Origin of the sequence: Protaetiibacter sp. SSC-01 (assembly GCF_014483895.1) — a bacterium.
GTDB lineage: Bacteria > Actinomycetota > Actinomycetes > Actinomycetales > Microbacteriaceae > Homoserinibacter.
Map to the genome: position 1 here is coordinate 2,778,375 of NZ_CP059987.1, position 115,343 is coordinate 2,893,717.

Consider the following 115,343-nt stretch of genomic DNA (forward strand, 5'->3'; position numbering starts at 1 on the left):
GCATCCGCCGAAAGGCAGACGTCCATGACGCGCACCTCGACCGTCGGGTAGCGGCGCGAGAGCCGCGCGTCGAAGTAGAACATGCCCGCGTCCATGAGCACGCCCGAACCGAGCAGGCCCTGCTCGAGCTCCCGGTACGCGGCCGCGGAGCCGAGCACGTCGAGCGGCCCCGACGTGGGCCAGCGCATCCAGCTCGCGTAGCGGAAGCTCTCGTGCCCCGTGTCGCCTCCCGACTCGAACGGCGAGTTGGCGCTCAGCGCGAGCAGCACGGGCAGCCAGCCCCGGATGCGGTCGAGCACGGCCACGCCCTCGTCGCTCGACTCGATCGCCACGTGGACATGGAAGCCGCACGTGAGATTCGTACGCGCCGTGCGCCCGTAGCGCGCGACCATCTCGTCGTACCTCGCGCTCGCGGTGGGATGCGGGTCGACGGGCTCGGGCGACATCGCGAGCGCGACGGCGCGGGCGCCGCACGACCGGGCCGCGGCATCCGCTCGGGCTCGACCCGCGAGGATCTCCAGCCGCAACCGGTCGAGGGTCTCGCACGGACGCGTCGCCGTCTCGATCATCTCCTGCTGAAGCTCGGCGTCGAGGCTCGGCCCGGGCGCGGGGGCGCCGAGCCGATCGGATGCGAGGGCGGCCGGGGCGACCGCGACGGGGCGGCCGGTGAGCTCGTCGACGAGCAGCAGCTCCTCCTCGACGCCGAATGTGCGCATGACTCCATGGAGCCACACGGCGGAGGGGGCGGCGAGGCGGTTGACAGCGACCCTCCGGCGGCGTACTCGTCCCTGCCACTCGGACGGGCGTAATGCAAGGGGGAGGCGCGAAGCGGGGTGAAGGCGTTGGGTGGGCCTCGTGGATGAGTCAGCTGCCCCGTCCCCGACGCAGAGTGAGGGGGCGACCATGTGCGGCATCGCCGGAGAGGTGGCCTTCTCGCGCCCGCCCGATCGCGAGGCCGTGCGCGTCATGACCACGTGCCTGCGCGACCGCGGGCCGGACGGACAGGGGCAGTGGGCCGACGACCGGGTGGCGCTCGGCCATCGACGCCTCAGCATCATCGACCTCAGCGACGACGCGGCCCAGCCGATGGTCGACGACACTCGGGGGCTCGCCCTCGTCTTCAACGGCTGCATCTACAACCACCGCGAGCTCCGGGCCGAGCTGTCGGACTATCCGTTCCGCACGGCGAGCGACACCGAGGTGATCTCGCGGCGTACGACCGCTGGGGCGAGGACCTCGTCGACCACCTCGTCGGCATGTTCGCCTTCGTGCTCGCCGATCGCCGCTCGGGCCGCGTGCTCCTCGTGCGCGACCGCCTCGGCATCAAGCCGCTCTACCTCTCGGAGGTGGACGGGGCGCTCCGCTTCGCCTCGACGCTCCCCGCGCTCGTGCGCGCGGGTGGCGTCGACACCGGCATCGACGGCGTCGCCCTCCACCAACCTCAGCTGGCACTCGATCGTCCCCGCCCCGCGGACGCTCCTGCGGGGGGGTGCAGAAGCTCGAGCCCGCCACCATGCTCGTCGTGGAACGCGACGGCAGCCGACGCACCCGGCGGTACTGGTCGCCCCGCTACGAACGCGACGAGGCGCACGCGCGGTGGTCGGCATCCGATTGGACGGATGCCGCGCACGCGTCGCTGCGCACCGCAGTCGGTCGTCGGCTCATCGCGGACGTGCCGGTCGGCGTCCTGCTCTCGGGCGGGCTCGACTCGAGCCTCATCGTGGCACTGCTCGCGGAGCACGTGACTGTCGTGCAGTCAGGCCAGGGCGCCGACGAGGTGTTCGCGGGCTACCGCTATCACGCGCCGGCCGCTGCGATGGCGCGCGACGAGATCGCCTCGCGGTTCCCCGCGGCGTTCGCGGATCACGACGACGTGACCGTCGGGCGGATGACCGGCGTGCGTCATCGGGTCTCGCACGATGTGAGCGGACGCCGCCTCGTCGCGGCGCTCATGGCGGACGGCGCGGAGACGGCCCTCGACGCCGTCCTGCGCCTCGACACCCATCTCCTCATGCCCGACGACCCGGTGAAGCGCGTCGACAACATGACGATGGCGTGGGGCGTCGAGGCCCGCGTGCCGTTCCTGGATCACGAGCTCGTCGAGTTGGCGGCCGCGTGCCCGCCCGAGCTCAAGTGGGACGGGGAGGGCAAGGCGGTGCTCAAGAGGGTCGCGCGCTCACTGCTTCCGGCCGAGGTCATCGACCGACCCAAGGGCTACTTCCCGGTTCCGGCCGTGCATCGCCTCGAGGGCGGGCTGCTCGCGTTCGCGCGCGATTCGGTGGCGGAGGCGTGGGCGGGGGCCGTGGCTCCCGCGAGGACGGTGGATGCGCCCGCCACGGTCGCGACGGCGAGCAGGGCTGAGGGCTTGACGATGTTCACGTCGACTCCGGATCGGGTGGGAGTCGCCGGGACGAGTGGGGGAGCTCGGCGGCGAGTTACAGGTGTAACCCGAGTATGGCAGAACGGCGGACCGCCGCCCGACATGCGAGAACGCCGTCATCGAGTTGCGATGACGGCGCCTGACCTGGTGTTTCTTGCGGAGACGGAGGGATTTGAACCCTCGGTCCCCCGGAGGGGACTCCACCTTAGCAGGGTGGTGCACTCGACCGGACTATGCGACGTCTCCCGGTATTGCCTGCCCATCATACCCATACGAGCATGGGCGCCGACTCCGCTCAGCCGCGGCCGACGGAGCAGGTCTGGTCGGCGGCGGTCTGACCGCGGATGCCGGAGATCACGACCTTCTCGGGCAGCACGGGAGCCTCCGTCGGCGTGGCCGACGGGTCGGGCGTCGCCGAGGGGTCCGGCTGCGCGGGGTCGGGCTCGACGGGCGGAGGCGCGTTGGGGTCGAGCTCGGCACCGCGCCCGTCACCGGCCTGGTCGACGCCGATCGCCTGGTCGGCCCGGATGGCGTCCATGAGCTGGCGACCGAGGCCCGCGATCGGCTGCACCTTGCCCTCGTACACGCCCGTGCCTCCCGTGGAACCGGGGTACTGCACGAAGGTGACCCGGTCCATGGGGATGCGGCTGAGGGCCTTCGCCATCGCGACCATCGTCGCGGGCTGCGAGAGCTCCGTCGAGAGCGTCATGTTCTGGCGCGCGACGTTCGCGAGGCTCAGGAGCTTGCCGACGTTGGTGAGCGTGTCCTCCGACTTGAGCTTGCGGAGCAGCGCCGAGAGGAACACCTGCTGCGAGCTGATGCGCGTGAGGTCCGAGCCGTCTCCCACGCCGTAGCGCGTGCGGAGGAACGCGAGCGCGTCCCAACCGGAGAGGGTGTGGCTGCCGGCGTCGAGGTCGATGCCCGACTTCTTGTCGTGGATGCCCTTGGAGAGGCAGATGGTCACGCCGCCGACCGCGGTCGACAGGTTCGCGACGCCGTCGAAGCCGATCATGCCCGCGAACTGGATGTCGAGCCCCGTGAAGTTCTGCACGACCTCGACCGCGCACGGCAGCCCGCCGTAGAGCAGCGCGTTGTTGATCGGGAAGGTGCCGACCCCCCACTTCTTGCCCGTGTCCGGGTTGATGCACCCGGGGAACGGCACGACCATGTCGCGCGGGATGCTGACGGCGACGGCGCTCGTCTGATCGGCCGAGACGTGCACGACGATGTTGACGTCGTTGCGCGACCCCTCGCGGTCCGAGTACGCGTCGGTGCCGACGACGAGGATGTTGAAGCCGCCCTCGTACGCCCCGATCTCGGGGATGGCCGCGGCGATCTCGCCGTTGATGTCGACCGAGTTCTCGGCCACCTCGCTCGTGAACTGGTAGAGCGCGAGGCCCGCGACCGACCCGGTCGCGACGAGCACGACGGCGAGCGACGCCCCCACGAAGCCGAGCACGGTCTTCCAGGCGCGCGAGCGGCGCAGTCGGCCGTGGCGCGCGATGGCCTTCGGCTGAGGCGAACGCGCGCGGCGCGAGCGGTCGCGCTTGAGCTCCTCGGCTGACATCGGGCGCGCTTCTCCTCGAGAACGGGTGACGAACGCTGTCCAGCGGAGGGCGTGGGATTCGAACCCACGAGACATCACTGCCCACCGGTTTTCAAGACCGGCTCCATCGGCCGCTCGGACAGCCCTCCTCGGTTGACCGTGTCGAGTGTAGGGGAGACACCGCGTTCGAGCCTGGAAATACCCCGAGCGAGCCTCAGACCCGCCGCGAGATTCAGCCCCGTCCCGGGATTCAGCCGTTGCCGCGTGTGCAGGTCTGGTCGGCGGCGGTCTGCCCCTTGACGCCCGAGATGACGACCTTGTCGGGCAGCGGCGCGTCGCTCGGCGAGGCGCTCGGATCGGGCTCCCCCGGCGTCGGCGCGTTGGGGTCGACCTCGGTGCCGCTGCCGTCGCCGGGCTCCTCGACGCCGATCGCCTGGTCGGCGCGGATGGCGTCCATGAGCTGGGTGCCGCGCGTCTTGTCGGGCTGCACGCGTCCCTCGTAGATGCCCGTGCCGCCCAGGCTCCCCGGGTACTGCACGAAGGTGATGCGGTCCATGGGGATGCGGCTCAGCGCCTTCGCCATCGCGACCATCGTCGCGGGCTGCGAGAGCTCGGTCGACAGGGTCATGTTGTCGCGCGCGACGTTCGCGAGACCCAGGAGCTTGCCCACGTTGGTGAGCGTCTCCTCCGACTTGAGCTTGCGCATGAGCGACGACAGGAAGGCCTGCTGGGATGCGATGCGGCTGAGATCCGAACCGTCGCCGACGCCCTTGCGCGTGCGGAGGAAGGCGAGCGCGTCCCAGCCCGAGAGGTAGTGCGTGCCCGCCTCGAGCTGGATGCCGGAGGCCTTGTCGTGGATGGCCCGCGTGAGGCACACCTGCACCCCGCCGACCGCGGTGGCGAGGTTCGCGACGCCGTCGAAGCCGATCATCCCCGCGTACTGGATGTCGAGGCCCGTGAAGTTCTCGACGACGTTGACGACGCACGGCAGGCCGCCGTAGTAGAGCGCGTTGTTGATCGGCAGCCCCGTGCCGACGCCCCACGTCTTGCCGGTCTTCGGGTTGACGCACCCGGGGAAGGGCACGACCATGTCGCGCGGGAAGCTCACGGCCACGGCGCTCGTCTGATCGGCCGACACGTGCACGAGCATGTTGACGTCGTTGAGCACGCTGTCGCGGTCGTGGTACTCGTCGGAGCCGACCACGAGGATGTTGAAGCCGCCCTCGTAGGCCCCGATCTCGGGGATGGGCGCCGCCTCGCCGTCGTTGATGTCGACGGCCTTGTCGCCCACCCCGCTCGCGAACTGGTAGACCGCGATGCCCGCGACGGCCGTCGTCGCGACGAGCACGACCGAGAGCGAGACGCCGATCGCGGCGAGCACGGTGGCCCACGCACGCGAGCGCGGAAGGCGCCCGTGGCGGGCGATGCCCGTGGGCGAGGCGACGCGCGCGCGCCTCGTACGGTCGCGCTTCAGCTCCTCGTCCGACATCGCACCGAGTGTAGGGGAGCCCGACCCGCTAGACCTGGAAGTACCGTGCGAGTGCCGTCGCGACGCCCTGGTCGCGGTCGGTGCCCGTGACGTCCGTCGAGACGGCGCGCACCTCATCCGGCGCCTGCCCCATCGCGATCGCGACGCCGCCGCCGGATGCCGCCCACTCGAACATGTCGATGTCGTTGCGCCCGTCGCCGATCACCATGACGTGCTCGCGCGAGATGCCGAGGCGCTCGCGCACGTACTCCATGCCGGTGCCCTTGTTGACGCCGTCGGGCGCGATGTCGAGCCACGCCGTCCAGCCGACGTTGTAGCTGACCTTGTGGAGGCCCATGCGCTCGACGACCGCGAGGAAGTCCTCGACGGCGTGCCCGGGCGAGAGCACGACGACGCGCGTGGCCCGGGCCTCGAGGAGGTCCTCGAACTCCACCTGCAGTCGGCCCGCGGCGAGCGCGCCCTCGGGGAACGGGCCCGTGAAGCGGAAGAGCCCCTCCTCGTCCTCGACGGCGTAGCTCGCACCCTCGAGGTGCTCGTGGATCGTCGTGAGCACCTCGCGCGGGTCGAACGTCTCGACGCGGTCGCGCATCCAGCCGACGGGCGCCTCCTTGTCGCGCCGCATGACGATCGCGCCGTTCGCGCACACGGCGTACGACGGTGCGATCCCGAGGCGGTCGATCACGGGCAGCGTCATCGACACCGAGCGCCCCGTCGACGGCATGATCTCGTGGCCGAGATCGCGCACCCGGCGGATCTCGGATGCGACCCGCGGGTCGAGCTGGCCGTCCTCGGTCAGCACGGTGCCGTCGATGTCGAGGCCGATGAGCCAGCGATCCTCCGGCGCGAGCCTCACTTCACGGGCTCCAGCACGTCGAGGCCCAGGTAGGGCCGCAGCGGCTCCGGCACGATCACCGATCCGTCGGCCTGCTGGTGCGTCTCGAGCAGCGCGACGATCCAGCGGGTCGTCGCGAGCGTGCCGTTGAGCGTCGCGACGGGCGAGGTCTTGCCGTCGGCGCCGCGGTGGCGGATGTCGAGGCGGCGCGCCTGGAAGGTCGTGCAGTTGCTCGTCGAGGTGAGCTCGCGGTACGCGCCCTGCGTGGGCACCCACGCCTCGACGTCGAACTTGCGCGCGGCGCTCGTGCCGAGGTCGCCCGCCGCCGTGTCGATGACGCGGTAGGAGAGTCCGAGGCTCTTGAGCATGCCCTCCTGCATCGCGAGCAGGCGCTCGTGCTCGGCCTCGGCATCCGCGGGGTCGATGTAGCTGAACATCTCGAGCTTCTGGAACTGGTGCACGCGGATGATGCCGCGGGTGTCCTTGCCGTGACTGCCCGCCTCGCGGCGGTAGCACGTCGACCAGCCGGCGTAGCGCTTGGGGCCGCCCGAGAGGTCGAGGATCTCGTCCTTGTGGTAGCCCGCGAGCGCGACCTCGCTCGTGCCCGTGAGGTAGAGCTCGTCGTCGGGCAGGTAGTAGATCTCGTCGGCGTGGGCGCCCAGGAAGCCCGTGCCCGCCATGATGTCGGGGCGCACGAGCGTGGGCGTGATGAGCGGCACGAAGCCCGACTCGATCGCGCGCTGCAGGCCGAGCTGCATGAGCGCGAGTTCGAGGCGCGCACCGACACCCTTGAGGAAGTAGAACCGGGCGCCCGACACCTTCGCGCCGCGCTCCATGTCGATCGCGTCGAGCAGCTCGCCGAGCGCGAGGTGGTCGCGCGGCTCGAAGTCGAACTCGGGCCGGTCGCCGACCTCGCGCAGCGTCACGAAGTCGTCCTCGCCGCCCGCGGGCACCCCGTCGATCACGAGGTTCGGGATGCCGCCCGCGACCTCGGCGAAGCGGGCCTCGGCATCCGACGCCACGGCCTGCGCGTTCTTGACGCGCGCCGCGAGGTCCTGCGCCTGCGCGACGAGCGCGGCCTTCTCCTCCTTGGGAGCCTGGGCCACCTGCTTGCCGAAGGCGTTCTGCTCGGCACGCAGCGCCTCGAAGGCGGCGATCGCCTGACGGCGGGCGGCGTCGGCGGCGATCGCCTCGTCGACGAGGGTCACGGATGCGCCGCGGCGCTCCTGCGAGGCACGAACGGCATCCGGGTTCTCACGCAGCAGCACGGGGTCGATCACGCCTCAAGTCTAGGAGCCTGTCGGCGGGGGCCCTCATGGCCTACCGTGAGAGCATGACGCCCCCGGACGCCGAGACGCCTCGCCGGGCAGCCGTCATCTACAACCCGATCAAGGTCGACGTCGATCACCTGCGGGATGTCGTGGCTGCCGCCGAGAGCGCCGCCGGCTGGGCGAAGAGCCTCTGGATCGAGACGAGCGAAGAGGACCCAGGCATCGGCCAGGCGCGCCGTGCGCTCGCCGAGGGCGCCGCCGTCGTCATGGCGGCGGGCGGCGACGGCACGGTGCGCGCGGTCGCGCAGGGGCTGCAGAACTCGGGCGTGCCGCTCGCACTGCTGCCCTCCGGTACGGGCAACCTGCTCGCGCGCAACCTCGGCCTCGACGTCAACGCGGCGCACGTGGAGGCGCTCGTCGAGATCGCGTTCTCGGGCGTCGACGAGGCGATCGATGTCGGCGTCGTCGAGGTGGACCGTCCCGACGGCTCGACCGAGACGCACTCGTTCGTCGTCATGGCGGGCCTCGGGCTCGACGCGAAGATGATCGCCAACACCAATCCCGAGCTCAAGAAGAAGGTCGGCTGGCTCGCCTACGTCGACGCGATCGGGCGCTCGCTCGTCGACAAGCACGTGCTGCGGCTGCGCTACCGCCTCGACGGCGGCGAGTGGCGCTTCACGCGCGTGCACACGATCCTCATCGGCAACTGCGGCGCGCTGCCCGGCAACATCCTGCTGCTGCCCGACGCCGAGATCGACGACGGCCTGCTCGACATCGTGACGCTGCGCCCCGAGGGCTTCTCCGGCTGGGCGCGCGTGTGGGTCGGCATCGTGTGGGAGAACGGGGTGCTGCGGCGCAGCACGATCGGCCGCAAGATCCTCGACCTGCGGTCGAAGCCCGTGCGCGCGCTGCGCTACCTGCGCGGGCGCCGCATCGACGGGCGGCTCGACCGCCCCGAGGAGTTCGAGCTCGACGGCGACGAGGCGGGCGTCATCACGGCGTTCCGTGCCCACGTCGACCCGGCGTCGCTGCTCGTGAAGCTGCCGCGAGGGTGATCAGGGGGCTGGCTTCGACACGCGGCCTGCGGCCGCTACTCAACCAGCGAGGGCTGCCGCTGGTTGAGTAGCCCCGGAGGGGCGTGTCGAAACCAGCCCGCTGATGACGTCAGTCGACCGGAGCCCCCGAGAGGATGTCGCGCAGCCAGTCGCGCGCGTCGATGAACACCTGGTCCGCGTAGCGGTCGTCGTGCTCGACGCGCACCTTGTCGGCGCGCGGGTACGAGCCGAGGAACTGCACGTTGGGACTGAACCTCTTGAGGCCGAGCAGCGCATCCGCGACCCGCTCGTCGAGCACGTGCCCGTCGAGGTCGACGATGAAGCGGTAGCGGCCGAGCGCGTCGCCGATGGGGCGCGATTCGAGGAGGCTCAGGTTGACGCCGCGCGTCGAGAACTGCTCGAGCATCTCGACGAGGCCGCCGGGCTCGTCGGACGGCAGCTCGACGATGACGCTCGTCTTGTCGGCGCCCGTGCGTGGCGGGATGGCGAGCGACTTCGACACGAGCACGAAGCGCGTGACGGCCTCGGGGTTGTCGGCGATGTCCTCCGCGAGCACCTCGAGCGGCAGGTGCTGCGTGATGCCGGGCGGCGCGATCGCGGCATCCGCGGCGTCGCTCTCGAGCAGCGCGCGCGGTGCGGCGACGTTGGAGGTCGAGGGGATGTGGCCGTGACTCGGCAGGGTCGCGTCGAGCCACAGGTGGCACTGCGCGTAGGCGACGGGGTGCGCGTTGATGACCTTGACGTCCTCGAGCCGCGTGCCGGGCCGGCCGACGAGCTGGAAGTTCACGGGCACGAGGTACTCGCCGATGATGCGGAGCCCCGGGATGTTGGCGAGCGCGTCCTGGGTGGCCGAGACGCCGCCCTCGACGGAGTTCTCGATCGCGATCATCGCGGCGACGCTGCGGCCGCTCACGACGTCGTCGAGGGCCTCGCCGACGTTGTTGACGGGGCGCCAGTCGGCACCCGCGGCCTCCGGCACCTGGGTGAGCGCCACCCACGTGAAGGTGCCCGCGGGGCCGAGGTAGCTGTACCGCGCGGGGGTCGTCGGCTCGCTCATGCCTGCGAGCCTATCGGCGCGCTCAGGTGCTCGTGACGTGCATCCGCGCCGACGCGCGACCGTGCACGAGGGTGTAGCCGACCGCCCCGAGCACGGCGACCCCGGACAGCACGGCGTAGAGCGCCGGATAGCCGATCCATCCGGCGATCGCGCCGTCGATCACGGGTCCGACCCCGATCCCGATGTCGGCCGCCAGGAAGAAGGTCGAGGTCGCGAGGGCGACCCGTTGCGGCCCGGCGAGCCCGACGGCGAGCGACTGCGCGGTCGGCATCATCGCCCCGAAGCCGAAGGCGATGAGGACGGCGGAGACGTAGGGGATCCATCCGTCGACCCCGAAGGCGAGAACGCCGGTGCCCGCGGCCAGGCAGGCGAACAGCGGGTAGACGACGGCGTTGTCGCCGAAGCGGTCCTGGATGCGCCCGACGAAGAGGCGGGCGGCGAACACGACGACCGCATAGAGCGCGAAGTAGCTCCCGCCGACCGCGGCACCCGTCGCGCTCACCGAGTAGGGGTTCACGAAGCTCAGCACACCCGAGAACGCGATGCCGGTCGGGATCATGAGCGACGCCACCGGGAACGAGCGTCGGTCGACGAAGGTCCACAACCCCCAGCTGCGCAGGGCCGCGCGGTCGGCGTCGTCGAGATCCCGCTCGGGGAGTCGCAGCAGCAGGGCGCCGACGAGTCCGACGACAGCCCACGCGGCGGTCGCGAGGAACAGGGCCTGATAGCCGAAGCCCGCGATGAGGAGCGTACCGAGGAGCGGACCCGCGGCGGCGCCGAGGGTCGTCGAGATGCCGTAGTAGCCGACACCCTCGGCCCGACGCGAGGCGGGGATGAGCGAGAAGGCACCCGCGCTCACGGCGTTGCTCGCGGCTCCGAAGGCGATGCCCATGAACCCCTGGAGGATCACCACCGCCCACAGCTGCTCGGCCACGATCTGCGCGAGCGCCAGCACGACGCACGCCGCGAGGCACACGAGGAGCGTTCGTCGTCGGCCGATGACGTCGAGGAACTTGCCGCCGATGAGACGCGCGACGATCGAGCCGACGACGAACGCACCCGCGACGACCCCGGCGATCAGCTCATCCGTCCGGAACACCTCGATCGCGTAGAGCGCCATCGTGGTGACGAGCAGATAGAAGATCGCCGCGACGCAGAAGTTGACCGCGACGGCGAGCACGAACCGCCTGCTCAGCACCGGATCCCGGCGCGGACCGTCGGCCTCCCGCCCCGAAGACTCAGCCACGGTGGAGAGGCGCGGAGCCCGTCGTGTCGCGCCCGCGGCTGCCGGGCTTGGTGTCGATCGGGTCGCCGTACCAGGTCATGCCCTCGGGCATGTCCTCCTTCGTCCACTCGACCGCCTCCCAGTCGTTGTCGAAGATCTGGTAGCCGCCCGAGTACAGCTCGACGCGGTGGTCCGAGCCGGGGTCGTGCACGTAGAGGTACATGGCCTGGCCGATGCCGTGCTTGCCGGGGCCCACGCCGTAGGAGACGTCGTGGTCGCGCAGGATGTCGGCAGCCGTGAGTACGTCGGAGAAGTTCTCGAGGTTGAAGGCCACGTGGTGCATCTGGGCGGTCTTCTCCTGCATGTTCGCGACGATCGCGATGTCGTGCATCTGAGACGTCACCGACATCCACGACGCCAGGAGGGTCGAGGTGTCGGGGATGTTCGCGAACTCGCGACGGCGGAAGCCGAGCGCGTTCGAGAGCCAGCCCTCGGCCTTGTTGATGTTGCCGGGGCTCGTCTGCACGTTGAAGTGGTCGAGGCGGCGCACGCCGAGCCCGCGGCGCTTGCTCGAATTGGTAGGGAGCTTCGAGCGCAGCTCCTCGTGCGGCGTCGGGGTCTTCTCCATGTCGTGGTAGAGCTCGATCGGGTGGCCGCCCCACGGCATGAGGAAGCGCACCGCGGTGCCGCGGCCGATCTCGGTTCCCGCGGGCACCTCGAGCACCTCGATCTCCTGCTCGAGCAGCTCCTGGTAGAACAGCTCGACGTCTTGCGGGCGCTGCACGCGGAAGCTCAGCGAGTTGACCACGGCGTCGGCCTGCTCACGCAGAACGAGCGAGTGGTGGTGGAGCTCCTGGTAGCCGCGCAGGTACGCGACACCCGGCTGCTCCGCCACGACCTCCATCCCGAGGATGTCGCGGAAGAACCGCAGGGACGCCTGCAGGTCCTTGGTGCCGAGGTCGATCGCGCCCGTCTTCGCGATGCGCGGCCCCTGGTCGTAACGGTCAGCGTGGATGGACATCATCGTCTCCTTTGTCTTCTGTCTTCGTTCAGTCGTCGCCGTCGGCCGCGACGAGGTCGAGGGCCACGTCGGCGAGCATGTCCTCCTGGCCGCCGATGAGCTTGCGGCGGCCCACCTCGACGAGGAGCGTGCGGGCGTCGACTCCGTACTCTCCGGCGATGCGCTCGGCGTGCCGCAGGAAGCTCGAGTAGACCCCCGCGTATCCGACCGTGAGCGTCTCGCGGTCGACCTGCACGGGGCGGTCCTGGAGGGGACGCACGATGTCGTCGGCCGCATCCTGGAGCGCGAAGACGTCGGCGGGCACCTCGTATCCTTCGAGCTGGGCGACGGCGACGAACGCCTCGATGGGCGTGTTGCCGGCGCCGGCACCGAGCCCGGCGAGCGAGGCGTCGACACGATAGGCGCCCTCCTCGACGGCCGCGATCGAGTTCGCGACCGAGAGCGAGAGGTTCTGGTGGGCGTGGACGCCGATCTCGGTGCTCGGATCGAGCACGTCGCGGTAGGCGCGCACGCGCTCGCGGATGCCGCCCATCGTGAGGCGCCCGGCCGAGTCGGTCACGTAGACGCACCGGGCCCCGTAGGACTCCATGAGCTTCGCCTGCTGGGCCAGCTCGGCGGGGCCGATCAGGTGCGACATCATGAGGAAGCCCGAGACGTCCATGCCCCACTCGCGCGCCGTGGCGATGTGCTGCGCCGCGACATCCGCCTCCGTGCAGTGGGTCGCGACGCGCACCGATCGCACGCCGTGGTCGAACGCGGCGCGCAGGTCGGCGAGCACACCGACGCCCGGCAGCAGCAGGGTCGTGAGAACGGCGTTCTCGACCACCTCGGCGGCGGCGTCGATCCACTCGAGGTCGGTCTGCGATCCGGGGCCGTAGGTGAGGCTCGAGCCACCGAGGCCGTCCCCGTGGGTCACCTCGATCGCGTCGACGCCGGCGCGGTCGAGCGCCCCGACGACGGCGCGCACGGTGTCGAGCGACGCCTGGTGGCGCAGCGCGTGCATTCCGTCGCGCAGCGTCACGTCCTGCACGTAGATGCGGTTCCCGGTCATGTCAGCGTGCTCCCTGGGCCAGTTCCTCGCCCACGCGCAGCGCGGCGGAGGTCATGATGTCGAGGTTTCCCGCGTAGGCGGGCAGGTAGTGGGCGGCTCCCTCGACCTCGAGGAAGACCGTCGTCTTCGTGTAGGCGTCGAGACGCTCGGCCTCGGGCACGACCGGATCGACCTCCGGTCCGACGTCGGCGAACTGCAGGGAGTGCTTGAGTCGGTAGCCCGGCACGTACTCGGCGACGTCGGCGATCATGCGCTCGACCGATGCCGCCACCTCGGCGCGCTGTGCCTCGTCGAGGCGCGGCGTGAGGGTCAGCACCGTGTCGCGCATGATCATGGGCGGATCGGCGGGGTTCAGGATGATGATCGCCTTGCCGCGCGCCGCGCCGCCGACCGTCTCGATGGCGTGCGCGGTCGTCTCGGTGAACTCGTCGATGTTGGCGCGCGTGCCCGGGCCCGCGGAGCGCGAGGCGACGGATGCGACGATCTCGCCGTAGACGACGGGCACCACCCGGCTGACGGCCGCGACCGCGGGGATCGTGGCCTGGCCGCCGCACGTCACCATGTTGACGTCGTCGGCGTCGAGGTGCGCGCCCAGGTTGACGGGCGGCACGACGAACGGACCGATCGCGGCGGGCGTGAGGTCGACGAGGCGCTTGCCGTAGGGCTTGAGCTTCTCGGCGTTCGCGACGTGCGCTTTCGCGGATGTCGCGTCGAACACGATGTCGACGTCGTCGAAGTGCTCCCAGGCGATGAGCCCGTCGACACCCTCCGCCGTGGTGGCGAAGCCCAGCCGGGCCGCGCGCGCGAGGCCGTCCGACTCGGGGTCGATGCCGACCATGATGCCCAGCTCGAGCACCGACGACAGCCGATGCACCTTGAACATCAGGTCCGTGCCGATGTTGCCGGATCCGATGATGGCGACCTTGCTCATGATTCCCCTCCTGCGATCGCGGCGACGCGACCGAGTCCATCGACCTCTGCGACGACCGACATGCCCGGCCGCAGCGCGACCATGGGGCCGAGCGCGCCCGAGAGCACGACCTCCCCCGCCCGCAGTGGCCGCCCCTGCGCCGCGGCGGTGCGCGCGACCCAGACGAGCGCCTCGACGGGGTCGCCGAGGCAGTCGGCGCCTCGGCCCGTGGAGGCGACCTCGCCGTCGATCGACATGCGCATGACCACCTCCCGCAGATCGATGCGGCGCGGGTCGACCGCCGCCTCGCCGAGCACGTACATGCCGCTCGAGGCGTTGTCGGCCACGGTGTCGAAGAGGCCGATGCGCCAGTCCTGGATGCGGGAGTCGACGATCTCGAGGGCGGGCGTCGCGTACTCCACGGCGCGCAGCACCGACTCGCGGTCGAGCTCGTCGACGTCGGTGTCGAGCACGAAGGCGATCTCCGCCTCGACCTTGGGCTGGATGAGGCGTCGCATGTCGATCTGCCCGCGATCGTGGATCTCCATGTCGGCGAGCAGGATGCCGAAGTCGGGCTGATCGACGCCGAGCTGGCGTCGCACGGCGTCCGAGGTGAGGCCGACCTTGTGCCCGACGAGCGGGTTGTCGGCGCTCTCGCGCTCGGCCATGTGGAGGGCCTGGACCTCGTACGCCTCCTCGAGGCTGCGGAGCGTCGACGCGATGGGCGCGATAGGCACGCGCGTCTCGAGCGCCTCGGTGAGCGCGCGCGCGGCGGCGCGGATGCGATCGTCGGCCATGGCTCAGCCCACCTTCTCGGCGGGCGCGCTCGCGATGACGCGGAGGTGGCCCGCGGCGACGGCGGCCTCCAGCATCCGTCCGACGTCCTGCACGGGGCCCGCCGCGGCGATGAAGCGGTCCGGGCGCAGGATGAGCGCCGCCGTGGGGCGGACGTCGAACCACTTCTTGATGCGTCCGTCGACGTCGCCGAGCACCTGCGCGCCCGGAGCGTCGTCGACGAGCTGCGTCGTGGGACGCAGCCAGACGACCGCGGCGTCGAGGCGCTCGAGCATCGCCCGCTGCTCCTCGTCGAGGTGCGCGATCGGGTTGCTCCCCCACGCGAGCACAGCCCAGCGGTAGCCGATGACGTCGTCGAGACGGTGCTCGGCGCCGTCGACCGTGCGCACGCGCGGCTGGATGAACTGCGTGCCGACGGGCGACGGGGTGTCGCGGAAGTGGCGGTAGGAGGTGAGCAGCCCGCGTCCGTCGATGGTCGCGCACGCCTCCCCCGGGGTCGCGGAGATGGGATCGACGACGACCCCGCGCGTGTAGCGCGGCATGGGCTTGTACTTCATCTGCACGAAGTACTGCTTGACCGAGGGGACGACCGTGAGCAGCCGCGCGGCGCCGTCGCGCAGAAGTGCGACGAGTCGATTCGTGGGCCTGACGAAGCGGCCGAAGGCCACGGAGATGCCGATCATGGCCTTGGCGTGGGGCTGGCGCTCGACCGTGTAGGTGTCGAGCAGGGCGTCGTCCGCTTCGCCGAGCACGACCGCCGAGAGCTTCCACGCGAGATTCGTCGAGTCGCGCATCCCGCTGTTCCAGCCCTGTCCCTGCCATACGGGCATGAGGTGCGCGGCATCGCCCGCGATGAAGCAGCGCCCAGCGCGGAAGCTGCTCGCGATACGCGAGTGGTGCGTGTAGACGCGGCGGCGGATGATCGACGCCTTCGCCGGGTCGGGCATGTGGGCGGAGAGCAGACCGGCGATGAACGCGTCGTCGTCCGCGAGCTCGTCGGGTTCCTTGTCGAACAGCATGAACTCGAAACGGCGGAGGCCGTGCGGGAGGGCGAGCGACACGTACGGGCGCTTGGGGTCGCCGCCCACCCAGACGTTGGGCAGGCCGAGCGGGTCGTTCTCCATGTCGATGACGATCCATCGGGTCGATGGCGACTGACCGTCGAAGGCGACGCCCATGTGCTTACGCGTGAAGCTCCGGCCGCCGTCGGCTCCGACGAGGTAGCGGCTGCGGAAGGTCACGACCTCGTCTCCGACGCGCGCGTGGAGGTCGACGTGGTCGCCGTGGTCGTCGATCTGCTCGGCCTCGTGTCCGAAGTGGACGGTCACGTGCGGGAAGCGGCCGAGACCCTCGAGGAGCACGCGATCGACCGCGGGCTGCACGAAGGCGTTCCGGCGCGACCAGCCGAATTCGTCGATGGCGGGCGCGATCGCCGCCATGACCCGGCCGCGACCGTTGACGAGATGCATGATGTGGCTCGGCGTCGTGTGGGGCAGCACCTCCTGGATGAGCCCCATGGTCTGGATCGAGCGCAGGGACTCGTCGTCGATCCCGACGCCGCGCGGGTAGTTGATGAGCTCGGGGAGCGCCTCGACCAGGTTGACGCTCACGCCTCGCAGCCCCAGGAGGTTGGCGATGGAGAGGCCGGCGGGGCCCGCCCCCACGACCGTGACGTCGGCCTCGCGTACGGAACCGCGAGTTGACGAGGAAGTCATCATTGACCCTTTCGACGTTCAATTAGTGAACACCATAGTTCACATGTTGCATAGTGGACGCTAGCGCGGAGCGCCCCGGGCGTCAACCGCCGCGTGAGAGAAGTTGTGCGTGCGCGAGCGCACGCCGACGAGCGGGCGCTGCAGCACCCGTGCGAAGCGCGACGGCCGGGTCAGCCGATCACGGCGAGGTGACTCAGGCCGACGACTCGACCTGCTCCGAGAGCTTCGCGCACGCGGCAAGGGCCGGCTCGATGGCCGCGTCGAGCACCTCGGGTCGATTGCTCACCATGTTGACGCAGCAGTCAATGCCGGCGATGCGCAACGGGATCGCCAGGCCGTGGAGGTTCGGCTCGATCTCCCCGAACGTGCGCGCGTAGCCTATCTCCCGCGCCTCGGTGACCCGCTCCGAGTCCGACTCGCGCGGCGGCTCGAGCACGCGCAGCGCGAGTCCTGCCGCACCGCGGTCGATCACGTGCCTGTCGCCGACCTGGAAGCCCATGCGGAAGCCCTGCCGTGCCGACTCGACGACCGAGAGCGCCACGGCGTCGTCGCCCTCTCGCACGAAGAGCGCGACCGTGGCCCCGACCTCGTCGGCGAGCGCGGCGAGCTGCGGCTTGACGGCGACGCTGAGGGCCGAGAGGCCGCCCTCCGCGAGGTTCACGAGCCCCACCGCACCGCGGAACCGGCCGTCGGGTCCGCGTGCGATGAGGCGCGCATCCGACAGTGCCGCGAGGATCCGGTTGGCGATCGAGCGGTGTACGCCGAGGTGCTCTGCGAGCTCCGCGATGCTCATTCCCGTCGGCGAGAGCGCGACCGCGCGCAGCGCGCGCAGGCCGCGGACGAGCGTCTGCGCGCCGAGCGTCGAACCCGACGTCTGCTCCTGCTGCACGGTCACGACTCGATGATAGGTCCGCGCGGGTCCGGGAACTGAGGACTCACCACGATCACCCCTCACCCTCGAGGAACCCGAGCACGAGCCCGTTGAACCGCTCCCATTGCTCCCACTGCGGCCAGTGACCCGCGTCCTCGATGAGCTCGAACCGGCCCTGCGGGATCTGCTCGGCCATGTGCAGGCCGGCGCCCGCCGGTCCGGACGGATCGTCGCTCGTCCACACCACAAGCGTAGGGGCGGAGATCCCCTGCAGCTCCTCGTCCGTGATGAGGTTGCGCGCACGGATCTCCGGGTCCTGAAGGCACAGGATGTGGCGCATCGAGTCGGCGAAGCCCGGCTGGGCGTAGATGCCCTGGCGGATGTCCACGAGCTCCTCGGTGACCGACTCCGGATGCGCCATGAGCCACTCGAGTCGCGACCGGACGCGTTCGCGGCTCGGATCGTCGACGGCGGCCTGGCTGAGCTCGCGGATGCGCGCCATGACCTCCGGCCTGGCCATCGTGCCGCCCGGGGTGTTGAGCACGAGGCGGCCCACCCGTTCGGGATGCGCGGCCGCGAACTTGACGGCGACCCATCCGCCGAGGGACTCGCCGTTGAGGTGGGCGCGGTCGACGCCGAAGGCGTCCATGAGGGCCGCGAGGTGCTCGACGTACTCGGGCAGCTCGAGGTCATGATCGGTGGGCGTCGTGTAGCCGTGTCCCGGGTAGTCGTAGGCGACGACCCGGTACCGGCGGGCGAAGTCGGCGATATTGCGCGAGTACGCCTCGAGGTGCCCGCCCGTGCCGGGGAGCAGGAAGACAGTCTCGGCGCCCTCCCCCGCGACGAGGCAGCGGGTGCGCCACCCGGCCGCGTCGACGTACTCGACGCGATGGGCGACGGCGCCCAGCTCGCCCCATGCTGTCGCCCGCGGGCGGGTCTGAACGTTGAGGTCTCCGATGACGGCGCTCACGATCGCGCCTCCTCTCCCAGGTAGATGTCGCGGAAGATCGACCAGTCGGCGACGTCGGCGACGCGTTCGTCGAGCGCGACGCGCCCGTGGTCGAGCACCGCGACGCGGTCGGCGATCGCGAGTGAGTTGTCGACGAGCTGCTCCACGAGCACGACGCACAGGCCCTCGTCGCGCAATCGCGAGATTTCGCCGAACACCTCCTGCACGATGGCGGGGGCGAGCCCCGCCGAGGGCTCGTCGAGCAGCAGCACACGCGGATCGAGCATGAGCGCCTGGGCGATCGCGAGCATCTGCTGCTGGCCGCCGGAGAGCAGGCCCGCCGCGAGGTCGCGCTTCTCGCCGAGGATCGGGAATCGCTCGTACGCCGCCTCGAGGCCCTGCGCGACGTAGCCGCGGCGTCGACGATGCACGTACCCGCCGATGCGCAGGTTCTCCTCGACGGTGCGGGCCCGGAAGACGCGCTTGCCCTCCTGCACGAGGGCGATGCCCGCCCGGGCTCGCGCGTACGCCTGCCCCGTGATCGCCCGACCGTCGTACTCGACGGTGCCCGTCGAGCCGATGAGCCCGACGACGGCCGACAGCAGCGTCGTCTTGCCGGCACCGTTGCGCCCGAGCACCGCGGTGATCTGGCCTGCGGGGCACTCGAGGCTCAGGTCGCGGATGACCTGGATCTGGCCGTACCCCGTCGACAGGCCGCGGATCGAGAGACCGCTCATCGCTCCTCCTCCCCGGCGCCGAGCGCCGTGCCCAGATAGACCTCGGTGACACGCGGATCGGAGCGCACGTGATCCGGGTCGCCCTCGGAGACGATGCGCCCGGTGTCGAGCACGTAGACGTGGTCGGAGACCGACATGACCATCTCGAAGTTGTGCTCGACGAGCACGATCGTGGCGCCGGATTCCCGCAGCGTGCGGATGAGGGCGGCGAGCTCGGCGACCTCGCCCTCGTCGAGCCCGGATGCCGGCTCGTCGAGGAGAACGAGCTTGGCGTCGGCGGCGAGCGCGCGCGCGACCTCGACGAGGCGGCGCGTGCCGAGCGGCAGGGAGCTCGCCTCGACGTCGGCGAGGTGCGCGATGTCGAGGAGCGCGAGCAGCTCGAGAGCCTGGGCGCGGTGCCGACGGCGCGTCCGCGCGAAGCCGGGGAGCCGCAGGATCGACGAGATGAGGGGGACACCGTGCGCGCTCTGCATCGCGATGGCGATCGTCTCGACGACCGTGAGGTCTTGCGGGATGATCGGCGTCTGGAAGGTGCGGGCGACCCCGCGGCGCGCGACCTGGTGCGGCTGGAGCGTCGTCAGGTCGTCTCCGTCGAGGCGGATCGCTCCCTCGTCGGGCCGGTAGAAGCCAGAGACGACGTTGAGGAGCGTCGTCTTGCCCGAGCCGTTCGGCCCGATGAGGCCCGTCACGGTGCCGGCGGCGAAGGTGACGCTCACATCCGCGAGTGCGGTGTTGCCTCCGAACCTCTTCACGAGGCCCGTCACCTCGAGCTTCTCCCCGCGCAGCCGCGAGATGAGCTCGTCGGAGGCGACGGCCGCCTGCGCGTCCGGGAGAACCTCGTCGCGGACGAGGTGGCGACGCACGAGCTTCCGCGCGAGACCCGCGATGCCGCCCGAGAAGAAGAGCGCACCGCCCAGCAGGATGAGGCCGAAGATGATGAGCGAGTACTGCTGGAGCCCGGTGGCCCTGAGCGGCCCGATCACCATGATCGCCGCGCCCACGACCGCGCCGTAGATGCTCGCGCTGCCGCCGATGATGGTGGCCGCGAGGATCACGATGGCCATCGTCAGGCCGAACGAGGTCGGGGAGATGTAGCCGTCCTGGTAGGCGAAGAGGGCACCCGCGACGCCGGCGGGCGCCGCGCCGATGAGGTAGGCGGTGAGCTTGAGCCTCGTGACCGAGAACCCGAGGGAGCGCGCGAGCACGGGGCTCGTGTGCATGACGCGCAGCGCCTGGCCGTGCGGCGACACGATGAAGTTGCGGATCACCGCGAAGAACACGATCGTCACGATCACGACGAGCGTGTAGTAGCCGCTCGTGCTGAGCTTCGCGCCGAACAGCACGGGGAGCGGGATTCCGGTGAGGCCGGAGGGGCCGCCCGTGTGCTCCGTGAGGAGCGTGACCACATCCGGCACGAGCAGCACGAGGAAGAACGTCACCATCGCCATCGACCACGACCCGAGTCGCAGACCGGGGATGCCGGTCAGGAAGCCAACGACGGCGGCCGCGACGAGCGCCACGAGCACGGTGATCGAGAGGTCGAAGCCCTGGATGGCGAGATAGCCCGCGAGGTATGCGCCCACGGCATAGAACGCGGCCTGCCCGAGGGCGAGTTCGCCGCTGTAGCCGAAGGTGACGTTGAGACCCACGACGAGCAGCGCGAGGAGGCAGATCGACACGATGATCCGCAGCACCGCGGGAGCCGCGCCCATGTAGGGCAGGGCGAGAACGATCGCGGCGAGCGCGAGCGGGATGATCCAGAGGGGCGCCGTGAGGTAGCGCCGGAGGCTCATGCGCATCAGACGACCCTCTCCTGTGCCTTGCCGCGGGAGAACAGCCCGTGCGGCAGGACGACGAGCACGATGAGCAGCAGCACGAAGACCGTGATGTTCTGCCAATCGCTTCCGAGGTAGCGCGCCGCGAACATCTCGAGGATGCCGACGACGCCGGCCGCGACGAGGGCGCCGAGCATGCTGCCGAACCCTCCGAGGGCGAGCACGAGGAAGGCCTTGACGGCGAGTCCCTCGCCGAGGTGGTACGTCGCGTAGGTCTTCGTGGCCACGAGCGGCGCGACCGCGCCGACGAGGGCGCCGGCGAGCGCGAACGCGCCCGTCGCGAGGCCCCGGACGTTGACGCCGCGCAGCATCGCAGCATCCCGATCCTCCGAGGTGGCGAGCGCCGTGAGACCGATCGAGGTCTTGGTGCTCAGCAGCCACATCCCGACGCCCACGACGATCGCCGTCGCGACGAGCGCGAGCTCTCCGACGGTCACGCGACCTCCGAGCACGTCGAGCACGCCGAACTCCTTGAGGTACGGCATCGAGCGGGGCTCCGAGCCCCAGAGCACGAGAGCGATCCCCGAGAGGATCACACCGATGCCGAGCGTCGTGACGAGCTCGTTGTGGGATCCCTTGCGGGCGAGCGGGCGCACCGCGATGAACTCCTCGATCGCGCCGATGAGAGCGCCGGCGACCGCGCACACGACGATCGCAACGCCGAGCGGCAGCTCGAACCGGGACGCGGCCTCGACGGCGATGAAGGTGCCGACCATGAGGATGTAGGCCTGCGCGAAGTTGAAGACGCGTGTGCCGATGAAGACGATGTTGTACGCGATCGCGACGAACGCGTACACGGCGCCGATCGAGAGACCGGCCCAGAGGGTTGTGACCATGTGAGGGCTTCCGGGTTGCGACGGATCGGATGGGCCGCCGCCGGCCGCGTCGTGCGGCCGGCGGCGGTCACGATCACTCGATGGACTGGATGGTTCCCTCGACCACGGGACCGGGGCGCACGACGATGTAGGCGTCGGTGCCGAGGTTCCGGAAGTGGTTCTCACCCGTGTAGCTCTTGTACTCGGGGAAGGTGAGGTAGGGCGACTCGCCGTCGAGGGCCTCGAGGTTCTCGAGCGCCTCGGCGACCGCCGCGGCATCCTTGGAGCCCGCCTGCTCGACGCCCTGCTTCACGACGTGCACCGCGTCCCACTGGTGCGTGTAGAGCTGCATGAGCTGGTCGAACGAGCTGCCGCGCTTCTCGAGCTCGGCGGTCAGGTAGTCGAACGCGGCCGTGCCCGTCACCGTGCGCTCGGCCGTGTTGATGGCGAAGACGCGGAGGTACAGGTTGTTCCAGTCGGCCTCGCTCGAGATGAGCGCGAGGTTGTTGCCGTTGCCGAGGCCGCCGTCGCCGTAGGTCGGGATGTCCCATCCCAGCTTCGTGCGGCTCTCGAGCGCGTATCCCGAGGCGCTCCCGTAGCCCTGGATGATGAGGGCATCCGGGTCGCCCGACTGAAGGCGCTGCAGTTGCGCGGTCATGTCGAGGTCGGCCGGCGCGTAGGCCTCCTGCACGAGCTCGAAGCCCTTGCCGGGCAGCTCCTCGGCGAACGCCTCGGCGATGCTCTGACCGAGCGCGTCGTTGGCGCCGAGGTAGGCGATCTTCTTGTACCCCTCGTCTGCGAAGAGCTCCGCGGCCGCCTGCGGGTCGAGCGCGACGACGGGGTTGGTGCCGAAGGCATAGGGGTACGTGGCGGGGTCGTTGATCGCGTTAGCGTAGGTGTTACCGATCGAGAGGATCTCGTTGCGTGTCAGGAGCGGCAGCATGGCGAGGGTGACGGCGCTCGAGACGCCGTGGACGACGAGGTCGGGAGCCTCCTTGTCGATCTGCTCCTGCAGCAGCGTGACGGCCTTGGTCGGGTCGAGTTGATCGTCGGCGACGATGAGCTCGATCTGCTCGCCGGCGATGCCGCCGTTCGCGTTGATCGAGTCGACCGCGATCTCGAGGCCCTCCTGCTGCGCCTTGGACGACCCCGCGAGCGCGCCCGTCAGCGAGAGGCTCGCGTAGATGGTGTAGGTGCCGCCGGACCCTTCGCCACCGGTTCCGCCGGTGCCGCCGTCGTCAGCCGCGCAGCCCGTCAGCACGAGGGCTGCCGCTGTGGTGAGGGCCACCGCGGGCCCCAGAATCTTCGAAACCACGTTGTTCCTTCCGATCGGATTCGCGCTTCGTCGCGCCGGTTCCCCCTTGGTGCGGGGTGCCGATCCCTCACGTCCGCGTGAGGGGGCTCGGCCTTGACAGCATGACCCACCCTCACCACACTCGTCAATATGTGAACGCGGATGTTCGCAAAATGACCACATTCGCAAGATGACCGCAGGACGCAAAGGAGCTCCGATGTCAGAACCCGGCCTTCCCGATTTCGACGAGACGTTCGACGTGCTCGTCGTGGGCACTGGAGCAGGGGGTCTGAGCGCCGCCGCCATCGCGGCGGAGGGCGGCGCATCCGTCGTCGTGCTCGAGAAGGCTGCGCGGATCGGCGGCACGACCCGGAAGTCGGCGGCCGCTCTCTGGATCCCGGGCAACCGGTTCATGCGCGAGGCCGGGATCGACGACCGTGCCGAGGACGTCATCCGCTTCCTCGCGCGCATCGGACGCCCCGCGCTGTACGACCCTGAGGCGCCGCGGTTCGGGCTCCCGGAGTGGGAGTACGACATGCTCCACGCGTTCTGCGAGAATGCCGCGACCGCGCAGGATGAGCTCGAGCGCGTCGGCGCCATGTGGCTCGCGCCGTCGCCGTTCGGCATCTCCGACTACCAGGGCCATCGGCCCGAGAACGTCCACCCGGTCGGCCGCACGCTGTACGAGGCCAAGACCCTCGGCGCGGCCGACGGCGGGCAGGTGCTCGTCGACCGCCTCGCTGCGGGCGCCGAGAAGCACGGGGCCGTCATTCGCCTCGAGCACGAGGTCGCGGATGTCGTGCTCGACGAGGACGGCGCGGTGATCGGCCTCGAGGTGCGCACGCCCGCAGGCGACGTGCGCCTCGGCGCGCGCGCGGGCGTGATCTTCGCGAGCGGCGGGTTCACCCACAACCCCGAATACCGCGTGCAGTTCCTCAACGGCCCGTTCATGGGCGGCTGCGCGGCCCCCACCAACACCGGCGACTTCCTCCGCATCGGCATGCAGCTCGGCGTGGAGCTCGGTGACCTCTCGGAAGCCTGGACCGTCGCGATCAACACCGAGCGCATGGAGCGCGAGCCCGACACGTTCATGTCGAGCTTCTACGTGCTCGGCGACGGGATGATCGAGGTCAACCGCGCCGGCCGTCGCGTCGTCAACGAGAAGGCGCCGTACAACGAGCACGGTCGGGTCATGTCGAACTGGGACCCCGTCGAGCTGCGCTACCCGAACATGCCGCTCATCGCGATCTGGGACCAGCAGGTCGCCGACCGCTGGGGCATCGACCGCTTCGGGAACCCCGTGCCGGCCCCCGGAGCCGACCCCTACTGGGTCGTCTCGGGCGACAGCCTCGAGGAGCTCGCCGAGGCCATCGACGCCAAGCTCTCCGAGCTCGGCCCCCGCACGGGCAACGCTCGACTCGACGCCGATTTCGTCGAGAACCTGCGGGCGACGATCGAGCGCTACGGCGAGCTCGCCGACGCCGGGTCCGACACCGACTTCGGCCGCGGCGACACGCCGTTCGAACGCTACGTCTCGAGCCGCTTCGGCGACGGCGACGGCCCCAACCCGCTCATGCGGCGCCTCGACACGAGCGGCCGTCTCTACGCATCCGTCCTCGCGCTCGGCACCCTCGACACCAAGGGCGGGCCGCGCACGACGCCGCACCGCGAGGTGCTGCGCCCCGACGGCTCGACCATCCCCGGCCTCTACGCGGTCGGCAACTGCGCCGCGTCGGCGACGGGTCAGGGCTACCCCGGGGCGGGCGCGACCCTCGGGCCGATCGTGACCGAGGGGTACCTGGCGGCGAAGCGCGTCCTCTCGCGCATCTGACCCTCCCCGGGTCGGGGGTACCGGTGCAGGATGGTCCCATGACCTCGCGAGCCGGTACCCCCGCCCAGCCGTCCGACCTCATCGACGTGCACGAGCTCGTCGATGCGTACTACCAGCGCACCCCCGACATGTCGGATGCGGCGCAGCGGGTCGTGTTCGGCACGAGCGGGCACCGCGGATCGAGCCTCGACGGCGCCTTCACCGAGACGCACATCGCCGCGATCACGCAGGCGATCGTCGAGTACCGCGCCTCGCAGGGCATCACGGGCCCCCTCTTCGTCGGGGCGGACACGCACGGCCTCTCCGCCCCCGCCCAGACGACGGCGCTCGGCGTGCTCGAGGCGAACGGGGTGCACGCCCTCGCCGACGAGTTCGACGACTTCGTGCCGACGCCCGCGCTCAGCCGCGCCATCATCCGGTACAACGCCGAGCACGAGGGCGGCCCGCAGGCCGACGGCATCGTCATCACGCCGAGCCACAACCCGCCGCGCGACGGCGGCTTCAAGTACAACCCGCCGCACGGCGGCCCGGCCGACTCGGATGCGACGGGCTGGATCGCGAACCGCGCCAACGAGATCATCGAGGGCGGCAACCGCGAGGTGCGCTTCGCGGAGCCGTCGGCGGTCGACACCTACGACTTCCGCGGGGCGTACGTCGACGACCTCGCGAACGTGCTCGACATGGAGGCCATCGCATCCTCGGGCCTCAAGCTCGGCGCCGACCCGCTCGGCGGCGCGAGCGTCGGCTACTGGGCGCTCATCGCGGAGCGCTACGGGCTCGACCTCGAGGTCGTGAACCCGGCCGTCGACCCGACGTGGTCGTTCATGACGCTCGACTGGGACGAGAAGATCCGCATGGACCCGTCGTCGCCCTCGGCGATGGCGTCGGTCGTGGCGCGCGCGGCCGACTTCGCGATCCTCACGGGCAACGACGCCGATGCCGACCGGCACGGCATCGTGACGCCCGACGGCGGGCTCATGAACCCCAACCACTACCTCGCGGTCGCGATCCAGTACCTCTACACCCACCGCCCCGGCTGGCGCCCGGATGCCGCCATCGGCAAGACGCTCGTCTCGAGCTCGATGATCGACCGCGTCGCGGCGTCGCTCGGCCGGCGGCTGTGGGAGGTGCCGGTCGGGTTCAAGTGGTTCGTGCCGGGGCTCGTCGACGGCTCGGTCGGCTTCGGCGGCGAGGAGTCGGCGGGCGCGAGCTTCCTGACCCTCGACGGGAAGGCGTGGACGACCGACAAGGACGGCATCATCCTCGCGCTCCTCGCGGCCGAGATCCGCGCCGTCACGGGCAAGAGCCCGAGCGAGCTCTACCGCGAGCTCACGGAGCAGTTCGGCGACCCGGCGTACGCGCGCGTCGACGCCGCCGCGACGCCCGAGCAGAAGGCGCGCCTCGGCAAGCTCTCGGGCGACGACATCACGGCGACGGAGCTCGCGGGCGACCCCATCACGGCGAGGCTCTCGCACGCTCCGGGCAACGGCGCGGCGATCGGCGGCGTGAAGGTGGAGAGCGAGCACGCGTGGTTCGCGGCGCGCCCCTCGGGCACCGAGAACGTCTACAAGATCTACGCCGAGTCGTTCCGCGGGCCCGAGCATCTGGCCCTCGTGCAGGCGGAGGCGAAGCGCATCGTGGATGCCGCCCTCGCCTGAGCTCGGCGGCGGCGGCGGCGAGGAGCCTTGACCTCGGCCACCGAGGTGTGGGTGAATAGCGGCTAATAGCGAACAACGATGTTCGCTATGTGAGCGAATCGCGGAGGAGCCCATGGCCGGACCCGAGTGGGATGTCGTCGTCGTCGGAAGCGGGGCCGCCGGTCTCTGCGCAGCGCTCGAAGCGCACGATGCAGGAGCCCGCGTGCTCGTGCTCGAGTCACAGGAGGAGCCCGGCGGGTCGTCGCGCATCTCGGGCGGCATGATGCTGGCCGCGGGCACCCCGCTGCAGCGCCGCCACGGCATCGACGACACGGCCGACGCGTTCTACCACGACTACCTCATGCACACGCAGTGGAAGGTGCTGCCGGGAGCCGCCCGCCGCATCGCCGACGAGTCGGCATCCTCGATCGCGTGGCTCGAGAGCATGGGCGTCGAGTTCTACGACTTCCTCTCCGACGCGGGCTACGACGGCGTGCCGCGCACGCACTCGGCCGTCGGCCGCGGCGCCGGTGTCATCGAGCCGCTTCTCGAGCGCGTCGCCGAGCGGGGCATCGAGATCCGCTGCGGACGCCGGGTCACATCCCTCGCCTCCGACGGCGAGCGCGTCGTCGGCGTCGAGACCCCGGAGGAGACGGTGCGCGCACGGCAGGTCGTGCTCGCCACCGGCGGGTTCGGCGCCAACCCCGACCTCGTGCGCGAGCTCATCCCGGCGACCCGCAAGGCGGGCGACTGGCTCTGGTACATCGGAGCCGAGGGGGCGCAGGGCGACGCCCTCGAGCTCGTCGAGCGGATCGGGGTGCCGATCATCGGACACGGTCGGGGCGTCGTGATGACGACCCCGGGCTTCACGACGGCGGCCTTCGAGGGCTACCTGCCCGGCTGGATGGTGCTCGTCAACTCGCGAGGGCTGCGGTTCTGCGACGAGTCGCTTCCCTACGGCCTCATGGACGGGCTCGTGCGCGAGCAGGGCGACGAGGCGTGGGTCGTCTTCGACGACGCCGCGAAGACCGCGGCCGTGCCAGGCGGGCCCGCCGCCTACCGCCTGCAGATCCCGTCGCTTCCCGGCCGGCCGAGCCCCAACTGGGACAGCGACATCATCGACGCGCAGGTGGCCGCCGGACGGGTCGCGCGGGCCGACACCCTCGAGGAGCTCGCGCGCGCGGTCGGCCTCCCCGCCGACACCCTCGCCGGGTCCGTGGCCCGCTACAACGCCCTCGTGAGCTCGGGCGACGACGCGGACTTCGGCAAGCGGACGGAGTTCCTGCGGCCGATCCAGACGGGACCGTTCTACGCGGCCCACATGCGGCTCGCCACCGTGTGCCTCACCTCCGTCGGTCCGGCCGTCGACCGGGATGCGCGAGTGCTCGGCGCGAGCGGCCCGGTGGAGGGCCTGCTCGCGGCCGGCGAGTGCACGGGCGGCACGCTCGGCGACCGCTATGTCGGCACCGGCAACTCCTGGATCAACTGCGTCGTCTACGGTCGCGTCGCGGGCCGGACGGCGGCCGCGGCGACCGTCGGCTGACCTCTCCGGGCGGGCGTGCAGGACAACCCCGCACGCCCGTTTTCGGGGGTCGACAGGCCTGTCGCCCGATGCCCCGTGGGAGCGCTCCCTTCGGCCGCCGCGCTCGCTGACATCCGCTCCTGACCAGGGATTTCGCGTCGTTGCCGATTCGTTGCCATTTTCCGTGTTGACACGCGTTCCGAGGCCTGCGTATCGTTGCGTCCGATTTCGTGAGAGCGCTCCCACAGCGCTTCGTGAGAGCGCTCCCACCGAGATCGTCCCCATCCACGCACACAAAGGAGTGACCGTGAAGCTCTCACGACGCACCGCCACTGTCGCTGCGATCGCCGGTACCGCCTCCCTCGCCCTGGTTCTCTCCGGGTGCTCGACGGACGGCGGCAACGGCGGCAACGGCGACGAGAAGATCACGCTGACCATCACGACGTTCGGCACCATGGGCATCGACGTCAACTACGAGAAGTACATGGAGGAGAACCCGAACATCGTCATCGAGGCGACCAACCTCGAGAACGGTGGCGCGGCGCGCGACGACGCTTACGCAAAGATCGCGGCCGGCACGGGCCTCAGCGACGTCGTCGCGATCGAGGAGGGCTGGCTCTCCACGATCGCCGAGGTGTCGACCGCGTTCGTCGACCTCCGCGACTACGGCATCGAGGACAACAAGAGCGACTGGCTCGACTGGAAGTACGCCCAGGGCACGGATGCCGACGGCCGCGTGTTCGGCGCCGGCCTCGACATCGGCCCGCAGGGCCTCTGCTTCCGCGGCGACCTCTTCGAGGCGGCTGGCCTGCCGGGCGACCGCGAGGGCTTCGCCGAGGCCATCGGCGGCGAGGACGCCACGTGGGAGTCGTTCTTCGAGTTCGGCCAGCAGTACACGGCCGCGAGCGGCAAGCCGTTCTACCACAACCCCTCATTCTTCTGGAACTCGTTCGTGAACCAGCAGGAGGAGGGCTACTACAAGAAGGACGGCGAGACCCTCAACATCAAGGACAACGCCGCCCTCAAGGGCCAGATGGACCTCATCGTCGCGAACGCCAACATCGGCGCCGGCCTCCCCGGCTGGGGGGTCGCCGACCAGGCCAAGAACGACGAGTTCGCGGTCTACGTCTGCCCGTCGTGGATGCTCGGTGTCGTGAGCGGCTACTACGACGCCGGCACGACCGGCACCGGCTGGGACTTCGCCGACGTCCTCCCGGGCGGTGCGGCCAACTGGGGTGGCGCCTTCCTCGGCGTCTCCGAGTCGTCCGAGCACAAGGAGGAGGCCGCCAAGCTCGCGCTGTGGCTCGCCGCCCCCGAGCAGCAGGCCGCTGCGTTCGAGGCCGCCGGTCCGTTCCCGAGCACGCTCGCGGGCCAGGACCTCGTGAAGGACTCGGTCTCCGAGTTCTTCAACGACGCCCCCGTCGGTGAGATCTTCTCGAACCGCGCCCAGGGCGTCATCGCCCAGGTCAAGGGCCCGGAGGACTCGAACATCCAGGACAACGTGTTCGGTCCGGTCTTCGACAAGGTCGGCCAGGGCGAGATCACCACGGGTGACGCCGCTTGGGCCGCCGCCATGGAGCTCCTCGACCAGCTCGTCAAGCAGTAACACCTCGAGCGGTCCCCGGCGCCTCCGCCGGGGACCGCTCACCCCCTTCGTCACCGCACCACCCGGATCAGATAGGCACCACGATGAGCGCAGTCACGGCAGGTCGGCGGACCGGCACCCAGTTGACGTTCCGCCAGAAGCTCTCGAACTTCGACTACAAGTTCTCGCCGTACCTGTACGTCGCACCGTTCTTCATCCTGTTCGCGCTCCTCGGCGCCTTCCCGATCATCTACACCGTCAACGTCTCGCTGTACGACTGGGACCTGCTCAAGGGCCAGGGCGACTTCATCGGCTTCGAGAACTACCTGACGACCCTGCAGGACCCGTTCTTCTGGAACGCCTTCGGCAACACCATCAGCATCTTCCTGCTCTCCGCGGTGCCGCAGCTCGTCATGGCGACGATCATCGCCGCCGTGCTCGACCAGGCCATCCGCGCCAGCACCTTCTGGCGGATGAGCGTGCTGCTGCCCTACATCGCCGCCCCCGTCGCGGTGGCGGTCATCTTCACCCAGGTCTTCAACCAGTTCGGCGGACCCATCACGGGCCTCACCGAGCTCATGGGGCTCGAGCCGATCCGCTGGGGCTACGACCCCTTCCCCGCGCACATCGCGATCGCGACGATGGTCAACTGGCGCTGGACGGGCTACAACGCGCTCATCCTGCTCGCCGCGATGCAGGCCATCCCGCGTGACATGTACGAGTCGGCCGCGCTCGACGGCGCCGGCCGCATCCGCCGCTTCTGGTCGATCACGATCCCGATGATCCGCCCCACGATGATCTTCGTCATCATCACCGCCACGATCGGCGGCCTGCAGATCTTCACCGAGCCCAAGCTCTTCGACGGCCAGTCGAACGGCGGCGCGAACCGCCAGTTCCAGACGATCGTGCTCTACCTCTACGAGATGGCGTTCCCGCGCCGCGACTTCGGCCGCGCCGCCGCGACCGCCTGGATCCTCTTCCTCATCATCGTCCTCATCGGTCTGATCAACTACGCCATCTCGCGCACGATCGCCTCCCAGGACATCTCGCGCGTGCGCACCCCCAAGCGCGCCGCGCTCACCGCGAACGGAGTCCGCCGATGACCTCGACCATCACCCGCCCCCCGGTCGCGCCGACCCGTCCCCTCGGCCGCGAGGAGCGCCGCCGCAAGGCGCGCTTCTACGACCGACCCGGCTGGCTGAGCTACGCGCTGCTCGTCGTCTTCTTCATCGCGGCCGTCTTCCCGCTGTGGTGGTCGTTCGTCATGGCGAGCCGCCAGGCGTCCGACATCAACGCCGTGCCGCCCGTCGTGATCCCCGGGCCGAACTTCATCGAGAACGTGCTGAAGGCGTTCGCGACGGTCGACTTCGCGAAGGCGCTGCTCAACAGCCTCATCATCTCGGGCGCGATCGCGGTCGCCGTCGTCTTCTTCTCGACGCTCGCCGGCTTCGCGTTCGCCAAGCTCAAGTTCCGCGGCCGCAACCCGCTCATGGTGACCGTCATCGCGACGATGGCGATCCCGACCCAGCTCGGCATCATCCCGCTCTTCATGCTCGTGTCGGAGCTCAAGCTCGCGAACTCGCTGTGGGCCGTCATCATCCCCGGCCTCGTGTCGGCGTTCGGCGTGTTCTTCATGCGCCAGTACCTCGTCGACACGATCCCCGACGAGCTCATCGAGGCCGCCCGCATGGACGGCGCCTCGATGTGGGGCACCTTCTGGCACGTGGCCATCCCGGCGGCGCGACCCGCGATGGCGGTGCTCGGCCTCTTCATGTTCATGGCCGCCTGGACCGACTTCCTGTGGCCGCTGCTCGTGCTCGGGCCGAAGAACCCCTCGGTGCAGACGGCGCTCGCCGCCCTCAACGCCTCGGGCGGCCACACACCCGACTACTCGATGGTGCTCGCGGGTGCGATCATCTCGATCGTCCCGCTGCTCATCCTGTTCCTCTTCGCGGGCAAGCAGCTCATCGCGGGCATCATGTCCGGGGCGGTGAAGGGCTGATGGCGCTGGAGCTCCCCGACGGGTTCGAGTGGCCCGTCGGGTTCATCTGGGGCGCCGCCACCGCCGCCGCGCAGGTCGAGGGCGCCGCCCACGAGGACGGCAAGCTCGACTCGATCTGGGACCACTTCGCCCGCACGCCCGGCAACATCGCGGGCGGCGACGACCTCGAGGTGTCGGTCGACCACTACCACCGGATGCCGCAGGACGTGCAGCTCATGAAGAGCCTCGGCCTCGACAGCTACCGCTTCTCGGTGAGCTGGGCGCGCGTCAAGCCGGCCGATGGACCCGTCAACCCGAAGGGCCTCGACTTCTACAGCCGCCTCGTCGACGAGCTGCTCGACAACGGCATCCTGCCCTGGCTCACGCTCTACCACTGGGACCTCCCTCAGGCGGTCGAGGAGACCGGCGGCTGGGCGAACCGCGACACCTCGCAGCGCTTCCTCGACTACGCGATCGCGGTGCACGACGCCCTCGGCGACCGCGTGGACCACTGGACGACGTTCAACGAGCCGCTGTGCTCGTCGCTCATCGCCTACGCGGGCGGCGAGCACGCCCCCGGACGCCAGGAGCCGCGCGCGGGCCTCGCCGCACTGCACCATCAGCACCTCGCGCACGGCCTCGCCGTGCAGGAGCTGCGCGCCCGGGGCGCCGAGAAGCTCGGCATCACGCTCAACCTCACGAACGCCATCCCGAACGACCCGAGCGATCCCGTCGACATCGATGCGGCGCGACGCCTCGACGCGCTGTGGAACCGCGCCTACCTCGAGCCGATCCTCCTCGGCGCGTACCCGGAGGACTTCCTCGAGGACGTGCGCGCGCACCGCTTCGACGAGCTCGTGCGCGACGGCGACCTCGAGACGATCCACCAGGAGATCGACTTCCTCGGGGTGAACCACTACCACGACGACAACGTCTCCGGGCATCCGCTCCCCGCGGACCACCCGAAGGGGCTCTCGCCGACCACGAAGAAGACCTCGTCGTGGTTCGTCGGCTCCGAGTTCCTCACGAGCCCCACTCGCGGTCTCCCCCGCACCGCGATGGGTTGGGAGATCAACCCGGATGGTCTCCGTCACCTGCTGGTGCGCCTGGGGCGGGAGTACCCCGCACTCCCGCCCCTCTACATCACCGAGAACGGCTCCGCGTGGGACGACGTCGTCGACCCCGACGGCCACGTGCACGACGCGCAGCGCGTCGACTTCCTCGAGCGCCACCTCGAGGCCGTCGCGCAGGCGATCGACGAGGGGGCGGATGTGCGCGGCTACTTCGCGTGGTCGCTCATGGACAACTTCGAGTGGGCCTGGGGCTACGACAAGCGGTTCGGCATCGTCTACGTCGACTACGTCACGCAGGAGCGCATCGTGAAGGACTCCGGCCACGCGTTCGCCGCGGCGGCCGCCTCCGCGCGTACGCTCGCCTCATAGGATGTACGGGCCGATGTCGGCCAGGAGGACACCCCGATGACCCCGGAATCGCCAGGTAGCGCTCCCACGCTCGAGCAGGTCGCCAAGGCGGCGGGCGTCTCCCGGTCGACGGTGTCGCGCGTCATCAACGACTCGCCGAAGGTGACCCCCGAGGCGCTCGCGGCGGTCAAGAAGGCGATCGACGAGCTCGGCTACGTGCCGAACCGCGCCGCGCGCATCCTCGCGAGCCGTCGCACGCAGTCGATCGCCCTCGTGATCCCCGAGAACACCGCGCGGTTCTTCGCCGACCCGTACTTCGCGACGGTCGTGCAGGGCATCGCGATGTACCTCTCCGACACCGACTACACGCTGAGCCTCGTGATCGCCGCCGAGAAGGACGGCGAGAAGACGCGCCGCTACCTGCAGGCCGGCAACGTCGACGGGGCGCTCATCCTGTCGCACCACTCCGACGACCGCTCCTACACCGAGCTCGCGCGGTCGATCCCCGTCGTGTTCGGCGGGCGGCCCATGAGCCAGGAGGGGTCGAGGGCGTACTACATCGACGTCGACAACGTCGAGGCGGCCCGCAACGTCACGCGCAAGCTCATCGAGAAGGGCCGTCGTCGCATCGCGACGATCGCGGGCCCCGCCGACATGTCCGCCGGACTCGACCGCCTCGAGGGCTGGACGCAGGCGCTCGACGCCGCCGGCATCCCGACCGACCTCGTGGAGCACGGCGACTTCAGCCCGGCCGGCGGTGAGGCCGCCATGCGGCGCCTCCTCGCGCGTGACGAGAGCATCGACGGCGTCTTCGCGGCGAGCTCGCTCATGGCGCAGGGCGCCCTCAACGTGCTGCGCAGCCACGGCAAGGCCGTGCCGCACGACCTCGGGCTCGTGACCTTCGACAACGACTACGCCGCGCAGTCGTCGAGCCCACCGCTCACGACCGTCGAGCAGCCGACCGTCGAGCAGGGCCGCCGCATGGTCGACGTGCTGCTGCACCTCATCGACGGCGGCACCGTGTCGCAGATCACCATGATGCCGACGCGCATCATCGAGCGCGGGAGCGAATGAGCGGCTAGCGTCGGGGCATGGCAGACCAGGTCGTCGACATCCCGGAACGCAGCCGCTTCGTGCTTGAGCGAGACGGCGAGCAGATCGGCAAGGCCATCTACCGGCGCGAGCCGGGAGTGATCACCTTCACGCACACCGAGGTCGATCCCGAGATCCAGGAGCGCGGCCTGGGCTCAGCGCTCGCGAAGGGCGCGCTGGATGCCGTGGCCGCCGAAGAGGGCACGCGCGTCGTCGCGCAGTGCCCCTTCATCGCGGACTACATCGAGCGCCACCCCGAGTACCAGCCGCTGCTCACCCGGTGATCGAGGAGCGCCGCGCCCAGCGCGACGCGTCTCGAGATCACCGCCGGCGCGCGACCGCCCGGCGCGCGACGGCCCACCGCACGCCGATCCCGACGGCCGCGACCGCGATCGCGACGACGAGCGGCGGCAGCACGAGCTGCGGCATCGTGACGGCCGACCGGAACACCTGCGCGATGTAGTCGAGCAGGTCGCCGGGGCTGCGCAGCAGCGCACGGGATCCCACTCCCGCCTGCACGGCCGTCGCGATCGCCGGGATCACCCAGAGCATCACGAGGCTCGCGACGGTCGCGACGATGCGGCCGACGCTCCGGCCCGCTCCCCACGCGATGGCCGCACCGACGAGCACGGGCGGCGTCCACGTGACGAGGGGCGCGAGGGCGTACGGCATGGGCGACAGCGGGCCGAGCGACACGAGCGCGCCCGAGATCCACCATCCGGTCGCGATCGCCGCCAGGGTGAGCGCGATGACGGCTGCCGGCACCCGCCCGCGCGCGACGAGGCCGAACACGAGCAGCCCGCCCGCGATGCCGAGCACGACGACGGCGATGCACGCGGCGAGGTAGAAGGCGGTCTCTCCCCCGTCCCGCAGTCCCCTGCGCAGCACGTCGACCGACTGCGCCGCCGCCACGATCTGCACGAAGAGCGGGCCCGCGGCGATCGAGAAGGGCGCCGCGTTCGGCAGGCGGCGGCGCAGGGCGCGCGCCGCGATGCCCGCGATCGCGCCGCCGACGACGAGGATGCCGAGCAGGTAGGTCACGGAGTACTGGCTGAGCGGCAGCCAGGCGACCGGCATCCGGTCGGGCGTCGTCTCGAACGCCCAGAGGTTCTGCAGCGGCAGCCGCGCACCCGTCAGAAGCCACGGCAGCAGCGCGAGGAGACCCGCGGCCACGCCGATGCCGAGGCTCGCGAGGGCGCCGCCCCACGCGGGTCGCGGCCGCACGGCCGGCGGTGCCGGGTCCGGCCAGGGCTCGGATGCCGGCGTGGCCGATGCGGGGGTGGCGGATGCCGGGGTGGCTGATGCGGCAGCGGCAGCGGGCACGGACGGGTCGGTCTCGGTCACCGCACCACGCTATCCGTCGCGCTCGTCATCCAGTTCGATGCGCACGTGCCCCGAGTCGAGATCGAGCGGCCCGTCGCCCGGGGTCGGCGCGGGCGCCGGCAACTCCGTCTCGGCCGCGGCGATCTTCTGCGCCTCGTGCTTCGTCGGGTGGAAGACCTCGTCGGCGAAGCCGAGCGCGCCGTTGCCCGAACCGCGGCCCTGGTTCGTGCCGCGCAGCTCGATCCACCCGCGCCACTGCGCGACGGCGATCACCGCGACGAATACGGCGCCGAGGATCAGCCAGAACCAGGACGGCATCCGCTCAGGGTAGTCACGCGGGCTGGACGGTCGTCCAGCCGCCGCCGAACTTCGGCTCGCGCCCGTCGCCCGACGAGGTGCCCGTGAGGCGGCGGCGCACCCACGGCCCCACGTGCTCGCGGTAGTAGCCCATGCCCCGGAGGCGCACGGCATCCGGCAGCTCGGGGAGCGACCACCAGCCCTCGGGCGCCGTCGCCCCGACCGCCTCGAGCACGCGCGCCGCGACGCGGTGGTGCCCGCGCGGGTTCATGTGCAGTCGGTCCTCCGACCAGTACGAGGGGGTCGCGAGCTCCTCGTCGAACCAGTTGAACGCGCGGATGACGTCGGGGCGGTCGGCGATGCGCGCTTCGACGATGTGCGACATGAGGTCGCCGCGCTTGCGCATGACCGCGCCCATCGGCAGCTGCCCCGTCGGGTTCGCGCCCGACAGCAGCACGAGCGTCACGCCCTCCTCGTCGCAGCGGCGCAGCACGTGGTCGAAGAGGCCCACGATGCGTGCGACATCGGCGCGCGGGCGCAGGATGTCGTTGCCGCCGCCGTTGAAGGAGAGGTGCGTGGGCTTCAGCGCGAGCGCCGGCTCGAGCTGCTGCTCGATGATCGGGCCGATGAGCTTACCGCGGATGGCGAGGTTCGCGTAGTCGATGGGCTCGCCGAGCGAGCGCGCCCACCCCTCCGCGACGAGGTCGGCCCAGCCGCGCACGCGGCCGTCGGGCAGCTCGTCGCCGACGCCCTCCGTGAACGAGTCGCCGATGGCGACGAAGCGGATGCCGCTCACAGCGCGCCCCGCCGCGGGATGACGAGCGGGCGGCCGTCGCGCACGAGCACCTCGACGTCGAGGCCGTAGACCTCCGAGACGAGGGCCTCGGTGAGCACGTCAACGGGGCGGCCGAGGGCGCGCATCCGTCCCTGCTCGAGGAGGGCGACGCGGTCGGCGTAGGCCCCCGCGAGCGAGAGGTCGTGGAGCACGACGATGACCGTGCGGCCCTCGGCGGCGAGGCTGCGTGCGATTCGGAGCACGTCCTCCTGGTGGCGCAGGTCGAGCGCGGCCGTCGGCTCGTCGAGCAGCACGACCTCGGTCTCCTGCGCGAGCACGCGCGCGAGCGAGACCCGCGCGCGCTCGCCGCCCGACAGCTCGGTGAAGCGGCGGCCGACGAGGTGCTCGACGTCGGCGCGCTCGAGGGCCGCCTCGATCGCCTGGTCGTCGAGCTCGCGGGCCGGGGTGCGCATCCACGGGCTGCGGCCCATCTCGACGACCTCGGCGACCCGGAACGGGAAGCTCACGGCGTTGTCCTGCGTGAGCACGGCGCGCAGGCGCGCGAGCTCGAGCGGCTCGATGTGCTGGATCGCGCGGTCGCCGAGCAGCACGCGGCCCGCATCCGGACGCCGCTCGCCTGCGAGCACCGACAGGAGGGTCGACTTGCCGGCGCCGTTCGGCCCCACGAGGGCGAGCAGCTCGCCGCTCGGCACCTCGAGATCGACGGAGTCGACGACGCGGCGCCCGCCGAGCTCGACCGTGACCTGCTCCGCGCGGATCATGCCCAGCCGCCCGAGGCGCGGCGCTGACGCCACAGCAGGATGAAGAAGAAGGGTCCGCCGACGAGCGAGGTGAGCAGGCCGATCGGCAGCTCGGCGCCCGTGACGGCCGTGCGCGCGAGCAGGTCGGAGAGCACGAGCAGGAGCGCGCCGCCGAACGCGCTCGCCGTGAGGAGCGCGCGGTGCGACGGCTCGAGGATCATGCGCATGAGGTGCGGCACGACGAGACCCACGAACGAGATGATGCCGACGAATGCGACGCCGACGCCCGTGAGCAGGGCGACGAGCAGGATTGACCAGAGGCGCAGGCGCTCGACGTCGATGCCGAGGTGACGCGCGTTGCGCTCGCCGAGCGACAGGATGTCGTAGCGGCGCCCGAGCGCGATCGCGATGACGGTTCCGAGCGCCGCGACGATGAGCACGAGCAGCGACTCGCGCCAGAGCGACCCCGAGAGCGATCCGAGCTGCCAGAACACGATCTGCTCGCGGCTCGAGTCGCCGCCGATGAAGAGCAGGAACGCGAGGCCCGCGCCGCCGAACGCGTTGACGGCGATACCCGTGAGCAGGAGCGTCACGACCTCGGTGCGCCCGTTGGCGCGCGAGACGCCGTAGACGAGCAGCGTCGCGCCGAGGCCGCCCGCGAAGGCGAGCACGGCGATGGTCCACTCACCGAACGCGAGCAGGCCCGTGACGATCGCGAACGCGGCGCCGAGCGCGGCGCCCGAGGAGACGCCGACGACGCCGGGCTCCGCGAGCGGGTTGCCGAACACGGCCTGCATGACGGCACCCGCGACGGCGAGCGCCGCCCCGACCGCCATGGCCATGACGATGCGCGGGAACCGGATGACCCAGAGCGCCGCATCCGCCGTCTCGTCGATCTCGGGCCACGGGTTCGCGAACCACGGGTTCGGGATCCACGAGTGCCGCAGCACCGAGAGCACGACCTCCTGCACGGTCACGCCGAACTGTCCGACGACCGCCGAGAGCAGGATGGATGCGACGAGCAGCACGGCGAGCGAGATCCCGACGATCGTGCGGCGCCGGCCGAGCTGAGGCGTCGCGTTCACGGGACCCGGTACAGCCATTCCTCGGTCGCGAACTTCTCCGCCACGAGCTGCTCGGCGCGCGCGTACTCGTCCGGGGTGATCTCGCCCGCGTGGAGGCCGTGCAGCGAGCGGAACGTCTCGATCATCCGCTCGATGATGGCCTCGCGGGGCAGGCCCGTCTGGCTGCGGAGCGGGTCGACGCGCTTCTGCGCCGACTTCGTGCCCTTGTCGCTGAGCTTCTCGCGGCCGATGCGCAGCACCTGCACCATCTTGTCGGCGTCGATGTCGTACGACATCGTCACGTGGTGCAGCACGGCGCCGTCGGCGAGCCGCTTCTGGGCGGCGCCGCCGATCTTGCCCGAGGGGCTCGCGATGTCGTTGAGCGGCTGGTAGGTGGCGTCGATGCCGAGCGAGCGCAGCGCCACGAGCACCCAGTCGTCGAGGTAGGCGTAGCTGTCGGCGAAGCTCATGCCCTGCACGAGCTCGACGGGCGCGTAGAGCGAGTAGGTGATGATGGAGCCCGCCTCCATGAACATCGCGCCGCCGCCCGAGATGCGGCGCACGACCGGGATGCCGTACTTCGCCGCGTTCTCGGGGTCGACCTCGTTCTTGACCGACTGGAAGCTGCCGATGACGACGGCGGGTTCGTTCCACTCCCAGATGCGCAGCGTGGGCTTCCGGCGACCGGCGCCGACCTCCTCGGCGAGCACCTGGTCGAGCGCGAGGTGTGTGACGGGCGCGAGGGGACCCGGATGCACGAGCTCCCACTCGTAGTCGGCCCACGTGGTGGCGCGGTTGACCGCGCGGCGCACGGCCGTCGCGATCGCGTCGGGCGAGAAGCCGAGCAGCACGGCGCCCTCGGGGAGCGCGGCCTGCACGGCCGCCGAGATCGTCTTGCCGTCCGCATCCGCCGGGAGCCCGGTGAGCGCCGCATCGATGAGCGGGAGGGCGTCGTCGGGTTCGAGGAAGAAGTCGCCCGAGAGCCGCACGTTCGCGAGGCGTCCGTCGGCGACGTCGAGATCGACCACGACGAGCTTGCCGCCCGGCACCTTGAACTCGCCATGCACCCGTCTAGCTTAGGCGTGGGGGTTAGGTGCGCCTAACTAGAGCATCGGATGCCGGCCGGAAGCCGCCGGGGGACGTACCCGTCCAGGCCCCCCGGCGGCCGGTCGGTCAGCTGCTCGTGCAGCCCCTCCCGTTCACGGTGAACAGCAGGGGCTCTGCCGCACCCGACGACGTCGCGCCGATGAACCCGATCGTCGTGCGCTGGCCCGGCTTGATGACCTTGTTCCAGTCGAGGCTGCGTGCGTGCTGGCGGCCCTCCTCGACGGCCCACGCCGCGCTCCAGCCGTTCGCGACCGACTGGCCCGCGGGGAGCGTCCACGCGAGGTCCCATCCGCTGATCGGCTTGGTGCCCGTGTTCTTCAGCCAGATCTGCACGTTGAAGCCGCCGGGCCACGTGCCGTGCACGATGTACTCGACATCGCACGTGGGGCGCGCGACGGGCGGCTCGGCGAGGGCGATGAGCTCGGCCGCCTGCTCGACGAACCACTGGCCCGCCTCGGGGTCGACGATCCCGCGTTCGGGGTCGGTCGGCCCGCCCGTGCCGCGGAAGCAGCGTCCGTCGGACTCGCCCGGCACCTTGATCCACAGGAACGCGTCGGCGAGGGCCGAGCCCGTGTCGGTCGTCGGCGGGATGCCGAGGCCGCGTCCGGGCGGGTTGCACCACACCTCCGCGTCGCTGTACTTTCCCGCGGGCGCCGTCCACGGTCCCTGCCCGTTGCGACTCGTGTCGATCACGAAGTGCGCCTGGCTCTCGGGGTCGCGCGCGAGGCCCGTGTCGGCGAACGCCTGATCGTAGGCGGCATCCGTGAGCCCCCACGTCGAGAAGTCGTCGGGGTTCGCGGGGTAGTACTGGCTGCCGCACCACTCGCGCTGCCACCAGCTGTTCTGGTCGAGGTGGATGCAGTCGGAGATCCAGGTGCCGTACTTCAGCAGGCGCTCGGTCTCGATGTAGTTCGAGGCGTTGAGGTAGAAGCCGTCGGCCTCCGCGACGCCGGCCTTGATGAGGCGGTCGGAGATGTCGCCGACGCCGAGCCACCCGCTGTGCGTGCCGTCGAGGTACACCGAGGTGCCCGGCAGCGCCGTGAGCACGTCGACCGCGTGGTTCAGCTGCGCGAAGCGCTCGGATGCCGCGGTCGCGGGGTCGGCCTCGGCCGGCCGGCACCACTCGAGCTCGCCGTTGATGGTCGTGTACCAGGGGATGATGCCGAGACCGTCGGGCTCGACGATCACGACGGCCTCGCGGTCGCCGATCGCATCCGCGACGGCGTCGATCCACGCGACGTACTCGGCCGTGCTCGTCGCGCCGCCTGCCGAGTACTGCGCGCAGTCGCGGAACGGAAGGTTGTAGACGACCACGACCGGCACCTCGCCCGCCGCGCTCGAGCGGTCGAGCAGCGCGTCGACGGCCGCGTGCACCTCGGCGGGGGTGCCCTTCGTGAACCACGAGCCCGAGGGGAACGAGGCGAGCAGCTGCGCGTCGGCGCGTGCCTGGCCGCTCAGGCCCGCGGCCGCCTGCGCGGTCGTGCTGAGGGGGTCGACGTAGAAGGTCGTGTCCGATGCGAGGTCGGCGGATGCCGCGGTCGCGGGGACGAGGGTGAGGACGAGCCCGGCGGCGGCTACGGCCGCGCCGATCGCTCGCCTCGTCGTTGAGGCGTGCATGTTTCTCCTCCGAAGGGGGGTGAGGGATGGCGGAGGCGCATCGTGGGAGCGCTCCCACAATGCGCTCGTGCCGTCATCCTTCTCCCGCGCGGGCGCGAGGTCAAGAGCCCGTGCGACGAGCGGTCAGCCGGACGAGCGGTCAGCGCGCGACGTGCCCGTCGAGCCAGGCCACGACATCCGCGCGCACCTCGGCCTGGTTCGTCTCGTTGAGCATCTCGTGACGGCCGCCGGGGTAGATCGTGACCGTCACATCCGAGAGACCGCCGCGCTTCTCGTACGCCGCCGCGAGCTTCGCGACGCTCTTCGGGCCGCCGAGCGAGTCCTCCTCGCCGATCATGATGAGCATCGGGATGTCGCGGTTGAGCCGCGTGGGCGTGCCGAGCAGGCGCAGCGTGTCGGGCAGGCCGAAGAGCTTGAGCACGGTCGCGTCGAAGGTGAGCGGGTCGGCTGCGAACGCCTTCGCGACCTCCGGGTCGCGCGAGAGCCACTCCGCGCCCGTCGTGCCGAGGTGCTTGTGCCGCGCGTTGAGGTCGCCGCCGTTCATGTCGGTGAGGGTGCGGTAGGCGGTGGCCGAGAGCACGACCGCGTCGTAGCGCGCGGCATCCGCATCCACGAGCTTCTGCGCGAAGAGTGAGCCGAGGCTGTGGCCGAACAGCACGACGGGCACGCGCGGGTGCTCGCCGTGGATGATGCCCGTGAGCTGCTCGATCGCCGCGAGCGCCGCACGCACCCCGCCCGGGCCGAGGCGGCCGAGCTTCGCGCGGTCGTCGCCCCACTGGCCGAGACCCGTCTGGCCATGGCCGCGGTGGTCCTGCGCGTAGACGGTGTAGCCGGCGGCCGCGAGCGCCTGCGCGAATCGCTCGTAGCGCGTCGCGTACTCCCCCACGCCGTGCAGCAGCTGCACGACGGCGCGGGGCGTCTGCGCCTCCCACACGTAGTAGTGGATCGTCACGCCATCGGCGTCGACGAAAGTCCGCGCGTCACGGGTCACGTCGCTCATTCGGGCCTCCTCGCCGCATCCGAGCGTAGGGCGTCCAGGACGCATCCGGGTGACAGGAGGATGATGGATGCGATGAGCCAGATGTTCCGATCCTTCGCGACCCGGAACTACCGCATCTGGTTCGCGGGCGCGCTCGTCTCGAACGTCGGCACGTGGATGCAGCGCATCGCCCAGGACTGGCTCGTGCTCGCCGAGCTCACCGACGACGACGCGATCGCGGTCGGCGTCGTCATGGCGCTGCAGTTCGGCCCGCAGCTCGTGCTGCTGCCCGTGACCGGATGGGTCGCCGACCGCTTCGACCGCCGGCATGTGCTCGCCGCGACGCAGGCGGCGATGCTGCTGCTCGGCGTCGGGCTCGGCCTGCTGACGCTCTTCGAGGTCGTCGAGCTGTGGATGGTGTTCGCCTTCGCGCTCGGACTCGGCGTCGCTGCGGCGTTCGACGCGCCCACGCGGCAGGCCTTCGTCGGCGAGCTCGTCGACGACCGCACGCTCGCCAACGCCGTCGCGCTCAACGCGGCATCCTTCAACGCGGCCCGCCTCATCGGGCCGGCCGTCGCGGGCATGCTCGTCGCGGCCGTCGGGTCGGGGTGGGTGTTCCTCATCAACGCGGCGAGCTTCCTCGCGGTGCTCGGGTCACTGTGGGCTCTGCGCCCCCGCGAGTTCACAGCGTTCACGCGTCGGGCCCGCGGCAAAGGCCAGATGCGCGCGGGCTTCCGCTACGTGCGGCGGCGGCCCGACATCCAGCTCGTCTTCGCGATGGTGTTCCTCACCGGCACCCTCGGCTACAACTTCCCGATCTACACCTCGACGATGGCGAAGGTCGAGTTCGGCGAGGGACCCGAGGAGTTCGGATGGCTCTCCTCGGCTCTCGCGATCGGCTCCGTCGCGGGGGCGCTCATCGCCGCGCGCCGCGAGCGCCCGCGCCTGCGCACCGTCACGCTCGCGAGCCTCGGCTTCGGCCTCTCGCTCGGCGCGGCCGCCGTCGCGCCCGGACCCGTGAGCTTCGCCGTGCTGCTCGTCATCGTGGGCTTCACGGGGCTCTCGATGATGAACACCGCCAACGCCTACGTGCAGACGACGACCGCGCCGTCGATGCGCGGTCGCGTCATGGCGCTCTACCTCGCGATCTTCATGGGCGGCACCCCGCTCGGGGCTCCCCTCATCGGCGCCATCGCGGATGCCGCGGGGCCGCGGTGGGCGATCGTCGCGGGGGCCGCATCCGGGCTCGTCGCCGCGGCCATCGCGGCGGTGTTCTACGTGCGCACGCGCGAGGTGCGGGTGCGGTGGACGCGCGACGGCCGCTGGCCGCTGCGCCTCTCGTCGGCGACGCCCGCCGACCGCGACACCGCGACGCAGGAGATCGCGATCGTCGAGGTCGAGACGCAGCGCTGAGGTTCGTGGCGCGCCGCTCGTGGCGCGCCATCCGCGCTGACGTCTCGTGGCGCGGCTGGAGAAATGCAGGAGATCGGCAGGAACCCGCCCGAGGTCTCGGGTCGGGCGCCCATCCGCCACCGGCTTCGCCTGCATCTCTGAGGCTCGATCGAGATGCCGCGCAACCCCCTGCGGCGCGGCGAGGCCCGACGTAGCGTGGACGCATGGCCGAGACGAGCGACGGCGACGCGATCCGCGCCGCGCTGCGCTACCGGCTCGACAGGTTCCGCCGGGAGGAGCTCGGCGAGGAGGTCGAGGACGAGCCGGAGCAGCAGCGGCAGGTGACGGATGCCGACCGCGCCCTGGCAGCGGAGATCGCCGTGCAGCAGGCCATGCGCCGCGGCGACTTCGAGAACCTGCCCGGCGCGGGCAAGCCGCTGCCCGGCATCGGCGGCGACCGCCCGCACGACCCGGACTGGTGGATGCGGCGCAAGATCGAGCGCGAGCAGTTGCGGGGCCTCGGGCCCGCGGCTTTGACCCTGCGCACGGAGGACGCCGAGCTCGACGCCCGCCTCGACGAGCTCACGCGCGCCGACGACGTGCGCGCCGCCCTCGAGGACTTCAACGGCCGCGTGCTCGAGGCCCGCCGTCAACTGCTCGGCGGCCCACCCGTCATCACGCAGCCGCGCGACGTCGATGCCGAGCTCGCGGCGTGGGCGGAGCGCCGCGCGGCCCGTCTGGCGCCGCCCACCCCCGAGCCGGAACCCGCGTCCCCACGCCGACGGCGGCGCATCCGCCGGCGTCGCTAGCGCGCACGCCTTACCGCTGGTCGAGTGCGCGCGGCCGCGCGAAGCGCGACCATTCGCGCCGCTATACCGCTGATCGAGTGCGCGCGGCCGCGCGAAGCGCGACCACGCGCGTATCGAGACCCGACGAACGCATCACCCGCGGCAGCCACCAGCGGGCAGCACAGCCCCCGCGAGTCACCCGCCCGTCCGTTTCGATACGCCGTGCGTCGCGCCCTCCGGGCACGGCGCGCGGCACTCAACCAGCGGTAACGGGCGCGCTGCGGCCGCCAGGCGACCGAGAGGCACAGTCGCGGCCCCGCGAAGCGGGGGCGCGGCCGCTGGGCAGAGACCGCTACGGCCACGAGCCCAGCGCCCCCTACGGCCGCGGGTTCCGCGCGTCGTAGTGGCGGAAGGTGCTCTGCATCCGCAGCAGCAGCGCGATGATGACGACGATCGCGAGGCCGCCCGCGACGGGCGGCACCCACAGGGCGATGACGGCGAGGGTGCCCGCGATCATGTCGCCGACGCGGGGCCCGCCGGTGACGACGACGATGAAGATGCCCTGCAGCCGCCCGCGCATCTCATCCGGAGCCGCGGTCAGCAGCATCGTCGAGCGGAAGATGGCGCTCACCTCGTCGGATGCGCCCGTGCCGGCGAGCGCGACCGCCGCGAGCAGGAGCAGCGGCAGGTTCACCTGGTCCCACTCCTCGCCGACCGGACCGAACCATCCGGTCGCCGCCACCGCGATGACGACGCCGAAGAGCGCCGTGAACGCCCCGAACACCATGATCGCCCGGCCGATCGCGACACCGTAGCGGTGCACGTGCGCGACGGGCCCGCTGAAGAGCCCCGTGAGGAAGGTGCCGACCGCGGTCGCCGCCGTCAGCACGCCGACGGTCACCGAACCTCCGCCGAGCACGGATGCGCCGATCGCCGGCAGCAGCACGTACGGGCGGCCGAGGCTCATGGCGACGATGTCGACGAGGAAGCTCATGCGGATGTTGGGCGCCGTGCGCAGGAACCGCACGCCGTCCTTGAGCGACTCCCAGCCGGGCCGCACGGTCTCGCCGAGCGGCGGGAGCTTCGGCAGCCCGAGCACCCCGAGGAAGCCGGCCGTGAAGAGCACGGCGTCGACCGCGAAGGTCAGCGGGAAGCCGACCGTCGCGACGAGCACGCCGGCGAGCGCGGGGCCGATCGTGAGCTGCAGGCCGAAGGTGATGCCGTTGAGCGCGTTCGCGCGCGCCACCATGTGCTCCGGCACGATGCGCGGGGTCACCGAGCTGCGCGTCGCGTTCGAGATGGTGGAGGCGGCAGCGTTGAGCGTCGTGAGCACGTAGAGCGGCCACACGGGAGGCCGCCCGCCGGCCAGCTCGTCGACGGCCGCGAGCACGACGATGCCGATGATGGCGAGCCACGCGACGACGCTCGACACGATCAGCACGAGCCGCCTGTCGAACGCGTCGGCGAGCATCCCTCCCCAGACGCCGGCGATGATCATCGGCACGAGCGAGATGCCGCCGACGAGGGCGACGGCGAAGGTGTCGCCCGTGATGTCGTAGATGAAGAGGCCCACCGCGACCGACGTCACCCAGAAGCCGATGCCCGACACCGAGGTGCCGATGAACAGGCGCGCGAACGCCGGATGCTCGCGCAGCGGGCTCAGGTCGACGAAGCGTCGGCGACGCGGCAGCTCGATCGCCTCGGTCGGGTCCTGGGCGTCGGGCGAGGTCATAGCCGACCCAGCCTACGCGGCACGCGGAGGGTCAGGCCTCGCGCGTGATCTCGACCGTCACGAAGAGCCGGGAGCTCGACGGGCCCGCGTAGACGCCGCGCAGGGGCGCCACATCCGTGTAGTCGCGCCCGCGTCCGACGATGACGTGCCGGTCGCCGATGTCGATGAGGTTCGTCGGGTCGAAGCCGTGCCACTGCCCGCAGTACCACTCGACCCACGCGTGCGACTCCCCCGCGACGGTCACGCCGATCTCGGCGTCGGGACGCGGGTGCAGGTACCCCGACACGTAGCGCGCCGCGATGCCGACCGAGCGCAGCGCGCCGATCGCGAGGTGCGTGATGTCCTGGCAGACGCCCTTGCGGTGCTCCCACGCCTCCGCGGCGGTCGTGTGCACGCCCGTGACGCCCGGCATGTACTCGATGCGCTCGCCCACCGCGACGCACACGGCGCGGGCGGCCTCGCACGGGTCGTCGTGCTCGGCGACGATCGCGCGCGCGAGCTCGACGACCTCCTCCGGCGGTCGGGTGCGGGGGGTCTGGGTGAGCTGCTCGACGTAGGCGGTCGCGCGCGCCGTCTCGACGGCTAGCTCGTCCCAGCCGAGTCCGCGCTCGACCGCGTCGCGCGGGCGCACCTCCACGAGGCTCGTCGCGGTGAGCGACAGCTCCTCGTGAGGCGTGAGGATCTCGAAGCTCGAGACGCGCGTTCCCCAGTAGTCGACGTAGGAGTGCGTGCTCGAGATGGGCGAGATCTCGAGGTTGGAGTAGAGCACGAGCTGGCCGTCGCCCGTGACGGGCAGCATCCGCGCCTCGTTGTACGACGCGGTCGCGGCACCCTGGTAGTGGAAGCCGGTGCTATGCCGGATGCGGAGCCGGTTCACGTGGACTCCCCCGCCCAGCTGGGCGCCGCGTTCGTCGGGAAGTAGCGCTGGCGGATGGCCTCGGATGCGGCGCTCGTCGCGAGCTGCACCTCGTCCATGTGGCGCGGCAGGTCGTCGAGGATGTCGGAGATGGGCCGGTACTCGAGCTCGGAGCGGATCTGCCCGAGCAGCCGCAGCGCCTGGTCGGAGACGCCGACGCGGTCGGAGCGCGGCTCGATCTCGCGCAGGCACTGCTCGGCGCGCGTCACGGAGAACAGGATGCTGCGCGGGAACAGCCGGTCGAGCAGCAGGAACTCGGCGGCGTTCCGCGCGCTCGGCACGCCGCGGTAGGTGCGCAGGTAGGCCTCGTACGCGCCGACGGAGCGCAGGATGGTCGTCCAGCTCGGACCGGATGCCTCGGTGAGCGAGCGGGTCGCGAGCAGTCGCGCGGTCATGTCGGCGCGCTCGATCGACCGGCCGAGGGTGAAGAAGCGGTACGCCTCGTCGCGGCTCGTCGCCGACTCGATGATGCCGACGGCGAGGGCCGCGCGCTCGCGCACCCAGCCGAAGAACTCGTGCACCTTGTCGCTCGCGACCTTGCGCGGCATCCGGGCCCGGGTCGTGTTGAGCACCTCCCACAGCTCGGTCGAGACCACTTCGCGGGCGCGGCGCGCGTTCTCGCGGGCGGCGGCGAGCGAGTAGGCGATCGACGCGGGCTGGTTGCGGTCGACGGCGAGGATCGACAGCACGTCGGCGCGCGCGACGTCGGCGTGCTCCTCGACCTCGACGCCCATGACGCTCAGCAGGGAGCGGCAGGCCAGGTTCTCCTCGATCCACGGATCCTCGAGCAGCAGCTGCAGGTGCACGTCGAGGATGCGCGCGGTGCCGTCGCTGCGCTCGATGTAGCGGCCGATCCAGAAGAGGCTCTCGGCGATGCGGCTCAGCATGCGTCCTCCCCTGTCTTCGCCGCTGGTTGAGTAGCGCCCGCAGGGCGCCTACTCGTTGGTTGAGTAGCGCCCGCAGGGCGCCCACCCGCTGGTTGAGTAGCGCCCGCAGGGCGCCTACTCGCTGATTGAGTAGCGCCCGCAGGGCGCGTGTCGAAACCAGCCCCCGTCACACCGCTGCTGGTTTCGACACGCCCGCTGCGCGGGCTACTCAACCAGCGGGTGATCGCCTGCTGCTGCTGCTGTTGCTGCTGCTGGTCGCGCCGCGGGGCGTCTTGCGGGTTGTGGTCCTGCACGTGCGGCTCGGTGACAATCGGGATGGCTGAGGTCACCGCCGCCTGCTCTGCGACGAGGCCCTGGATGTTGTGGTCGGTCGAGGCGAGCGCATCCGTTCCGACCACCCAGGTGTCCTTCGACCCGCCGCCCTGCGAGGAGTTGACGACGAGCTGGCCCTCGGGGAGCGCGACGCGCGTGAGGCCGCCCGGCAGCACCCACACATCCGTTCCGTCGTTGACGGCGAAGGGGCGCAGGTCGGCGTGACGCGGGCGCAGTCCGTCGTCGACGAGGGTCGGAATGGTGGAGAGCTGCACGACCGGCTGCGCGATCCAGCCGCGCGGGTCGCGCCGCAGCCGCGTCCGCAGCTCGTCGAGCTGCTCGCGCGACGCATCCGGACCCACGACGAGCCCCTTCCCGCCCGAGCCGTCGACGGGCTTCACAACGAGCTCGTCGAGGCGGTCGAGCACCTCCTCGAGGGCGCCGGGCTCCTCGAGCCGCCAGGTGGTGACGTTCGGGAGGATGGGCTCCTCGGCGAGGTAGTAGCGGATGAGGTCGGGCAGGTAGGTGTAGACGAGCTTGTCGTCGGCCACGCCGTTGCCGACCGCGTTGGCGATCGTGACGTTGCCGAGGCGCGCGGCGAGCATGAGGCCGGGCGAGCCGAGCATCGAGTCGGCGCGGAACTGCAGCGGGTCGAGGAACTCGTCGTCGACGCGGCGGTAGATGACGTCGACGCGCGTGGGGCCGGCGGTCGTGCGCATGAAGACGCGGCCGCCCGAGCAGTAGAGGTCGCGGCCCTCGACGAGCTCGACGCCCATGAGGCGCGCGAGCAGAGTGTGCTCGAAGTAGGCGGAGTTGTAGACGCCGGGCGTGAGCACGACGACGGTGGGGTCGTCGACGCCCTCGGGAGCGGATGCGCGCAGGGCCGAGAGCAGGCGCTGCGGGTAATCTCCGACCGGCCGCACGCGCATCGACACGAACAGCTCGGGCAGCGTCTGCGCCATGACGCGGCGGTTCGAGATGACGTAGCTCACGCCCGACGGCACGCGCACGTTGTCTTCGAGCACGCGCCACTCGCCCTGCTCGTCGCGGATGAGGTCGATGCCCGACACCTGGATGCGCACGCCGTTCGCGGGCTCGATGCCGAACGCCTGGCGGTGGAAGTGGCTCGAGGAGCTGATGAGCTTCGCGGGGATGACGCCGTCGAGCACGGCTCGCTGCAGGCCGTACACGTCGGAGAGGAACGCCTCGAGGGCCTTCACGCGCTGCTTGACGCCCGCCTCGACCTTCGTCCACTCGGACTGCTCGATGACGCGCGGCACGGCGTCGAGCGGGAACGGGCGCTCCTCGCCCGCGAAGTCGAACGTGACACCCTGCGCGAGGTAGGAGTCGGCGAGCGCCTCGGTGCGACCACGCAGCTCATCCTGCGTCATGCGCGCGAGGGCGGCGTGGATGTCGCGGTACGGCGGCCGCGCGACGTCGGGTGAGGCGAACATCTCGTCCCAGGGGCGGCCGCTGCGGCGCGTGGCGACCGCGTCGTAGCCCTCGAACAGCTCACCCATGGGCAGAGCCTAGGCCCGCGATGTTGCGCGAGTGTTTCGGCCGCCGGGGCCGCCCCCGCTGGTCGAGTGCGCCCGCAGAACGGCACACCCCGCTGGTCGAGTGCGCCCGCAGGGCGGCCACCCCCGCGGGTCGAGTGCGCTCGCAGGGCGTGTATCGAGACCCCCGCCCCACGGACAGGGAAACGGCCCGCCGCAGGGGGGGTCGCGGGCGGGCCGTCTCACGGAGCTCGAGGCTCCGAGGGGGATCTCCCGCGGCGGCGACCACCACAGCGCCGCCGCGGGAATGCATTCATGGTAGGTACGGACCCTGTGCGTCCGCCCGACGCGCGCTGGGAAATCGAGACGCGTCGCGATCGCACACAGGTAAGGCTCACCTAACACCCGCGTAGGATGAGAAGCGTGACCCGAGCCCTCCGCGCTGCCCTCGCGGCAGCCGCATCCGTCGTGCTGCTCGCCGGATGCGCCACCGCCCAGCCGGGCGACGCCGCCACCCCGACGCCCGAGGTCGACACGCGCCCGCTCGCCGAGCTCTCGCTCTACGCCGACCCGCGCGCCGCCGAGGGCCCGCGCACGGCCGTCGCCGGCGACGAGGCCATCGAGCCGATCGCCGAGAACCCCGCGCAGACCCTCCCCGCGAGCGTCGTCTCGCACGACCCGAGCGGCGACAAGACGATGACCGTCACCGACACCTCGCGCGTGCTCGCCCTCGACCTCGCGGGCTCGCTCGCCGCGACCGTGTGGGGCCTCGGCCTCGGCGACACGCTCGTGGGCCGCGACATGACCACGACCTTCCCCGGCACGGAAGACCTGCCGGTCGTCACCTCGGGCGCGCACGCCGTCAACGCCGAGAGCGTGCTCGAGCTGCGGCCGACCCTCATCCTCACCGACGGCAGCGTCGGCCCGCGCGACGTGCTCGAGCAGCTGCGAGAGACGGGCGTCACGGTCGTCTTCATCGAGAACGAGGCGAGCTTCGAGGGCGCGGCCCAGCTCGCGCGCGACGTCGCCACGGCCCTCGGCGTGCCCGAGGTGGGCGAGCAGCTCGCCGATCGCATCGCATCCGAGATCGACGACATCCGGGGCCAGATCGACGCGATCGCGCCGACCGACCCCGAGAGGAAGCTGCGCATCGTCTTCCTCTACCTGCGCGGCGGCAGCGGCATCTACTACCTCTTCGGCCCCGAGTCGGGCGCCGACCACCTCATCGAGGGGCTCGGCGCGCGCGACGTCGCGGGCGAGATGGGCTGGGAGGGCATGAAGCCCATGACCGACGAGGCCCTCGTCGAGGCGGACCCGGATGTCATCCTCGTCATGACCGACGGCCTCGCCTCCGCGGGCGGCGTCGACGGCCTGCTCGCGGCGAAGCCCGCGCTCGCGCTCACGACCGCCGGCCAGCAGCGCCGCATCGTCGACATGGACGACGGCGAGGTGCTGAGCTTCGGCCCGCGCACCGCGCGCGTGCTCGACGCGCTCGCGCGCGTGCTCTACGCGGAGCCCTGAGCCGGCGATCCTCTCCGCGGGGAGGCGTCAGTCGGTCGGCGGGGCCGGCGGCGTGCCGAGCGCGTCGAGCGCGCTCCAGAACTCGACGTCGATGACGGCGTGCTCGTGCTTCTCGAGCTCCGCGAGGCGCTCGACCGAGTTGATTCCGACGACGGTCGTGTGGATGCGCGGCTCGCGCAGCGAGAAGTGCAGGGCCGCCGCGGCGGGCTCGACACCCCACTCGGCGCACAGCGCGCGGAAGCGGTCGACGTGTGCGAGGAACTCGGGGCTCGGCTCCGAGTAGCCGTAGGTGCGGCCGCGGAAGTTGTCGCCCGCGAGGATGCCCGCGCCGAAGGGCGCCGCGTTGAACACCGTCATGCCGCGCTCCGTCGCGAGCTCGAGGATGCGCTCGGCCGAACGGTCGACGACCGTGTAGCGGTTGTGGGTGAGCACGACGTCGAACGCGTCGGTCTTCACGTACTCCTCGACGAGCTCGCGGCGGCCGGCCGCGATGCCGATCGCTCCGATGCGCCCCTGCTCGCGCAGGCGCAACAGCACATCGACCGCGCCGCCGGGCGCCATCGCCTCCGCGACCGAGATCGTGTACGGATCATGCAGCTGGTAGAGCGGCAGCGTCTCGAGGCCGAGACGCTCGGTCGACTCCTCGAAGCTGCGCCGCATCCGGTCGCCCGAGAATGCGCCCGTCACCGGGTCCTGGTCGCCCTTCGAGAACACCACGCGGTCCTCGGGGAGGCCGCCCAGCTCGCGGATGGCCTCGCCGAGCAGGCGCTCGCTCTCGCCGTCGGCATAGTTGTTCGACGTGTCGGCCTGGCGGTAGCGCGACGTCAGGATCGCCTTCGCGAGGCCGAGGTCGGCGCTGGGGCGCTTGCCGAGACCGGATGTTCCGACGGTGATGGGTTCGAGCACGACATCGAGCATGCCTCCCATGCTCGCAGAGGCGGCGGCTATTCGCCCGACGAGAAGACAGGTTCGGCGCCCTCCGCCGCTTCCCACGCCTCCGCGATGAGCTCCGCGCCGAGCGGTGTCGGATGCACGCCGTCGGCTGCGATCGCGGCGGCGCCGTGGTGCGCGGCGGCGACCGTGAGGATGCGGTGCAGCGGCACGAACGCGGCGTGGAACTCCGTCGCGAGCGAGGCCACGGCATCCCGCTTGCCCGCGAGGTCGTCGAGCCACTCCTGCTGCGCCTCGTCGACGGGCACGACGAACGGCTCGACGAGGATGAGCCGCGGGTTGACCGTCGCGCGCGCCTCGTCGAGCAGCCCGCGGTAGACCGCCTCGAAGTGCTGGGCGCTCGTGGGCAGGCCGCTGTCGAAGCGGCGCCAGGTGTCGTTGACACCCACATAGACCGTGAGCACGCTCGGAGCGACGTCGATCACGTCGCGCTGCCAGCGGTCGGCGAGGTCTCCGATGCGGTCGCCGCCGATGCCGCGGTTGACGATCGCGCGGTGGTCGCCGCGGCGGGCGAGACCCTGCGCCGCGAGCCGCACATAGCCGTGGCCGAGGCCCTCGGGGTCGTCGCGGCGCCCCGCATCCGTGATGGAGTCGCCGATGAAGAGGACAGGGCCGGTCATGCGAGCAGGTTAGGGCACACCGGGGTCATGATGGGGTGATGGCCGAGCTCCACGTGATCGTGCTGCCGGGCGGCGGGTACCACCGGCACGCCCCGCACGAGGGCGAGCCGGTCGCCGAATGGCTGCGGGGGCTCGGGCACGACGCGAGCGTCTTCGCCTACCCCGTGCTGACGCCGCATCCGGGGCCGCTGGATGCCGTGCGCGCCGAGGTGCGGCGCGTGCGCTCGGCGGGTGCCGCGCGGGTGGCGCTGCTCGGGTTCTCGGCGGGCGGGCACGCGGCGGGAATGGCGGCGTATGCGCCCGGCGCCTCCCCCGAGGAGCGTGTCGACGCGGTCGTGCTCGGCTACGCGGTCGTGTCGATGATGCTGGCGAAGCACAAGGGCTCGCGCGTCAACCTGCTCGGCGAGAGGGCGACGTGGGACGCCCGGCGAGAGACGTCGCTCGACCAGCTCGTGACCGCCGACGCCCCGCCCACCTTCGTGTGGCACACCGCCGAGGACGCCGTCGTGCCCGTGCAGCACAGCTACCTGCTCGGAATGTCGCTCGCCGCCGCGGGCGTGCCCCACGAGGTGCACGTGCTGCCCGGGGCGAAGCACGGCGTCGGCCTCGCCACCGGCACCCCCGCCGCCGCCTGGACGGATGCGTGCGCGGCCTGGCTGCGGCGGCTCGGCGCCGCAGCCGTGCCGTCTGTGGATTAGGGCGCGGGCTGCCGCCCGCGCGCTGCGCTTCCCCGCGCTCGCGCGCGGCACGGCGGCAAGCGGGAGAAGGGGCGCTTCCGCGGGTCATCAGAGGTGGGTCTCGATACACGCGTGGTCACGCTGCGCGCGGCCGCGCGCACTCGACCAGCGGTTGAGCGGCGGTGCGAGTTCACCGCGGTTCGCCTGGCGCGCGTTCACCGCTGGTTGAGTGCCGCGCGCCGCGCCCGCAGGGCGCGACGCACGGCGTATCGAAACCCGAGGGACGAATGACGTGCGGAGGTCTCGCATCTAGTGCCCGCTCTTGATACGCCGTGCGAGGGTTTCGATACGCGTCGTGCCGCGCGTCGCGCGGCGCGGCGCTACTCAACCAACGGAAAAGGGCACCCCTCAACCAGCGGGAGGCGCGACGGGCGGCGGCACGGCCCCCAGCAGCGCCTGCGCCACCGTCGCGTGCACCGACTCCGTGTCGGACGGGTGGTAGATGCCCGCGAGCACGTCGCGCTGCAGCCGCACGAGCTCGCTGCCGCTGCGGTACCCGCCACCGCCGGCGACGCGCATCGCCTGGTCGACGACGTACCGCGCCGTCTCGGTCGTGCGGTGCTTCACCCCGGTCAGGTCGCGGAACCACCGCGCACCCCGGTCGACGCCGCCGTCGACGTCGCGGGCGACCGCCTCCAGCTGCGGGCCGAGCGCGTCGAGGGCGAGGGCGGCATCCGCGATGCGCCAGCGGATGTCGGGGTCGGCCGAGTAGGGCGCTCCCCCGTTCTTGAGGCTCGTGCGCCTGTGGGCCGCCTCGACGGCGAGCTCGAGCGCGCGATCCGCGATGCCGGTGTACACGGCGCCGATGAGGGTCAGGAAGTTGGCGAAGAGGGCGAAGATGAACGGATCGGCGTTGGGGCCTACCGGCAGGAACCGCACGATGCGCTCGTCGGGCACGACCACGTGGTCGAGCTTCGTGGTGCGCGACTGGGTGGCGCGCATGCCGAGGGTGTCCCAGTCGTCGAGGGTCGTGACGCCGGTGTCGTCGCGGGTCAGGATGCCGTGCACGAGCCGCGGGGCGCCCTCGCCCTCGGTCTGCTTGCCGAAGACGATGAGCCGCGTCCAGGCGGGGGCGAGCGAGGTGAAGATCTTGGTGCCCGTGAACGCGTAACCGGGCACGGGGGTCTCGACGCGTTCGGCCGTCGTGAGCGAGTCCCACATGACGAGGTCGTTGCCGGGCTCCGAGTTGCCGAACGCGAAGAGCTCGCCGGCCTCGGCATCCGCGAGCACCCACGCGAGAGAGTCGTCACCGCGCTCGGCGAGCGTGCGGGCGATGCCGACGACGACGAGGTGCATGTTCACCGCGAGCGCGGTGGCGGGAGCGTAGGCGGCGAGCAGGCGCTGGTCGGCGACCGAGTCGGCGAGGCTGCGGGGTTTCAGGTAGCCGGCCTCGCGGAGCTCGGCGAGGTCCTCGTCGAAGAAGCGGTTGTCGCGGTCGTAGTCGGCGGCGCGCGAGCGGATCCGCTCGAGCAGCTCTGGGCTCAGCACGGTCACGGGTCAACGGTACGCGGGTGGGCGGTCGCCCCGCTGGTCGAGTGACCTCCCCACCCCCGCTGGTCTGGTGCCCGCCCCCACCCCCGCTGGTCGACTGCCCGCCCCCACCGCTGGTTGAGTAGCGCGCGGCCGCGAAGCGACCGCACGCGTATCGAAACCCTCGCACCGCGTATCAAGAGCGGGGCGGGGAACGATCCCGTGGCGACGTCATAGCGCCGTCCGGTTTCGATACGCCGTGCGTCGCGCCTGCGGCGCGGCGCGCGGCACTCAACCAGCGGGAGAGCGGGCGCCCGGCGCAGCGGTGACGCGGGGGCCGCGCAGCGTCATCCGCCCGTCCGGTTTCGATACGCCGCTTCGCGGCTACTCAACCAGCGGTTGAGCCCCGAGCTGGCGGCGGGCCTCGTCGATCACGCCGAGGATATCGAGGGTCGCGTCGAGCGGATGCTCGGGGGCCTCGAGCAAGCCGTCGGCGACGTGCCGCGCCACGGCTGTCGCCTGGTAGCACAGCCCGTCGCGCCACCGCATCCCGGTCTCGTCCTCCCAGTAGGCGTTGCCGCCGTCGAGCCGGCCGAGGCGGAAGCCGCCGGGCGCGACGAACGGCTCGACCTCGAGCTTCAACCCGTTGGAGCCGGCGACGATCGCCGTGATCGGCAGGTCGACGGTCATGGCGGTGTGCGAGCTCGCCGAGACCTCGTCACCCCAGCCGAGCACGACGCGTGCGTCGGCGTCGACTCCCGTGGGCGCGAGCTCGCCCGTCGCCGACACCGAGTCGGGGCGGCCGAGCACGAAGTGCGTCCACCAGAGCGTGTAGACGCCGAGGTCGAGCAGGCTGCCGCCGCCGAGAGCGGGGTCGAAGGCGCGGCTGTGCGGGTCGTACTCGAAGCGGCCCGCGAAGGTCGCGGCGGCGCCCGTCACCTCGCCGAGCTCGCCGTCGTCGAGGAGGCGCCGGATGATCGTCGTCTGCGGCAGGAAGCGCGACCACATCGCCTCCATCGCGAAGACGCCCGCCATCCGCGCGGCCACGACGATCTCCGCCGCATCCGCTGCCGAGACGCCCATGGGCTTCTCGACGAGCACGTGCTTGCCGGCGTCGATCGCGAGCAGGGCGAGCCGCCGGTGCTCGGTGTGCGGCGCGGCGATGTAGACGACGTCGACCTCGGGGTCGGCCACGAGCTGCTCGTACGAGCCGAAGGAGCGCGGGATGCCGTGCGTGCTCGCGAAGGCCGCCGCCTTCTCGGGTGAGCGCGACGCGACCGCGACGACGCGCTGATCCGTGAACGAGTGCACGGATGCGACCCAGTCGTTCGCGATGGCGCCGGGCGCGAGCACGCCCCAGCGCAGGACGGGACCGCCGCGCAGCGGGGCGTGCGTGGGCTCGGGGAACACGAAGCTCATGTCCGCACGCTACCGTCAGCCTTCGCTGACCGGTCGCAAAGTAGCCTCAAACCGGCCCGATGAGGCCAGAAACCGACCACTCAGCGGGTGTGACGCGGGCCCGGGTCAGCCGCGGAGGTCGGCGAGCACCGCCTCGAGCTGGTCGACCGCCCAGTCGAGCTCGTCCGCCTCCACCACGAGCGGCGGCGCGAGGCGGATCGTGGAGCCGTGCGTGTCCTTCGCGAGCACGCCGCGCTCGGCGAGCAGCTCGGCCACCCGGCGACCCGAGGCGAGCCCGGGGGCGATGTCGATCCCCGCCCACAGCCCCACCGAGCGCACCTCGACGACGCCGCGGCCGACGAGCGCGTCGAGCCGCGCCCGCAGCCCCGCGCCGAGCTCGCGCGCACGCCGCTGATAGTCGCCCGTCTCGAGCAGCCCCACGACCGCGAGGCCGACGGCCGCCGCGAGCGGGTTGCCGCCGAACGTCGAGCCGTGCTCGCCCGGCCGCAGTACGCCCAGCACGGATGCGTCGCCCACGACCGCGCTCACCGGAACGATGCCACCCCCGAGCGCCTTGCCGAGCAGGTACAGATCGGGGATGACGCCCTCGTTGTCGCACTGGAACGTCGCACCCGTGCGCCCGAGCCCCGACTGGATCTCGTCGGCGATGAACAGCACACCGGCATCCAGGGTGAGGCGGCGCACCTCGGCAAGGTAACCGTGGGGGGGCACGACGATGCCCGCCTCACCCTGGATGGGCTCGAGAAGCACGGCGACGGTGTCGTCGTCGATCGCGGCCGCGAGGGCCGCGGCGTCGCCGTAGGGCACCGACACGAAACCGGGGGTGTACGGACCGAAGTCGTCACGCGCATCCGGGTCGTCCGAGAAGCTGATGATCGTGGTCGTGCGGCCGTGGAAGTTGCCGTTCGCGACGATGATCTTCGCGCGGTCGTGCTCGACGCCCTTCACGCGGTAGCCCCACGCGCGCGCGACCTTGATGGCCGACTCGACGGCCTCGGCGCCCGTGTTCATGGGCAGCACCATGTCCTTGCCGGCGAGCTTCGCGAGCCCCTCGAGGAACGGTCCGAGCCGGTCGTTGTGGAACGCGCGGCTCGTGAGCGTGAGGCGGTCGAGCTGCGCCTTCGCGACATCGACGAGCACCGGATGCGCGTGCCCGAAGTTGAGTGCGGAGTACGCGGCGAGGCAGTCCAGGTAGCGCTTGCCGTCGACATCCGTCACCCACGCGCCGAACGCCTCCGACACGACGATCGGCAGCGGGTGGTAGTTGTGCGCGCCGAACTCCTCCGCCTGCGCGAGGTAGCGCTGCGTCTCGGATGCGAGGTGCGCGGTCATCGACGCAGCTCCAGGGTGCAGCACTTCACGCCGCCGCCGCCGAGCAGCAGCTCCGACAGGTCGACGCCGTGCGGCACGTAGCCGCGCTCGCGCAGCTGACGCTCGAAGTCGAGCGCGCGCGACGCGATCACGACGTTGCGTCCGTCGCTGAACGAGTTGAGGCCCAGCACGGATGCGTCCTCGTCGTTCACGTGGATCGCCTCGGGAAAGCGCTCCTCGAGCAGCGCACGGCTCTCGTCGTCGAACGCCTTCGGCAGGTAGGCGACGGAGTCCGGCCCTCCGTTCGAGTCGAGCACAGCGAAGGCGGTGTCGAGGTGGTAGAACGCGGGGTCGACGAGCTTGAGGGTGACGACCTCCCGGCCATAGATGCGTCGCAGCTCATCGTGGCTCGCGGCATCCGAGCGGAAGCCCGTGCCCGCGTAGATGGTGTCGCCGACGAGCAGGAAGTCGCCCTCGCCCTCGTTCGTGGAGACGGGCTCGCCCACCTCGAAGCCGTTCGCGGCGAACCACTCCATGTAGGCGGGGCCCTCGGGGCCGCGCTCCGGGTACTGGAAGCGCGCACCGTAGGCGATGCCGTCGAGCACGAAGCCGCCGTTGGCCGCGTAGACCATGTCGGGCAGCCCCTCGACGGGGTCGATGAGATGCACCTCGTAGCCCAGCATGAGGTAGAGCTCGTAGAGCTTCTGCCACTGCTCGAGGGCCGTGCCGGTGTCGGTCGGCTCCTCGGGGTGCATCCAGGGGTTGATGCGGTAGCTGACGGTGAAGAACTCGGGTCGGCACATGAGCACGGTGCGCGTCGTCGCGCGGCGCTCGGTCACGTGGGGGGCCTGGTCGGTCAGGGTCATGCCTGCCAGTGTCGCACGCAGGCATCCGGAGCCGTCGGGCGTCGCGTGCATGATTACTGCGCGCCGATGGGGGGTCGCGCAAGGAATCGTCGTATGCTCGGCGCGTGGACAACATCGACTACGGCATCCTCGACATGCTCCGCCAGAACTCCCGCGCCGGCTACGGCGACATCGGCGACCGCGTCGGCCTCTCCGCCTCCGCCGTGAAGCGGCGCGTCGACCGCCTCGTGGCCGACGGCGTCATCCGCGCCTTCACGATCCAGGTCGACCCCGCCGTCGACGGCATGGCGACCGAGGCGTACGTCGAGCTGTTCTGCCGCGGCACGGTCGCCCCCGAGGAGCTGCGCCGCATCCTGTCGCAGGTGCCCGAGGTGGTCGACGCCGCGACCGTCACGGGCTCCGCGGATGCCGTCGTGCACATCCGCTCGCGCGACATCCCCTCGCTCGAGGACGCGCTCGAGCGCGTGCGCATCGCGCCGAGCGTCGACCACACCCGCAGCGCGATCGTGCTGAGCCGCCTCATCCACCGCAGCTACGACTGATGAGCGCGGCGCCCTACGAGCAGTTGCGCGACCGCCTGCTCGCCGAGATGCGCGACGGCACGCGCCCCGCCGGTTCACGCCTGCCGACCGTGCGCGGCCTCGCCGACGAGCTCGGGCTCGCGCCGGGAACGGTCGCGCGGGCCTACAAGGAGCTCGAGGCGTCGGGCGCGATCGAGGCCCGCGGCCGTGCGGGCACCTTCGTCGCGTGGTCGGCGGATGCGGCGGAGCGTCGCGTCGAGGAGCTCGCCGCCCAGCTCGCCGCCGCCGCCCGTTCGGGCGCCGTGCCCGCGGACCGGGTGCGGGCGCTCGTGGATGCGGCGCTCGCCGCGCGCGACTGACCGCACCCCTCGGCCGCCGGTCGGTTGAGCAGCGCCGCCAGTCCGTAGGTTGAGTAGCGCCGGCTTTCCGTTGGTCGAGTAGCGCCGCGCCGCGCATCGCGCGGCACGACGCGTATCGAAACCCCCGCACCCGCGCATCAACAGCGGGCCATGGATGCGCTGCATCCGCACGTCACCCTTCCCTCCGGTTTCGATACGCCGTGCGTCGCGCCTGCGGCGCGGCGCGCGGCACTCAACCAGCGGTGAACGCGCACCGCCGCACGTACTCAGTGCCCCGACACGTTCGAGTCGACCCCCGCATCCGGGCCCTGCGAGAGGGTCGCGAGCGCGTCCATGTCGGCGGCGGTGAGCTCGAAGTCGAAGACGGCGAGGTTGTCGCGCATGCGCTCGGGCGACGCCGACTTGGGGATGACGACGAGCCCCTGCTGCACGTGCCAGCGCACGACGACCTGCCCGGGGGTGCGCCCGATCCGCTCGGCGATCTCGGCGACGACGGGCTCACGCAGCACGCCCGCGCCCTGCCCGCCGAGGGGGCTCCACGACTCGGTGACGATGCCGTGCTCGGCGCCGTACGCGCGCTGAGCGGGCCGCGTGATGTGCGGGTTGAGCTGGATCTGGTTCACGGCGGGCACGACGTCCGTCTCGGCGAGCAGGGTGTCGAGGTGCTCGGTGCGGAAGTTGGAGACGCCGATCGCGCGCGCCCGCCCGTCGGCGTGCAGCTTCTCGAAGGTGCGCCAGGTGTCGACGAAGAGACCACGCTGCGGCAGCGGCCAATGCATGAGCAGCAGGTCGACGTAGTCGAAGCCCATGCGGTCGAGCGCCGCCTCGAGCCCGCCGATCGCCTTGTCGTCGCCCTGGAACTCGCCGTCGAGCTTCGTCGTCACGAAGAACTGCTCGCGCGGGATGCCCGTGCGGCGGATGCCCTCGCCCACGCCCGCCTCGTTGCCGTAGCGGGTGGCGGTGTCGATGTGGCGGTAGCCGAGGGATGCGGCGGCCTCGACCGCGTCGGCGACCTCGGCGTCGTCGAGCGGCCACGTGCCGAGCCCGAGCTGCGGGATGCCGGCGCCGGTGTTGAGGGTGATGGTGGGGACGGTCATGCCCACCAAGTTACGCGGGGCCGGTTTCGACACGCCTGCTGCGCGGGCTACTCAACCGGCGAGTCACCCGCGGGTCGAGCAGCGCAACCGGCGAGTCACCCGCTGGTCGAGTAGCGCAACCGGCGAGTCACCCGCTGGTTGAGTAGCGATGGAGGCGCGTGTCGAAACCAGCCCCCGCCTACACCGGCAGCGCGATCATCGCCCGGTCGGGCGTGCCGAACCGGTGCGCCGTGATCGACACCGACTGCTCGCGCAGGAACGGCAGCAGCTCGATGCGCCCCGCGGCCGTGACGGGCGCCGCGTACACGGTCACCTCGGGCATCGCCGCGAGCTGCGCGGCGAGCGCCCGCGCATCCCCTCCCACGAGGCGGATGCGCTCGGGCACCTCCCGCGCGACGCGCCCCGCGAAGGCGTCGTCGTGCTCGACGACCGCGGTCCAGCCGAGCTCCCCGAACGCGCGGCCCATGCGCAACGGTGTCGCCGAGCTGATGGCGAGCGGAGCACGGGCGAGCGCCGCGGCCGCGAGCACGCGCACGAGGTCGGCGAGCGATCCGCCCTCCGCGAGCCGCACCGTGACGGGCGTCGGCCGGTACCGGAACACGTTGCGCTCGACCCCGAGCTGCGACACGTCGCGCGACTCGGCGAACTCCGCGGCCCACGCCGCCGCATCCGAGAACGCGCCACGGCGCACGGCGTCGAAGCCCGCGTAGTCGAGCGCCGGCTGGAACGCCTCGACGAGCCCCCGCACACGCGGGGAGAGCCCGTCGAGCCGCAGGTCGCCCGCGGGGGCCGCGGGCACCGGATGCCAGTCCCCCAGCACGAGCAGCGAGTTCGGCCCGCCCGCCTTGGCGCCCGGCCCCACCGACGACCGCTTCCATCCGCCGAACGGTTGCCGCCGCACGATCGCGCCCGTGATGGGCCGGTTGACGTAGAGGTTGCCGGCCTGCACGCGGTCGAGCCAGACGGCCACCTCGTCGGCGTCGAGCGAGTGGATACCGGCCGTGAGCCCGTAGGCGACGCCGTTCTGCAGCGCGAGCGCCTCGTCGAGGTCGGCGGCGCGCATGAGGCCGAGCACGGGCCCGAAGTACTCGGTGCGGTGGAACTCGGATCCCGCGACGACCCCGTCGCGCACGCCCGGCGCCCACAGGCGGCCCGTCTCGTCGAGCTGCCGCGGCGCGACGAGCCACGACTCGCCCTCGTCGAGACGCGTGAGGCCGCGCGCGAGCTTGCCGCCCGCCGGTTCGATGAGCGGCCCGACGACCGTGCCCGCGTCCTGCGGCCACCCGACCGCGAGGCTCGTGACGGCATCCGCGAGCTGGCGGCGGAAACGGTCCGAGTCGGCGACCGCGCCGACGAGGATCGCGAGCGACGCCGCCGAGCACTTCTGGCCGGCGTTGCCGAAGGCGCTCGCGACGATGTCCTTGACGGCGAGGTCGAGGTCGGCCGAGGGGGTGACGACGATCGCGTTCTTGCCGCTCGTCTCGGCGAGCAGCGGGAGGTCGGGGCGCCACGAGCGGAACAGCGCGGCCGTCTCGAACGAGCCCGTGAGCACGACGCGCTCGATCTCGGGCGCGGTCACGAGCCGCTGCCCGAGCTCGCCCTCGTCGACGTCGACGAGCCGCACGAGTTCGCGGGGCACGCCGGCCTCCCACAGCGCCTCGGCGAGCACGGCACCGCAGCGTCGGGCCTGCGGTGCCGGTTTGAGGATGACGGCGCTGCCCGCCGCGAGCGCCGCGAGCACCCCGCCCGCGGGGATCGACACGGGGAAGTTCCACGGCGGCGCGACGAGCGTGAGGGTCGCGGGCGTGAACGTCGCGTCGCGCACCGCCCCCAGCTCCCGCGCGCGTTCGGCGTAGAAGAAGGCGAAGTCGACGGCCTCGCTCACCTCGGCGTCGGCCTCCGTGAGCGTCTTGCCCGTCTCGGCCGCCATCACCTCGATGAAACGCCCGCGGAACACCGAGAGCACCTCGCCGACGCGTTCGAGCAGCTCGGCGCGCACGGGGGCCGCGACGCCCGCCCACGTGCGCCCCGCATCCGCTTCCGCCCGCACGACGGCGTCGAGCCGCGCGGGGTCGTCGATGCGCGCCTCGGCGATCGTGTCGAGGCCGAGCCGGGTCGTGCGCGAGCGCTCGAGCACGCCCTCGGCCCACATCCGGTTGGCGACGAGCGCGGGGTCGGTGTCGGGCTCGTTGCGGAACGCCTGCGGTGCGCGCGGCAGCGGCGGGCTCAGCCGGTTCTGGGTGCGGTTGGCGGGCGGCACCTCGTCGTCGAGCTCGGCGAGGGATGCGGCGAAGCGCTCCGCCTCGCGCCGGAACACCTTCGGGTCGTCGAGGTCGAAGAGCCCCGAGATGAAGTTCTCGCCGCTCGCGTTCTCCTCCAGCCGCCGGACGAGGTAGCTGATGGCGGCGTCGAACTCCTCGGGGTGCACGACGGGCGTGTAGAGGAGCAGCCTCCGGGTGTCGGCGCGCACGGCGCGCGCCTGGGCGGGCGCCATGCCGAGCAGCATCTCGATGTCGATCTGGTGGTCGATCTCGCGGTAGCTCGCGAGCAGCCACGCGAAGGCGAGGTCGAAGAGGTTGTGGCCCGCGACCCCGACCCGCACGGCGGCGGTCGCCTCGGGCGTGAGCGCAGCCACGAGCATCCGCTTGTAGTTGGTGTCGGTCTGCTTCTTGGTGGGCCAGGTCGCGAGCGGCCAGCCGTGCATGGTCGCGTCGACGCGCTCCATCGCGAGGTTGGCGCCCTTCACGATGCGCACCTTGATGCCCGCGCCCCCGGCGGCGACCCGACGCTGTGCCCATTCGGTGAGGTGCTGAAGGGCGGCGACCGAGTCGGGCAGGTACGCCTGCAGCACGATGCCCGCCTCGAGGCCGTGCAGCTCGGGCTCCTCGAGCAGGCGCGTGAACACCGCGATCGTGAGGCCGAGGTCGCGGTACTCCTCCATGTCGAGGTTGATGAACTTGCGCGGCCGCGCGCGCGACGTCGCCGCGTCGAGGTAGAGCGGACGCAGCAGCTCGACGACGCGCTCGACGGTCTCGTCGAAGCCCCACAGGTTGAGCTGCGCCGCGACGGCCGACACCTTGACCGACACGTAGTCGACGTCGTCGCGCGCGAGCAGCTCGCGCGTGCCCTGCAGGCGGCGGGCGGCCTCCCGGTCGCCGAGCACGGCCTCGCCGAGCAGGTTGACGTTGAGCCGCGCGCCCGTCGACCGCAGCTCGGCGAGCGACTTGTCGAGGCTCTTGGGCGTCGCGTCGATGACGAGGTGGCTCACCATGTAGCGCAGGGCGCGGCGGGCGATGGGGATGACGATGCGCGGCGCGAGCAGCGAGAACCCGCCGCCCAGCACGATGAGCGCGCGCAGGTACCAGGGCAGGAACCTCGGCACGCGCCGCGAGAGCCGCTCGAAGTTCTTCGCGGCGACGCGGGGGTCCTCGGGGCGCACGACGCGGTCGACGAAGCCGAGCGCGAAGTCGAGGCCGTCGGGGTCGCGCAGGAGGTCCGCGAGGCGCTCGGCCCCCGCATCCGGTTTCACATCGGATGCGGCCGCGAGCCAGCGGTGCACGAGCGCGACCGTCTCATCGAGGGTCGGCAGATCGGGGGGAACCGCCATGGTGGAGAGGGTAGACGACCGGCCTGTGTTCCCGTTCCGCGTGTTTGTTCCCGAAGGAACGGGTGCGAACACGCGGAACGGGAACTTTTGTGGGCGGCTCCCGGTACGCGGATGCGGGGGCTACGCGGCGGCGGCGGCCTCGAGCTTCGCGACGCGGACGCCCTGGAGCGCCTTCGCCCAGGTCTCGAGCTGGCCGACGAGGGTCTGCAGGGTAGCGACGTGCTTCTCGCCGGGCGTGAAGACGCTGAAGTTCTCGAAATCGTGGAAGAACGAGAACGCGAGCTGGGTGCGCACGTCGGCGATCTGCAGCTCGCCCAGGGTGCTGCGCAGCTTGTCGGCGGCGCGGACGCCGCTCGAGACGGCGCCGTAGCTGACGATCGCGGCGGCCTTGTCGTTCCACTCGCCGTAGATGAACGAGATCGCGTTGAGCAGCGCGGGCGACGGCGCGTGGTTGTACTCGGAGGTCACGAAGATGAAACCGTCGTAGCCGGCGACCTTCTCGGCCCACGCGCGCGTGTGCTCGTGCTCGTAGCGGCCGGCGGATGCGGGCACGGCCTCGTCGAGCAGCGGCAGCTGGAAGTCGGCGAGGTCGACGACCTCGTAGCTCGCGTCGCCGAGGCGCGCGGCGTGCTCGTGCACCCAGTTCGCGACCTGGTCGCCCACGCGACCGGGGCGGGTGCTGCCGATGATGATGCCGATGCGGAGCTCGTTGCTCATTCCGTCGTCCTCCTGAAGGGTAGTTGACACGTCACCGTAGCAGAACAGGTTGATACGTCAACTTATTCCTGAGGCTATCCTGAGGCGCATGTCGACCGTGTCCGAGGTGAGCCCCGAGGAGTGGGACCTGTGGCGCGACTACTTCCGCGGCGGGCGTGAGCTCGTCGCCGCCCTCGACCGCCGCCTCCAGGACGACGCCGGCATCTCCCACCCCGAGTACCTGCTCATGATGAGCCTCTGGCACGCGCCCGAGCACAGCCTCCGCACGGGCGAGCTCGCCGAGGAGCTCTCGTGGGAGAAGAGCCGCGTCTCGCACCAGGTCACCCGCATGGAGGCGCGCGGGCTCGTCGAGCGCCGCGAGTGCGAGACGGATGCGCGGGGCGTGTGGGTCACGCTCACCCCCGACGGCAGCCGCCTCCTGCTGCGCGCCACACGCGACCACACCGACGCCATCCGCGAGTGGTTCTTCGAGCAGCTCGACGCCGAGGAGCGCGAGGTGCTCGGGCGCATCTCCCGCCGCATGCGCCGCGTGCTCGGCACCGCGTGCGAGCAGACGCTCCCCCCTGAGGCGGAGGCGCAGACCGGCGACGCCGCCTAGGCTCGCCGGGGTGAGCACGCCGACCCGCGCATCCGCGTCGCGAGAGGCCGCCGGATGGGTTCGTCCGGCGCCGAGCCGCCGCGATCGCCTCATCGATCTCGCGACCGCCGTCGGCCTCTACATCGCGGCGATCCTCAGCCAGCAGCTGTACCGCATCGCGGGCGTCTACGAGGAGCCCGCGGATGCGCCCCTCACCTTCGCGGTGCTCGCCCTCGCCTCGCTCCCGCTCGCCGTGCGCCGCAGCCATCCGCTCGTCGCGGGCGTGCTCATCGCGGCGGGGTTCTTCGCCGTCGGCATGCTCGAGGTGCCCGAGCTGCTCATCTGCAACATCACGCTCTTCATGGCGCTGTACTCGATCGGCGCGTGGGTCTCGCGGCGCTCGCTCGCCGCCACCGTGCGCGCCGTCATCGTCGTCGCGATGATCGTGTGGCTGATGGTCGCGCTCTTCCAAGCCGCGACCGACCCCGACTCCTTCGAGGGCCTTTCGCGCGCGGGCGCGTTCTCGCCGCTCGTGGCGTACATGCTCATCCAGGTGCTCATCAACGTGCTCTACTTCGCGGGCGCGTGGTGGTTCGGCGACCGGGCCTTCGCCTCCGCCCACGCACGCTGGCAGCTCGAGGAGCGCACGCGCGAGCTCGAGGCCGAGCGCGAGCGCAGCGCCGCGCAGGCCGTGGCCCTCGACCGCGTGCGCATCGCGCGCGAGCTGCACGACGCCGTCGCGCACCACGTGAGCGTCATCGGCATCCAGGCGGGCGCCGCGCGCACCGTGCTGCGCACGGACCCGGATGCCGCATCCGCCGCCCTGCAGACGATCGAGGCGACCTCGCGCGAAACCATCAGCGAGCTGCACGGGATGCTGCAGACCCTGCGCGACGACGACGAGGCCGTCGACACGGCCCGTGGACTCGACCGGCTGCCCGAGCTCATCGCGGCGTCGGAGGACGCGGGCGTGCCCACCACGTTCCAGGTCGTCGGCGACCCCGTGCCCGTGCCGTCGGTCGCGAGCGTCAACCTCTACCGCATCGCCCAGGAGGCCCTCACGAACGTGCGCAAGCACGCGGGGCCCACCGCGAGCGCCGACGTGCGTGTGCGCTACGGCGGCGATCACGTCGAGCTCGAGGTCGCCAACACGGGCGGCCGCGCCATCGCGCGCGTGCCGGGCGGGCTGGGTCAGCTCGGCATGCGCGAGCGCGTGGCGGCATCCGGGGGCACCCTCGAGCTCGGACCGCGCAGCCGCGGCGGCTACCTCGTGCGCGCCCGCGTGCCGCTCGCGCGCGAGGTCGCCGGATGACGCGCGTGCTGCTCGTCGACGACCAGACGCTCGTGCGCACGGGCTTCCGCGTCATCCTCGACGCCCAGCCCGACCTCGAGGTCGTCGGGGAGGCGGGTGACGGGCTCGAGGCGATCGCCGCATCCGCCGAGCTCGCGCCCGACGTCGTGTGCATGGACGTGCAGATGCCCGGGCTCGACGGGCTCGAGGCGACGCGGCGCATCACGGCGTCGCCCGAGGCGCCCGCGGTGCTCGTGCTCACGACCTTCGACCGCGACGAGTACCTGTTCCAGGCGCTCGAGGCGGGCGCATCCGGGTTCCTGCTCAAGACGGCGAGCCCCGAGCAGCTCGTCGACGCCGTGCGCGTGCTCGCGGCGGGCGACGCCCTGCTCTCCCCGGCCGTGACGCGACGCGTCATCGAGCGCTTCGGCACGGCATCCGCGTCGCCGCCCGACCCGGGGTTCGAGGAGCTCACGGAGCGCGAGGCCGACGTGTTCCGGCTGCTCGCCGACGGTCTCTCGAACGCCGAGATCGCGGCGCGGCTGTACGTCGGCGAGGCGACCGTCAAGACGCACATCTCCAACATCCTGCTCAAGCTCGGGGTGCGCGACCGCGTTCAGGCCGTCGTGCACGCCTACCGCTCGGGGTTCGTGCGCCCCTGACCCGCCGCCGGTCCGCGAGAGTACGTGCTTTTCGCGCTGAGCGGCCCGAATCGGGGGAAAAGTACGTACTCTCGCGGACCCTCCCCCGCACGGAGTCCGCCGCAGGGGGGAGGCGGATGCCGTGGCGCGGCCGTAGCTTGGGTCGCGACCCAGGGAGGTTCCGTGCTCGAGATCCGAGACGTCAGCAAGAGCTACGGCACGCGACGCGTGCTGACCGACGTCAGCTTCGACGTCGCCCCCGGCCGGATGACCGGGTTCGTGGGCGGCAACGGGGCGGGCAAGACGACGACCATGCGCATCGTGCTCGGCGTGCTCGAGCCGGATGCCGGCACCGTCACGCTCGACGGCGCGCCGCTCGGCACCACCGGTCGCCGCCGCTTCGGCTACATGCCCGAGGAGCGCGGCCTCTACCCGAAGATGAAGCTCGCCGAGCAGCTCATCTACCTCGCGCGCCTGCACGGCCTCACGCCCGCCGACGCGAAGCGCAGCACCGACGAGCTGCTCGCACGCCTCTCGCTCACCGAGCGCGCCAACGACAACATCGAGAAGCTCTCGCTCGGCAACCAGCAGCGCGCCCAGATCGCGGCGGCGCTCGTACACGAGCCCGACGTGCTCATGCTCGACGAGCCGTTCAGCGGGCTCGACCCGATGGCGGTCGACGTCGTCGCCGAGGTGCTCGCGGAGCGCGCCCACCAGGGCATCCCCGTGCTGTTCTCGAGCCACCAGCTCGACATCGTCGAGCGCCTGTGCGACGACCTCGTCATCATCGCCGACGGCACGATCCGCGCCGCCGGCCCGCGGGAAGAGCTGCGCGCGCAGCACGCCACCCTCCGCTACCAGCTGCAGACCGACGCGGATGCCGGATGGGTGCGCGAGCAGGCGGGCATCGCCGTGATCGAGGCCGACGGCGGCTACGCCCTCTTCGACGCGGAGACGCCCGAGGCGGCGCAGCGCGTTCTCGAGGCGGCCGTCGCGCGAGGCGGGGTCTCCGACTTCGCGAGGCAGCATCCGACCCTCTCCCAGATCTTCAAGGAGGTCGTGCGATGACCACGGCACACGCCCCCGCCGCCCGCCCCTACTCGACGGGACGCAGCGTCTGGCTCGTCGCCCAGCGCGAGATCATGGTGCGCCTGCGCTCGGTCGCGTTCCTCGTGTCGACGGGGCTCATGCTCGTGCTGCTGCTCGGCTCGATCGTCGTGAGCGCCCTCGTGTCGGCGAACGCGCCCGACCCGAAGGTCGCGGTCGTCGCGGGGGCCACGCTGCCGGATGGCGCGGACCTCGACGCCCAGGATGTCGCGACGCGTGCGGATGCCGAGGCGCTCCTGCGCGAGGGCGAGGTCGACGCGGCCATCCTCCCGTCCGACAGCACGCTCGGCTTCACCGTGCTCGGCGACGACAGCGTGCCGACGGGCGTCGTGCAGGCGCTCAGCGTGACGCCCGACGTGGAGCTGCTCGACGCATCCGGTGCCGCCGAGTTCCTCGGCTACATCGTGGCGATCGGCTTCGGGCTCATCTTCTTCCTCTCGGCGATGACATTCGGCTCGACCATCGCGCAGTCGGTCGTCGAGGAGAAGCAGACCCGCATCGTCGAGATCCTGCTCGCGACGATCCCCACGCGCGTGCTGCTCGCGGGCAAGATCATCGGCACGACGATCCTCGCGCTCGGCCAGGTGGCGCTGCTGCTCGCGATCGCGATCGTGTCGCTCAGCGTCACAGGACAGAGCGAGCTGCTGCTGGGGCTCGGCATGCCGTTCGTGTGGTTCGCGATCTTCTTCGTGTTCGGCTTCGTGCTGCTCGCGTCGCTCTTCGCCGCGACGGGCGCGATGGTGTCGCGCCTCGAGGACATCGGCTCGACGACGACGCCCGTCACGATGCTCGTGATGATCCCCTACTTCGCGGTCGTGTTCTTCAACGACAACCCGGTCGTCGTGACCGTCATGTCGTACGTGCCGTTCTCGGCGCCCATCGGGATGCCGCTGCGCCTGTTCACGGGCGACGCGCAGTGGTGGGAGCCGCTGCTGTCGCTCGGCATCCTCGTGGGCACGTGCCTCGCGGTCATCGCGCTCGGCGCCCGCATCTACGAGAACTCGCTCCTGCGGCTCGGGCAGCGTGTCAAGCTCGCCGAGGCCCTCAAGGGTTAGCGACCCCCTCCGGGTTAGTTGCCGTTCCGCGTGTTTGTTCCCGAAGGAACGGGTGCGAACACGCGGAACGGGAACAATGGTGGGGTGACTCTGCACGACAGCGACTTCCGCGGCTTCGCGAGCGACAACTACGCCGGCATCCACCCGGAGGTGCTCGACGCGATCGCGGATGCCAACGGCGGCCACCAGATCTCGTACGGCGAGGACGTCTACACGGCCCGCCTCGGCGAGGTGATCCGCGCCGAGTTCGGCGAGCGCGCGGAGGTGTTCCCCGTGTTCAACGGCACGGGCGCCAACGTCGTGTCGCTCACGGCGCTCCTGCCGCGCTGGGGTTCGGTCGTCGCGACGAGCACGGCCCACATCCACACGGATGAGGGCGGAGCCCCCGAGAAGGTCGCGGGCCTCAAGCTCTTCGTCGTGCCGACGCCCGACGGCAAGCTCACGCCCGAGCTGCTCGCGACCGAGGCGTGGGGCATGGACGACGAGCACCGCGCCGAGCCCGCCGCCGTGTCGATCACCCAGACCACCGAGCTCGGCACCCTCTACACGCCCGACGAGGTGCGCGCGATCGTCGACGCCGCCCACGCCGCCGGCCTCGCCGTGCACATGGACGGCGCCCGCATCTGGAACGCCGCGGCCGCCCTCGGCGTGCCGTTCCGCGCGTTCACGACGGATGCCGGGGTCGACATCCTGAGCTTCGGCGGCACCAAGATCGGCGCGCTCGGCGTGGAGGCGATCGTCGTGCTGAACCCCGAACGCGTCGCCGACATCGTGCGCCTGCGGAAGACGACGATGCAGCTCGCGAGCAAGATGCGCTTCTTCAGCGCGCAGCTGCTCGCACTCTTCGACGGCGTCGGCTTGCGGGCGGCCGGCCACGCCAACGCGATGGCGGCGCGCCTCCGCGCGGCGCTCGAGGCGGGCATCGCCGACGGCTCGATCCCGAACCTCTCGTTCAGCCAGGCGACCCAGGCGAACGCGGTGTTCGCGGTGCTGCCGAACGACGCGGCCGACCGCATCCGGGCGCGCTTCCGCTTCTACGACTGGGATCGCGCGGCCGGCCAGGTGCGCTGGATGACGGCCTTCGACACGACCGAGGCCGACATCGACGCGTTCGTCGCCGCCATCCGCGAGGAGCTCGCGCGCTGACAGGATGAGCGAGTCGGGAACCCCGACTCGAAAGACGGGTGCGGGCCCACCCTCGAAGCCTCTCCTAGCGGGAAGATTCCCGTCGCTCCCTTCCAAAAACTCCCCAAGGGAGCAATTTCTTCGGGCCATGATCCGCAAAATCTCCTCATTCGGGTAGATTTTGAGGCCACCGCGTGTGAGAATCTCCCCGTTCGGAGAGATTCGAGGTCACACGAATGGCGACGCGCGAGCCGGTACGCATCGGCGAACTGAGCGAACGCCTCGGAATCCCGATCAAGACCCTCCGGCGACTCGCGGACGCGGGGAGGATCCCCTCCGAACGAAGCCCGGGCGGCCATCGGATGTTCGATCCGCATGCCGTCGCCTCCTCGCTCAGCGGTGCGCTTCCCCAACCGGAGATCGTGCCCGCGCGTACGCCCGACTGGCGTGGGTCGCGGAGTCTCGATGGCCTCGACGAGGCCTTGGTCTGGGGAGCGGCTGCCGAGGCGCTCCACCTCGACCGCTACGAGGAGGGCGTCCGGATCGCGACCTACGCCTTCACCGAGATGCTCAACAACGCGATCGACCACAGCGGCGGCACGACGTCCGAGGTCGCCGTGTGGTCGTCTCCTCAAGAGATCGCGTTCCGCGTCGCCGACGACGGGAGAGGCGCCTTCGCCCACCTTCGGGCCGGGCTCGCCCTGGAGCGCGACCTCGACGCAGCCGCGGAGCTCACGAAGGGCAAGCGCACCACCTGGAGCGAGAGGCACACCGGCGAAGGCATCTTCTTCACCTCGAAGGCTGTCGGCGTTTTCCGCATCTCCGCAAACGGCTTCAGGCTCACCATCGACAACGAGCGGGGCGACGTCGCGCTGGGTATCTCGACCGTTCGGACGGGGACGATGGTCGAGGCGAGCATCCCGATCCCCCCTCCCAGGACGCTCCGTGCGGTGTTCGCCGAGTTCGCCGACGACGATCGGGGATTCAGTCGGAGTCGCCCCACGGTCAAGCTCTTCGGGTCCGGTGTGACGTTCGTCTCCCGCTCCGAAGCACGACGACTCATGGAAGGCATGGAACCCTTCGCCGACATCGACATCGATTTCGGCGGAGTCGAGGATGTGGGCCAGGGTTTCGTCGACGAGATCATGCGCGTCTGGCCGTCGCAGCACCCCGGCGTCGGATTGCACCCCATCAATATGAACGAGGCCGTGGAGTTCATGGTGCGACGGGCTGCGCGTAGGCTCGACGGGTGACTCGGTCGCCCGCAGAGAAGCCCTGGCTCGACTCGTACGCCCCCGGCGTGCCGCATGAGCTCGACATCCCCGCCGGATCGCTGTCGAACCTCATCGCCGAGTCGGTCGAGACCTATCCCAAGAACGTCGCGCTCGAGTTCTTCGGCCGCGAGACCAGCTACGCCGAGCTCGGCGCCGACATCCGCCGCGCCGCGGAGGGCCTGCGCCGCCTCGGCGTGAAGGCCGGCGACCGCGTCGCCATCATCCTGCCGAACTGCCCGCAGCACGTCGTCGCGTTCTACGCGGTGCTGCGCCTCGGCGCGATCGTCGTCGAGCACAACCCGCTCTACACGCCGCGCGAGCTGCGACACCAGTTCGAGGACCACCACGCGCGCGTCGCGATCGCGTGGGACAAGACGGTGCCGACGCTGCAGGACTTCCCCCGCGACCTCGCGCTCGACGCGATCGTCTCCGTCGACATGACGCGCGCGTTCCCGCTCAAGATGCGCGCCCTGCTCAAGCTCCCCCTCGACAAGGCCCGCAAGAGCCGCGCCGAGCTCACGACCGAGGTGCACGGCACGACGCCGTGGGAGAAGCTGCTCGACGGCCCCGAGATCCCCGAGACGGTGCCGCGTCCGGATGCCGAGGACGTCGCGCTCATCCAGTACACGAGCGGCACGACCGGCAACCCCAAGGGGGCCACCCTCAGCCACCGCAACCTCATGGCGAACGCCGCCCAGGCGCGCGCGTGGGTGCCGTCCATCCAGCGGGGCACGGCATCCGTGCACGCGGTGCTACCGCTCTTCCACGCCTACGGCCTCACACTGAGCCTCACCTTCGCGATGAGCATGGGCGCGCGGCTCGTGCTGTTCCCGAAGCCCGACCCCGACCTCGTCATCCCCGTCTTCAAGAAGCGACCGCCGACGTTCCTGCCCGCCGTGCCGCCGCTCTACGACCGGCTGCGCAAGGCCGCCGAGGAGCGCGGCGTCTCGCTCGAGGGCATCGAGATCGCGATCTCGGGCGCCATGCCGCTCTCGAAGGAGGTCGTCGAGCCGTGGGAGGCCCTCACCGGCGGCTACCTTGTTGAGGGTTACGGCCTCTCCGAGTGCTCCCCCGTGCTCATGGCGAACCCCGTCGCGCCGAACCGCCGCGCGGGCACCGTCGGCCTGCCGCTGCCCGGCACCGAGGTGCGCGTCGTCGACCCCGACGACCCCACGGTCGACGTCGAGCCGGGCACGCCCGGCGAGCTCGTCGTGAAGGGTCCGCAGGTCTTCTCCGGGTACTGGAACAAGCCCGAGGCGACGGCCGAGGTGTTCACCGAGGGCTGGTTCCGCACGGGCGACATCGTGAGCGTCGACGACGACGGCTTCGTCACGATCACCGACCGCATCAAGGAGCTCGTCATCACGGGCGGCTTCAACGTGTCGCCGTCCGAGGTGGAGGAGACCCTGCGCAAGTACGAGGGCATCGTGGATGTCGCGATCGTCGGCATCCCGAACGCGCGCGACGGCGAGCACGTCGTGGCCGCGGTCGTGCCGGCGCCCGGCGCGCACATCGACACGGATGCGCTGCGCGCGTGGGCGAAGCAGCAGCTCGCCGCCTACAAGGTGCCGCGCCGCGTGCACCTCGTCGACGAGCTTCCCAAATCGATGATCGGCAAGGTGCTGCGCCGCAAGGTGCGCGACCAGCTGATCGAATCCGGAGCAGAGAAGGGCACCAAGTGAAGTTCGGCATCTTCATCCCGCAGGGCTGGCGTTTCGACCTCGTGGGGATCGACCCCGCGAGGCACTGGGGCGTCATGCACGACCTCGCGCAGTCGGCCGAGGCCGGCCCGTGGGAGTCGCTGTGGGTGTACGACCACTTCCACACGACGCCCGTGCCGAGCGAGGAGGCGACCCACGAGGCGTGGACGCTCATGGCGGCGTTCGCGGCATCCACCTCGCGCATCCGCCTCGGCCAGATGTGCACGTGCGTCGCCTACCGCAACCCCGCCTACCTCGCGAAGGTCGCGGCGACCGTCGACCTCATCTCGAACGGGCGGCTCGAGATGGGCATCGGCGCGGGCTGGTACGAGCACGAGTGGCGCGCCTACGGCTACGGGTTCCCGGATGCGCCTGCCCGGCTCCGCGCGCTCCGCGAGGGCGTCGAGGTCATGCACCAGGCGTGGACGACGGGCACGGCGACCCTCGACGGCGAGTTCTGGCAGGTCGACGGCGCGATCGTCGAGCCGCGCCCGCTGCAGGAGGGCGGCATCCCGTTCTGGGTCGCCGGCGGTGGCGAGAAGGTGACGCTCAAGATAGCGGCCCAGTACGCGAAGTACACGAACTTCAACGGCGGCGCCGAGGAGTTCGCGCGCAAGAGCGAGATCCTCCGCGGGCACTGCGAGAAGCTCGGCACCGACTTCGACGCGATCACGCGCTCGAGCAACTTCAACACGATCATCGCCGAGACGCCCGTCGAGGTTCAGCGCAAGGTCGACGCCTACGAGGCCCGCCTCGCGACGCACATCGGCGACGCGAAGGCCGCCGAGATCGTGTCGCAGTACCGCGGCGTCGACTCGAAGGAGGGCATCGCGGGCACGCCCGACGAGGTCATCGAGGTGCTGCGCGAGCGTCAGGAGCTGGGCCTCGGCTACAGCATCCACTACTTCCCCGACTCGGCGTACGACCGCTCCGGCGTCGAGCTCTTCGAGAAGACGGTGATCCCGGCGCTCTCGTAACTCGGGGTTCATGGCGCGGCTGGAGCCACGACCGGGCGGCGGGAGAAACAACTCCCGCCGTGAGGTCGTAGCTCCAGCCGCGCCACGTATGACACCGCGTTGCGGCTCGATTCGGGCGGGCGCGGCCGCGGGGTTACCGTCGAGGCCGTGACTGACGCGCCGATTCGAGAACTGCTGGTGGAGACGCGGGCCTACGCGCCCCCGCCCGAGCTCGCGGCGACGTCGAACGTGGCCCCGGATGCGTGGGCGCGCGCCGCCGAGGACCCGGATGCCTTCTGGGTCGAGGCCGCCCGCCGCCTCACCTGGGCGACCCCGTTCACGCGCGGCCTCGACTGGACCCCCGCCCTCGCCGACGACGGCACCCTGCAGCCGCCGCGCGCCGAGTGGTTCGCCGACGGCACCCTCAACGTCGCCGTGAACTGCGTCGACCGTCACGTCGACGCGGGGCTCGGCGACAAGGTCGCGCTGCACTGGGAGGGCGAGCCGGGCGACACCCGCAGCCTCACCTTCGGCGAGCTGCAGCGGGAGGTCGCGAAGGCGGCGCACGCGCTCACCGAGCTCGGCATCCGCACGGGCGACCGCGTGGTCATCTACCTGCCGGTGCTGCTCGAGACGATCATCGTGACGCTCGCGATCGCCCGCATCGGCGCCATCCACTCGCTCGTGTTCGGCGGGTTCTCGGCCGACGCCCTGCGTTTCCGCGTCGAGGACACGCGCGCGAAGCTGCTCGTGACGACCGACGGCCAGTTCCGCCGCGGCAAGGCCGTGCCCGTGAAGGGCAACGCGGACGCCGCGGTCGCGGGCCTCGACCACGTCGAGCACGTGCTCGTCGTGCGTCGCACGGGCAGCGACATCGCCTGGACCGAGGGCCGCGACGTGTGGTGGCACGACGTCGTCGACCGCCAGCCCGACACCCACGAGGCGGAGGCGTTCCCCGCCGAGACGCCGCTCTTCATCATCTACACCTCCGGCACGACGGGGAAGCCGAAGGGCCTCGTGCACACGAGCGGCGGCTATCTCACGCAGGCGTCGTGGACGCATTGGGCGGCGTTCGACGCGAAGCCCGACGACGTGCACTGGTGCACGGCCGACCTCGCGTGGGTCACCGCGCACACTTACGAGATCTACGGCCCGCTCAGTAACGCCACGACGCAGGTGATCTACGAGGGCACGCCCGACACCCCGCGGCCGACGCGTCACTTCGAGATCATCGAGCGCTACGGCGTCACCGTCTACTACACGGCCCCCACGCTCGTGCGCACCCTCATGACGTGGTTCCCGGATGGCGTGCCCGCTGAGCACGACCTCTCGAGCATCCGGCTGCTGGGCTCGGTCGGCGAGGCGATCAACCCCGAGGCGTGGGTGTGGTTCCGCGACAACATCGGGGCCGGCACGGCGCCGATCGTCGACACGTGGTGGCAGTCGGAGACGGGCGCGGCGATCATGGCGCCCATCCCGGGCCTCTCGACGATCAAGCCGGGCTCGGCCACCAAGGCGCTCCCGGGTCTCTCGACGCTCGTCGTCGACGAGCAGGGCGACCCCGTGCCCCCGGGGGCGGGCGGCTACCTCGTGATCCCGCATCCCTTCCCCTCGCTCGCGCGCACCGTGTGGGGCGACCCGCAGCGCTACCTCGACTCGTATTGGCGGCGCTTCGCCGACCGGGGCTACTTCTTCTCGGGCGACGGCGCGAAAGCCGACGCCGACGGCGACGTCTGGCTGCTCGGCCGCGTCGACGACGTCATCAACGTGTCGGGCCACCGCCTCTCGACGATCGAGATCGAGTCGGCGCTCGTGGCCCATCCGCTCGTCGGCGAGGCCGGCGTGACGGGTGCTGACGATGCCGTCACGGGCGAGGCGATCGTCGCGTTCGTGATCCCCTCGCGCGAGGTGGGGCCGGATGCCGTGGCCGAGCTGCGCGCGCACGTCGCGACCGCGATCGGCCCGATCGCGAAGCCGCGCGACATCCACCTCGTGCCCGAGCTGCCGAAGACCCGCTCGGGCAAGATCATGCGCCGCCTGCTGCGCGACATCGTCGACGGCCGCCCGCTCGGCGACACCACGAGCCTGCAGAACCCGGGCGGCCCGGCGCGCATCGCGGAGCTGCTCGCGAGCCGCTGAGCCTGCGGAGAACCCTGCGCTCGAGCGCGTAGTGGCAACCCCACAAGCGAACCGTCGTTCACGCCCTCCCGACTGGCCCTCGGCGACATCTTGACGTCGAGATATCCCGCGCGACTGTTAGCGTCTGCCCACTCCGGCCAACGGCGGCCAAAGGCGGCTCGTCCCGCGGGCGGAGCATCCCCTCACCTCCAGTCCAGCGACGAAGGAGTGCTCAATGACGAGCGCGACAGCAACCCGAATCCACCGCCACGGCGCGGGCGTCAAGACCGCCCTGACCGTGCTCGCCGTGCTCCTGCTCACGGTGTTCCTGCTCTTCATGCTGACGAGCGACAAGATCACGGCCGGCGCGAGCCAGCTCGCCGACGGCCTCTCGACCGCCCGCACGGGCACGTCGACCCTCTCGGAAGGCGCCGCCTCGCTCGCCGACGGCAACGCGCGCCTCGCCGACGGTGCTGCGAGCGCCGCCGAGGGCGCCGACAAGCTCAGCGCGGGCGCCGCGAATGCGGCGGATGGCGCCTCACGTCTCGCCGCGGGTGCCGCGAGCGCAGCCGCGGGCGCGCAGACGGCCGCATCCGGTGCCGCCTCGCTCAGCGCGGGCTCGCTCAAGGTCTCGCAGGGCGCGAAGACGGTCGCCGACGGTGCCGCCGCTGCGGTAGCCGGTGTCGGCGACGTGCGCGCCGGCGCCGAGGCGCTGCGCGACGGCCTCACCGACCCGACGACGGGCATCGCCACCGCCTTCAGCGGCGGCTACACGCTCCTCGCGGGCGTGGCCGGCAGCGCCAACACCTACGCGGGTGTCGCCACGGACACCAAGGAGAAGACCGACACCGTGCTGGCGATCGTGGTCGGCTGGTCCGACGGCGAGGAGATCGACCAGGCGACGATCGACGACCTGAAGGTGAAGCTCGCGACCATCAGCGGGCAGGCAAACGGGCTCAACCAGGCCTTCCTCGGCCTCGCGAACGCCGTCAACGGCACCACCTCGGCGACGTCGACCCCGACCATCCGTCAGGCGCTCGGCAGCATCACCGCGGGTGTGAACGGCGCGATCACGAACAACTTCAACACGAAGCTGATCCCCGGCATCGACCTCTACAAGTCGAAGATCCAGCCGCTCCAGGCCGGTGCGGCGAACCTCGCCGCGGGCGCGGCCGACCTGCAGGCCGGCGCGAGCCGCCTCACCTCGGGCACGCAGAGCCTCGCGGCCGGTTCGCAGACGCTCGCCGACAGCGCGGGCACCCTCGCGACGGGCGTCGGCACGCTCGCGACCGGTGCGTCCGACCTCGCGGCCGGCACCTCGCAGCTCGCCGAGGGCGCCGAGACGGCCCGAGACGGAAGCGCTCAGCTCGCCGAGGGCGCCTCATCGCTCCAGGACGGCACCGGCCGCCTGGCCGACGGCGCGACCGAGCTCCACGCGGGTGCCGCGAGCATGACCTTCGGCAGCCTCGCTCCGTGGGTGCTCGTGATCGGCGGTGTGCTCATCGGCCTCGGCGTCGCCTGGGCGTTCCACCGCATCCGCTCGCGCAACGCCTGACGCGCGTCGACACACACGACGGCCCCCGGCATCTCCCGGGGGTCGTCGTCGTGACGGAGCCGGATGCCGAGCAGCCCTCGCCTCCGCCGACGCCCCTGCGGTAGCGTTCCCGCATGCCGAGGGGAGCACCGCGCCGCGCCCTCGCGCTCGTATCTGCCGGGCTCGTCGTCGCGGGCGTCGCCCTCGTGCCGACCGCCGCGAGCGCCGGCGACTGGCCGAACTCGGTCGTCGCAAGCGTCCCCCTCCCGTGGGCCCTCGACGTCGCGTTCGACCCCGCGGGAGCCACGGCGTTCGTCGTGAGAGAAGGGGCGGACGTCGTCGACGTCGTCGATGTCGCGTCGCGCACCGTGCTGCCGCCCGCCATCCCCGTCGGCGACACCGGTCTCGGCACGCAGATCGCGATGAGTCCGAACGGCGACGTCGCGCTCGTGTCGAACGTCGACGGCGGCACCGTCTCGGTCATCGACGCCCAGCTTCGCGTCGTGATCGAGACGCTCGTGGTGGGCGGGTCCCCGACCGGCATCGCGTTCTCGCCGGACGGATCGACTGCGTACGTGGGCAACGGCGGAGACGGAACCGACGGCTCGGTCTCCGTCATCGACGTCGGCTCATGGGCGACGACCACCCTCCCCGTCGGAGGGTCGCCTCAGCTCCTCGCCGTCTCGCCCGACGGCACCGAGCTCTGGGTGCCCGGCGATGCGAACGGGGGCGTCACCGTCTTCGACACGGCGAACCTCGACGCGGTCGCGTCGATCCCGATGCCGCAGGCGGCGACGGTCGTCGCGTTCGCCCCGGACGGCAGCGCCGCCTTCGTCGGGATGGGCCAGGGCGGCGACGGCGAGGTCGTCCGCGTGGACACGGCCACCCGCACGGCCACGGCATCGAGCGCCGGGATCCCGCTCGGGGGGTGGCTCTTCGCAGAACTCGTCGTCACGCCGGACGGCGAGACGGTCTTCGCCGTCACGACCGAGGCGGGTCTCGCGGTTCTCGAGGCGTCGACGCTCGCCGCCGTCACGCAGACGCTCGACGGCGACCTCCGACCGGGCGCCGCGCTCACGCCGGACGGCGGCGAGCTGTGGGTCGCCAACGAGGGCACATCGTCGGTGGAGATCTACGCCTTCGAGGGGCCGAGGATCACGACCACGACCCTTCCCGACGGCGTCGGCGGCAAGTCCTACGGTCCGGCGACGCTCTCGGCGGTCAACCCGTCGACCCTGCCGGTGTCGTTCAGCTCATCCGATCTCCCCTCGTGGCTCACGCTCGACGCCGCGAGCGGATCGCTCACCGGCACCCCGCCGCCGACGGGGGCGAGCTATTCCTTCACCGTCGTGGTGACGGATGCCGCCGGGCACTCCGGGACGGCGCCGTTCTCGGTTCTCATCCACGATCCGGCGGAGGTCCAGTCGCTCGCGATCACGCCCTCCGCGTCGCGCGTGCTGCAGGGATCGACCATCTCGCTCGCCGTGGCCGCCCGGCTCGACGGGGGCGCGACCGTGCCGCTCTCCTCGGGGGTGACGTTCTCGAGCGACGTCGCGACGGACGTCGTCGTGGGGAGCACGGTGACCTTCCGCCACGCCTCGACGCACACCGTCACGGCGCGCTGGGAGGGCTTCGCGGCCTCGGTCGCGATCGTCGTCATCCCCGTCATCGCGGGAGAGGTCCAGTGGCCCGACACGGTCGTCGGCACCCTCCGCGCGGGCGTCGGGTACAGCGATGTCGCCGTGAGCCCCGACAGCGCGACGGCCTACGCCACGGGCGACGCGCTCGACGTCATCGACACCGCCACGGGGACCGTCCGTGCGAGCGTCGCGATCTCGGGCGCCGGCGGCGTCGACGTGGGCGCCGACGGGTCGCTCGTCGCCGTCACATCCACCTTCTCGGGGGCCTCGTCCGCCATCGTGCTCGTCGACACGGCGACCCTCGCGACGACGTCGGTGCCCACGACCGGGAACCTCGAAGACGTCGCCTTCAGCCCCGACGGGAGCACGGTCGTCGCGGTCGGGCAGTCGGTGTGGATCGTGGACCTCGCCGCACCGGGGTCGCCGCGGGAGCTTCCGATCACGGGCGACTCCGTCGCGATCACCCCCGACGGCGCCGCCGCCTGGATCTCGAGCTCGAGCGGCATGTACGCGATCGACCTCGCGACCGGCGCCGCGGTGCCGATCGACGCATCCACGCCGAGCGAGATCGCGTTCACGCCCGACGGAGCGACGGCACTCGCGTGCGACACGCCGCACAGCCTCGCGTTCTTCGACGTCGCGACCCGCACGGTGAAGCGGAGCATCCCGCTTGTGGGCCCCGCCGTCGGCTGCGTGATGTGGGTGAAGCCGGGCGGGCTCGAGGCCTACGTCATCGCGCCGCCCGCACACGCCAACCAGGGGGGTGAGGGCGTCACGGTCGCGTTCACCGTCGACATCGCATCGGCGACGATCCTGAAGACCATCCCGAATACGGGGTTCGCGACGGGCCTCGCGCTCGCCCCCGACGGGTCGATCGGCTACATCTCGCAGCTGGGCGACGGCGGGCTCACGGTCCTCGCGTACGGCGGACCCGATCCGCTCGCGCCGGACGGCGATCTCGCGGCGACCGGCGCGGCGCTCAGCCCGGCTGCGCCCACGGGGCTCGGCCTCGCGCTCATCGCCGCGGGCCTGCTCGTCGGCGCGCTCGCGAGACGGGTCAGAGCGCGATCGGCGACTCGCCCGTCGTCGGAGCGGGCTCTTCGAAACGCGTGACCGAGAGCGATCCGCTCGCGCGGTCGAGGTCGACCCGCACGGTGTCGCCGTCGCGGATCTCGCCCGACAGGAGGGCCTTCGCGAGCCGGTCGTCGATCTCGTGCTGCATGAGCCTGCGCAGCGGGCGCGCCCCGTAGATCGGGTCGTAGCCCCTCTCGGCGAGCCAGGCACGCGCATCCGGGGTCACCGCGAGCTGCAGGCGGCGCTCCTCGAGGCGGCGCTCGAGCTTGTCGACGTAGAGCGACACGATCTGGCCGAGGTCGGCCTCGGAGAGCGGCGCGAACACGACGATGTCGTCGAGGCGGTTCACGAACTCGGGCTTGAACGCCTGGCGCACGAGCTCCTGCACGGCGTCCTGCTTCTTGTTCCAGCTCATGTCGCGGTCGATCAGGATCTGGCTGCCGAGGTTCGACGTGAGGATGAGGATCGTGTTGCGGAAGTCGACCGTGCGGCCTTGGCCGTCGGTAAGGCGCCCGTCGTCGAGCACCTGCAGCAGCACGTCGAAGACCTCGGGGTGCGCCTTCTCGACCTCGTCGAGCAGGATGACGGAATACGGACGCCGGCGAACGGCCTCCGTGAGCTGGCCGCCCTGCTCGTAGCCGATGTAGCCGGGAGGGGCGCCGACGAGCCGCGAGACGGCGAACTTCTCGCCGTACTCCGACATGTCGATGCGCACGAGCGCCTTCTCGTCGTCGAAGAGGTAGGCGGCGAGCGCCTTCGCGAGCTCCGTCTTGCCGACGCCCGTGGGGCCGAGGAAGAGGAACGACCCGGTCGGGCGGTCGGGGTCGGAGATGCCCGCGCGCGAGCGGCGCACCGCCTCGGCGACGGCGCGCACGGCATCCCGCTGGCCGATGAGGCGCTTGCCGAGCTCGGCCTCGAGCCCGAGGAGCTTCTCGGTCTCGCCCTGGCGCAGCTTGTCGACGGGGATGCCGGTCCACGCCGCGACGACGGATGCGATGTCCTCGTCGGTCACCTGGTCGTTGACCATGCGCGGACCCTGCTGCTCGATCGCCTCGGCCTGCAGCAGCTGCTGCTCGATCGCGGGGATCGTCTCGTAGTTGAGCTTCGACGCGTCCTGGTAGCGCTGCTCGCGCATCGCGCGGTCGAGCTCGATGCGCGCGTCGTTGAGGCGCGACTTGAGGTCGCCGACGCTGTGCAGCGAGCTCTTCTCGGCCTGCCAGCGGGTCTGGAGGGCGTCGAGCTGCTGCTCCTTGACGGCCATGTCGGCGCGCAGCTTCTCGAGCCGCTCCTTCGACGCGGCGTCCTTCTCCTTCTTGAGCGCGAGCTCCTCGATCTTGAGCCGGTCGACGGCGCGCTTGAGCTCGTCGATCTCGACGGGGCTCGAGTCGATCTCCATCTTGAGACGGGATGCGGCCTCGTCGATGAGGTCGATCGCCTTGTCGGGTAGCTGGCGGGCCGTGATGTAGCGGTTGGAGAGCGTCGCGGCGGCGACGAGCGCGCTGTCGGCGATCGCGACCTTGTGGTGCGCCTCGTAGCGCTCCTTGAGGCCGCGCAGGATGGCGATCGTGTCCTCGACGGACGGCTCGCCCACGTAGACCTGCTGGAAGCGGCGCTCGAGCGCGGCATCCTTCTCGATGTACTCGCGGTACTCGTTGAGCGTCGTGGCGCCGATCATGCGCAGCTCGCCGCGCGCGAGCATGGGCTTGAGCATGTTGGCGGCCGCGACGGAGCCCTCGCCGCCGCCCGCACCCATGAGGGTGTGGAGCTCGTCGATGAAGGTGATGACCTGGCCGTCGGACTCGTTGATCTCCTTGAGCACGGCCTTGAGCCGTTCCTCGAACTCGCCGCGGTACTTGGCGCCCGCGACGAGGGCCGCGAGGTCGAGCGAGACGAGCTGCTTGCCCTTGAGCGAGTCGGCCACATCGCCCGCGACGATGCGCTGCGCGAGGCCCTCGACGACCGCGGTTTTGCCGACGCCGGGCTCGCCGATGAGCACGGGGTTGTTCTTGGTGCGCCGCGTGAGCACCTGGCTCACGCGACGGATCTCGGCATCGCGCCCGATGACCGGGTCGAGCTTGCCGCTCTTGGCGATCTCGGTGAGGTTGATGCCGTACTGCTCGAGAGCGCTCTTGGGCTCCTCCTGCGACGAGGGAGCGCCCTGCATGTTCGCCATGATCCTCCGGGTGAAAGACTTGAGTTGCGTTGGCTCAAGTTTAGCCCGACGGCGCGCAAAATGCACAGGCCTCCGACGGATGCGCGCTTCGCCCGGCGCGAACGTCAGACGGTGCGGCGGCGGTACGCGAGGACGAGCGCCGCCGCACCGAGCAGGAGCAGGAGGAGCGCCCAGCCGACGAGCGGAAGCGATGCGGCGCCGGATGCGGCGAGCCCGCCCTCATCCGGGTCGTCGCCGTCGTCGCCGTCGTCGACGACGACGAGGAACGCGTCCTTGAAGAGGTTGACGTAGACGTTGCGCACGTCGGTGCCGTCGAAGTCGGGGTCGGCGCTCGCGACGGTGTGGCTGATCGTCACGACGGACGCGCCCGGGGGCAGGTCGGCGAGCGTCGGCGCGGTGCCGACCCAGCGCACGAGCACGGTGTGCTCGGAGAGGTCGTCGCCGTCGATCGCGAGCACGGCGCTCGCGAGCCACGTGAGGCCGCCGTCGATCGAGAACAGGGCGAACGGCTCGCCCGCACCGTAGGCGGTCGTGAAGGTGATGTAGACCGTCGCGGTCGCCGCGCGCGCGAGGCGCACGGTGTACGAGTCGGTGAGCGGGCCCGCGGGAGAGACGTTCGTCCAGCCGCCCGTCTCGGTGATGATGACGAGGCCGTCGCCGCCGCGGTTCAGGAAGACGTAGGGCGGCGTGATGTCGGCCGCGGTGCGGAGCAGCAGGCGCACATCCGACTCGCCCGGCAGGCCGTACGGCTGCGCCGGCGTCTGCGTCAGCACGACCGCCGGGAACGCCGCGAAGCCGTAGAGGTCGAGGGCGAGACCGAGGCCGCTCACCGTCCACCACAGCACGTCCTCGAGCACGGTGGCGATGTCGACGAGCGCCGCATCCAGGGCCTGCACGACGATCGTCGAGTCGCCCGTGCCCGCGTCGACCGAGACGAAGCCCTGCTCGACGGGCGCCGTCACGGGGTCGGGGCCGCTCGTGTCGGTGAAGGTGCTCGTGATGAAGACGAACTCGTCGTCGCCCGTGCCCGCCTCGAGCCGCAGCTCGGAGACGTTCGAGCTCACGACGAAGCGGTCGTCGCCTGCCTGGCCGTAGAGCACGGCCGGGCGGCTCACGCCGTTGCTGAGGTAGCCGAGGTCGGTGAGCGTCGTCGCGAAGGCGTCGAGCGCGTCGACGTACGGGGCCGTGCGCGGGTTCTCGTAGAACTGGCCGACGAGGAAGGTGTCGTCGCCGTCGCCGCCGTTGACCGTCGTGGGCGCGCTCGTGTCGTCGAAGACGAAGCGGTCGTCGCCGTCGAGGCCGTTGACCGTGAGCTTGCCGTTGACGCTGCGGTCGTAGCTCACGCGCTCGACCGTCGTGTCGCCCGTCGCGACCGCGACGATCGCCGGGCGCCGCGCCGGCAGGCCCGCGATCTGCGTGATCGCGCGCAGCAGCACGATGTCGTCGCCGTCGGAGGCGTTGACGGTGAGGGTGTTGATCGCGCGCGGGTCGGTGCCCGTGCCGACGACCTCGATGCGCGTCTCGTGATGGTCGGGGTCGTCGATGCCCCACAGCGTCACCTCGACGTGGTTGGAGCCGTTCTGCCCGTCGACGCGCAGCGAGTTGGGCACGTCGAGCCCGTCGAAGTCGTCGCCGCCGTCGCCGGGATGCACACCCGGCAGGATCGTGATGCGCGTGATCGTGACGAGGTCGTTGCCGTCGTTGCCCGAAGTCGTGGCGGACGCGCCGCCGTAGACCGTCGTGTGGCCGTCGATGACCGTCTCGAAGAAGGTCACCTCGTCGCGCCCGTTGCCGCCGAAGACGTGCACGGAGGGCACGGCACCCGTGGCCGTGATCTCCCCGCCGAAGTACGCGGTCGTGCCGACGGGGGCGGCCGGGTTCTGGCCGAAGGCGGTGCGCACCGTGATGCGGTCGCCGCGGATGAGCGTGCCGAGCGGAGCCTCCACGTCGTTGCCCGCGCGCAGCTCGACGGTGCCCGCCGCATCCGCTCCGCCCACCGCGATCGTGCGCGAGCCGTCGACGGTGTCGCCCGACGGCAGCAGGATCAGGTCGGCATCCGTGCGGCCGGCGGCGTACGGCACCGTGATGCGCACGGAGCCTGCCGCGGAGGCGCCGAGCAGGAGCGTGAGCGGACCCGAGACCTCGGTCACGTAGACGCCGTCTTCACCCTCGGCCAGGAGCCGGCCCGTCGTGGCCGTGTTCACGCGGATGTCGGCGGAGCCCGCCGCGGAGCCGATGTGGCCGCCGATCGCGATGAGGTCGATCGAGAGACCGGCGACGCGGGTCGTCGCGTCGTCGACGTCGTTGACGATCGAGCCGTCGAGGGCCGTGAGCGAGACATCGCCCGCGGAGGCGGTCACCGTGCGGAGCACGAGGTCGCCCGCGGTCTGCACGAGGTAGATGCCGAGCGGAGCCGTGGCGAGCACCCAGCCGCGCATCGCGTTCGACGAGCGGATCTCCAGGGCGTCGGCCGCGGTGCCGATCGTGCCGTTCGCCTCCATCCACAGGCGCGTGCCGATGACGTCCGCGTCGGCGTCGCCCGTCGCATCGAGGATCGAGGCGAGCGTGTCGAACGCGTAGAGCTCCACGTCGGAGCCGGTCGACTCGATCGTGCCGACGAGCATGTCGCCGCGGGTCTCGCGATCCCAGATCCAGCCGTTCGTGAAGAGGTCGATGCGGCCGGCGCCGTCGCTCTGCGACCACCACGCGCCCGTGACGTACGGGTCGGCGATGTCGGCGTCGATGTCGGAGAGCACCGAGAGCATGACGCGCGTCGCCGTCGAGTCGTGGTGGATCGAGATGAGCTCGCCCGCGCGCACGTCGGTGAAGATGAACGTGCTGTCGGCCGGCGTCTCGTTCGCGGGGTTCCGGTCGAACGCGATGAGCACGACGTCGTCGAAGGAGTAGGCGCCGTCGGGGTAGAAGTAGACGGAGTAGAGCCCGGTCGGGGCCACGGTGCCGCCGTAGCTGCTGCCCCCGGCGGACGGCGCGTCGTACACGTCGTCCTGGATCTCGTGACCGGGGAACGCGGCGAGCGTCGTGCTCCGCGCGCTGTCGAGCACGGCGATGTCGACCGCGCCGCCCGCGACGATCGCGCCGATCGACCAGGTGAGCGCGCCCGCGAGCGTGCTGCGGCGGAGCACCTGCAGGTCGACGACCACGTCGTGCTTCGCCTCGAGCGCGATCGAGATCGTGTTGTTCGTGGGGCTTGCGGTGGGGCCGGAGCGGTACTCGATGAGCCGCACGGCGATGCCGACGCGCGTGCCGGGCGCCGCGCCGAGCACGCCGATCGAGCCGTTGCGTGCGGAGAGCCGCACGTCGTTCGCGACGATGTCGAACGGTCCCGCGTTCTCGGAGCGGATGTCGCCGTTGCCGCTGTCGATGAGCACGTCGCCGATCGGGTTGTAGATCTCGCCCGTCAGGATGATGTCGTTCGACGCCCCGACGACGGGGAAGTTGACGATCTCTACGAACGTCCGCACGAAGTCCGCCGTGCGGATCGTGTACCGGAAGTTCACCACCTCGTTGTACGCGCGCTCGCTCACGGTCGCCGCGAGGTTCGTGAGGTTGACGACGTCGATGCCCGAGAGCTGGATCGGACTGTTCGACCAGTTGTAGATGTGCACGAAGTCGAAGGTCGGCTGCAGCTGGAAGCTTCCGAGCACGCCCGTGAGGTTGCGGTTGCCGCCGATCGGGGTCGCGTTGATGGTGAAGTTCGCGATCGCGCCGCCGAGGTTGACGATCGGGTCGACGTAGACGGTCGCACCGGGGATGACGTGCTCGCCGACCGCGTAGGCGACGCCGCCGAGCGTGCGCCGTGCGACGAGGTTGTAGATCTTGAGGATCTTGCCGTTCGCGTCGATCACGAGCTGCGGGTCGGCGGCGTGCAGCACGACATCCGCCTCCCAGTGGATCGGGCGGTTGCCGGTCGTCGGGGCCGTGGCGCTCTGGTCGCCGTCGTCGAGGAACGCCTCGTCGGCGGGCGCGTGGACCGAGCGACCGCCCTGGATGTAGGTCGCCTCGACGTCGAGGCGCCAGGTGTGCACGCGCACGGTCGGCGCGGCGGAGACGCTGCTCGTCGTGGTGGTCGTGACGCGCGCCGTGGAGTCGGTGTCGCCGCCGCCGCACGAGCAGTTCGCGGAGGAGGTGGCGTTCGCGTCGAAGTCGCGCGTCTCGGCGGCGATCCTGATGGTCTCCCATCCGGTCAGGCGCACGCCCGGCTGGATGGCGATGCTCGCGCCGCCCGTGATGTCGATGATCGCCGTGGCGTCGGAGTCGGCGCCGAGGGCCTTGGCCTTGCTGTACGCGTAGGAGCTCAGCACGCCCTTGTTGCCGGCGGCATCCGTTCCCATCACGGCGAGGATGAGGATCTCGTCGCCCTGCAGCAGCGTCGAGGAGCCCGCGATGTCGATGGCGACCTTCGCGTCGACGCGCAGGCGGCAGTCGTTGCCGCAGTCGTTGCCCGCGGTGTCGGCGCCGAGGCCCGCGCCGTTGGCACGCGCGTCGAGGCTGCCGTTGGGCTGCGCGTAGCCGGCGATCGTGAGCAGGTGCTCGGCGATGAGCGAGCCGTCGATGTCGATCGTCGTCGTGAGGAGCACCTCGCCGTAGGCCTCCGCCTTGACGCCCGCTCCGAGGCCGCCCTGGCTCGACGACGAGGTGCCGACGACTCGGCCACGCGTGACGGGGCGGATGACGAGGTCCCACCCGGAGGTCAGCACGGCGCCGCTCTCGATCACGACCTTCGTCGTGACGTCGACCTTGGAGACGGCGCGGGCGTTGCCGACAGACACGAGACCGCCGCCGCCGTTCGTCGAGAGCGACTGGCTGTCGCCGTAGGCGTCGGTCGTGATCGTGAAGCTCTCGGTGTCGGTGATGTCGGCACCCGCCCCGCTCGTCATGACGGCGCCCGCGCCGATGATGACGTCGATGTCGGCGTCGACCGTCGAGCTCGTGCGGGCCTTGCCGACGTTGACCGCGCCGCCGCCGCTCGATCGCACGGTCGCCGAGGTGATGTACGAGCCCGCGGGAACCGGCTCCGCCGCGCCGACCGGCGTGAGCTTCTCCGCGTTGGAGCCGAACGAGCCGAGGTCGAACACGAGGCGCCCGGTGCCCGTGCCGACGCCGAGGTCGACGGGACCGGAGACGAACGAGCCGACGGCGTCGAGGGCGCCGCGTCCGGCGACCGAGATGTCGATCGCGGGTCCGCCGGGGGTCGACGCGAGCTGGAAGCTCGTGCCCGTCGCGTTGACGACGTAGTACTGGGCGCCGTCGACGAGGCCGTCGATGGGGCGCTGGTTCATGCGGAACAGCTTGTGCTCGGCGTCGGCGCCGGCCGAGATCGGCAGCGGGGTGACCGTCTCGTAGATGGGGTCGGAGTGATGCACGACGATCGGGTTGCCGTCCTCGTCCTCCCCGACGATCTCGTCCCACTCGAAGGTGTCGACGATGCAGCTCGCGCCTCCCGCGGCGCCCACCGCCTTGCAGAAGCTCGCGGCGAGCTGGATGCGGTTGGCGTCGATGCGGATGACCCAGTAGTGGGCGCCGTTGACGAGACCCGGGATGGGAGCGCCCGTGCCCGAGCTGTAGACGAGACGCGTGCCGGTCGTGAAGCCGTGCGCCGGGATCCAGATCATGTTGTTGTCCTGGGACACGAACTTGCCCTGGGCGTTCTGCACGAGGTTGCCGCTGCCGTCGACCTGCAGGTCGACGAAGCCGCCCTGGAAGCTCTGCGCCGGAGTCGGCGCGTGGTAGATCACGATCTGGCCGTTCGTGTACGAGTTGCCGGCGTTGATCGTGTCGACCGCCTCGTCGCCCTCGACATCCGGGTCGTCGAAATCGTCGATCGAGAGCACGACGAGCGCGATCGGCGTCATGGGTGCGAGCGGGTCGAACAGCTGGATGCCGGTCTCGTCGACGACCCGCACGATGTAGGTCTTGCCGTCGACGAGGCCCGGGATGCTCGCACCGTTCGCGCGGTAGACGACCGTCTGACCGTCGGTGAAGCCGTGGCCGAGCGCGACGAACTCGGTGTGCGTGCCCATCTCGTCCGTGTAGGTGTAGCTGCGGCCGAAGCGGATGATGTTGCCCGCCGCGTCGACCTGCGCGCCCTCGAACTCGCTGCCGAGCATGATGGTGTGCTCGTCGACGACGATGACGTTCGCGACGAGGCCCTCGGCGAGGCCGCCCGTGACGGGGCCGCCTCCGGCCGAGTACGTGACCGTCATGCCCGTCGTGAAGCCGTGCGCCGCGGTGAACGTGATGCGGTCCTGGCCGACGTCGACGCTCTGGAAGTAGCGGGCCGGGTCGGGCACGGGCGGCGCCGACACGTTGTAGCCGGTCGTGATGGCGATCGAGCCGTAGGCGGTGACCTTCGTGCGGTCGTGGATCTCGAGGCGCAGGTCGGGGGTGTTGGAGACGCTCGCCGAGTTGGTGTCGACGTTGACGGCGCCGCCGCCCTCGCTCTCGGTCGACGAGACCGCGCCCGGAGTGTGGTTGGCCGTGAGCGCGATGTTCCCGTCGACGACGATGACGGATGCGGGGGTGCCGGCCGGCACGTCGCGTCCGAGCTCGAGGGTGACGTCGCTGTTCACCGTCGCGGTCGCGGAGCCCGTTCCGGCCCGCACGACGCCGCCCCCGGAGGAGCTGAGGATCGCGGTCGCGAGGTCGAGAGCTGCCGCGACGATGTCGAGGCTGCGGGCGCCCGGCAGAGCATCGGTGGCGCCCCGGATGTCGCCCCACAGGTACGCGCCCGTCGCGTTGAGGATCTCCGCCTGCGGGTCGGCCGCGTCGACGCCCACGAAGCCCGCGCCGACGGCGCCCGCTCGCGAGGTCGCGGTGTTCGTGCTCTCGGCCCGCAGCGAGACCGCGGCGAGCGGCGAGGAGATGCGTGCGCCGCTCGCGACGATCGCCGTGACGGTCGCGCTCGCGGCGATCCGCGCGTAGGGCGAGAGGGTCGAGACGCCCACGAGGCCCGCGGCGAGGCCGCCACCGCGGATGAGCGCGGTGTTGGCGGCCTTCGCGAGGATCGCGACGGTGGCTCCGCCGACGAGCTGACCCTGGAACTCGGCCCGGGTCGGCGTGCTGACCCGCGAGCTCGGCTTGCCCATGCCGACGCCCACGAGACCGCCCGCGACCGAGTCGGTCTCGACATCCGTGCGGTTGCGGGCCTCCGCCGAGATGAGCACGCCGCCGCCCGTGCGCACCTGCAGGCGGCCCGTGCCGAAGCGGGCCGTCGTCTCGGCCTCGGCGTAGATCTCGGCCCACGCCTGCACGTCGGCGACCTCGGCGAGGCTGCCGCCCTGCTTCTTGAGGTTCGCGGTGGCGGTGTTGTCGGCATCCGCCGAGACGGTCGCACTCGTCGAGTCGAGCACCGCGCCGTCGAACGTCGCTCGCGTCGCGGAGCGCGCGGCGCTCGTGACGAGCGTCGACTCGCCGCGGATGATGGCCCCGCCCTGCGTCGTGAGCGCGGAGGCGAGCGTGTTGCTCGCGTCGGCGGTCACGACGATCGCGCCGCTCGCCGTGAGCCCGCCCGCGCCGATCGCGACCTCGGCGATCGTGTCGGCGTCGCCCGTCTGCAGGGCGGTCGCCGTGAGCCCCGCGCCGCCTCCGAGCACGCTGATGGAGAGCAGCTTGACGATCGACTCGAGCACCGAGGTCGTCGTGTTGACGAGGGAGAATCCGCGGCTCACGGCCGTGCCGGCGGCGATGTAGCCGCGCGTGAGCGCGCTGAGGGTCGCGCTCGTGGTGATGAGGTTGATGTTGACGAGGCCGCCGCCCGCCTGATCGATGGACGCGCGCAGGAGGTTGTCCGCGCCCACCGTCATGACGACGTCGCCCGCACCCGCGTCGAAGTTCTGCCCGGCGAGCAGCACCTGCGCCTCGGTCTTCGCGTTCGCGTCGACGGTGGCGATGGCGCCGGCGTAGGAGACGCCGATGCCGCTGATGGAGACGAAGTCGGCGTCGACCGTCGCGTGGTTGCGCGATGTCGCACCGAGCACCGCGCCGACGCTCGTCGTGGGGTTCTCGAGGGTCGCCGTCGTGGCGGCCGAGATCCGCGCCGTCGGCAGCTGCACGCTCACGGCGGCGAGGCCCAGGGCGACGGTGTCGGTGTCGACGTCGGCGGTCTGCACGGATGCGGCGGTCGCGACGACCGCCCCGCCCGCGAGGATCGTGCCGCCCCACACACGCGCCGTCGTCGCCGCGGTCGTCTCGATGACGGCGCGGGTGTACGAGAACGAGGCGGTGAGACCGCCGATGCCGAAGCTGGACAGGGATGCGATGGCTGCGCGGTTGGACGACGCCGTCGCGCCGGTCGAGCCGGAGCCGGCGACGACCGAGCCCTCGAGCTGCGCCGTGACGGGTGCGCGGAAGGCGGCGTCCGCGTAGTAGGCGCTGCCCGCGTAGAGGCCGCCGCCGCCCGCGTCGACGGTCGCCGAGGCGATCGAGCGGCCCGCGCCGTCGGTCGCCTCGCGCGCCGAGACGAGCACGCCGCCCGAGCTGATGACCGTGGAGGGCGAGGCGAGGCGGGCGAAGATGCGCGCCGACGCCTCGACGGTGGCCGTGAGCTCGAGCCCGGCTCCGCCCGCGAACAGCGAGACCGCCACGAGGAGGGCGTCCGCCACCGCGCGGTTCTGGCCGGTGGCCGAGACGGCCACGGAACCGGAGGCGAGGATGCGGCCGAGCGCGATCGCATCCGTCGCACCGGAGACGGTCGCCGAGGTGCTGAGCGCCGAGAACCCGATGATCGAGCCGCTCGCGGCGTCCGCGATCGCCGTCGCCGCGTTCCGCGTGTCGGCGGTCACCCGCACGGCGCCGGCCGCGGTGATGGAGGCACCCGAGGTGAGCGTCGCGACCGTGTCGCGCGAGACGGCGGCGTCGGCGTAGCTTACGCCGACCGAGGCGCCGCTGACGGCGACCGACAGCAGGTAGACGTTCGCGGTGTGCCGTCCGATGGCGGAGATCGTCGCGCCGCCGCTCAGGATCGCGGTGCCCGCGAACGTCGCCGAGGTGCGCCCGGGGATCTCCGCGACGCCGCCGGCGCCCGTCACGGTGATCGCGCCGCCGCCGATCGCGTAGACCTGCACGGGCACGACGATCGTGGAGTCGGCGAGCACGCGCAGGCCGCCCGAGGCACCCGAGCCTCCGATGCTCACGACGCCGATCCGGGCCGTCGTGTCGCCGACGGGGCGCGGGAGCACGACCGAGGCGCCGACGGCGACGGCGCCGACGCTGGCGCCGACCCCGAGACCCTCGATGCGGCGGTCGGCCGTCGCGTCGGCCGAGACGACGCCGCCCGCGAACGGGATGCTCGCGCCGTCGTCGATGTGCGCGTGCTGCACGCCGTCGCTGTCGATGATGAGGAACTGGCCCGCGAGCGTGAACGCCCCCGCCGCACCGGCGAACGCCATGCCCGTCGAGCGCTCGGTGAGCTTCGCCTCGACCGCGACGTTCCCGCCCGCCGTGATGGAGACGCGCGTCGAGATGCCCGCGTCGACGTTGCTGCGCAGGTTGGCGATCGCGACGGCGCCGCCGATCGCGCCCGCTCCGGCGGCCGCGGCGCCCGCGACGCCGAGGTAGGCGTTCGACTCCTCGGCGCGCACGCCCACGTGGCGCCCGGCTGTGATCGTGACGTCGGCGCCGATCGTCGCGCTCGTGCCGCGCGGGAGGTCGTCGGCGTCGAACGCGTCGCTCACGACGCTCGCGCCGGGGGCCGAGGCGACGAGCCCGCTGTTCGCGGAGGAGACCGCGGAGGCGACGTGGGCATCCGCCTTCGAGCCGGTGTTCGACCCGGCGCCCGAGAGGATCGAGGTGTAGCCGTGCGAGCCCTGGCCGGATGCGGTCGAGTCGGCGTCGTCGCGCACGTCCTGCCCGTCGGGCTCGAGCGCGTTCGCCGACTCGTCGCCGTCGCTGTAGTCGTCCTTCGCCTCGGTGCCGAAGGTCCAGACCGAGACGGCGCCCGCGACGCCCACGGCGCCGCCCGCGACGCTCAGGCCGAAGCTCGTGATGCTCGCGGAGGCGAGGGCAGAGAGCGAGAAGTCGCGCGCGACGCTGATGGTGGCGTACGGCCCGACGTAGGCCTGCGTGCTCACCGCGAGGATGCCGACGTCGACGCCGCCCGAGACGCCCACCGCGCCGCCCGCGATGCCGCCCGCGACCGTGAGGGTGCGACTCGCGTTGGCGGCCGTGATGCTCACCGACTGCTCGGCGCCCGGCGTCGTGTTCTGGTTGATGCGCGTGCGGGCGGTCTGCGTGGAGTCGACGATCGCGCGCGTCGTGACGGTCATGATCGTCGTCGTCACACCGCCCGCGACGCCCACGAACCCGGCGCCGAGGGCGACCGTCAGCCCGAATACGTCCTGCGTCGAGCGGGCCTGCACGGCGACACCGGAGAAGCCGGGGCGGAGGCCGAAGTCGCCGAACGCGCTGCTGCCGAACGAGCCCGTGAGGATGCCGCCGACGGGGGTCGCCGCCCCGTCCGCGTCGATGACGGTGCCCGGGGCGACGTAGGCCTGCGTGCTCTTGCTCGCCGCGGTCACGCCGACGCCGATGCCGACGCCGACGAAGCCGCCGGCCGCGCCGCCCGCCGCGACCACGATGCTCGTGTCGTCCACCGCGTCGACGACGACGCTGCCGCCCGCGTCGATCGTGACGCGCTCGAGGGTCGCGTGGGTGTGCACGTCGAGCACGATGACGGTCACGGCGCCCGCGACGCCGACGAGGCCGCCGGATGCGGTGGCCGCGACCGCGACCATCTCCTCGTGGCCGCGCGCCGAGACGACGGTGTCGGCGGTGGAGGTGACGTTCGCGCCCGCCCGCAGCTCGGCATCCGTGTCGAGGTCGATGACGCCGACCGTCGCGCTCACGCCGACGCCCGCCGTGCCGCCCGCGGCGACGGCCGACACCATGAGCACGTTGAGGTCGTGGCCCGCCGCGACGAGCACGGATGCCGGGTTGCCGGCGGATCCCGCGACGACCTCGGCGATGCGGCCCACGAAGGCGAGCGTGCGGCTCGTGACGACGTTGACGCTTCCGCCCACGCCGACCCCCGCGACGCCCGAGATGGCGGCGCTCACGCCGACGCCCGCGATGTCGTCGCTCGAGGTCGCCGTGACGGCGACGCCCGTGAAGTCGCTGTCGGACGCCGGGGTGACGATGCGCACGCCGGAGGTCGCGGCCGGGTCGGGCGAGGGCTGCGCGCCCTGCTTGACGATGCTGTGGCCGCGGCCGGTCGCGACCGAGGGGTCGAGGGCGATGAACGAGCCCGTGCAGCCGGCGGGCACCGGGGTCTCGGTGAGGCACTTCTGCGTCGTGAGCTGGAGGCTGCCGCCCGTGACCTTGACGTAGTAGCTGCCGCCGTCGACGAGGCCGCCGATCGGGGCGCCGCCGCCCGAGCTGTAGATGACCGAGTCGCCCGAGCCGACGCCCGGGTTGTACGGCAGCGCGATGCTCGTGCCCGAGACGGCGCCGGGGGCCTTCGGGTCGAAGTACGGGGACTCGTTCGCGGGCAGGGCGGCCGACTGGCCGTCGACGAGGCGGTGCGACTGGCCGGTCGCGGTGGCAGCGGTGAGCCCGATGATCGCGCCGCCGCCGACGGGCGAGAGGCGCACATCCGTGTCGTTGACGCGGTGCACGACGTAGCTCGCGCCGCTCGTGAGGCCGCCGATCGCGGTGCCGCCGCCCGCGTCGTAGACGACGGTCTGGCCGTCCTTCAGGCCGTGCGCGTAGGGCAGGCGGATCGTGACGCCGTCGGGCTGCACGGCCGACTGCGGGGTGAAGCGCGTGTCGATCGCGTCGATGACGAAGCCGCCCGTCGTGACGCGAATGCCGCCGAGGCGGCCGAGGCCGTGGACGATCGAGTTGTCGCCGATGAACGCCTGGGTGGTCTTCGTGATGACCGGCACGGCCGCCGCCGCGCCGACGCCCGCGGTGCCGCCGACCGCGAGGGAGCCGGCGATGATGTCGAGCTCGAGGGCGTCGTCCGCGGCGATGCGGACGCTGCCGCCCGCGCGCACCGTCGTGCGGGATGCCGCGCAGCTGAGGGCGGTCGCGGTCGCGGCGGCGCAGACCTCGCCGACGCTCGCCTGGGTCGTGATGGTGAAGACGGAGACGGCCGCGTTGACAGCCACGCCGACGGTGCCGCCGCCCGAGCCGCCCGCCGAGATCGAGACGACGTCCTCGCGCGACTGGGCGTCGATCGTGACGTTCCCGTTCGCGGCGACGGCCGCGCCCGGTGCGATCCACGCCCGGGTGTCCTTCGTGATGACCTGGACGTCGGCACCCGCTCCGACGCCCGCCGTGCCGCCGAGGGCGAGCTGGCCGGCGCGTCCCGTGCTCGTCGTGGTGTCGGATGCGAGCAGGCTCACACCCTGCGTCGCGAGCGCGCCGAGGTTGTCGCCGTTGACGTTCACGCCGCGGTCGATGTGCGCATAGGTCGTGTTGTTGTGGACGGCTACGGTCGCCGAGCCCGCGACACCCGCGGTGCCGCCGGCGGCGCCCGCGACGGCCGTCGCGTCGAAGTCCTCCGACTGGGTCGCGGCGATCGAGAGGCCCGTCGTGCCGCGGGCGACGATTCGGTCGTACTCGGCGATGCCCGCATCCACCTTGCCGGTACGCACGAGCACGACCGACGAGACGCCGACGCCCGCCGTGCCGCCCGCGGCGACGCCGCCCGCGAAGAGGAGGGAGTCGCGCACGTCGTCCTGGGCCGTGATCGTCATGTTGCCGCCGGCCGTGATGATGCTCGGGGTGGCCTGCCCGCCCTCGATGCGCGCGCGGGTTCCGCTGTCGGCGCCCTGGTTGACGATGAGCACGACGAACGAGCCGGTGACTCCGGCGCTCTGCGCGGCCGCGGCACCCGCGGCGAGCATCGTGAACGACTCGCTCGCGATCGCGACGACGGAGACGCTGCCGCTGACGGTCGCCCGCACGCCCGAGCCGATGATCGAGCGCACGTCCTTGTTGAAGACGTCGAGCACGAGCGCGAAGCCGACGCCCGCCGAGCCGGTCGTGAGGCCGATGGCGCCCGCGAGCTCGACGAACTCGGTGTGGTCTTCGGCGCGCAGCGAGAGCGACTGGCCGGGCACCTCTCCGATCGTCTGGTTGACGGATGCGGCGTCGCCGAGCTCGGCGCGCGTCGCGATGTTCACGACATCGACGATGAGCGAGCCGCCGACGGCCGTCTGGCCGACGCTCGCGCCACCCGCGAGGGCGACGGCGGAGACGTCGGGGATATCGAAGTCGAGGATCGGGTCGACGGCGAGGGCGACGATGCCCGAGGTCGCCGTGAGCGAGATCGCGCCGCGCGCGTCGATGACGACCGGGGCGGCGGAGGTCGACGCGATCCGGGCGATCGTGTCGATGTCGATGACGTTGACGACGATCGCGGCGCCGATGCCCGATCCGCTCGTCGAGAGGGCGCCCGCCGCGGCGACCGACTGGAGGCCCATGGGGTTCGACGCCGCGAGCACGACGCCGCCGTCGGTCGTGATCCGCGCCCCCTGGCCGATCGACGCGATGTTGTCGAGCAGGAGCACCTGCACGGCGATCGACCCGGCGACCGAGGCCTGGCCCGTGCCGCCCGCGGCCGCGATGCCCCAGGCGATGAAGTCGTTGCGCGCGTTCGCCGGGGTCACGGCCGTGACCGTGACCGTGCCGCCCGCGGTGACGACGACGCGGTCGCCGATCGAGCCGCGGTCGGTGACGTCGACGTAGTTGAGGGCGATCGCCGCGCCGATGTTGGTGCTGCCGGTCTTGAGCGAGGTGCCCGTCGCCTTGGCGGTCGCGTCGACGCCGTTCTCGGCAAGGACGCCGACCGAGCCGCCCGCCGTGATGACGAGGTCGGCGGGGATGTCGGCGATCGTGTCGATCGTGACCCAGTTGACGGTGACGGCCGCGCCGAGGCCGACGCCGTCGGAGCCCTGACCGCCCTGCGACGAGGCCTGGCTGTTGCCGTTCGACACCTGGGTCGAGCTCGACGGGAGCGTGATGCCCTTGCCCTGCGTCGCGGGCGTGCTGTTCACCTGGTGCTGAGCCTGCTCGTCGGAGTTGGAGCCGCCGACCGTGGAGGTGCTCTTGCCCTCGGCGCTCGCCTCCGCCTCGGCCGTCGCGGCGGTCACGGTGCGGGCCGCGAGCGTGATGGAGCCGCCCGCCTCGAGCGAGCGCCGCGTCGTCGCGGTCGTCTCGACGTCGACGACGTTGATCGCGATGATGGCGCCGACCGCGACGCCGTCGCCGACCGCGCGCGCGTCGCCCGTCGTCGACGTCGAGCCCTCGTGGCTCGCGCGGATCGTGACGCTGCCCGTGACCGTCCAGGTCGCGGCGGAGGATCCGACGCGGGCGATCGTCGTGTGCTGCACGATCGTGATGCCGACGGCGGGGCTCACGGCCGTCGAGGAGCCCGCGGAGCCCGCCTTGACGACCGTCGTGACGGTGTCGGACGAGATCGCCTCGATCGTGACGTCCGCGCCGCCCGAGATGACGGCGCCGTCCTCGATCTCGGCGCGCGTCACGTTGTCGAGCACGGGGTTGATGGCGACCGAGGCGCCGACGCCCGTCTTGCCCGACTTGGCGAGCGCCGCATCCGCCTTCGCCGTCGCGGTGTCGATGCGGTGGTTCTCCGCCCGCAGCACGACGTCGCCCGTGCCCGCGGAGACGACCGCGGTCGAGGGGATGACGGCCTGCGTCTGCGTCGTCGTGACGTTGAGGGCGAAGGAGCCGGCGACCGCGACGTCGGTCGAACCGGCGCCCGACTCGCTCGTCGAGGAGGTCGTGTGCACGCGGTCGCCGTCGACGTCGGTCATGGTCGCGGATGCCGTGAAGCCGTTCGCGACGACCGTCGTGTTCTGGCCGAGGCCCGCGCGGTTGACGAGGTCGATGACGCTGATGGCGACGGCCGCGCCGATGCCCGCGCTCGTCGCGTGCACGGCCGTGCCGTCGGCGGAGGAGATCGCGTCGGCGTTCTGGCTCGCGCGCAGCACGACCGCGCCGCCCGCGGTGAGGGTGAGGCCGTCGGGCAGCTCGGCGATCGCGGAGACGTCGGCGATCGTGAGCGCGATCGCGGCGGCGACGGTGACCTCGCCGTCGGAGCTCTGCGCGCCCGGGTTCGTGGAGCTGTTGCGCACGCCCTTGCCGCCGTTGGCGGTCGACGTCGTGCCGGCGAAGTTCCGCTGCGTCGTGAGCTTGTCGCCGACCGTGCCCTGGCTCGACGGGGCCGTCTCGCCGGCGTTGTCGGCCTTGCCCTTCGCGCCCGACGCCGACGCCTCGGCGTGCGACTCGTTGTGCGAGGAGCCGAGGGCGCCGAACTCGATGCCCTCCCCCGCCGTGATGTTCCGGTCAGTGCGCGCGAGCACGGCGTGGTCGGCGAGCGTGAGGGCGAGGGAGACGCCGACGGACGCCTGCGAGCCGCCCGTCGCCTCGGCGGTCGCCTTCGTGACGACCGACACGCGCTGGGTGGCGACGGCGCTCAGGGCGCCGGTGAGCTCGAGGAGGTCGCCGCCCGCGATCGCGGCGATGCGCACCGTGGTCTTGACGTCGGAGCTCGTGACGGCGATCGCGGGGGCTACCGCCGCACCGCTGGAGCCGCCGGATCCGCCCGAGCCTCCGCTGCCGCCCGAGCCGCCCGAGCCGCCCGAGCCCGAGGACACGATCGCCGCGCCCATGCGCGCCTCGGTCGAGGCGTCGACGCGGGCCGTCGCGGTCATCGTGAGGTTGCGCGCCCCCGTGAGCTCGGCATCCGCCTCGATCGCCGCCGTCGTCTCGTCGAGCACGAGGTTGAGGGCGAACGAGACGCCGACGCCGACCGAGCCGCCGCTCGTGACGGCACCGAGGCCGACGGGCAGCGCCTTGACGGTCGAGACGAGCTTCGAGGCGGCGGTGATCGTCGCGTCGCCACCCGTGAGCTCGACGACGCCCGAGATGCCCGCGTAGGTCTCCTGGTTGACGATCGCGATGGCGACCGATCCGGCGACCGAGACGGATGCCGCCGCGCCCGACGCGGACGCCGCACCGACCGTCGCGGTGTCGTCGGAGCCGACGACGGTGACGGTGGCCGAGACGACGAGCGCGTTCGCGCGCACCGTGAGCCAGGCCGGCACCTCGGAGCGGTTGGTGACGTTCGAGATCGTGAGGGCGACGGCGGCGCCGATCGCGACCGACGAGGAGCCGCTGCCCGATCCGCCCGAGCCGCCCGAGCCGCCCGAGGCGGGCTGCGTAGCCGAGGAGTCGGCGGTGCTCGTGGCGTCGGTGTTCGCGGACGAGGCGAGCGTGACGGTGCCGCCCGCGGTCAGGAGCGTGACATCCGTCGTGACGCGCGCGGTGGCGACGACGGTCGAGATGACGATGCCGATGGCCGCGGCGATCGAGACGCCGCCGTCGCTCGTCTTCGCGGAGGGCGTCGTGGCCGAGCCGGAGCCCGACCCGCCGTACTTGGTCGATGCCGTGTCGGCGTAGTCGCGCTGCGCGCCCACCTCCTTGTCGACGCCCGTGCGCGACTTGCCGTCGGCGGTGTCCTCGTCGCCCTTGGGCGCGTTGCCGGATGCCGACGCCTCGCCCGCCGCGGTCGCGACCGAGCGGCTCGAGGCGCGCAGGGTGATGTGCTCGCCCGCGTCGACGATGCGCGCGAGCTCGGCGAGAGCGCCGTGGTTGGCGATCGTGAGGCCGAGGCCCACACCCACGGCGGCGGAGCTCGCGGAGGCCTTCGCCCCGGCGGTCGTGCCCGCCGTCGCGTCCTGCGTCGCCGTGAGGCTCAGCGAGCCCGTGAGCTCGAGCGGGCCGTCGGCGGAGGCGAGGCCCACCCGGGCGTCGGTCGTGATGTTGGAGATGATGATCGCGATCGCGGGGGTCACGGCCACGCCGCCCGAGGAGCCGCCCGATCCTCCGCTGCCGCCCGAGCCGCCCGAGCCTCCGGATCCGCCACTGCCGCCGCTGCCGCCGGACGAGGTGTCGGTCGCCGCGGCGCCCATCCGCGCCTCGACCGAGGAGACGACGATGGCGGAGGCCGCGAGCGTGACGTCGTGGGCGCCCGTCACCGAGACGCCGTCGGCGATGAGCGCGTGCACGTCGTCGGTCACGAGCGCGAGCCCGAAGGCCACGCCGATGCCGACGCTCTTGCCCGTGACGCCGTCCTCGGCGGGAAGAGCCGTGACGGTCACGACGAGGTCGGAGGCCGCCGTGACCGTGATGTCGCCGCCCGTCAGCTCGACCGTGCCGTGGATGGCGGCGAGCGCGTCCTGGTCGACGATGACGATCGCGACCGAGCCTGCGACGCCGACGCCGCCCGCGGCACCGGCCGTCGACGCCGCCGTGACGGTCGCGGTGTGGTCGGCGCCGTCGACGGCGACGGTCGCCGAGAGCACGAGGTTCTGCGCGCGCACCGTGAGCCAGGCGGGCACGACCGCGCGGTTGCTGACGTTCGCGAGCGTGAGGGCGACGCCCGCGCCGATCGCCGCGCTGCCGCCGTCGGTCGCCGACCCGTCGGCGGCGGATGCGGCATCCGCGTTCGCCGAGGAGGCGAGCTCGATCGTGCCGCCCGCGACGAGCAGGGTCACGTCGCTCGTGACGCCCGCCTCGACGGTGACGTCGGAGATGACGATGCCGACGGCCGCGGCGATCGCGACGGCGCCGCCCGAGGTCTCGGCGTTCGGCGTGGTCGAGCTGCCGGAGCCCTTGACGTTGTTGCGCGTCGCGGCCGTGTCGGCGTAGTCGCGCTGCGAGCCGACCGACTTGTCGACGCCCGTGCGGCCCTCGCCGTCGGGGGTCGAGTCCTCGGGCTCCTCCTCCGGCGCACCCGCGGCCGAGGCCTGGCCCGTCGCCGAAGCCGACGAGACGACGCTCGCGATGAGGCGGATGTCGCGGCCCGCCGTGACGTCGCGCGCGAGCGTCGCGGTGGCGCCGTGCGGCGCGATCGTGAGGCCGAGGGCGATGCCGACGGCGGCGCTGCCGGCGGTCGCGGTGGCACCGCCGGTCGCGGCTGCCGTCGCGTGCTGCGCGGCGCGGATGACGAGGTCGCGCGTCACGGTGAAGGGGGCGGCGGATGCGAGGCCCACCCGCGCGATCGTCGTCGCGTTGGAGAGCACGAGCGCCACAGCCGGGACCACGGCGACGCCGCTCGAGTCGCGGCCGGAGCCGCCCGACCCGCCGCCGGAGCCGCCACCGGAGCCGCCACCCGATCCGGACGCCTCGGCACCCATGCGGGCCTCCGCGGTCGCCGAGGTGCGGGTGCTCGCGTCGAGCACGAGGTCGCGCGCGCCCGTCATCGAGACACCGTCGGCGACGAGGGCGCTCACGCGGTCGTCGAGCAGGATGAACGCGAACGAGACGCCGATGCCGACGCTGCCGCTCGCGGTCGAGCCCGCACCGACCGGCAGCGCGGTGGCTGTCGAGGTGAGCTTCGACGCGGCCGTGATCGTCACGTCGCCGCCCGTCGAGACGACCGTGCCGTCGATCGAGGCGAGCGTCTGCTGGTCGATGATGACGAGCGCGACCGAGCCCGCGACGGAGACGCCGCCCGCGGCGCCCGAGGAGGCCGCGGCGGTGACGGTCGCGGTGTCGTCGGAGCCCTTCACGGCCACGGTCGCCGAGATCACGAGTTCGCGGGTCGTGACGGTGAGCGTGCTCGGGAGCACGGCCTCGTTGCGATGCTTCGCGTAGCTGAGGGCGACACCCGCGCCGATCGCGGCCGTGCCGCCGTCGGTCGCCGACCCGTCGGCGCCGGATGCGACATCCGCGTTCATCGCCGACGCGAGGGTCACGATCGTGCCCGCCTGGATCGAGGTGACGGCCGCCGTGATGAGGGCGCGCGCGGTGACCGTCGAGAGCGCGATGCCGACCGCCGCCGCGACCGACACCGAGCCGCCCGAGGTCTCGGCCGCGGGGGTCTCGGTCGAGCCGGAGTTCTTGACGCCGCGGTCGCCCGCGACCTTGTCGGCGTGCTCGCGCTGGGAACCGACCTGCTCGTCGACGCCCGTCTTGCCGTCACCGTCGCCGTCGCTCGTGTCGTCGCTCGTCTCGGCGGGGGCGCCGGCGGCCGAGGCGGAGCCCGTCGCCGACACGGAGGAGATGGCGCTCGCCGAGATCGTGACGGCCGCACCCGCGACGACGTTGCGCGCGAGCGTCGCGAGCGAGCTGTGGTTCGCGATCGTGAGGCCCAGCCCGATGCCGACCGCCGCGCTGCTCGCACCCGTCGCCTCCGCGCCCGCCGTGGTCGTCGCCGCGGCGTCGAGCACCGATACGACCCGCAGCGAGCCCGAGAGCGTGAGCGAGCCGGTGCCGACCCTCGCGGCCGCCGTCACGTTGGAGAGCACGAGGGCAACCGCGGGCGTGACGGCGACGGTGCCGCCCTTAGCGCCCATCTTCGCCTCGGCGGTCGCGACGGATGCCGCGGTCGCCTCGAGCCCGATGTCGCGCGCGCCCGTGATCGACACGCCGTCGCCGATCTCGGCCGTCGTGGTGTCGTCGAGCAGCACGAAGGCGAAGGAGACGCCGATGCCGACGCTGCCCGATCCGCTCGAGCCCGCGCCGACGGGGAGCGCCTTCGCCGTGGCGGAGATGTTCGCCGTCGCCGTGAGGGTGACGTCTCCGCCCGTCGAGACGACGGTGCCGAGGATGGCGGCGCGGGTGAGCTGGTCGACGATCGCGAGGCCGACCGACCCGGCGACGGAGACGCCGCCGGCTGCGCCCGAGGAGGCATCCGCCGTGATCGTGGAGGTGTCGTCGGCGCCCTTCACCGCGACGGTCGCCGAGACGACGAGACCGTTCGTCGTGACGGTGAGGGTCGCGGGCACGACCGCCTCGTTGCGGTGCACCGCGTAGCTGAGCGCGACGCCCGCGCCGATCGCGGCCGTGCCGCCGTCGGTCGCCGACCCGTCGGCGCTGGATGCGGCATCCGCGTTGATCGCCGAGGCGAGCGTGACGCTCGTGCCGGCCTGGATGGAGGTGACGGCGCCCGTGATGAGGGTGCGGGCCGTGACGGTCGAGAGCGCGATGCCGACGGCTGCGGCGACCGAGACGGAGCCGCTGGAGGTCTCCGCCGAGGGGGTCTCGGTCGAGCCCGAGCTCTTCATGCCGCGGTCGCCCGCGACCTTGTCGGCGTGCTCGCGCTGCGAACCGACCTGCTCGTCGACGCCCGTCTTGCCGTCCCCGTCGCCATCGCTCGTGTCGTCGCTCGTCTCGGCGGGAGCGCCCGCGGCCGACGCCGAGCCCTTCGCGGTGACCGACGAGATCGCGGATGCCGAGATCGTGACGGCCGCACCCGCGACGACGTTGCGCGCGAGGGTCGCGAGCGAGCTGTGGTTCGCGATCGTGAGACCCAGGCCGATGCCGACCGCGGCGGTGCTCGCGCCCGTCGCCTCCGCCCCCGCGGTCGCCGATGCGGTGGCGTCGAGCGCGGATGCGATGCGCAGCGAGCCCGCGAGCGCGAGGGATCCGGTTCCGACGGTGGCCGCAGACGCGACGTTCGAGAGCACGAGCGCGACGGCCGGCGTGATCGTGACCCCGCCCCCCGCGGCGCCCATCTTCGCCTCGGCCGAGACGTCGGATGCGGCGGTCGCCTCGAGCGTCACGTCGCGGGCGCCGGTGACGACGACGCCGTTCCCGATCTCGGCCGTCGTCGACGCGTCGACGAGCGCGAAGGCGAACGAGATACCGACGCCGACGCTGCCCGAGGCCGTGGAGCCCGCGCCGACCGGGAGCGCCTTGATGACTCCGGCGAGCGCCGAGGTCGCGACGAGCACAAGGTCGCCACCCTGCAGGTTCAGGGTGCCGAGCACACGCGCCGCGGTCACGTGGTCGATGAGGGCGATCGCCGCGGACCCCGCGACGGAGACCTTGCCGGCGGCGCCCGAGGAGGCCGTCGCCGTCACGGTCGAGGCGTCGTCGCCGCCGTCGGGCGCGACCTCGGCGCGGGCCTCGAGGCCGTTCGCGGTGATCGTGACGGTCGCGGGCACGACGGCCTCGTCGCGGAGCTCCGAGAGCACGAGCGCGACGCCCGCGCCGATCGACGCGGAGCCGTCGGGCGAGGTCGACGAGCCGTCGGCCGTGGCCGAGGAGTCGGCGGATGCGCGCGTCGTGAGCGTGACGACGCCGCCCGCCGTGAGCGTCGGCACCATCGTGTCGATGACGGTGCGCGCGATGACCGTCGAGATGACGACGCCGACGGCCGCGGCGACCGAGATCGGCCCGCCCGAGGTCTCGGCGCTCGGCGCCGCGGCGTCGCCCGAGGTCGCCATGCCGTTGTCGCCCGCCGTCGTGTCGGCGAACTTCCGCTGGCCCGCGACCTGCTTGTCGACGCCCGTCTTGCCCTCGGTGTCGGGCGTCGACGTGTCGGGTGCGTCGGGGTCGTCCTCCGCGGGGGCGCCGCCCGCTGAGGCGGAGCCGGTGGCAGTCGCGGACGAGATGCTCGTCGCCGCGAGCGAGAGGTCGCGCCCGGCGACGACGACGCGCTGCAGCGTCGCGGTGGCCGAGTGGGTCGCGATCGCGAGGCCGAGCGCGATGCCGACGGCCGCCGAGCCCGAGCTCGTGGCGCTCGCGCCGCCGTTCGCGGTCGCGGAGGCGTTCTGGGTCGCCGCGAGGCTCAGGTCGCGCGCGGGGCTGAGCGTGCCGCCCGTGCCGACGATCGCGCGCGTCGCGACGGTCGAGAGCACGATGCCGACGGCCGGGGCGACCGCGACGCCGCCCGAGGCGCCGATCTTCGCGGTCGCGGTTCCGGCGCTCGTGGTGTCGGCGGTGAGGAGGATGTCGCGCGCGCCCGCGACGCCGACGCCCGCGCGCAGCACGGCATCCGTCGCGACGTCGAGGATGACGAGGGCGACCGCGGCGCCGATGCCGACCGAGCCGCCGACCGCGCCGTCTCCCGCGGGGAGGGCCGTCGCGGTGGAGGCGACGTCGGCATCCGCGTCGATCACGAGGTCGCCACCCGTGAGGGTGACGCCCGCCTCGAGGGCGGCGGTCGTCGCGTGGTCGACGAGCACGATGGCGGCGGAACCGGCGACGGAGACGTCGCCCGCGGCGCCCGCGACCGAGTTCGCCGTCGAGGTCGAGGTGGTGTCGCCCGCGACGTCGGCTGTGCCCGCGCGCAGGGTGAGGCCGGATGCCGTGATGCTGAGGTTGGCCGGCACGACCGCGCGGTTGTCGACCTTCGCGAGCACGAGCGCGACGCCCGCGCCGATGGAGGCGGAACCGCCCGTCGAGCTGCCGTCGCCGGTCGCGGTGGCGTCGCCGTTGACGGCCGTCGCGAGCAGCACCGTGCCGGTCGTGACGATCGAGACGGCGCCCGTGAAGAGGGCCTCGGCGACGACGTTCGAGAGCGCGACGCCGACGGCCGCGGCGGCCGAGATGGGCCCGTCGGAGGTCGAGGCGCTCGGGGTCTCGGAGGCGCCGGAGCCCGCGACGCCCTGCGCGCTCGCGACGCCGTCGGCGTGCGTGCGCTCGGCGGCGATCTGCTTGTCGACGCCCGTCTTGCCACCCTCGGGGGTGCCCGAGTCGGGGGCCTCCTCGGAGCCGCCCGCGGACGCGGTTCCCGACCCCGTGACGTTCGAGGCGGTTGTGGAGCGGAAGGCGACGTCGTCGGCGCCCGAGAGGGAACGGGCGAGCTCGGTGCGCGCGGCGTGCGTGCCGCTCGCGAGGCCGAGGGCGAGGCCGACGGCGGCGCTGCTGCCCGTCGCGGCGGCGTTCGCGGTGGCGGAGGCGGATGCGGTGGTCGCGGCCGCGACCGTGACGGCACCCGGGATGGAGAGCACCGCGCCCGTGCCGATGCGGGCGCGGGCCTCGACGGTCGAGAGGGTGACGGCGGCGGCAGGTGCGAGGCCGACGGAACCGGCGGCGCCCATCGTCGCGGTCGTCGTCGCGGTGGTCGTGGCGGCCGCGTCGAGGGTCAGCGCGCCCGTGAGCGTCGCGGTCGCGGAGTCGGCGAGCTCGGCGCGCGTCGTCTCGTCGAGGATGACGAGCGCGAAGGAGGCGCCGACGCCGACGGCGCCCGTGCCCATCGCGCCGCTCTCGGCGGGCACCGCGGTGGCCTCGACGGCCGCGAGCGAGGAGGCTGCGATCCGCAGCTCGCCGCCCGTCGTGGCGGCCGAGCCCGTGAGGCGCGCGACGGTCTCGCGGTCGATGACGGCGATCGCGACGGCGCCCGCGATGGAGACGCCGCCCGCGGCGCCCGCGGTGGCCTTCGCGGAGAGGTCGGAGCCGGCGGGGCTCGTCGCCTGGATCGTGATGGAGCCGGCCTGAGCGCTGCCCGCGAGCTCGGCGGTGACGCGCGTCGTGGCGAGGGTCACGGCGACGCCCGCACCGATGGCGACGCTCGCGCCGCCCGCGGCCGAGCCCGTGCCGGCGCTCTCGGCGTCGGCCTCGCCCGACGCCGTGAGGGTCAGGGTCGCCGCCTCGATGCGCCCGCCCGCGAGCACGACGGCCGTGACGGTCGCGGTCGAGAGCGCGACGCCGACGGCCGCCGCAGCGCCGACCGCACCCTGCGAGGTCGAGGCGCTCGGCGCATCCGGAGCACTGGCTCCCGGGCCGGCGAGACCCGTCGCGTGGTCCTTCTCGCCCGCGATCTGGCTGTCGACCGTCGAGCCGCCCGAGCTGTCGCCCGCGCCGCCCGAGGAGGCCGTGCCGCTGCCGGTGACGTGCGAGCTGCCCGTCGCGGCGATCGCGACGGCGCCCGTCGCGCGGATCGCGCGGGCGACGGATGCCGTGACGGTGTGGGTGCCGATCGCGAGGCCCAGCGCGACGCCGACGCCCGCATTTGCGGACTCGGCCCCCGCAGTCGCGGCCGCGGTGGCCGTCGCGGTCTGGGCGGCGGTGAGGTCGAGGCTCGCGAGCTCCAGCACCGCGCCCGTGCCGACGCTCGCGGTCGTCGTGGCGGTGTGGAAGGTCGTGGCGACGGCGGGGGCGATCGAGACCGAGCCGCCGCTCGCGCCGATGCGCGCCTCGGTCGTGGCCGTCGAGGTCGAGGTCGCGGAGATCGTGGCGGCGCCCGCCTGTCCGGTCGCGCCGTTCGCGACGCCCGCCGAGACGGTGTCGGTGACGACGGCGATCGCGGCGGAGGCGCCGACGCCGACGCTCTCGCCCGTGACGCCGTCGGCCGCGGGGAGCGCCTTCACGGTCGTCGTGACGGCGGATCCGGCGGTGACGGCGAGAGCGCCCGTGAGCTGGACCGCACCGTCGAGCCGCGCGGTCGTGACGGTGTCGACGAGCGCGATGGCGACCGAGCCCGCGATCGAGACGGTGCCGCCGCCCGCACCCGCGGATGCCGTGGCGCCGATCTCGGAGCTCGTGTCGGTGCCGTCGGCGGCGACGGTCGCGGCGATCGTGAGCGAGCTCGCCGTGACGGTCACGCCCACGGGCAGCACCGCCCGGTTGCTCGTCTCGACCTTCGTGAGAGCGACGGCCGCGCCGATGCCGAGCGCCGCGGGGGCCGTGGCCGTGCCGTCGGCGACCGAGGCGGCATCCGTCTGCAATGCGGAGGAGATCGTGACCTCGTCGCCCGCGATCGAGGTGACGCCGGATGCGATGAGCGCTTCGGCGCCGACCGTCGCGACGACGACGCCCACGGCCGCGGCGACGCTCACGCCGCCCTTCGAGGTCGCCGCGCTCGGGGTCGCGGCCGAGCCGGTGGAGCCGGCGAGCCCGTCGGCGTGACCGCGCTCCTTCGCGATGGCCTGGTCGACGCCGTCGCCGGCCGCGCCCTCGCCCGAGCTTCCGCTCGAGCTCTCTCCGGGAGCGCCCGCCGTGGAGGCGGTGCCGGACGCGTCGAGGTCGGCGAGGCCCGTGGCCGCGAGGGTCACGTCGCCCGTCGCGGCGATGTTCCTCGCCAGCACGGCGGTGACCTGCAGCTCGGCGAGCACGAGGCCGAGCGCGAGTCCGACGCCCGCGGTGCCGGCGGATGCCGTGGCGCCCGCCGTCGCGGCGACCGTCGCATCCTGGGTCGCCGTGACCGCGACCGAGCCCGCCGCGGTGAGCACCGTGCCCGTGCCGAGACGGGCGGTGGTGGTCTGGGTGATGCGCGCGGTCGCGACCGACGGGGTCACGGCGACGCCGCCGCCCGTCGAGCCCATCTTCGCGTCGACGGTCACGACGCCCGCGCCGGATGCCGTGAGGGTGAGGTCGTTCAGCCCCGTGATGGTCGCGCCGTCGGCGAGGCGCGCGAGGGTCGTGTCGTCGACGAGAGCGATGCCGACCGAGCCGCCGATGCCGACGCTCGTGCCGGCCGCGCCGTCGGACGACCCCGCACTCACGGTCGCGGTGGTCGAGCCGGTCGCCGCGACGGTCACGTCGCCCGTGCCGCCCGCGAGCACGAGGTCGCCCGCGAGCTCGGCGAGCGTCTCGACGTCGGCGAAGAGGAGGGCGACCGATCCGGCGACCGAGATGGAGCCGCCGCCCGCGCCCGCCGTGGAACTCGCGTCGAGGGTCGCGGTCGCCTGCGAGGCGACGTTCACCGACCCGGCGCTGCCGCCGCCCGCCGTCGCTGTCGTGTCGATGTCGAGGTCGGTGAGGGCCACCGCCGCTCCGACCGATGCGGCGCCGCCCGCGGCCGCGGAACCGTCGGCGCTGCTCGACGCCGTTGTCGTGCTCGTCGCCGAGATCGCGACGGCGCCCGTGACGTCGATGCTGCCCGCGCCGCTCGGGCCCGCCGTGACGGTCACGGTGCCGAGGGTGAGCGCGACCGCGGCGGCGACATCGACGCCGCCGCTCGAGGTCGAGGCCGACGGCAGGGTCGGGGTGCTGCCGCCGCCGAGCGAGCTCGCGTGGCCCGCCTGCTGAGAGAGCTGCTGGTCGACGCCGTCGCCCGATCCGCCGGCGGCTCCCCCGGTCTGCTCCGCGCCCGCGGTGGAGGCGGTGGACGAGGCGATGAGGTTCGCCGTGCCGGTCGCGGTGAGCGAGACGGATGCCGCGGTCACGGAGCGCTCGACGGTCGCGACGACCGCGAGCTCGGCGAGCACGAGCGCGAGGCCCGCGCCGACCGCCGCGGTGGCGCCGCTGACCTCGCCGTCCGCAGTCGCGGTGGCGACCGCGCCCTGCGTCGCGGAGACGGTGACCGCGGCGCCCGTCGCGAGGGCGGCGCCGGGGGCGACGCGCGCGGTCGTGACGACGGTCGAGACGGTCGTGGCGGCGTAGCCCGCGGCGGCGACCCCGCTGCCCGCGGCCGATCCTTCGGCGCGCGAGGTGGACGCATCCGTCGCCTCGGCCGTGATGATGATCGTGCCGCCCGCGGCCGCCGTGGCGGCGAGCACCGCGGATGCCGCGAGCTCGGCGGTCGCGCGGTGGTCGACGCTCGCGACGGCGACCGAGGCGCCGACGCCGACGGTCGAGCCGCCCGAGCCCTTCGCGGCGGTCGCGTCGGCGGCGGTCTCCGCGGCGGAGTCGGCGGTGATGGTGAGCGACCCGGCGGCGCCGTCGCCGTCGAGATCGAGGTCGATCGAGCCGCCCGCGGAGGCGGTCGCGGCGAGGTGGACGATCGCGAGCGCGAGGCTTCCGGCGAGGCCGAGAGTGCCGCCCGAGCCGGCGCCTGCGACGGACGTCGCGGCGAAGCGGTGTGCGGTGGCGGGGTCCCCCGTGGCGGTGGTGGTGTCGACGCCCGCGACGAGGGTGAGCGCGTCGGCGTCGATGGTCGTGCCTGCTCCGGTGCTCGCGGTGATCTCGACGTGCGCGTCGGTGATCGCGATACCGGCTCCGATGGTGGCGGCCGGGGGCCCGCGGTCCGCGGGTCGGCCGGTGGCCGTCGCCTCGGCGAGGTCGTGGTGACGGGCCTCGAGCGTGACGGTCGGCGCTGCGAGGTGCACGCCGTCGACGCTCGCGTCGGCGACCGAGGTGAGGAGGGTCACGGCGATCGCGGCGGCGACCGAGACGGTGCCCGCGGGCGTGCTCGGCGTCGGCGTGGTCGGAAGCGAGCCGCCACCCGAGCCCTTGTCGCCGGCGTAGTCGCGCGCGTCCTCGAGCGACGACTCGGCGGTCGGCTGGCCGGGGGCGCCGCTGTCGCCGGGGGCTCCGCCCGCGGAGGCCTCGGCGGTCGTCGTCGCGGCGCTCGCACCCAGCACGCGGATGAGGATCGAGCCGAGCGCGGTCACGTCGCGCTGCACCGTGGCGCGCACCGTGTGGTCGACGAAGGCGAGCGCGAGGGCGAGGCCGACCGCGGCATCCCCCGACTCGGCGGCGCCCTTCGCGGTCGTCGTGACGGGGGCGCGCTGCTCGGCGACGACGCGCACGTCACCCGTCGCGGTGAGCGGGGCGCCCGTTCCGATGCGGGCGAGGGTCACGAGGGTCGAGACGCCGATCGCGGTCGCCCCCGCGACGCTCACGCCCGAGCCCGAAGCTCCGCCCGCGGCGGTCGTCTCGGATGTCATGGTCGCTGTCGCGGTGATCGCGAGGTCGTCAGCGCCGGTGAGGCTCGCGCCGTCGGCGAGCTCCGCGGTCGTGCGGCCGTCGACGTCGCTGAGGGCGACGCTCGCGCCGATGCCGGCGGTCTCCCCGGCGACGGGCGCCTTGGGCGATGCCGCCGCGCGCACCTTCGTGGTGGCCGCGGCGCCGATCGCGACCGCGGCGGGCGCGAGCAGCTCGACCGCGCCCGCGATCGCCGCGACGGTGGAGAGCGTCGCGAGGGAGAGTGCGACGGCACCGGCGACGGCGACCGCGGCGGTCGCGGCACCCGAGCCGCTCGAGGCGCCGGAGACGGCGGTGGCGGCGTAGTCGTTGGCCTCGCCCGAGACGGTCGGCGCGGTCGTCGCGCCGACAGTGAGCCCGGATGCCGTGAAGCGCCCGCCGGTCACGCGCGCCTCGGTCGCGACGTCGCTGCGGTTGACGGCGATCGCGACGCCGACGCCGTTCGAGCCGGCGACGACCGGAGCGCCGTCGGCCGAGGCCGTCGAGTCGCCGCGCGAGGCGGCCGTCACGGTGACGCCGGCCGGCGTCGTGAACTCGGCGTCGGCACCCGGCTCGACGACGGCGGTGGCCCGCTGCTCGAGCGCGAGGTTCGCGATGGCGCCCGCGACGGTGATGACCCCGCCGCCGGGTGTCTCGGCCGCGCCGCCCGTCGTCGCGTTCGGGTCGGCGTCGTTCTGCGTCGCGCCCCCCGCGCTCGCCGTCGCCGTGACCTGCGCCTCGACCGTCGTGTCGGCGTCGACCGTGAGCGATGTCGCCTCGATCGCGCCCGACGACGTGATGCGCGCCGACGACGACGCCGTGATGTCGGCGGTCGCGATCGCGCCGCCCGCGTCGGCCGCCGAGGCGTCCGCGGTGACGGTGACGTTCGTCGTGTTGTGTGCGCGCACCGTGAGGGCGCCCGTCGCGGTGACCGCGGTCGTGCCGGTGAGGAGCGCCGTCGCCGAGGTCGTGACCGTGGCGGAGGCGAGCGCGGCATCCGTGTCGTCGGTGCCGCCGGAGGCGGGGGCGTCGGTCGCGGTGACGGTCGCGGCAACGGCGGCGGCGATCGTCGCGTCGCCCTCCGCCTCGATCGTGGCGTCGGTGAGCACGACGCCCGCCTGGGCGGTCGTCGTGACGAGCTCGTCGGTCGCGGGGGCCGCGGTCGCCGTCGCGCTCACCGTGACGTTGCCGCCGCGGAGGGTCGAGCCCGTGAGCTCGACGCTCGCCTCGGCGTCGTCGGCCGTGCCCGCCGCGAGCTCGATGTCGCCCGCGGCGCCAGCGCCCGTCGTGTCGATGACGGATGCCCCGACCGTGATGTGCGCCGCGACGACGCGGAGCGTGACGCCCGCGAGGCTCAGGTCGCCGACGATGACGATCGTGACGTTCTTCGCGGTGGCGAGGATCTCGAGCAGCTCGGTCGGCACGACGAGCGTGACCGTCTCCATCGAGCCGGTCGTGCTGCGCACCGTGATCTCGAGCGTCGTCGCGTCCTGGCTCACCTCGAGCACGTCGTCGTCGGTCGTCGTCGTGACGGCGACCTGCGCGGGCGTGCCCGAGACGGTGATGGGCTCGAGGTTGTCGTAGGCGACGGTCAGGCCGTCGGCGGCGAGGGTGCCCTCGTCGGAGCCGCTCGGAACCGACACGATGCGTCCGCCCGCAGCGCGCAGCTCGAGCGCGTCGTTCCCGCCCGTGCCGCCGTCGACCGTCGCGATCGACCCGCCGGCCGCGACATCCACCACGAAGGTGTCGTCGTCGGACGCCGCACCCACGAGGTGGGTGAAGCCCGCGAAGTCGATGCCGGCGACGTCGCCGCCGCCCGTCCCGTCGACGGTCCACGTGACGGCGCCGGCCGAGCCCTGCCGAGTGAGCGTCGCATCCGCCCCGACGACCGCCACGCTCGTGACGCCCGTGTACGAGACGCTGTGTCCGCCGATGGTCACCGTGCCGGAGCCGGATGCCGTGAGCAGCCACGCGGCGCCGTCGCCCGTGACGGTGAGCGACGCGGCGCCCGAGCCCGTGATCGTGACCGGGATGCCGGCGCCCGCGAGCGCCGCGAGCACGCCCGCGCCGATCGTGATGGCGGAGCCGGAGAGCGTGAGGCTCGCGACCTGGGCGAGCGGGGTGCGGGTCTCGGTGCCGTCGACGACCGTCACGAGTTCGGCGCCGTCGATCGCGACGCTCACCGTCGTGCCGCTCGCCGTGACGGGCGCGGGAGCCGCGGGCTCCTCGTCGTCGGCGGCGAAGGTGCTGAAGCCGAGCGGGGCGGCCTCGGGGCCGGCGGGCGGCTCCTCCGCGGAGGGCTCCTGGACTGCGGCGGGCTCCTCGGCGGCCGGCTCCTCAACGGGCAGCGACTCGACGACCGGCTCGGGCTCCTCGCCGAACGCGACGACGCGGCCGAACGAGAGCAGCGAGTAGTCCGCGCCCTCGTCACCCGTCTCGGTGCCGTCGCCCGAGCCGGGCTCGGGGGTCGGGTCGGGCGTGGGGTCGGGAGTCGGCTCAGGGGTCGGCGTGGGCGTGGGCGTCGGGGTCGGGGTCGGGGTCGGGGTCGGGGTCGGGGTCGGGGTCGGGGTCGGGGTCGGGTTGTTGCCGTTCGTGTTCCCGTTGCCCGTCGTCGACCCGACGGTCGTCGGCCCGACCGTGCCGGGGCCGCACACGAGCGTGCGGCTCGTCGAGCTCGACGACGAGGTGCCCGTGCCGTCGCCCGTGCCGTCGCCGCCCGTGACCTTGAGCACGCAGTTCGACGTGCCGCCCGGGTTGAGGTCGGGCTCGGCCGGCACCGTGACGATGACGACGCGGCGCGTGGGCGCCTGCGGCTCCGGCTCGACGACGGGCGGCGCCTCGGCGGCGGGCTGCTGCGGAGCGGCCGGCGCGAGGAGCACGGGGACGCGCGACGGGAACGGCCCGAGGGGCGCCGCGACGGGCGCGGGCTCGACAGGCTCGGCGGCCGCGGCCGGAGCGGGAGCACCTGTGAGCGTCGCGATCGCGAGGATGGCGGCAAGGGCCGCGGCGAGCGCACCGAAGGCGCGTCGGGGGGACGCATGGTGGTGCATGGCCGCAGCGCTCATGGTGGTTTCGCGCGCGGATCGGGGGCACCAAGCGGGGGATCGGGAGGCACACGCGCACGCGATTGCGGCTCATGCTAACCCTGACGGACTCTCAGCACTAGTCCCGATTTCCGGAGCCCGCCCCGGGGCCCCTCCCGGGTGCCGCGGCGAGCTCCCCGCGCGTCAGCGGCCGGGGCCGAGCGGTCGCCAGAGCACGACCTGGTTCCGCTTGAGCCGCTCGCCCGCCCGGAGCGACACGACCTCGCCCTCGGTGCCCGCCGCGAAGACACGGCGACCCGTGCGCATGAGCAGCTCGTCGGCGAGCGCCGCCTCGAGCTCGCGCACGCGCGTCGTGAGCGCGGTCACCTGGTTCTCGAGCTCGAGGATGCGACGTATTCCCTCGAGGTTGAGCCCCTCCGCGGAGAGCCTCGCGATCTCGCGCAGCTGCACGACGTCGCGCATCGAGTAGCGCCGCGACTTGCCGGCCGTGCGCTGCGGGATCACGAGCCCCATCCGGTCGTACTGGCGCAGCGTCTGCGGGTGCATGCCCGCGAGCTCCGCCGCGACCGCGATCGCGAAGAGGGGCGTCGACTCGTCCATCAGCCGCGGGCCTTCTCGAGCAGCTCCTCGCGCGGGTTCTCGTCGGGGAGCGCCGCCGCGAACGCCTCGAGCTTCTTCTTCGCGTCGCCCGAGAGGTGGCTCGGCACGACGACGTGCACGGTCGCGAGCAGGTCGCCCGTCGAGCCCCCGGCGGTCACCCCGCGACCCTTCACGCGCAGCACGCGGCCGCTCGGCGTGCCGGGCGCGACGCGCAGCCGCACGGGGTCGCCGTCGAGCGTCGGCACCTCGATCGTCGCGCCGAGGGCGGCCTCCGTGAAGGTCACGGGCACATCGACGCGCAGGTTCGCGCCGTCGCGCTCGAACACCGGATGCGGCCGCACCGCGACGGTCAGCACGAGGTCGCCCGGCTCACCGCCGTCGGGGCTCGGCTGCCCCTTGCCGCGCAGCTTGATCCTCTGGCCGTCGCGCACGCCCGCGGGGATCTTGACCTTCGTGGCCTTGCCGCCGGGCAGCTGCAGGGTGACCGTGTCGCCCTGGATCGCGGTCAGGAAGTCGAGTGTCGTCGTCGCCGTGATGTCGGCGCCGGGAGTCGGTCCGCCGAAGCCGCGGTAGCCGCCCGTCGAGTTGCCGAAGCGGCCCGACCCGAACATCCCGCCGAGGAGATCCTCGAATCCTCCGGCGGAATACGTCGGGCGTCCACCGCCCCCGAACATGCCGCCGAAGACATCCTCGAACCCCTGACCGCCCGACGTGAAGCGCGCACCGCCGCCCATCGCGCGGATCTGGTCGTACTCCGCACGCTCCTGCGGATCGGAGAGCACAGCGTACGCCTCGCTGATCTCCTTGAACCGCGCCTCGGCGGCGGTATCACCCGGATTCGAGTCCGGGTGATACTGCCGCGCGAGCTTGCGGTAGACCTTCTTGAGCTCGGCGTCGGAGACGTCCTTCGAAACGCCGAGCGTGGCGTAGAAGTCCTTGTCGAACCAGTCCTGGCTGGCCATCGGACTCCTCTCGGGTTCTCTAGCTGGCGGGCGGCGCGCTCACGGCGACCTTGGCGGCCCGGATGAGCCGGTCGCCGAGCGCGTAGCCCACCTCGATCACGTCCTTGACCGTCTCGCCCTCGGCATCCGGGTCGGGCAGGTGCACGACCGCCTCGTGGATGTTGGGGTCGAAGGTCTCGCCGACCTCGCCGACGCGGCGCAGCCCGTACTTCTCGAACCCGGCCCGCAGCTTCTGCGAGACGAGCGTGAGGGGCGCGCCCTCGACGAGGTCGCCGTGCGCATCCGCGCGGTCGAGGTCGTCGATGACGGGGAGGAGCGAGCGGATCACCTCGGCGATGACGGCCTCGCGGTTCGCCGCGCGGTCGCGCTCGACGCGGGTGCGGAAGTTCTTGAGGTCGGCCTGCGCGCGGGCGGCGATCTCGCGGTACTCGGCCACGAGGTCCTTCTCCGCGTCGGCCAGGAGCGCGAGGTCCTCGTCGCTCAGGCCGTCGCCGTCCTCCGGTGCCCGGTCGGCCGCGGGGGTCTCCACCCGCGGCTCGCCGGTCTCCGGGTCGATCTTCCGCTTGTC

Annotated in this window: 72 protein-coding genes, 2 tRNA genes and 2 pseudogenes (2 of these 76 cut by a window edge); 30 read left to right on the forward strand and 46 right to left on the reverse strand. The window is 72.2% G+C overall.

The window, feature by feature from the left end:
- On the reverse strand, positions 1-716 hold the 5' portion of the coding sequence (locus H4J02_RS13160; protein WP_187674991.1) for a glutamate--cysteine ligase. Its footprint begins 430 nt before the window's first position; only the first 716 of its 1,146 coding nucleotides appear in the window; its start codon is at positions 714-716; the stop codon falls past the left edge of the window.
- Between the two features lie 250 nt (positions 717-966).
- On the opposite strand from H4J02_RS13160, the pseudogene H4J02_RS14070 reads away from it, so the two are divergent.
- Together H4J02_RS14070 and H4J02_RS14075 are read left to right on the forward strand one after the other, a co-directional pair.
- Positions 967-1,745, forward strand: a pseudogene (locus H4J02_RS14070) (asparagine synthetase B family protein).
- A pseudogene (locus H4J02_RS14075) lies at positions 1,673-2,230 on the forward strand (asparagine synthase-related protein); the annotation flags it as partial. The pseudogenes H4J02_RS14070 and H4J02_RS14075, both read left to right, overlap by 73 nt.
- A gap of 307 nt (positions 2,231-2,537) precedes the next feature.
- Here the strand turns inward: H4J02_RS14075 and H4J02_RS13170 are convergent.
- From H4J02_RS13170 to serS, 6 genes are all read right to left on the reverse strand, one after another.
- Positions 2,538-2,626: transfer RNA gene (locus tag H4J02_RS13170), tRNA-Ser, on the reverse strand.
- Positions 2,627-2,675: 49 nt separating this feature from the next.
- On the reverse strand, positions 2,676-3,947 hold the full coding sequence (locus H4J02_RS13175; RefSeq protein ID WP_187674992.1) for an LCP family protein: 1,272 nt from the start codon (positions 3,945-3,947) through the stop codon (positions 2,676-2,678).
- Between the two features lie 43 nt (positions 3,948-3,990).
- A tRNA-Ser gene (locus H4J02_RS13180) sits at positions 3,991-4,075 on the reverse strand.
- 101 nt (positions 4,076-4,176) lie between these two features.
- On the reverse strand, positions 4,177-5,415 hold the full coding sequence (locus H4J02_RS13185) for an LCP family protein (RefSeq protein ID WP_187674993.1): 1,239 nt from the start codon (positions 5,413-5,415) through the stop codon (positions 4,177-4,179).
- A gap of 28 nt (positions 5,416-5,443) precedes the next feature.
- Positions 5,444-6,268, reverse strand: coding sequence for an HAD family hydrolase (locus H4J02_RS13190; protein WP_222942189.1), 825 nt, complete (start codon positions 6,266-6,268; stop codon positions 5,444-5,446).
- Positions 6,265-7,527 (reverse strand): serine--tRNA ligase, encoded by a 1,263-nt coding sequence (serS, locus tag H4J02_RS13195; RefSeq protein ID WP_187674994.1) that lies wholly within the window; start codon positions 7,525-7,527, stop codon positions 6,265-6,267. The genes H4J02_RS13190 and serS overlap by 4 nt, the downstream gene beginning before the upstream one ends.
- Before the next feature lie 53 nt (positions 7,528-7,580).
- On the opposite strand from serS, the gene H4J02_RS13200 reads away from it, so the two are divergent.
- Positions 7,581-8,573, forward strand: a complete 993-nt coding sequence (locus tag H4J02_RS13200) for a diacylglycerol kinase family protein (protein ID WP_187674995.1) — start codon at positions 7,581-7,583, stop codon at positions 8,571-8,573.
- A gap of 109 nt (positions 8,574-8,682) precedes the next feature.
- On the opposite strand, the gene pheA is transcribed toward H4J02_RS13200, so the two are convergent.
- The 13 genes from pheA to H4J02_RS13265 all read right to left on the reverse strand — a co-directional run bounded on the left by pheA (position 8,683) and on the right by H4J02_RS13265 (position 22,869).
- Positions 8,683-9,630, reverse strand: a complete 948-nt coding sequence (gene pheA / locus H4J02_RS13205) for a prephenate dehydratase (RefSeq protein ID WP_187674996.1) — start codon at positions 9,628-9,630, stop codon at positions 8,683-8,685.
- Between the two features lie 22 nt (positions 9,631-9,652).
- Positions 9,653-10,876 (reverse strand): MFS transporter, encoded by a 1,224-nt coding sequence (locus H4J02_RS13210; RefSeq protein ID WP_187674997.1) that lies wholly within the window; start codon positions 10,874-10,876, stop codon positions 9,653-9,655.
- Positions 10,869-11,876, reverse strand: coding sequence for a VOC family protein (locus H4J02_RS13215; RefSeq protein ID WP_187674998.1), 1,008 nt, complete (start codon positions 11,874-11,876; stop codon positions 10,869-10,871). Before H4J02_RS13215 ends, H4J02_RS13210 begins: the two co-directional genes overlap by 8 nt.
- A gap of 28 nt (positions 11,877-11,904) precedes the next feature.
- Positions 11,905-12,927: a 4-hydroxy-2-oxovalerate aldolase gene (dmpG, locus tag H4J02_RS13220; RefSeq protein WP_187674999.1), complete on the reverse strand. Its 1,023-nt coding sequence runs from the start codon at positions 12,925-12,927 to the stop codon at positions 11,905-11,907.
- Position 12,928: 1 nt separating this feature from the next.
- Positions 12,929-13,858 (reverse strand): acetaldehyde dehydrogenase (acetylating), encoded by a 930-nt coding sequence (locus tag H4J02_RS13225; RefSeq protein ID WP_187675000.1) that lies wholly within the window; start codon positions 13,856-13,858, stop codon positions 12,929-12,931.
- Positions 13,855-14,634: a 2-keto-4-pentenoate hydratase gene (locus H4J02_RS13230; protein WP_187675001.1), complete on the reverse strand. Its 780-nt coding sequence runs from the start codon at positions 14,632-14,634 to the stop codon at positions 13,855-13,857. Before H4J02_RS13230 ends, H4J02_RS13225 begins: the two co-directional genes overlap by 4 nt.
- Positions 14,635-14,637: 3 nt before the next feature.
- On the reverse strand, positions 14,638-16,347 hold the full coding sequence (locus H4J02_RS13235; RefSeq protein WP_222942190.1) for a bifunctional 3-(3-hydroxy-phenyl)propionate/3-hydroxycinnamic acid hydroxylase: 1,710 nt from the start codon (positions 16,345-16,347) through the stop codon (positions 14,638-14,640).
- Between the two features lie 193 nt (positions 16,348-16,540).
- Positions 16,541-17,242: an IclR family transcriptional regulator gene (locus H4J02_RS13240; protein WP_187675003.1), complete on the reverse strand. Its 702-nt coding sequence runs from the start codon at positions 17,240-17,242 to the stop codon at positions 16,541-16,543.
- Between the two features lie 49 nt (positions 17,243-17,291).
- Positions 17,292-18,188, reverse strand: a complete 897-nt coding sequence (locus tag H4J02_RS13245) for an alpha/beta fold hydrolase (RefSeq protein ID WP_222942191.1) — start codon at positions 18,186-18,188, stop codon at positions 17,292-17,294.
- Positions 18,185-18,904, reverse strand: coding sequence for an ABC transporter ATP-binding protein (locus tag H4J02_RS13250; protein ID WP_187675004.1), 720 nt, complete (start codon positions 18,902-18,904; stop codon positions 18,185-18,187). The genes H4J02_RS13245 and H4J02_RS13250 overlap by 4 nt, the downstream gene beginning before the upstream one ends.
- Positions 18,901-20,703: an ABC transporter permease subunit gene (locus H4J02_RS13255; RefSeq protein WP_187675005.1), complete on the reverse strand. Its 1,803-nt coding sequence runs from the start codon at positions 20,701-20,703 to the stop codon at positions 18,901-18,903. Before H4J02_RS13255 ends, H4J02_RS13250 begins: the two co-directional genes overlap by 4 nt.
- Positions 20,703-21,575 (reverse strand): branched-chain amino acid ABC transporter permease, encoded by an 873-nt coding sequence (locus H4J02_RS13260; RefSeq protein WP_187675006.1) that lies wholly within the window; start codon positions 21,573-21,575, stop codon positions 20,703-20,705. The genes H4J02_RS13255 and H4J02_RS13260 overlap by 1 nt, the downstream gene beginning before the upstream one ends.
- Before the next feature lie 73 nt (positions 21,576-21,648).
- Positions 21,649-22,869, reverse strand: coding sequence for an ABC transporter substrate-binding protein (locus tag H4J02_RS13265; RefSeq protein WP_187675007.1), 1,221 nt, complete (start codon positions 22,867-22,869; stop codon positions 21,649-21,651).
- A gap of 196 nt (positions 22,870-23,065) precedes the next feature.
- Between H4J02_RS13265 and H4J02_RS13270 the strand changes: the two genes are divergently transcribed.
- The 9 genes from H4J02_RS13270 to H4J02_RS13310 all read left to right on the forward strand — a co-directional run bounded on the left by H4J02_RS13270 (position 23,066) and on the right by H4J02_RS13310 (position 34,201).
- On the forward strand, positions 23,066-24,679 hold the full coding sequence (locus H4J02_RS13270; protein ID WP_187675008.1) for an FAD-dependent oxidoreductase: 1,614 nt from the start codon (positions 23,066-23,068) through the stop codon (positions 24,677-24,679).
- Between the two features lie 38 nt (positions 24,680-24,717).
- Positions 24,718-26,337, forward strand: coding sequence for a phosphoglucomutase (alpha-D-glucose-1,6-bisphosphate-dependent) (gene pgm, locus H4J02_RS13275; protein ID WP_187675009.1), 1,620 nt, complete (start codon positions 24,718-24,720; stop codon positions 26,335-26,337).
- A gap of 112 nt (positions 26,338-26,449) precedes the next feature.
- Positions 26,450-27,859, forward strand: a complete 1,410-nt coding sequence (locus H4J02_RS13280; RefSeq protein ID WP_187675010.1) for an FAD-dependent oxidoreductase — start codon at positions 26,450-26,452, stop codon at positions 27,857-27,859.
- A 286-nt stretch (positions 27,860-28,145) separates the two neighbouring features.
- Positions 28,146-29,444 carry an ABC transporter substrate-binding protein gene (locus H4J02_RS13285; protein WP_262406130.1) on the forward strand — a complete coding sequence of 433 codons (1,299 nt, stop codon included), beginning with the start codon at positions 28,146-28,148 and terminating at the stop codon, positions 29,442-29,444.
- Between the two features lie 83 nt (positions 29,445-29,527).
- The gene (locus H4J02_RS13290) at positions 29,528-30,526 is read left to right on the forward strand and encodes a carbohydrate ABC transporter permease (protein ID WP_187675012.1); all 999 of its coding nucleotides are present in this window, start codon (positions 29,528-29,530) and stop codon (positions 30,524-30,526) included.
- Positions 30,523-31,425, forward strand: coding sequence for a carbohydrate ABC transporter permease (locus H4J02_RS13295; RefSeq protein WP_187675013.1), 903 nt, complete (start codon positions 30,523-30,525; stop codon positions 31,423-31,425). The genes H4J02_RS13290 and H4J02_RS13295 overlap by 4 nt, the downstream gene beginning before the upstream one ends.
- Complete coding sequence (locus tag H4J02_RS13300) at positions 31,425-32,846, forward strand: GH1 family beta-glucosidase (protein WP_187675014.1); 1,422 nt, start codon at positions 31,425-31,427, stop codon at positions 32,844-32,846. The genes H4J02_RS13295 and H4J02_RS13300 overlap by 1 nt, the downstream gene beginning before the upstream one ends.
- Before the next feature lie 36 nt (positions 32,847-32,882).
- Positions 32,883-33,899, forward strand: a complete 1,017-nt coding sequence (locus H4J02_RS13305) for a LacI family DNA-binding transcriptional regulator (RefSeq protein ID WP_187675015.1) — start codon at positions 32,883-32,885, stop codon at positions 33,897-33,899.
- 17 nt (positions 33,900-33,916) lie between these two features.
- On the forward strand, positions 33,917-34,201 hold the full coding sequence (locus H4J02_RS13310) for a GNAT family N-acetyltransferase (protein WP_187675016.1): 285 nt from the start codon (positions 33,917-33,919) through the stop codon (positions 34,199-34,201).
- A gap of 37 nt (positions 34,202-34,238) precedes the next feature.
- Here the strand turns inward: H4J02_RS13310 and H4J02_RS13315 are convergent, their stop codons facing one another.
- From H4J02_RS13315 to H4J02_RS13350, 8 genes are all read right to left on the reverse strand, one after another.
- A complete protein-coding gene (locus tag H4J02_RS13315; protein WP_187675017.1) occupies positions 34,239-35,261 on the reverse strand; it encodes a hypothetical protein in 1,023 nt (340 codons plus the stop codon).
- A gap of 9 nt (positions 35,262-35,270) precedes the next feature.
- Complete coding sequence (locus tag H4J02_RS13320; protein WP_187675018.1) at positions 35,271-35,558, reverse strand: hypothetical protein; 288 nt, start codon at positions 35,556-35,558, stop codon at positions 35,271-35,273.
- A gap of 13 nt (positions 35,559-35,571) precedes the next feature.
- A complete protein-coding gene (locus H4J02_RS13325) occupies positions 35,572-36,324 on the reverse strand; it encodes an SGNH/GDSL hydrolase family protein (protein WP_397420164.1) in 753 nt (250 codons plus the stop codon).
- A gap of 5 nt (positions 36,325-36,329) precedes the next feature.
- On the reverse strand, positions 36,330-37,094 hold the full coding sequence (locus H4J02_RS13330; protein WP_187675020.1) for a heme ABC transporter ATP-binding protein: 765 nt from the start codon (positions 37,092-37,094) through the stop codon (positions 36,330-36,332).
- Positions 37,091-38,176, reverse strand: coding sequence for an iron ABC transporter permease (locus tag H4J02_RS13335; protein ID WP_187675021.1), 1,086 nt, complete (start codon positions 38,174-38,176; stop codon positions 37,091-37,093). Before H4J02_RS13335 ends, H4J02_RS13330 begins: the two co-directional genes overlap by 4 nt.
- Positions 38,155-39,204 carry a biotin/lipoate A/B protein ligase family protein gene (locus H4J02_RS13340; RefSeq protein WP_187675022.1) on the reverse strand — a complete coding sequence of 350 codons (1,050 nt, stop codon included), beginning with the start codon at positions 39,202-39,204 and terminating at the stop codon, positions 38,155-38,157. The genes H4J02_RS13335 and H4J02_RS13340 overlap by 22 nt, the downstream gene beginning before the upstream one ends.
- Positions 39,205-39,310: 106 nt before the next feature.
- A complete protein-coding gene (locus H4J02_RS13345; RefSeq protein ID WP_187675023.1) occupies positions 39,311-40,861 on the reverse strand; it encodes a glycoside hydrolase family 6 protein in 1,551 nt (516 codons plus the stop codon).
- Between the two features lie 139 nt (positions 40,862-41,000).
- The gene (locus H4J02_RS13350; RefSeq protein WP_187675024.1) at positions 41,001-41,861 is read right to left on the reverse strand and encodes an alpha/beta hydrolase; all 861 of its coding nucleotides are present in this window, start codon (positions 41,859-41,861) and stop codon (positions 41,001-41,003) included.
- A gap of 72 nt (positions 41,862-41,933) precedes the next feature.
- Here H4J02_RS13350 and H4J02_RS13355 point away from each other — a divergent pair, with 72 nt between their 5' ends.
- Positions 41,934-43,253, forward strand: coding sequence for an MFS transporter (locus H4J02_RS13355; RefSeq protein WP_187675025.1), 1,320 nt, complete (start codon positions 41,934-41,936; stop codon positions 43,251-43,253).
- A gap of 203 nt (positions 43,254-43,456) precedes the next feature.
- The gene (locus H4J02_RS13360; RefSeq protein ID WP_187675026.1) at positions 43,457-44,041 is read left to right on the forward strand and encodes a DUF1992 domain-containing protein; all 585 of its coding nucleotides are present in this window, start codon (positions 43,457-43,459) and stop codon (positions 44,039-44,041) included.
- Positions 44,042-44,396: 355 nt separating this feature from the next.
- On the opposite strand, the gene H4J02_RS13365 is transcribed toward H4J02_RS13360, so the two are convergent.
- From H4J02_RS13365 to H4J02_RS13380, 4 genes are read right to left on the reverse strand one after another with little or no spacing between them, the layout of a single operon-like run.
- Positions 44,397-45,752 (reverse strand): MFS transporter, encoded by a 1,356-nt coding sequence (locus H4J02_RS13365; protein ID WP_187675027.1) that lies wholly within the window; start codon positions 45,750-45,752, stop codon positions 44,397-44,399.
- 31 nt (positions 45,753-45,783) lie between these two features.
- Positions 45,784-46,629, reverse strand: a complete 846-nt coding sequence (locus H4J02_RS13370; RefSeq protein WP_187675028.1) for a transglutaminase family protein — start codon at positions 46,627-46,629, stop codon at positions 45,784-45,786.
- Positions 46,626-47,555, reverse strand: a complete 930-nt coding sequence (locus tag H4J02_RS13375; protein WP_187675029.1) for an alpha-E domain-containing protein — start codon at positions 47,553-47,555, stop codon at positions 46,626-46,628. The genes H4J02_RS13370 and H4J02_RS13375 overlap by 4 nt, the downstream gene beginning before the upstream one ends.
- Positions 47,549-49,387: a circularly permuted type 2 ATP-grasp protein gene (locus H4J02_RS13380; protein ID WP_262406132.1), complete on the reverse strand. Its 1,839-nt coding sequence runs from the start codon at positions 49,385-49,387 to the stop codon at positions 47,549-47,551. The genes H4J02_RS13375 and H4J02_RS13380 overlap by 7 nt, the downstream gene beginning before the upstream one ends.
- A gap of 390 nt (positions 49,388-49,777) precedes the next feature.
- Here H4J02_RS13380 and H4J02_RS13385 point away from each other — a divergent pair, with 390 nt between their 5' ends.
- Positions 49,778-50,884: a hemin ABC transporter substrate-binding protein gene (locus H4J02_RS13385; protein ID WP_187675030.1), complete on the forward strand. Its 1,107-nt coding sequence runs from the start codon at positions 49,778-49,780 to the stop codon at positions 50,882-50,884.
- 27 nt (positions 50,885-50,911) lie between these two features.
- On the opposite strand, the gene H4J02_RS13390 is transcribed toward H4J02_RS13385, so the two are convergent.
- Positions 50,912-51,802, reverse strand: a complete 891-nt coding sequence (locus H4J02_RS13390) for an aldo/keto reductase (RefSeq protein ID WP_187675031.1) — start codon at positions 51,800-51,802, stop codon at positions 50,912-50,914.
- Positions 51,803-51,828: 26 nt separating this feature from the next.
- Complete coding sequence (locus H4J02_RS13395; protein WP_187675032.1) at positions 51,829-52,455, reverse strand: SGNH/GDSL hydrolase family protein; 627 nt, start codon at positions 52,453-52,455, stop codon at positions 51,829-51,831.
- Positions 52,456-52,493: 38 nt separating this feature from the next.
- Here H4J02_RS13395 and H4J02_RS13400 point away from each other — a divergent pair, with 38 nt between their 5' ends.
- Positions 52,494-53,153 (forward strand): alpha/beta hydrolase, encoded by a 660-nt coding sequence (locus H4J02_RS13400; RefSeq protein WP_187675033.1) that lies wholly within the window; start codon positions 52,494-52,496, stop codon positions 53,151-53,153.
- A gap of 387 nt (positions 53,154-53,540) precedes the next feature.
- On the opposite strand, the gene H4J02_RS13405 is transcribed toward H4J02_RS13400, so the two are convergent.
- The 4 genes from H4J02_RS13405 to ddaH form a co-directional block, all read right to left on the reverse strand.
- Positions 53,541-54,686 (reverse strand): acyl-CoA dehydrogenase family protein, encoded by a 1,146-nt coding sequence (locus H4J02_RS13405; protein WP_187675034.1) that lies wholly within the window; start codon positions 54,684-54,686, stop codon positions 53,541-53,543.
- A 360-nt stretch (positions 54,687-55,046) separates the two neighbouring features.
- Positions 55,047-56,081 (reverse strand): Gfo/Idh/MocA family protein, encoded by a 1,035-nt coding sequence (locus H4J02_RS13410; RefSeq protein ID WP_187675035.1) that lies wholly within the window; start codon positions 56,079-56,081, stop codon positions 55,047-55,049.
- Between the two features lie 105 nt (positions 56,082-56,186).
- The gene (gene rocD, locus H4J02_RS13415; RefSeq protein WP_187675036.1) at positions 56,187-57,413 is read right to left on the reverse strand and encodes an ornithine--oxo-acid transaminase; all 1,227 of its coding nucleotides are present in this window, start codon (positions 57,411-57,413) and stop codon (positions 56,187-56,189) included.
- The gene (gene ddaH, locus H4J02_RS13420; RefSeq protein WP_187675037.1) at positions 57,410-58,258 is read right to left on the reverse strand and encodes a dimethylargininase; all 849 of its coding nucleotides are present in this window, start codon (positions 58,256-58,258) and stop codon (positions 57,410-57,412) included. The genes rocD and ddaH overlap by 4 nt, the downstream gene beginning before the upstream one ends.
- 104 nt (positions 58,259-58,362) lie before the next feature.
- On the opposite strand from ddaH, the gene H4J02_RS13425 reads away from it, so the two are divergent.
- Both H4J02_RS13425 and H4J02_RS13430 read left to right on the forward strand, forming a co-directional pair.
- Positions 58,363-58,800, forward strand: a complete 438-nt coding sequence (locus H4J02_RS13425; protein ID WP_187675038.1) for an Lrp/AsnC family transcriptional regulator — start codon at positions 58,363-58,365, stop codon at positions 58,798-58,800.
- Positions 58,800-59,138, forward strand: a complete 339-nt coding sequence (locus tag H4J02_RS13430) for a GntR family transcriptional regulator (RefSeq protein ID WP_187675039.1) — start codon at positions 58,800-58,802, stop codon at positions 59,136-59,138. The genes H4J02_RS13425 and H4J02_RS13430 overlap by 1 nt, the downstream gene beginning before the upstream one ends.
- Positions 59,139-59,404: 266 nt before the next feature.
- Here the strand turns inward: H4J02_RS13430 and H4J02_RS13435 are convergent, their stop codons facing one another.
- The 3 genes from H4J02_RS13435 to H4J02_RS13445 all read right to left on the reverse strand — a co-directional run bounded on the left by H4J02_RS13435 (position 59,405) and on the right by H4J02_RS13445 (position 64,559).
- Complete coding sequence (locus H4J02_RS13435) at positions 59,405-60,235, reverse strand: aldo/keto reductase (RefSeq protein ID WP_187675040.1); 831 nt, start codon at positions 60,233-60,235, stop codon at positions 59,405-59,407.
- A 178-nt stretch (positions 60,236-60,413) separates the two neighbouring features.
- Positions 60,414-63,842 (reverse strand): bifunctional proline dehydrogenase/L-glutamate gamma-semialdehyde dehydrogenase, encoded by a 3,429-nt coding sequence (locus tag H4J02_RS13440; protein ID WP_187675041.1) that lies wholly within the window; start codon positions 63,840-63,842, stop codon positions 60,414-60,416.
- Between the two features lie 120 nt (positions 63,843-63,962).
- Positions 63,963-64,559 (reverse strand): NADPH-dependent FMN reductase, encoded by a 597-nt coding sequence (locus tag H4J02_RS13445; RefSeq protein ID WP_187675042.1) that lies wholly within the window; start codon positions 64,557-64,559, stop codon positions 63,963-63,965.
- Between the two features lie 88 nt (positions 64,560-64,647).
- Here H4J02_RS13445 and H4J02_RS14080 point away from each other — a divergent pair, with 88 nt between their 5' ends.
- The 12 genes from H4J02_RS14080 (at position 64,648) to H4J02_RS13500 (ending at position 80,690) form a co-directional block, all read left to right on the forward strand.
- Entirely contained in the window at positions 64,648-65,157 is a 510-nt protein-coding gene (locus H4J02_RS14080; RefSeq protein WP_262406133.1) for a MarR family winged helix-turn-helix transcriptional regulator, read from the forward strand.
- Positions 65,158-65,167: 10 nt separating this feature from the next.
- The gene (locus H4J02_RS13450; protein WP_262406134.1) at positions 65,168-66,448 is read left to right on the forward strand and encodes a sensor histidine kinase; all 1,281 of its coding nucleotides are present in this window, start codon (positions 65,168-65,170) and stop codon (positions 66,446-66,448) included.
- Positions 66,445-67,089, forward strand: a complete 645-nt coding sequence (locus H4J02_RS13455; RefSeq protein WP_187675044.1) for a response regulator transcription factor — start codon at positions 66,445-66,447, stop codon at positions 67,087-67,089. The genes H4J02_RS13450 and H4J02_RS13455 overlap by 4 nt, the downstream gene beginning before the upstream one ends.
- A gap of 162 nt (positions 67,090-67,251) precedes the next feature.
- Positions 67,252-68,136 carry an ABC transporter ATP-binding protein gene (locus H4J02_RS13460; protein WP_187675045.1) on the forward strand — a complete coding sequence of 295 codons (885 nt, stop codon included), beginning with the start codon at positions 67,252-67,254 and terminating at the stop codon, positions 68,134-68,136.
- Positions 68,133-69,230: an ABC transporter permease gene (locus H4J02_RS13465; RefSeq protein ID WP_187675046.1), complete on the forward strand. Its 1,098-nt coding sequence runs from the start codon at positions 68,133-68,135 to the stop codon at positions 69,228-69,230. The genes H4J02_RS13460 and H4J02_RS13465 overlap by 4 nt, the downstream gene beginning before the upstream one ends.
- Positions 69,231-69,314: 84 nt before the next feature.
- Positions 69,315-70,376 (forward strand): low specificity L-threonine aldolase, encoded by a 1,062-nt coding sequence (locus tag H4J02_RS13470; RefSeq protein ID WP_187675047.1) that lies wholly within the window; start codon positions 69,315-69,317, stop codon positions 70,374-70,376.
- A 215-nt stretch (positions 70,377-70,591) separates the two neighbouring features.
- Positions 70,592-71,608 carry a MerR family DNA-binding transcriptional regulator gene (locus tag H4J02_RS13475; protein WP_187675048.1) on the forward strand — a complete coding sequence of 339 codons (1,017 nt, stop codon included), beginning with the start codon at positions 70,592-70,594 and terminating at the stop codon, positions 71,606-71,608.
- Positions 71,605-73,311 carry a long-chain-fatty-acid--CoA ligase gene (locus H4J02_RS13480; RefSeq protein WP_187675049.1) on the forward strand — a complete coding sequence of 569 codons (1,707 nt, stop codon included), beginning with the start codon at positions 71,605-71,607 and terminating at the stop codon, positions 73,309-73,311. The genes H4J02_RS13475 and H4J02_RS13480 overlap by 4 nt, the downstream gene beginning before the upstream one ends.
- Entirely contained in the window at positions 73,308-74,306 is a 999-nt protein-coding gene (locus tag H4J02_RS13485) for an LLM class F420-dependent oxidoreductase (RefSeq protein WP_187675050.1), read from the forward strand. The genes H4J02_RS13480 and H4J02_RS13485 overlap by 4 nt, the downstream gene beginning before the upstream one ends.
- 147 nt (positions 74,307-74,453) lie before the next feature.
- Positions 74,454-76,424, forward strand: a complete 1,971-nt coding sequence (gene acs, locus H4J02_RS13490) for an acetate--CoA ligase (protein ID WP_262406135.1) — start codon at positions 74,454-74,456, stop codon at positions 76,422-76,424.
- A 214-nt stretch (positions 76,425-76,638) separates the two neighbouring features.
- The gene (locus H4J02_RS13495) at positions 76,639-77,958 is read left to right on the forward strand and encodes a hypothetical protein (protein WP_187675051.1); all 1,320 of its coding nucleotides are present in this window, start codon (positions 76,639-76,641) and stop codon (positions 77,956-77,958) included.
- Between the two features lie 113 nt (positions 77,959-78,071).
- A complete protein-coding gene (locus tag H4J02_RS13500; RefSeq protein ID WP_187675052.1) occupies positions 78,072-80,690 on the forward strand; it encodes a putative Ig domain-containing protein in 2,619 nt (872 codons plus the stop codon).
- Here H4J02_RS13500 and H4J02_RS13505 read toward each other — a convergent pair.
- The 5 genes from H4J02_RS13505 to H4J02_RS13525 form a co-directional block, all read right to left on the reverse strand.
- Complete coding sequence (locus tag H4J02_RS13505) at positions 80,635-82,824, reverse strand: ATP-dependent Clp protease ATP-binding subunit (protein ID WP_187675053.1); 2,190 nt, start codon at positions 82,822-82,824, stop codon at positions 80,635-80,637. The two genes, H4J02_RS13500 and H4J02_RS13505, sit on opposite strands and share 56 nt — an antisense overlap.
- Positions 82,825-82,928: 104 nt before the next feature.
- Complete coding sequence (locus H4J02_RS13510) at positions 82,929-113,234, reverse strand: hypothetical protein (RefSeq protein ID WP_187675054.1); 30,306 nt, start codon at positions 113,232-113,234, stop codon at positions 82,929-82,931.
- Between the two features lie 162 nt (positions 113,235-113,396).
- Complete coding sequence (locus H4J02_RS13515) at positions 113,397-113,813, reverse strand: heat shock protein transcriptional repressor HspR (protein ID WP_187675055.1); 417 nt, start codon at positions 113,811-113,813, stop codon at positions 113,397-113,399.
- Positions 113,813-114,775: a DnaJ C-terminal domain-containing protein gene (locus H4J02_RS13520; RefSeq protein ID WP_187675056.1), complete on the reverse strand. Its 963-nt coding sequence runs from the start codon at positions 114,773-114,775 to the stop codon at positions 113,813-113,815. Before H4J02_RS13520 ends, H4J02_RS13515 begins: the two co-directional genes overlap by 1 nt.
- A gap of 19 nt (positions 114,776-114,794) precedes the next feature.
- Positions 114,795-115,343: the 3' portion of a nucleotide exchange factor GrpE gene (locus H4J02_RS13525; RefSeq protein ID WP_262406136.1), read on the reverse strand. It continues 84 nt past the right edge of the window; the window shows 549 of its 633 coding nt (coding positions 85-633); its start codon lies beyond the right edge, outside the window; it ends in the stop codon at positions 114,795-114,797.

Coding starts and splice junctions, on each gene's coding strand:
- rocD (WP_187675036.1), bottom strand. CDS start 57,413: ATGACCGCGCACCTCGCATCCGAGACGCAGCGCTACCTCGCGCAGGCG.
- H4J02_RS13435 (WP_187675040.1), bottom strand. CDS start 60,235: ATGACCGTCCCCACCATCACCCTCAACACCGGCGCCGGCATCCCGCAG.
- H4J02_RS13505 (WP_187675053.1), bottom strand. CDS start 82,824: ATGGCGAACATGCAGGGCGCTCCCTCGTCGCAGGAGGAGCCCAAGAGC.
- H4J02_RS13465 (WP_187675046.1), top strand. CDS start 68,133: ATGACCACGGCACACGCCCCCGCCGCCCGCCCCTACTCGACGGGACGC.
- H4J02_RS13430 (WP_187675039.1), top strand. CDS start 58,800: ATGAGCGCGGCGCCCTACGAGCAGTTGCGCGACCGCCTGCTCGCCGAG.
- H4J02_RS13390 (WP_187675031.1), bottom strand. CDS start 51,802: ATGCTCGATGTCGTGCTCGAACCCATCACCGTCGGAACATCCGGTCTC.
- H4J02_RS13445 (WP_187675042.1), bottom strand. CDS start 64,559: ATGAGCAACGAGCTCCGCATCGGCATCATCATCGGCAGCACCCGCCCC.
- H4J02_RS13360 (WP_187675026.1), top strand. CDS start 43,457: ATGGCCGAGACGAGCGACGGCGACGCGATCCGCGCCGCGCTGCGCTAC.
- H4J02_RS13185 (WP_187674993.1), bottom strand. CDS start 5,415: ATGTCGGACGAGGAGCTGAAGCGCGACCGTACGAGGCGCGCGCGCGTC.
- ddaH (WP_187675037.1), bottom strand. CDS start 58,258: ATGACCCTGACCGACCAGGCCCCCCACGTGACCGAGCGCCGCGCGACG.
- H4J02_RS13255 (WP_187675005.1), bottom strand. CDS start 20,703: ATGCGCATGAGCCTCCGGCGCTACCTCACGGCGCCCCTCTGGATCATC.
- H4J02_RS13345 (WP_187675023.1), bottom strand. CDS start 40,861: ATGCACGCCTCAACGACGAGGCGAGCGATCGGCGCGGCCGTAGCCGCC.
- H4J02_RS13320 (WP_187675018.1), bottom strand. CDS start 35,558: ATGCCGTCCTGGTTCTGGCTGATCCTCGGCGCCGTATTCGTCGCGGTG.
- H4J02_RS13335 (WP_187675021.1), bottom strand. CDS start 38,176: ATGGCTGTACCGGGTCCCGTGAACGCGACGCCTCAGCTCGGCCGGCGC.
- H4J02_RS13355 (WP_187675025.1), top strand. CDS start 41,934: ATGAGCCAGATGTTCCGATCCTTCGCGACCCGGAACTACCGCATCTGG.
- H4J02_RS13380 (WP_262406132.1), bottom strand. CDS start 49,387: ATGGGTGAGCTGTTCGAGGGCTACGACGCGGTCGCCACGCGCCGCAGC.
- H4J02_RS13475 (WP_187675048.1), top strand. CDS start 70,592: ATGGCGACGCGCGAGCCGGTACGCATCGGCGAACTGAGCGAACGCCTC.
- H4J02_RS13375 (WP_187675029.1), bottom strand. CDS start 47,555: ATGCTGAGCCGCATCGCCGAGAGCCTCTTCTGGATCGGCCGCTACATC.
- H4J02_RS13300 (WP_187675014.1), top strand. CDS start 31,425: ATGGCGCTGGAGCTCCCCGACGGGTTCGAGTGGCCCGTCGGGTTCATC.
- pheA (WP_187674996.1), bottom strand. CDS start 9,630: ATGAGCGAGCCGACGACCCCCGCGCGGTACAGCTACCTCGGCCCCGCG.
- H4J02_RS13385 (WP_187675030.1), top strand. CDS start 49,778: ATGAGAAGCGTGACCCGAGCCCTCCGCGCTGCCCTCGCGGCAGCCGCA.
- H4J02_RS13440 (WP_187675041.1), bottom strand. CDS start 63,842: ATGGCGGTTCCCCCCGATCTGCCGACCCTCGATGAGACGGTCGCGCTC.
- H4J02_RS13400 (WP_187675033.1), top strand. CDS start 52,494: ATGGCCGAGCTCCACGTGATCGTGCTGCCGGGCGGCGGGTACCACCGG.
- pgm (WP_187675009.1), top strand. CDS start 24,718: ATGACCTCGCGAGCCGGTACCCCCGCCCAGCCGTCCGACCTCATCGAC.
- H4J02_RS13365 (WP_187675027.1), bottom strand. CDS start 45,752: ATGACCTCGCCCGACGCCCAGGACCCGACCGAGGCGATCGAGCTGCCG.
- H4J02_RS13410 (WP_187675035.1), bottom strand. CDS start 56,081: ATGAGCTTCGTGTTCCCCGAGCCCACGCACGCCCCGCTGCGCGGCGGT.
- H4J02_RS13280 (WP_187675010.1), top strand. CDS start 26,450: ATGGCCGGACCCGAGTGGGATGTCGTCGTCGTCGGAAGCGGGGCCGCC.
- H4J02_RS13260 (WP_187675006.1), bottom strand. CDS start 21,575: ATGGTCACAACCCTCTGGGCCGGTCTCTCGATCGGCGCCGTGTACGCG.
- H4J02_RS13350 (WP_187675024.1), bottom strand. CDS start 41,861: ATGAGCGACGTGACCCGTGACGCGCGGACTTTCGTCGACGCCGATGGC.
- H4J02_RS13330 (WP_187675020.1), bottom strand. CDS start 37,094: ATGATCCGCGCGGAGCAGGTCACGGTCGAGCTCGGCGGGCGCCGCGTC.
- H4J02_RS13305 (WP_187675015.1), top strand. CDS start 32,883: ATGACCCCGGAATCGCCAGGTAGCGCTCCCACGCTCGAGCAGGTCGCC.
- H4J02_RS13295 (WP_187675013.1), top strand. CDS start 30,523: ATGACCTCGACCATCACCCGCCCCCCGGTCGCGCCGACCCGTCCCCTC.
- H4J02_RS13225 (WP_187675000.1), bottom strand. CDS start 13,858: ATGAGCAAGGTCGCCATCATCGGATCCGGCAACATCGGCACGGACCTG.
- H4J02_RS13230 (WP_187675001.1), bottom strand. CDS start 14,634: ATGGCCGACGATCGCATCCGCGCCGCCGCGCGCGCGCTCACCGAGGCG.
- H4J02_RS13395 (WP_187675032.1), bottom strand. CDS start 52,455: ATGACCGGCCCTGTCCTCTTCATCGGCGACTCCATCACGGATGCGGGG.
- H4J02_RS13175 (WP_187674992.1), bottom strand. CDS start 3,947: ATGTCAGCCGAGGAGCTCAAGCGCGACCGCTCGCGCCGCGCGCGTTCG.
- H4J02_RS13200 (WP_187674995.1), top strand. CDS start 7,581: ATGACGCCCCCGGACGCCGAGACGCCTCGCCGGGCAGCCGTCATCTAC.
- H4J02_RS13510 (WP_187675054.1), bottom strand. CDS start 113,234: ATGAGCGCTGCGGCCATGCACCACCATGCGTCCCCCCGACGCGCCTTC.
- H4J02_RS13495 (WP_187675051.1), top strand. CDS start 76,639: ATGACGAGCGCGACAGCAACCCGAATCCACCGCCACGGCGCGGGCGTC.
- H4J02_RS13520 (WP_187675056.1), bottom strand. CDS start 114,775: ATGGCCAGCCAGGACTGGTTCGACAAGGACTTCTACGCCACGCTCGGC.
- H4J02_RS13500 (WP_187675052.1), top strand. CDS start 78,072: ATGCCGAGGGGAGCACCGCGCCGCGCCCTCGCGCTCGTATCTGCCGGG.
- H4J02_RS13515 (WP_187675055.1), bottom strand. CDS start 113,813: ATGGACGAGTCGACGCCCCTCTTCGCGATCGCGGTCGCGGCGGAGCTC.
- H4J02_RS14080 (WP_262406133.1), top strand. CDS start 64,648: ATGTCGACCGTGTCCGAGGTGAGCCCCGAGGAGTGGGACCTGTGGCGC.
- H4J02_RS13290 (WP_187675012.1), top strand. CDS start 29,528: ATGAGCGCAGTCACGGCAGGTCGGCGGACCGGCACCCAGTTGACGTTC.
- H4J02_RS13250 (WP_187675004.1), bottom strand. CDS start 18,904: ATGAGCGGTCTCTCGATCCGCGGCCTGTCGACGGGGTACGGCCAGATC.
- H4J02_RS13455 (WP_187675044.1), top strand. CDS start 66,445: ATGACGCGCGTGCTGCTCGTCGACGACCAGACGCTCGTGCGCACGGGC.
- H4J02_RS13310 (WP_187675016.1), top strand. CDS start 33,917: ATGGCAGACCAGGTCGTCGACATCCCGGAACGCAGCCGCTTCGTGCTT.
- dmpG (WP_187674999.1), bottom strand. CDS start 12,927: ATGACCGGGAACCGCATCTACGTGCAGGACGTGACGCTGCGCGACGGA.
- H4J02_RS13235 (WP_222942190.1), bottom strand. CDS start 16,347: ATGACTTCCTCGTCAACTCGCGGTTCCGTACGCGAGGCCGACGTCACG.
- H4J02_RS13270 (WP_187675008.1), top strand. CDS start 23,066: ATGTCAGAACCCGGCCTTCCCGATTTCGACGAGACGTTCGACGTGCTC.
- H4J02_RS13215 (WP_187674998.1), bottom strand. CDS start 11,876: ATGTCCATCCACGCTGACCGTTACGACCAGGGGCCGCGCATCGCGAAG.